Annotated in this window: 109 protein-coding genes, 1 pseudogene and 3 riboswitches (2 of these 113 only partly in view); of the genes and pseudogenes, 91 read left to right on the forward strand and 19 right to left on the reverse strand. The window is 30.6% G+C overall.

Translation table 11 applies throughout. The features are described 5' to 3' along the window. From ACSYT2_RS00875 to ACSYT2_RS00910, 8 genes are all read left to right on the forward strand, one after another. A protein-coding gene (locus tag ACSYT2_RS00875) for an aminopeptidase (RefSeq protein WP_430857428.1) crosses the window boundary here: on the forward strand, positions 1 to 12 show its 3' portion. It extends 1,374 nt beyond the left edge of the window; the window shows 12 of its 1,386 coding nt (coding positions 1,375-1,386); its start codon lies off the left edge, out of view; its stop codon occupies positions 10 to 12. A gap of 115 nt (positions 13 to 127) precedes the next feature. Further along, positions 128 to 245, forward strand: a riboswitch (SAM riboswitch). A gap of 59 nt (positions 246 to 304) precedes the next feature. Next, positions 305 to 486: riboswitch (cobalamin riboswitch) on the forward strand. Positions 487 to 516: 30 nt separating this feature from the next. Beyond that, the gene (gene metE, locus ACSYT2_RS00880) at positions 517 to 2,817 is read left to right on the forward strand and encodes a 5-methyltetrahydropteroyltriglutamate--homocysteine S-methyltransferase (protein ID WP_430857427.1); all 2,301 of its coding nucleotides are present in this window, start codon (positions 517 to 519) and stop codon (positions 2,815 to 2,817) included. A gap of 42 nt (positions 2,818 to 2,859) precedes the next feature. Further along, positions 2,860 to 3,039, forward strand: a riboswitch (cobalamin riboswitch). A 135-nt stretch (positions 3,040 to 3,174) separates the two neighbouring features. Further along, a complete protein-coding gene (locus tag ACSYT2_RS00885; protein ID WP_438382813.1) occupies positions 3,175 to 4,734 on the forward strand; it encodes a prenyltransferase/squalene oxidase repeat-containing protein in 1,560 nt (519 codons plus the stop codon). Between the two features lie 2 nt (positions 4,735 to 4,736). After that, positions 4,737 to 5,438 (forward strand): DUF4430 domain-containing protein, encoded by a 702-nt coding sequence (locus tag ACSYT2_RS00890; protein WP_438382814.1) that lies wholly within the window; start codon positions 4,737 to 4,739, stop codon positions 5,436 to 5,438. Positions 5,439 to 5,460: 22 nt separating this feature from the next. Next, positions 5,461 to 6,333, forward strand: coding sequence for an energy-coupling factor transporter transmembrane component T (locus ACSYT2_RS00895; protein ID WP_438382816.1), 873 nt, complete (start codon positions 5,461 to 5,463; stop codon positions 6,331 to 6,333). Continuing rightward, positions 6,321 to 7,991: an ABC transporter ATP-binding protein gene (locus ACSYT2_RS00900; RefSeq protein WP_438382818.1), complete on the forward strand. Its 1,671-nt coding sequence runs from the start codon at positions 6,321 to 6,323 to the stop codon at positions 7,989 to 7,991. Before ACSYT2_RS00895 ends, ACSYT2_RS00900 begins: the two co-directional genes overlap by 13 nt. After that, positions 7,973 to 8,704 (forward strand): ECF transporter S component, encoded by a 732-nt coding sequence (locus ACSYT2_RS00905; protein ID WP_438382820.1) that lies wholly within the window; start codon positions 7,973 to 7,975, stop codon positions 8,702 to 8,704. The genes ACSYT2_RS00900 and ACSYT2_RS00905 overlap by 19 nt, the downstream gene beginning before the upstream one ends. 116 nt (positions 8,705 to 8,820) lie before the next feature. Continuing rightward, positions 8,821 to 9,072: a phage holin family protein gene (locus ACSYT2_RS00910; protein ID WP_438382821.1), complete on the forward strand. Its 252-nt coding sequence runs from the start codon at positions 8,821 to 8,823 to the stop codon at positions 9,070 to 9,072. A gap of 62 nt (positions 9,073 to 9,134) precedes the next feature. Here ACSYT2_RS00910 and ACSYT2_RS00915 read toward each other — a convergent pair whose 3' ends face one another. After that, a complete protein-coding gene (locus ACSYT2_RS00915) occupies positions 9,135 to 9,962 on the reverse strand; it encodes a PHP domain-containing protein (RefSeq protein WP_430857420.1) in 828 nt (275 codons plus the stop codon). 125 nt (positions 9,963 to 10,087) lie between these two features. Between ACSYT2_RS00915 and ACSYT2_RS00920 the strand changes: the two genes are divergently transcribed. From ACSYT2_RS00920 to ACSYT2_RS00955, 8 genes are all read left to right on the forward strand, one after another. Then, positions 10,088 to 10,672 carry an anthranilate synthase component II gene (locus tag ACSYT2_RS00920; protein ID WP_430857419.1) on the forward strand — a complete coding sequence of 195 codons (585 nt, stop codon included), beginning with the start codon at positions 10,088 to 10,090 and terminating at the stop codon, positions 10,670 to 10,672. Continuing rightward, positions 10,668 to 12,011 carry an aminodeoxychorismate synthase component I gene (pabB, locus tag ACSYT2_RS00925; protein ID WP_430857595.1) on the forward strand — a complete coding sequence of 448 codons (1,344 nt, stop codon included), beginning with the start codon at positions 10,668 to 10,670 and terminating at the stop codon, positions 12,009 to 12,011. The genes ACSYT2_RS00920 and pabB overlap by 5 nt, the downstream gene beginning before the upstream one ends. After that, positions 12,011 to 12,763 (forward strand): aminotransferase class IV, encoded by a 753-nt coding sequence (locus ACSYT2_RS00930; protein ID WP_430857418.1) that lies wholly within the window; start codon positions 12,011 to 12,013, stop codon positions 12,761 to 12,763. The genes pabB and ACSYT2_RS00930 overlap by 1 nt, the downstream gene beginning before the upstream one ends. A 3-nt stretch (positions 12,764 to 12,766) precedes the next feature. After that, complete coding sequence (gene folE, locus ACSYT2_RS00935) at positions 12,767 to 13,324, forward strand: GTP cyclohydrolase I FolE (protein ID WP_430857417.1); 558 nt, start codon at positions 12,767 to 12,769, stop codon at positions 13,322 to 13,324. 13 nt (positions 13,325 to 13,337) lie between these two features. Then, positions 13,338 to 13,811 (forward strand): HD domain-containing protein, encoded by a 474-nt coding sequence (locus tag ACSYT2_RS00940; RefSeq protein ID WP_430857416.1) that lies wholly within the window; start codon positions 13,338 to 13,340, stop codon positions 13,809 to 13,811. 20 nt (positions 13,812 to 13,831) lie between these two features. Next, positions 13,832 to 14,641, forward strand: a complete 810-nt coding sequence (gene folP, locus ACSYT2_RS00945) for a dihydropteroate synthase (RefSeq protein ID WP_438382825.1) — start codon at positions 13,832 to 13,834, stop codon at positions 14,639 to 14,641. A gap of 10 nt (positions 14,642 to 14,651) precedes the next feature. Further along, a complete protein-coding gene (folK, locus tag ACSYT2_RS00950; protein ID WP_430857414.1) occupies positions 14,652 to 15,464 on the forward strand; it encodes a 2-amino-4-hydroxy-6-hydroxymethyldihydropteridine diphosphokinase in 813 nt (270 codons plus the stop codon). 153 nt (positions 15,465 to 15,617) lie between these two features. Then, positions 15,618 to 17,387: a heme NO-binding domain-containing protein gene (locus tag ACSYT2_RS00955; RefSeq protein WP_438382827.1), complete on the forward strand. Its 1,770-nt coding sequence runs from the start codon at positions 15,618 to 15,620 to the stop codon at positions 17,385 to 17,387. Positions 17,388 to 17,455: 68 nt separating this feature from the next. Here ACSYT2_RS00955 and ACSYT2_RS00960 read toward each other — a convergent pair whose 3' ends face one another. Then, a complete protein-coding gene (locus ACSYT2_RS00960) occupies positions 17,456 to 17,941 on the reverse strand; it encodes a DUF4883 family protein (RefSeq protein ID WP_430857412.1) in 486 nt (161 codons plus the stop codon). A gap of 116 nt (positions 17,942 to 18,057) precedes the next feature. Then, positions 18,058 to 18,462 (reverse strand): hypothetical protein, encoded by a 405-nt coding sequence (locus ACSYT2_RS00965; protein ID WP_430857411.1) that lies wholly within the window; start codon positions 18,460 to 18,462, stop codon positions 18,058 to 18,060. Positions 18,463 to 18,583: 121 nt separating this feature from the next. Here ACSYT2_RS00965 and ACSYT2_RS00970 point away from each other — a divergent pair, with 121 nt between their 5' ends. Then, the gene (locus ACSYT2_RS00970; RefSeq protein ID WP_438382828.1) at positions 18,584 to 19,624 is read left to right on the forward strand and encodes a pyruvate kinase; all 1,041 of its coding nucleotides are present in this window, start codon (positions 18,584 to 18,586) and stop codon (positions 19,622 to 19,624) included. A gap of 276 nt (positions 19,625 to 19,900) precedes the next feature. Beyond that, positions 19,901 to 21,874: a methyl-accepting chemotaxis protein gene (locus ACSYT2_RS00975; RefSeq protein WP_438382830.1), complete on the forward strand. Its 1,974-nt coding sequence runs from the start codon at positions 19,901 to 19,903 to the stop codon at positions 21,872 to 21,874. A gap of 91 nt (positions 21,875 to 21,965) precedes the next feature. Here the strand turns inward: ACSYT2_RS00975 and ACSYT2_RS00980 are convergent, their stop codons facing one another. Continuing rightward, a complete protein-coding gene (locus tag ACSYT2_RS00980) occupies positions 21,966 to 22,856 on the reverse strand; it encodes a hypothetical protein (RefSeq protein WP_438382832.1) in 891 nt (296 codons plus the stop codon). Positions 22,857 to 23,021: 165 nt separating this feature from the next. Here ACSYT2_RS00980 and ACSYT2_RS00985 point away from each other — a divergent pair, with 165 nt between their 5' ends. The 9 genes from ACSYT2_RS00985 (at position 23,022) to ACSYT2_RS01025 (ending at position 31,629) form a co-directional block, all read left to right on the forward strand. Beyond that, on the forward strand, positions 23,022 to 23,822 hold the full coding sequence (locus ACSYT2_RS00985; RefSeq protein ID WP_438382834.1) for a nuclease-related domain-containing protein: 801 nt from the start codon (positions 23,022 to 23,024) through the stop codon (positions 23,820 to 23,822). Between the two features lie 117 nt (positions 23,823 to 23,939). Continuing rightward, on the forward strand, positions 23,940 to 25,085 hold the full coding sequence (locus ACSYT2_RS00990; RefSeq protein WP_438382836.1) for a murein hydrolase activator EnvC family protein: 1,146 nt from the start codon (positions 23,940 to 23,942) through the stop codon (positions 25,083 to 25,085). Positions 25,086 to 25,110: 25 nt separating this feature from the next. Continuing rightward, a complete protein-coding gene (gene ftsX / locus ACSYT2_RS00995) occupies positions 25,111 to 26,031 on the forward strand; it encodes a permease-like cell division protein FtsX (RefSeq protein ID WP_430857405.1) in 921 nt (306 codons plus the stop codon). Between the two features lie 133 nt (positions 26,032 to 26,164). Further along, positions 26,165 to 26,698 carry a dTDP-4-dehydrorhamnose 3,5-epimerase gene (gene rfbC, locus ACSYT2_RS01000; RefSeq protein ID WP_430857404.1) on the forward strand — a complete coding sequence of 178 codons (534 nt, stop codon included), beginning with the start codon at positions 26,165 to 26,167 and terminating at the stop codon, positions 26,696 to 26,698. A 21-nt stretch (positions 26,699 to 26,719) separates the two neighbouring features. Then, positions 26,720 to 27,862: a DegT/DnrJ/EryC1/StrS family aminotransferase gene (locus ACSYT2_RS01005; protein ID WP_438382838.1), complete on the forward strand. Its 1,143-nt coding sequence runs from the start codon at positions 26,720 to 26,722 to the stop codon at positions 27,860 to 27,862. A gap of 3 nt (positions 27,863 to 27,865) precedes the next feature. Then, positions 27,866 to 28,549 (forward strand): acetyltransferase, encoded by a 684-nt coding sequence (locus ACSYT2_RS01010; RefSeq protein ID WP_438382839.1) that lies wholly within the window; start codon positions 27,866 to 27,868, stop codon positions 28,547 to 28,549. Between the two features lie 2 nt (positions 28,550 to 28,551). Next, positions 28,552 to 29,322, forward strand: a complete 771-nt coding sequence (gene rfbF / locus ACSYT2_RS01015) for a glucose-1-phosphate cytidylyltransferase (protein WP_430857401.1) — start codon at positions 28,552 to 28,554, stop codon at positions 29,320 to 29,322. After that, a complete protein-coding gene (rfbG, locus tag ACSYT2_RS01020; RefSeq protein ID WP_438382841.1) occupies positions 29,304 to 30,401 on the forward strand; it encodes a CDP-glucose 4,6-dehydratase in 1,098 nt (365 codons plus the stop codon). The genes rfbF and rfbG overlap by 19 nt, the downstream gene beginning before the upstream one ends. A gap of 1 nt (position 30,402) precedes the next feature. Then, entirely contained in the window at positions 30,403 to 31,629 is a 1,227-nt protein-coding gene (locus ACSYT2_RS01025; RefSeq protein ID WP_438382842.1) for a glycosyltransferase family 2 protein, read from the forward strand. Positions 31,630 to 31,698: 69 nt separating this feature from the next. On the opposite strand, the gene ACSYT2_RS01030 is transcribed toward ACSYT2_RS01025, so the two are convergent. From ACSYT2_RS01030 to ACSYT2_RS01040, 3 genes are all read right to left on the reverse strand, one after another. Continuing rightward, on the reverse strand, positions 31,699 to 32,949 hold the full coding sequence (locus tag ACSYT2_RS01030; protein ID WP_430857398.1) for a glycosyltransferase family 2 protein: 1,251 nt from the start codon (positions 32,947 to 32,949) through the stop codon (positions 31,699 to 31,701). A 90-nt stretch (positions 32,950 to 33,039) separates the two neighbouring features. Continuing rightward, the gene (locus ACSYT2_RS01035) at positions 33,040 to 33,495 is read right to left on the reverse strand and encodes a hypothetical protein (protein WP_430857397.1); all 456 of its coding nucleotides are present in this window, start codon (positions 33,493 to 33,495) and stop codon (positions 33,040 to 33,042) included. A 41-nt stretch (positions 33,496 to 33,536) separates the two neighbouring features. Beyond that, the gene (locus ACSYT2_RS01040) at positions 33,537 to 33,992 is read right to left on the reverse strand and encodes a hypothetical protein (RefSeq protein WP_438382844.1); all 456 of its coding nucleotides are present in this window, start codon (positions 33,990 to 33,992) and stop codon (positions 33,537 to 33,539) included. A 120-nt stretch (positions 33,993 to 34,112) separates the two neighbouring features. Between ACSYT2_RS01040 and ACSYT2_RS01045 the strand changes: the two genes are divergently transcribed. The 4 genes from ACSYT2_RS01045 (at position 34,113) to ACSYT2_RS01060 (ending at position 37,839) form a co-directional block, all read left to right on the forward strand. Then, the gene (locus ACSYT2_RS01045; RefSeq protein ID WP_438382846.1) at positions 34,113 to 36,176 is read left to right on the forward strand and encodes a hypothetical protein; all 2,064 of its coding nucleotides are present in this window, start codon (positions 34,113 to 34,115) and stop codon (positions 36,174 to 36,176) included. 50 nt (positions 36,177 to 36,226) lie between these two features. Continuing rightward, positions 36,227 to 36,667: a hypothetical protein gene (locus ACSYT2_RS01050; RefSeq protein WP_430857394.1), complete on the forward strand. Its 441-nt coding sequence runs from the start codon at positions 36,227 to 36,229 to the stop codon at positions 36,665 to 36,667. A gap of 181 nt (positions 36,668 to 36,848) precedes the next feature. Beyond that, positions 36,849 to 37,319 (forward strand): hypothetical protein, encoded by a 471-nt coding sequence (locus ACSYT2_RS01055; RefSeq protein WP_430857393.1) that lies wholly within the window; start codon positions 36,849 to 36,851, stop codon positions 37,317 to 37,319. Positions 37,320 to 37,350: 31 nt separating this feature from the next. Beyond that, positions 37,351 to 37,839: a hypothetical protein gene (locus tag ACSYT2_RS01060; RefSeq protein WP_430857392.1), complete on the forward strand. Its 489-nt coding sequence runs from the start codon at positions 37,351 to 37,353 to the stop codon at positions 37,837 to 37,839. Here ACSYT2_RS01060 and ACSYT2_RS01065 read toward each other — a convergent pair. The 5 genes from ACSYT2_RS01065 to ACSYT2_RS01085 are packed head-to-tail and all read right to left on the reverse strand — an operon-like array spanning position 37,832 to position 41,658. After that, positions 37,832 to 38,287 carry a hypothetical protein gene (locus ACSYT2_RS01065; RefSeq protein WP_438382848.1) on the reverse strand — a complete coding sequence of 152 codons (456 nt, stop codon included), beginning with the start codon at positions 38,285 to 38,287 and terminating at the stop codon, positions 37,832 to 37,834. The genes ACSYT2_RS01060 and ACSYT2_RS01065 overlap by 8 nt on opposite strands. A gap of 23 nt (positions 38,288 to 38,310) precedes the next feature. Continuing rightward, entirely contained in the window at positions 38,311 to 39,411 is a 1,101-nt protein-coding gene (locus ACSYT2_RS01070; protein ID WP_430857390.1) for a glycosyltransferase, read from the reverse strand. A gap of 4 nt (positions 39,412 to 39,415) precedes the next feature. Beyond that, positions 39,416 to 39,916, reverse strand: a complete 501-nt coding sequence (locus tag ACSYT2_RS01075) for a hypothetical protein (protein ID WP_438382850.1) — start codon at positions 39,914 to 39,916, stop codon at positions 39,416 to 39,418. Between the two features lie 12 nt (positions 39,917 to 39,928). Next, a complete protein-coding gene (locus tag ACSYT2_RS01080; protein WP_430857388.1) occupies positions 39,929 to 40,345 on the reverse strand; it encodes a hypothetical protein in 417 nt (138 codons plus the stop codon). Between the two features lie 8 nt (positions 40,346 to 40,353). Next, complete coding sequence (locus ACSYT2_RS01085) at positions 40,354 to 41,658, reverse strand: hypothetical protein (RefSeq protein ID WP_438382852.1); 1,305 nt, start codon at positions 41,656 to 41,658, stop codon at positions 40,354 to 40,356. A 252-nt stretch (positions 41,659 to 41,910) separates the two neighbouring features. Here ACSYT2_RS01085 and ACSYT2_RS01090 point away from each other — a divergent pair, with 252 nt between their 5' ends. The 10 genes from ACSYT2_RS01090 to ACSYT2_RS01135 all read left to right on the forward strand — a co-directional run bounded on the left by ACSYT2_RS01090 (position 41,911) and on the right by ACSYT2_RS01135 (position 51,711). After that, on the forward strand, positions 41,911 to 43,611 hold the full coding sequence (locus tag ACSYT2_RS01090) for a COG1361 family protein (protein ID WP_438382853.1): 1,701 nt from the start codon (positions 41,911 to 41,913) through the stop codon (positions 43,609 to 43,611). 179 nt (positions 43,612 to 43,790) lie between these two features. Beyond that, positions 43,791 to 44,348, forward strand: coding sequence for a hypothetical protein (locus ACSYT2_RS01095; RefSeq protein ID WP_438382855.1), 558 nt, complete (start codon positions 43,791 to 43,793; stop codon positions 44,346 to 44,348). Positions 44,349 to 44,452: 104 nt separating this feature from the next. Continuing rightward, positions 44,453 to 44,929 (forward strand): DUF3794 domain-containing protein, encoded by a 477-nt coding sequence (locus ACSYT2_RS01100; protein WP_430857384.1) that lies wholly within the window; start codon positions 44,453 to 44,455, stop codon positions 44,927 to 44,929. Between the two features lie 13 nt (positions 44,930 to 44,942). After that, a complete protein-coding gene (locus tag ACSYT2_RS01105; protein WP_430857383.1) occupies positions 44,943 to 45,425 on the forward strand; it encodes an SPOCS domain-containing protein in 483 nt (160 codons plus the stop codon). A gap of 16 nt (positions 45,426 to 45,441) precedes the next feature. Beyond that, entirely contained in the window at positions 45,442 to 46,689 is a 1,248-nt protein-coding gene (locus ACSYT2_RS01110; RefSeq protein WP_430857382.1) for an SPOCS domain-containing protein, read from the forward strand. A gap of 149 nt (positions 46,690 to 46,838) precedes the next feature. After that, on the forward strand, positions 46,839 to 47,648 hold the full coding sequence (locus tag ACSYT2_RS01115; RefSeq protein ID WP_430857381.1) for a DUF11 domain-containing protein: 810 nt from the start codon (positions 46,839 to 46,841) through the stop codon (positions 47,646 to 47,648). 60 nt (positions 47,649 to 47,708) lie between these two features. Next, positions 47,709 to 48,713, forward strand: coding sequence for a BclA C-terminal domain-containing protein (locus ACSYT2_RS01120; protein WP_438382858.1), 1,005 nt, complete (start codon positions 47,709 to 47,711; stop codon positions 48,711 to 48,713). Between the two features lie 185 nt (positions 48,714 to 48,898). Further along, entirely contained in the window at positions 48,899 to 49,702 is an 804-nt protein-coding gene (locus ACSYT2_RS01125; protein ID WP_430857379.1) for a hypothetical protein, read from the forward strand. A 45-nt stretch (positions 49,703 to 49,747) separates the two neighbouring features. Continuing rightward, on the forward strand, positions 49,748 to 50,470 hold the full coding sequence (locus ACSYT2_RS01130) for a hypothetical protein (RefSeq protein ID WP_438382861.1): 723 nt from the start codon (positions 49,748 to 49,750) through the stop codon (positions 50,468 to 50,470). 95 nt (positions 50,471 to 50,565) lie between these two features. Then, entirely contained in the window at positions 50,566 to 51,711 is a 1,146-nt protein-coding gene (locus ACSYT2_RS01135; protein WP_438382863.1) for a glycosyltransferase family 2 protein, read from the forward strand. A gap of 50 nt (positions 51,712 to 51,761) precedes the next feature. On the opposite strand, the gene ACSYT2_RS01140 is transcribed toward ACSYT2_RS01135, so the two are convergent. Beyond that, a complete protein-coding gene (locus ACSYT2_RS01140; RefSeq protein ID WP_430857376.1) occupies positions 51,762 to 52,280 on the reverse strand; it encodes a hypothetical protein in 519 nt (172 codons plus the stop codon). A 408-nt stretch (positions 52,281 to 52,688) separates the two neighbouring features. Between ACSYT2_RS01140 and ACSYT2_RS01145 the strand changes: the two genes are divergently transcribed. The 7 genes from ACSYT2_RS01145 to ACSYT2_RS01175 all read left to right on the forward strand — a co-directional run bounded on the left by ACSYT2_RS01145 (position 52,689) and on the right by ACSYT2_RS01175 (position 65,538). Further along, entirely contained in the window at positions 52,689 to 60,611 is a 7,923-nt protein-coding gene (locus tag ACSYT2_RS01145) for a hypothetical protein (protein WP_438382865.1), read from the forward strand. A gap of 179 nt (positions 60,612 to 60,790) precedes the next feature. Continuing rightward, positions 60,791 to 61,402: a CatB-related O-acetyltransferase gene (locus tag ACSYT2_RS01150; RefSeq protein ID WP_438382866.1), complete on the forward strand. Its 612-nt coding sequence runs from the start codon at positions 60,791 to 60,793 to the stop codon at positions 61,400 to 61,402. 85 nt (positions 61,403 to 61,487) lie between these two features. Next, positions 61,488 to 61,988 carry a MarR family transcriptional regulator gene (locus ACSYT2_RS01155; protein ID WP_438382868.1) on the forward strand — a complete coding sequence of 167 codons (501 nt, stop codon included), beginning with the start codon at positions 61,488 to 61,490 and terminating at the stop codon, positions 61,986 to 61,988. A gap of 79 nt (positions 61,989 to 62,067) precedes the next feature. Continuing rightward, positions 62,068 to 63,234, forward strand: a complete 1,167-nt coding sequence (locus ACSYT2_RS01160; protein WP_438382869.1) for an ArsA family ATPase — start codon at positions 62,068 to 62,070, stop codon at positions 63,232 to 63,234. Positions 63,235 to 63,246: 12 nt separating this feature from the next. Beyond that, on the forward strand, positions 63,247 to 63,468 hold the full coding sequence (locus ACSYT2_RS01165; RefSeq protein WP_438382871.1) for a hypothetical protein: 222 nt from the start codon (positions 63,247 to 63,249) through the stop codon (positions 63,466 to 63,468). Between the two features lie 16 nt (positions 63,469 to 63,484). Next, positions 63,485 to 64,645 (forward strand): ArsA family ATPase, encoded by a 1,161-nt coding sequence (locus ACSYT2_RS01170; RefSeq protein WP_430858133.1) that lies wholly within the window; start codon positions 63,485 to 63,487, stop codon positions 64,643 to 64,645. A 23-nt stretch (positions 64,646 to 64,668) separates the two neighbouring features. After that, positions 64,669 to 65,538 carry a PHP domain-containing protein gene (locus ACSYT2_RS01175; protein ID WP_438382873.1) on the forward strand — a complete coding sequence of 290 codons (870 nt, stop codon included), beginning with the start codon at positions 64,669 to 64,671 and terminating at the stop codon, positions 65,536 to 65,538. Positions 65,539 to 65,638: 100 nt separating this feature from the next. Here ACSYT2_RS01175 and ACSYT2_RS01180 read toward each other — a convergent pair whose 3' ends face one another. Next, positions 65,639 to 66,997, reverse strand: a complete 1,359-nt coding sequence (locus ACSYT2_RS01180) for an MATE family efflux transporter (protein ID WP_438382875.1) — start codon at positions 66,995 to 66,997, stop codon at positions 65,639 to 65,641. A gap of 308 nt (positions 66,998 to 67,305) precedes the next feature. Between ACSYT2_RS01180 and ACSYT2_RS01185 the strand changes: the two genes are divergently transcribed. From ACSYT2_RS01185 to ACSYT2_RS01255, 15 genes and pseudogenes are all read left to right on the forward strand, one after another. After that, the gene (locus ACSYT2_RS01185) at positions 67,306 to 67,569 is read left to right on the forward strand and encodes a FeoC-like transcriptional regulator (protein WP_430858136.1); all 264 of its coding nucleotides are present in this window, start codon (positions 67,306 to 67,308) and stop codon (positions 67,567 to 67,569) included. A gap of 2 nt (positions 67,570 to 67,571) precedes the next feature. Beyond that, positions 67,572 to 67,793, forward strand: coding sequence for a FeoA family protein (locus tag ACSYT2_RS01190; RefSeq protein WP_430858138.1), 222 nt, complete (start codon positions 67,572 to 67,574; stop codon positions 67,791 to 67,793). 13 nt (positions 67,794 to 67,806) lie between these two features. After that, on the forward strand, positions 67,807 to 68,028 hold the full coding sequence (locus tag ACSYT2_RS01195) for a FeoA family protein (RefSeq protein WP_430858139.1): 222 nt from the start codon (positions 67,807 to 67,809) through the stop codon (positions 68,026 to 68,028). A 57-nt stretch (positions 68,029 to 68,085) separates the two neighbouring features. Then, on the forward strand, positions 68,086 to 70,095 hold the full coding sequence (feoB, locus tag ACSYT2_RS01200; RefSeq protein WP_438382878.1) for a ferrous iron transport protein B: 2,010 nt from the start codon (positions 68,086 to 68,088) through the stop codon (positions 70,093 to 70,095). 164 nt (positions 70,096 to 70,259) lie between these two features. Continuing rightward, positions 70,260 to 70,679 carry a flavodoxin gene (locus ACSYT2_RS01205; RefSeq protein ID WP_438382879.1) on the forward strand — a complete coding sequence of 140 codons (420 nt, stop codon included), beginning with the start codon at positions 70,260 to 70,262 and terminating at the stop codon, positions 70,677 to 70,679. Between the two features lie 3 nt (positions 70,680 to 70,682). Beyond that, a complete protein-coding gene (locus ACSYT2_RS01210; RefSeq protein ID WP_430858142.1) occupies positions 70,683 to 71,327 on the forward strand; it encodes a DUF3793 family protein in 645 nt (214 codons plus the stop codon). A 156-nt stretch (positions 71,328 to 71,483) separates the two neighbouring features. After that, on the forward strand, positions 71,484 to 73,223 hold the full coding sequence (locus ACSYT2_RS01215) for an ABC transporter ATP-binding protein/permease (protein WP_438382880.1): 1,740 nt from the start codon (positions 71,484 to 71,486) through the stop codon (positions 73,221 to 73,223). Beyond that, positions 73,223 to 74,893 (forward strand): thiol reductant ABC exporter subunit CydC, encoded by a 1,671-nt coding sequence (gene cydC, locus ACSYT2_RS01220; RefSeq protein WP_438382881.1) that lies wholly within the window; start codon positions 73,223 to 73,225, stop codon positions 74,891 to 74,893. Before ACSYT2_RS01215 ends, cydC begins: the two co-directional genes overlap by 1 nt. A 52-nt stretch (positions 74,894 to 74,945) precedes the next feature. Next, positions 74,946 to 75,290: pseudogene (locus ACSYT2_RS01225) on the forward strand (YbaN family protein); the annotation flags it as partial. 18 nt (positions 75,291 to 75,308) lie between these two features. Beyond that, positions 75,309 to 75,614: a nitrous oxide-stimulated promoter family protein gene (locus ACSYT2_RS01230; RefSeq protein ID WP_430858217.1), complete on the forward strand. Its 306-nt coding sequence runs from the start codon at positions 75,309 to 75,311 to the stop codon at positions 75,612 to 75,614. Between the two features lie 288 nt (positions 75,615 to 75,902). Next, positions 75,903 to 76,880 carry a sensor histidine kinase gene (locus ACSYT2_RS01235; RefSeq protein WP_430858145.1) on the forward strand — a complete coding sequence of 326 codons (978 nt, stop codon included), beginning with the start codon at positions 75,903 to 75,905 and terminating at the stop codon, positions 76,878 to 76,880. Further along, positions 76,870 to 77,505, forward strand: a complete 636-nt coding sequence (locus ACSYT2_RS01240; protein WP_430858146.1) for a response regulator transcription factor — start codon at positions 76,870 to 76,872, stop codon at positions 77,503 to 77,505. The genes ACSYT2_RS01235 and ACSYT2_RS01240 overlap by 11 nt, the downstream gene beginning before the upstream one ends. A gap of 94 nt (positions 77,506 to 77,599) precedes the next feature. Continuing rightward, positions 77,600 to 78,535, forward strand: coding sequence for an ABC transporter ATP-binding protein (locus tag ACSYT2_RS01245; protein WP_438382884.1), 936 nt, complete (start codon positions 77,600 to 77,602; stop codon positions 78,533 to 78,535). A gap of 10 nt (positions 78,536 to 78,545) precedes the next feature. Beyond that, positions 78,546 to 79,664, forward strand: coding sequence for an ABC transporter permease (locus tag ACSYT2_RS01250; RefSeq protein ID WP_438382886.1), 1,119 nt, complete (start codon positions 78,546 to 78,548; stop codon positions 79,662 to 79,664). Continuing rightward, a complete protein-coding gene (locus ACSYT2_RS01255) occupies positions 79,661 to 80,809 on the forward strand; it encodes an ABC transporter permease (protein WP_438382887.1) in 1,149 nt (382 codons plus the stop codon). The genes ACSYT2_RS01250 and ACSYT2_RS01255 overlap by 4 nt, the downstream gene beginning before the upstream one ends. Positions 80,810 to 80,935: 126 nt before the next feature. On the opposite strand, the gene ACSYT2_RS01260 is transcribed toward ACSYT2_RS01255, so the two are convergent. Then, positions 80,936 to 81,898: a LacI family DNA-binding transcriptional regulator gene (locus ACSYT2_RS01260; RefSeq protein WP_438382889.1), complete on the reverse strand. Its 963-nt coding sequence runs from the start codon at positions 81,896 to 81,898 to the stop codon at positions 80,936 to 80,938. Positions 81,899 to 82,019: 121 nt separating this feature from the next. Between ACSYT2_RS01260 and ACSYT2_RS01265 the strand changes: the two genes are divergently transcribed. From ACSYT2_RS01265 to cplR, 3 genes are all read left to right on the forward strand, one after another. Next, positions 82,020 to 82,913 (forward strand): DUF7916 family protein, encoded by an 894-nt coding sequence (locus tag ACSYT2_RS01265; RefSeq protein WP_438382892.1) that lies wholly within the window; start codon positions 82,020 to 82,022, stop codon positions 82,911 to 82,913. A 72-nt stretch (positions 82,914 to 82,985) separates the two neighbouring features. Next, entirely contained in the window at positions 82,986 to 83,639 is a 654-nt protein-coding gene (locus tag ACSYT2_RS01270; protein WP_438382893.1) for an FMN-dependent NADH-azoreductase, read from the forward strand. A 427-nt stretch (positions 83,640 to 84,066) separates the two neighbouring features. Beyond that, positions 84,067 to 85,725, forward strand: a complete 1,659-nt coding sequence (gene cplR, locus ACSYT2_RS01275) for an ABC-F type ribosomal protection protein CplR (protein ID WP_438382895.1) — start codon at positions 84,067 to 84,069, stop codon at positions 85,723 to 85,725. A gap of 111 nt (positions 85,726 to 85,836) precedes the next feature. On the opposite strand, the gene ACSYT2_RS01280 is transcribed toward cplR, so the two are convergent. After that, positions 85,837 to 86,076, reverse strand: a complete 240-nt coding sequence (locus ACSYT2_RS01280; protein WP_438382896.1) for a hypothetical protein — start codon at positions 86,074 to 86,076, stop codon at positions 85,837 to 85,839. Between the two features lie 280 nt (positions 86,077 to 86,356). Between ACSYT2_RS01280 and ACSYT2_RS01285 the strand changes: the two genes are divergently transcribed. After that, positions 86,357 to 86,725 carry a hypothetical protein gene (locus ACSYT2_RS01285; protein WP_438382897.1) on the forward strand — a complete coding sequence of 123 codons (369 nt, stop codon included), beginning with the start codon at positions 86,357 to 86,359 and terminating at the stop codon, positions 86,723 to 86,725. A 216-nt stretch (positions 86,726 to 86,941) separates the two neighbouring features. Here ACSYT2_RS01285 and ACSYT2_RS01290 read toward each other — a convergent pair whose 3' ends face one another. Next, a complete protein-coding gene (locus ACSYT2_RS01290; RefSeq protein ID WP_438382899.1) occupies positions 86,942 to 87,499 on the reverse strand; it encodes a hypothetical protein in 558 nt (185 codons plus the stop codon). A gap of 431 nt (positions 87,500 to 87,930) precedes the next feature. On the opposite strand from ACSYT2_RS01290, the gene ACSYT2_RS01295 reads away from it, so the two are divergent. The 12 genes from ACSYT2_RS01295 (at position 87,931) to ACSYT2_RS01350 (ending at position 100,036) form a co-directional block, all read left to right on the forward strand. After that, positions 87,931 to 88,641, forward strand: a complete 711-nt coding sequence (locus ACSYT2_RS01295) for a hypothetical protein (protein WP_438382901.1) — start codon at positions 87,931 to 87,933, stop codon at positions 88,639 to 88,641. A gap of 171 nt (positions 88,642 to 88,812) precedes the next feature. Then, complete coding sequence (locus ACSYT2_RS01300; RefSeq protein ID WP_438382903.1) at positions 88,813 to 89,337, forward strand: dihydrofolate reductase family protein; 525 nt, start codon at positions 88,813 to 88,815, stop codon at positions 89,335 to 89,337. A gap of 155 nt (positions 89,338 to 89,492) precedes the next feature. Beyond that, positions 89,493 to 90,215 (forward strand): DUF421 domain-containing protein, encoded by a 723-nt coding sequence (locus ACSYT2_RS01305; RefSeq protein WP_430858159.1) that lies wholly within the window; start codon positions 89,493 to 89,495, stop codon positions 90,213 to 90,215. A gap of 87 nt (positions 90,216 to 90,302) precedes the next feature. After that, positions 90,303 to 90,839 carry a glutathione peroxidase gene (locus tag ACSYT2_RS01310; RefSeq protein ID WP_430858160.1) on the forward strand — a complete coding sequence of 179 codons (537 nt, stop codon included), beginning with the start codon at positions 90,303 to 90,305 and terminating at the stop codon, positions 90,837 to 90,839. Positions 90,840 to 91,141: 302 nt separating this feature from the next. Next, positions 91,142 to 92,194: an NCS2 family permease gene (locus ACSYT2_RS01315; protein ID WP_438382906.1), complete on the forward strand. Its 1,053-nt coding sequence runs from the start codon at positions 91,142 to 91,144 to the stop codon at positions 92,192 to 92,194. A 13-nt stretch (positions 92,195 to 92,207) separates the two neighbouring features. Further along, positions 92,208 to 92,774, forward strand: a complete 567-nt coding sequence (locus ACSYT2_RS01320) for a phosphoribosyltransferase family protein (protein WP_438382908.1) — start codon at positions 92,208 to 92,210, stop codon at positions 92,772 to 92,774. A gap of 200 nt (positions 92,775 to 92,974) precedes the next feature. Next, positions 92,975 to 93,559, forward strand: coding sequence for a sigma-70 family RNA polymerase sigma factor (locus ACSYT2_RS01325; RefSeq protein ID WP_438382909.1), 585 nt, complete (start codon positions 92,975 to 92,977; stop codon positions 93,557 to 93,559). After that, on the forward strand, positions 93,535 to 94,686 hold the full coding sequence (locus ACSYT2_RS01330; protein WP_430858164.1) for a DUF5643 domain-containing protein: 1,152 nt from the start codon (positions 93,535 to 93,537) through the stop codon (positions 94,684 to 94,686). The genes ACSYT2_RS01325 and ACSYT2_RS01330 overlap by 25 nt, the downstream gene beginning before the upstream one ends. A gap of 337 nt (positions 94,687 to 95,023) precedes the next feature. Then, positions 95,024 to 98,215: a diguanylate cyclase domain-containing protein gene (locus ACSYT2_RS01335; protein WP_430858165.1), complete on the forward strand. Its 3,192-nt coding sequence runs from the start codon at positions 95,024 to 95,026 to the stop codon at positions 98,213 to 98,215. Next, complete coding sequence (locus ACSYT2_RS01340; RefSeq protein ID WP_430858166.1) at positions 98,208 to 98,591, forward strand: Hpt domain-containing protein; 384 nt, start codon at positions 98,208 to 98,210, stop codon at positions 98,589 to 98,591. Before ACSYT2_RS01335 ends, ACSYT2_RS01340 begins: the two co-directional genes overlap by 8 nt. Positions 98,592 to 98,610: 19 nt before the next feature. Continuing rightward, the gene (locus ACSYT2_RS01345; protein ID WP_438382911.1) at positions 98,611 to 99,714 is read left to right on the forward strand and encodes a response regulator; all 1,104 of its coding nucleotides are present in this window, start codon (positions 98,611 to 98,613) and stop codon (positions 99,712 to 99,714) included. Positions 99,715 to 99,817: 103 nt separating this feature from the next. Continuing rightward, positions 99,818 to 100,036, forward strand: a complete 219-nt coding sequence (locus ACSYT2_RS01350) for a response regulator (protein WP_430858168.1) — start codon at positions 99,818 to 99,820, stop codon at positions 100,034 to 100,036. Between the two features lie 78 nt (positions 100,037 to 100,114). On the opposite strand, the gene ACSYT2_RS01355 is transcribed toward ACSYT2_RS01350, so the two are convergent. Both ACSYT2_RS01355 and ACSYT2_RS01360 read right to left on the reverse strand, forming a co-directional pair. Further along, positions 100,115 to 100,822: an ABC transporter ATP-binding protein gene (locus ACSYT2_RS01355; RefSeq protein WP_438384986.1), complete on the reverse strand. Its 708-nt coding sequence runs from the start codon at positions 100,820 to 100,822 to the stop codon at positions 100,115 to 100,117. A 9-nt stretch (positions 100,823 to 100,831) separates the two neighbouring features. Next, positions 100,832 to 102,001, reverse strand: coding sequence for an ABC transporter permease (locus tag ACSYT2_RS01360; RefSeq protein ID WP_438382912.1), 1,170 nt, complete (start codon positions 101,999 to 102,001; stop codon positions 100,832 to 100,834). 170 nt (positions 102,002 to 102,171) lie between these two features. Here ACSYT2_RS01360 and ACSYT2_RS01365 point away from each other — a divergent pair, with 170 nt between their 5' ends. The 12 genes from ACSYT2_RS01365 to ACSYT2_RS01420 all read left to right on the forward strand — a co-directional run. After that, on the forward strand, positions 102,172 to 102,888 hold the full coding sequence (locus tag ACSYT2_RS01365; RefSeq protein ID WP_430858170.1) for a response regulator transcription factor: 717 nt from the start codon (positions 102,172 to 102,174) through the stop codon (positions 102,886 to 102,888). Then, positions 102,888 to 104,279 carry a sensor histidine kinase gene (locus ACSYT2_RS01370; RefSeq protein WP_438382915.1) on the forward strand — a complete coding sequence of 464 codons (1,392 nt, stop codon included), beginning with the start codon at positions 102,888 to 102,890 and terminating at the stop codon, positions 104,277 to 104,279. Before ACSYT2_RS01365 ends, ACSYT2_RS01370 begins: the two co-directional genes overlap by 1 nt. Positions 104,280 to 104,783: 504 nt before the next feature. Beyond that, positions 104,784 to 106,721 carry a KUP/HAK/KT family potassium transporter gene (locus ACSYT2_RS01375; protein ID WP_430858172.1) on the forward strand — a complete coding sequence of 646 codons (1,938 nt, stop codon included), beginning with the start codon at positions 104,784 to 104,786 and terminating at the stop codon, positions 106,719 to 106,721. A 15-nt stretch (positions 106,722 to 106,736) separates the two neighbouring features. Further along, on the forward strand, positions 106,737 to 107,513 hold the full coding sequence (gene ygiD, locus ACSYT2_RS01380) for a 4,5-DOPA-extradiol-dioxygenase (protein WP_438382917.1): 777 nt from the start codon (positions 106,737 to 106,739) through the stop codon (positions 107,511 to 107,513). Positions 107,514 to 107,697: 184 nt separating this feature from the next. Further along, positions 107,698 to 108,366, forward strand: coding sequence for a hypothetical protein (locus tag ACSYT2_RS01385; RefSeq protein ID WP_430858174.1), 669 nt, complete (start codon positions 107,698 to 107,700; stop codon positions 108,364 to 108,366). Positions 108,367 to 108,394: 28 nt separating this feature from the next. After that, a complete protein-coding gene (locus ACSYT2_RS01390; RefSeq protein ID WP_430858175.1) occupies positions 108,395 to 109,288 on the forward strand; it encodes a PhzF family phenazine biosynthesis isomerase in 894 nt (297 codons plus the stop codon). 241 nt (positions 109,289 to 109,529) lie between these two features. Next, complete coding sequence (locus tag ACSYT2_RS01395) at positions 109,530 to 110,549, forward strand: oxidoreductase (protein ID WP_438382920.1); 1,020 nt, start codon at positions 109,530 to 109,532, stop codon at positions 110,547 to 110,549. A gap of 43 nt (positions 110,550 to 110,592) precedes the next feature. Beyond that, positions 110,593 to 111,318 carry a GntR family transcriptional regulator gene (locus ACSYT2_RS01400; protein WP_430858177.1) on the forward strand — a complete coding sequence of 242 codons (726 nt, stop codon included), beginning with the start codon at positions 110,593 to 110,595 and terminating at the stop codon, positions 111,316 to 111,318. A 28-nt stretch (positions 111,319 to 111,346) separates the two neighbouring features. Continuing rightward, entirely contained in the window at positions 111,347 to 112,795 is a 1,449-nt protein-coding gene (locus ACSYT2_RS01405) for a glycoside hydrolase family 1 protein (RefSeq protein WP_438382922.1), read from the forward strand. Between the two features lie 347 nt (positions 112,796 to 113,142). After that, a complete protein-coding gene (locus ACSYT2_RS01410) occupies positions 113,143 to 113,652 on the forward strand; it encodes an RNA polymerase sigma factor (protein WP_438382923.1) in 510 nt (169 codons plus the stop codon). After that, a complete protein-coding gene (locus ACSYT2_RS01415) occupies positions 113,642 to 114,622 on the forward strand; it encodes an anti-sigma factor (protein WP_438382924.1) in 981 nt (326 codons plus the stop codon). Before ACSYT2_RS01410 ends, ACSYT2_RS01415 begins: the two co-directional genes overlap by 11 nt. Before the next feature lie 14 nt (positions 114,623 to 114,636). Beyond that, a protein-coding gene (locus ACSYT2_RS01420) for a hypothetical protein (protein ID WP_438382926.1) crosses the window boundary here: on the forward strand, positions 114,637 to 115,343 show its 5' portion. The gene runs 97 nt beyond the window's last position; 707 of the gene's 804 nt are visible here — the first part of the coding sequence; the start codon lies at positions 114,637 to 114,639; the stop codon falls past the right edge of the window.

Here is a 115,343-nt window from a genome sequence, read left to right on the forward strand (position 1 = left end):
TTAGAAGCATAGTATAAAAAGCAGACTAAATAAAGTGGTCTGCTTTTCTTTGTTGTAAAATATTCCTAGAAACTATTGACATAAAAATACAGAGATGTTATTGTTTATTCAGATAAAAAAATAAAAGTTCTTATCAAGAGTGGTGGAGGGACTGGCCCTATGAAACCCAGCAACCAATATTTTTGTTCATATACAAGGATATACGGTGCTAATTCCTGTAGCTGTAAAAGGCTAGTAGATGAGAGGGTAATTCATAGAGTATGTTTATTCGTGCACTAGAGATTTATTCTCTAGTGCACTATTTTTTTATCAAATAATATAAGGTGCTTTCATAAAAGAAAGGTAAAAGGGAATCAAGTTAAAATCTTGAGCAGCACCCACTACTGTATATCTGACGAAAGTCTATTATCCACTGTTATCATAATGGGAAGGAAGATAAGTAGAATGAAGATAAGCCAGGAAACCTGCCTTATATAAAAAATAAATCTTTGGGATGAAGATTAAGGAGGGGTCAAAATGACAAAAACAACTATTATTGGATATCCTAGAATAGGGGTACAAAGAGAACTGAAATTTGCAGTGGAGAAGTACTTTAAGGAAAGTATTTCTGAAAGGGAACTTCGAGAAATTGCAAAAAGATTAAGAGAAGAGTATTGGATTACTCAAAAAGAAAATGGAATAGATATCATACCATCAAATGATTTTTCCTTTTATGATAATTTCCTAGATACAGCTTTTCTTTTAAATGTAATACCTAAAAGGTATAAGAGATTAAAAGAAACTAAGCTTGAAACATATTTTGCTATGGCTAGGGGATATCAAAAGAATAATAGGGATGTTAAAGCATTGCCTATGAAGAAGTGGTTTAATACAAATTATCATTACATTGTCCCAGAACTAGAAGAAGATGCAGAGTTAAAGATAAATGATGATAAACCCTTTGAATTATTCAAAGAAGCTAATAAGTTAGGTATTAAAAGTAAACCAACAATAATTGGACCATTTACATTTATAAAATTAGTTAATATAAAAGGTGATAAGAATATATCTGACTGGAAAGAGAAGCTAGTAGAAGTCTATAAAAATATACTGTTTAAGTTTAATGAGATAGGTTTGGAATATTTACAAATAGATGAACCAATATTAGTTACAGATTTAACAGAGGATGATATTAAATTATTTAATGATATATACACAAATCTTTTAGAAAAAGAGCGAAATTATAAATTAATCTTACAAACTTACTTTGGAGATGTGAGAGATATTTATACAGATTTATTAAATCATAAGTTTGATGGAATTGCTTTAGATTTTGTAGAAGGATTCAAGAACATTGAATTAATTAAGAATCATGGTTTTCCAAAGGATAAACTATTAATTGCTGGTGTAGTAAATGGGAAAAATATATGGAGAAATAATTATGAACAAAGTATATCCTTAATAGAAGAACTTAGAGGATATATACCAGAAGAAAAATTAATCTTAGGAACATCATGCTCTTTACTTCATGTACCTTATACTATTAAAAAAGAAAACTTATTAGAAGAAGAGTATAAAGAAACATTAGCTTTTGCAGAGGAAAAACTAGAGGAACTTAATGAGTTAAGAGAGTTGATTAATGATAAAAACTATAAAGAAAATATAAAATTTATAAATAATCGAAATATAATTCAAAGAAAAAAATTTAATCATTTATGCTTTAATGAAAAGATTAGGGAGAGAATTACTTTACTAAAAGAAGAAGATTTTAGGAGGAATGAATCCTTTGAGGAAAGAAGAGAAAGACAAAAAAAAGAGCTTAAATTACCGATTCTTCCAACTACTACTATAGGCTCTTTCCCTCAAACTGAAGATGTAAAGAAAGCAAGAAAGGCCTTTAGAGGTGGGGAAATTACAGAAATAGAGTATGAAGATAAAATAAAAGAAAAAATTAAGGAAATAGTAGAATTCCAAGAGGAGATAAATATTGACGTCTTAGTACATGGTGAATATGAAAGAACAGATATGGTTGAATACTTTGGAAGGCTATTAGATGGATTTATATTTACCTCCAATGGATGGGTTCAATCATATGGAACAAGAGGTGTAAAGCCACCAATAATATTTGGAGATATACAAAGAAGTAGGGATCTGACAGTAAAGTGGAGTAATTATGCACAAGGGTTAACTGATAAACCAGTTAAGGGGATGCTAACAGGACCAATTACTATCTTAAATTGGTCGTTCCCAAGGGAAGATTTAGATTTGAAGAATATAGCATACCAGATTGGTGTGGCAATAGGTGATGAAGTATTAGCCCTGGAAGAAAGCGGAATAAAGATAATACAAATAGATGAGGCTGCATTAAGAGAAAAGCTACCAATAAGAATGAATGATTGGAATAAAGATTATTTAGATTGGGCTATACCAGCTTTTAGGCTAACTAATTCTAGAGTAAAAGCTTCTACATCAATTCATACACATATGTGCTATAGCGAATTTAGTGACATAGTAAAAGCCATAGAATATATGGATGTAGATGTTATTTCTATAGAAGCAGCTAGATCAACATTCTTATTATTAGACTTTTTAAGAGAGAGTGATTTCAAACTTGAAATAGGACCTGGAGTATATGATATACATTCACCAAGGATACCTAAAGAAGGGGAAATAGAGGAACTTATAAAAATAATTATTAACAAGTTAGATATTAACAAAGTATGGATTAATCCAGATTGCGGTCTTAAGACAAGAGGAATAGAAGAAACACAAGAAAGTTTAAGAAATATGGTTAATGTAACAAAAAGAATTAGAGAAGAGTTAGGGTATAAGCACTAGGAAATAAGTATAGTGATTGACAAAAGGATATTTTCAAATATAATAAAATATAGTAATATATGGTTGACCTTATCATTAATAGGGAATGTGGTTAGAATCCACAACAGCCCCCGCTACTGTAAAAGCTACGAAATCTCAAAAATCACTGAAATTTATTTGGGAAGATGAGAAATTAGGTTTGAAGCTTTAAGTCAGGAGACCTGCCTATATTAATATCACAAATTTATTTCGGCGGGAGATAAAATGTGGTGGGCGAAGGGCGCATAGTTATTTTATTATGTTTATTTGCATACTGCATAGGGAGAGCCGAGTGGCTCTCTTTTTTTATTTTCTTCCACAAATAAGGAGGAGAGAAAAATGAAAAAATTATTATCAAAGGTAATGGCAGTGGTATTTGTAGTATCAATGTTATTTACACTACCAAATCAAAATGTGGCTAAGGCAGCTACTGAAGGGGTAAACATACAAGAAATATTGAATACTACTGCTACAAACTTAGTAAAGAATGTTAGTGAAATGACAGCTAAAGATGGAGCTTTTTCAATTGTTGGACTAGCTAGATCGGGAGTGGAAGTTTCAGAAAATATTTTTGAAGAATATTACTCTAAGGTTGAATCACAGGTTCTAGAAGAAATGAAGAAGACAAAACCTTTTGCAACTGTAACTGATTTAGAAAAGATAGTTATTGCAGTAACATCAATAGGAAAAGATCCAACAAATGTTGCAGGGCATGACTTAATTAATATGATATGGCAAAGAGAGAATCTAGGAGCTCAAGGAATAAATGCATATGTTTATGGATTAATAGCCTTAGATACAAATAATTATAAAGAACCAGTTAATTCAGTAAATACAAGAGAATCAATTATAAAATCAATATTAGACCTTGAATTAGCTAATGGTGGTTTTAATTTCTCAAAGATATGGGGGGGAGATACTCCAGATGCAGATATTACTGGTATGGCAATGCAAGCTTTATCTAAGTATATAGATAAACCAGAAGTTAAAGCTTCTATTGACAGAGCTAAAAAGATTATGTCTGATCAACAAAACGTAAATGGTGGATATATAGCTTGGGGAAATGGAAATGTTGAAGGAACATGTCAAATACTTATCGGATTAAATACCTTAGGATTAGATGCTAAGAATGAAGAAGTTGGATTTGTTAAAGCAGAAGGAGATTTACTAAACTTTATTTTAAGTTACTATGATGGTAATGGAATGTTTAAAGCAGGATTCTCAGGACAACCCAATAAAATGACCACAGAACAAGCTTTTTATACATTAGCATCATATGAGAGATTGTTAAATGGTAAAAACACTTTATATGATATGAGTGATGTTGTAACAGACGCTAATTATGAAGAATTATTAATTAATACTAATATGGGAATATCAAATTTACCAAAGTTTGAAGAGTTATCATTAGATAATAAAGAAGAAATAAATGGATTATTAGCAAAGTATAGCAGTTTAACTGAAAAATATAAGAGACAAGTTATTGGATTAGAAAAGCTAAATAATTCAAAAGCTAGAATAGATGAATTAGATAATATAGTAAATATTTTAAATAATGATATATGGAATAAAATTAACCCATCAAATATTACGATACAGGATAAGAAAAATGTTTTAGATATAATGAGTAGATATGACAAGCTAAGTGATAAGGATAAGAAGTATGTAAATAACTATGAAGATGTTCTTAATGCTAAAGCTGTGATTGATGAATTAGAAAAGCCTGTAGTTGAAGATGTTAAAGAGAAAGACACTTCAGAAAATAAAGGTGAAGTATCAAATTCATCTGCAGTAAAAACATCAGATAATTCAAATATAACTTATTTAGCTTTAATTATGTTAACCTGTGGAATAGTTTTAATATTAGGTATAAAAAAGAGTACTAGAGAGGCTAAATAAAAATGAAGAAGTATTGGAAGAGTATAGCATTTTGTATTTGCTTACTTATAGCAATTATTGTTGGAGTAAGGGGATGTGAAATTAAAACTCCAGAAGATAAGGAAGCTAATAGTATATTAAGTGAAAAAAATAATGAAGAGATAGCAGAAGATGAGAATAAGGAAAATATTGATGAAGAGGTTAAAAATAAACAAGAAGAAACAACCTCTAATAATGAGGTTAGATCAAATGAAACAATATCTTCATCTAATGAAACTAAAAGTACAAGTAATGGTGAAGAAAATACTAGTAGTAAACCTCCTGTATTAGTTGAAAAAGATACTAAGGAGCAGGTTACTCTTTCAATTACTTATGATACCATCTTGAATAATATGGACAAACTAAATAGTAGTAAGAAAGATTATATAAAGGATGGAGTTGTATATAAAGCTACAAAGGTTGATATAAAAAAAGGAGAGACAGTATTAGATCTATTAAAAAGGGTAGCTAGCTATAATAGAATTCATATAGATATCAATTCAGGATATATAAGAGGAGTTAATAATATATATGAACGTGATTGTGGTGAATTAAGTGGCTGGATGTACTCTGTAAATGGTAAGTTTCCAAACTATGGAGCAGGAGAGTATAAGCTAAATGCTGGAGATGTGGTTGAGATTAAATATACCTGTGATTTAGGAAAAGACATAGGCGGAGGACAATAAAAATAAGAAAGGAGAATAGGACATGAAAGATACATTTTCAACATATCATCCAATAATAAACTTCATTTACTTTATTGCAGTAATACTTTTTACTATGTTCTTTATGCATCCAATTTTCCTTGTAATATCCCTAATTGCCTCCATAGTATATTCAATTAGATTAAAAGGCTTAAGAGCATTAAAGTTTAATATTTTATATATGATACCTACCCTTATAATAGTAGCATTAATTAATATGTTACTTAATCATCAAGGAGCAACAATATTACTTTATATTAATGATAATCCAATAACTCTAGAATCAATTGTATATGGAATGGCTTCATCAGTTATGTTTATATCAGTTATAATTTGGTTCAGTTGTTATAATGAAATTATGACATCAGATAAGTTTATATACCTGTTTGGGAGAATCATACCTTCTACTTCTTTGATTTTTTCAATGGTATTAAGGTTTGTGCCTAAGTTTAAGGCACAGATTAAAGAAATATCTAAGGGTCAAAGATGTATTGGAAGAGATGTAAGTGAAGGTAATATATTTCAAAGGGCTAGGAATGGAGTAGAGATAGTATCTATTTTAGTTACTTGGGCATTGGAAAATGCAATAGATACAGCTGATTCTATGAAATCAAGGGGATATGGATTGAGGGGGAGAACTAGTTTCTCCCTATATCACTTTGATAAGAGGGATAAATCAGTACTAGTAATTATATTATCTTTAATTGGGATAATTATATTTGGATCTGCACTTGGGGAAAATAGTATGATTTACTATCCTCAGATTAAAGTGGGACAAGTTACTACTATGAGCATTATTGTGTATACAGCATATTTTTTACTATCTATACTACCTATCATATTAGATCTTTTGGAGGAAATAAGATGGAGATTATAAAAATAGAAGAACTAAATTTTACATATCCATTAAAGGAAAAGAAAGCACTAGATAATATTAATCTATCTATAGAAAATGGAGATTTCTTAGTTATATGTGGAAAGTCAGGTTGTGGCAAAAGTACATTACTAAGACATTTAAAGACTACATTAACACCACATGGAACTCTGACTGGGGATATAAAGTATGAAGGTGTAGATTTAAATCAAGTTAATCAAAGAACACAAGCAGGGGAAATAGGATTTGTTTTACAGAATCCAGATAATCAGATTGTTACAGATAAAGTATGGCATGAAGTAGCTTTTGGATTAGAAAGTTTAGGTTATGATAATGAAACTATTAGATTAAGAGTGGCTGAAATGACTAGTTATTTTGGAATTCAAGAGTGGTTCTTAAAGGATGTTACTGAATTATCTGGTGGTCAAAAACAGTTATTAAATTTAGCATCTATCATGGCTATGAACCCTAAGATATTAATTTTAGATGAGCCAACATCCCAATTAGACCCTATTGCAGCATCAGAGTTTTTAGAGACAATAAAAAAGATAAATATGGACCTTGGAATTACTATAGTTATGACAGAACATAGATTAGAGGAAGTATTTCCTATGGCTGATAGAATTATTGTAATGGAAGAGGGAAGAGTTATAGTAGATGACTCCCCAGAAAATGTAGGAGAAGAACTTAGTAAAGTAAAGAATGATATGTTTACTTCACTACCAACACCAATGAAGGTATACTTGGGATTAGATAGTAAGCTAAAGTGCCCTATAACAGTTAGGGATGGCAGAGGTTGGCTTAATAAGATAATAAAGAAAGAGAATATTAGAAGTGAATATGAACCTCAAAAGGATAGAAAAAAAGAAGGAGAACCTATAATACGCCTCAAAGATATTTGGTTTAAGTACGGTAAGAATTCATCAGATATTTTAAAGAATCTTTCTCTGAATGTATATAAGGGGGAAGTATATTCTATAGTAGGGGGAAATGGTACAGGTAAAACCACAACACTTTCTATTATAAGCGGTATAAACAAAGCCTATAGGGGGAAGGTGTTTATAAAGGGTAAAGAAATAAATAAGTATTCAACTAAGGAATTATTCAATAATAATTTGGGGGTATTACCTCAGAACCCACAATCACTATTTGTGAAAAAGACTATAAAGCTAGATTTAATGGAAGTATTATTTTATTCAGATATAAGTGAAAAGGAAAAAGAGGATAGAGTAATTGAAGTTGCAAGGCTTGTTGATATTGAAGGATTACTATCTATGCATCCATATGATTTAAGTGGTGGAGAGCAGCAGAAGGCTGCCCTTGCTAAAATTCTACTATTAAATCCACAGATAATATTACTTGATGAACCTACAAAGGGAATAGATAATCATTACAAGATGAAGCTTGGAAGTATAATTAATAAACTAAAAGAATCTGGGGTTACAATTATTATGGTAACTCATGATATAGAATTTGCAGCTATGTATTCAGATACTTGTGGAATGTTCTTTAATGGGAATATAGTTACAAGTAGTGAGCCTAAGAAATTCTTTGGTGGAAATAATTTCTATACCACTTCTGCAAATAAAATGAGTAGACATATATTTAAGGATGCAGTAACCTGTGAGGATGTGATAAAGCTATGCAAAATGAATATGTAGATGAAAGCCCTAATAATTTAAAGAAAAGAACTATTTTATCAGCAATTATTATCTTATTATTAATACCATTAACTATTCTTTTTGGTATTTTTGTTTTAGAGGATAGAAAATATTATTTTATTAGTATACTCATAATAATATACACAATGGTTCCATTTTTTATGGTATTTGAAAAGAGAAAACCTAAGGCTAGAGAACTTATAATTATAGCAGTATTATCAGCTATAGCAGTGGCTGGGAGAATGGCATTTTTTGCTATACCTCAATTTAAGCCAGTAGTAGCTGTAGTAATTATTGCTGGAGTTTGCTTTGGGGCAGAAGCAGGTTTTTTAACAGGGGCAATATCAGGATTTGTATCAAATTTCTTCTTTGGTCAAGGACCTTGGACACCATGGCAAATGTTTTGTTTTGGGATAATAGGATTCATTGCAGGGATATTATTTCAAAAGGGTAGATTAAAAAAGAAAAGAATATCTTTATGTATTTATGGAGGAATTAGTACATTACTTATATATGGAGGAATAATTAATTTAGGCTCCTTATTTATGGCAACAAGTAAAATTACATTAGAAGGGATTTTAGCTATATATATTTCAGGATTTTGGTTTGATATTATCCATGCAATATCAACTGTTGTATTTTTATTTTTTATAGCAGATCCAATGATAGAGAAGTTAGATAGAATCAAAATAAAATATGGATTGATTGAATGATAAGAGTTCTTATGTGATGAAAATTGCGTAAGAGCTATTATTATTTATGGAATAAAATGGGTAACATAGTTTAAATAAGGTACATATAATAAAGTAGGATAAAAGGGGGGATTTTAATGGAAAATTCTCGTTTTAAAAACTATGGACTTTGGGTTTCTATAGCTGCTTTAATTCCCTTGATACTCAATGGGTTAGGGATTAATATATTACCAGCAAATTATGAAGAGATAACCCAAGCAATACTTTCAATACTTGTTATGGCAGGTATTATAAGTAACCCTACGACAAATTCAAAGTGGTTTGGAGATGACAAGAAAGAAGAACCACAGCTTGAAGAAACAGAAGGAAAAGACAAAATAGAACAGTAGAAGTCAATAGTCTAAAGATTAATAAAAAAAAGAGAAGCAATTTAATTTGCTTCTCTCATTTTTTAAAGAATATTATTTAATATGTTATCCATGAAATCTTCAGGCATAGTCATACAACCTATATCACCATGTCTTAAATCACCCACTAGATCTCCATGACAATCTGAACCACCACTAACTAATAAGTTATTTTCTATAGCAAAGTTTATTAATGCATCTTCCTCTTCCTTAGTATTTTGAAAGTATATAGCCTCAATACCATCAAAGTCCATAGTTAAAAAATCTTCTAGTGGAGATTTTTTTATGAAGATAGGATGGGCTAAGAAAACTGAAGCATTGTACTTTTTTAAAAGTTTAACTCCATCTTCTGTACTAAGTTTATTTGTAGGAACAAATGCGGGACAGTCTTTTCCTATAAAATTTTGAAATATATATTCTGTTTCATAGGGATAGCCAGCACTTATAATTTCTTGAGCTATATGAGGTCTTGCTACAACATCTTTACCACGATTAAGAACATTTTCTATACTGATTTCTATATTGAAAACTTCTTTAAGTTTTTCAACCATTCTCTCAGCTCTAATCTTTCTTTTGTCCTTTAGTGTTTGTAGATATTCAGTGAATTCAGGATTTTTATAGCTATCGTCTTTAAAGAATCCTAATATGTGAATACTTTCTTTATTATGATTAGTTGATAACTCAACACCAGGAATTAGTTTGATATTTAACTTTTTAGCCTCATCCAGGGCTTCTTCTAATCCAGAGATAGTATCATGATCAGTTATTGCTAAGTACTTAACATCATTATGAAATGCTCTTTGAACCATTTCTTTTGGAGATAGTATTCCATCAGATGAGGTGGTATGTGTATGAAAATCTGTTTTTATCATTATGTAGTCAGCTCCTTTCCTTATACATATTTTTTATATTTAAAAGCTATGTTATAATTTACATTGTTATAAGTATTTTACTATAGTTTGTAATAAGCTACAACAGATATACTGAGGAGGACAACATGTTACTAATGATAGATAACTATGATTCCTTTGTTTATAATTTAGTTAGGTATTTTAAAGAGCTAGATGAAGATATGGTGGTTTATAGAAATGATAAAATATCTTTAGATAATATAGATGAAGAGAAGTATTCAGGAATAGTAATTTCACCTGGCCCTAAGAATCCAAAGGAAGCAGGGCTATGTCTAGATATACTTGATAGATTTAAAGGGAAGATACCCATACTTGGGATATGTTTAGGACACCAATGCATTGGACATTACTTTGGTGGACAAATAGAAAAGGGTATAGAGCCTGTTCATGGAAAGTTAAGTTACATAATACATAATAAAGAGGGTATATTTAATGAAGTAAAAAATCCCTTGAGGGTTACTAGATATCATTCTTTAGTTATTTCTAAGGAAAGATTACCAGAGGATATCGAGATAACAGCAGAAACAGAAGATGGTGTTATTATGGGAATAAAACATAAATATTATCCAATATATGGAGTGCAATTTCACCCGGAGGCTGAGCTAACAGAAGAGGGGCACAAGCTACTTAAAAATTTCATTGTAGAGTGTAAGAGGTTTAGGAATGATTAATTTTAGATTAAAAGAGCTAGAGAGGTATTATGAACCTTTAGATACTTATAGACTGTTTAAAGATGAGGTTGATACTATATTTTTAGATAGTTCAAAGGAAGATAAGGAGTTATCTAAATATTCTTTTATAGGGATAAATCCAATATGTAAGTTTAAATCCGAAGGTAAAGTAAGTTATTTAAATGGTGAAAAGATAGATGATAATGATCCATTTCAGGTTTTAGATAATCTTATTAATAAGTATAAGATTGATATAAAATCAGAGCTACCTTTTATAGGTGGGGCAATAGGATATTTTTCTTATGATATAGGAAGAATTATTGAGGATTTACCTAATACTTCAAAAGAAGATTTTATAATACCAGATAGTATCTTTATGGTTTATGAGAATATTATAATATTTGATTTAGAAAATAGAAAAACTTATATATCTGCTATTGGAATAATTAAGGATAGTATTAAAATGATTGAAGACAAGCTTTTAGAGTATAGGGAATATGCAGAAGTAATGGTTGGGCAAGGTAACAACAAGTTTTATTCAAACTTCTGCAAGGATGAATATGAAAAAGCTATAACTAAATTAAAGGATTATATAAGAAGTGGAGATGTATATATAGCTAATATGACAAGAAGGATATGGTGTAATAACACTGAAGAATCCTTTGACATATATGAGAAATTAAGAGCTATAAATAAGGCTCCATTTTCAGCATATATGAACTTTGAAGACTTTCAAGTAATAAGCTCATCACCAGAAAGATTTTTATCTATAGAGGATGGGGTAGTGCATACAAGGCCTATAAAAGGTACTAGACCAAGAGGTAGTAATAAGGAAGAAGACTTAATAAATAAGGAAGCATTACTTAATTCAGAAAAGGATAAATCAGAGCTTTTAATGATTGTAGATTTAGAGAGAAATGATTTAAGTAAGGTATGTAAGGCTTTTTCAGTTAAAGTAACTGAGTTATTTAAGATAGAGGAATATGCAACTGTTTTTCATTTGGTATCAGATATACAAGGAAAACTTGAAGAAGGTGTATCAGCAGTTAAGTGCATGAAGGAATGCTTCCCAGGAGGATCTATTACTGGAGCGCCTAAGATAAGAGCCATGGAGATAATAGAGGAACTAGAAGGTCTTAAGAGGAATTTATATACTGGGGCAATTGGATACTTTGATTTAAGAGGAAATTGCGACTTTAATATTGTTATAAGAACTATAGTTAAAAAGGATAATAAGGCTTACTTTGGAGTTGGAGGGGGTATTACCTGGGACTCTATAGAAGAAGATGAGTGGTTTGAAACTATAGATAAGGCGAAAGCTTTAATGAGGGTGTTATAATGAGAAGAATATGTTATAAAAGTGAAGAAATTTTGCTTGATGAGGGAGCTTTCTTTGCTAGGGGAGTATTTGAAACTATTCTTTGGCTAAATAAGCCTATTTTTTTAGATGAGCATATAGATAGACTAAAAAAAGGAATGTCTATATTAGGCTTACAAGAACTAGAGGAGGTAAAATTACTATCCTATTTAGAGGGGCTAAGTATACAGAATAAGGCAGTAAAGATTACTGTAACTCCTTTAAACATTATAATAACAACAAGAGATATTCCTTATAAGGAAGAGGATTATATAAAAGGAGTAACATTAACAATTTCGAAGGTTAGAAGAAATAGCACATCAAGACTTTGCTATGTTAAATCTACAGGATATATAGAAAATATATTAGAAAAAGAAGTAGCAAAGCACCGTGGCTATGGAGATGTATTATTTTTAAATGAAAAAGGATATGTAACAGAAACAAGCTGTGCTAATATATTCATTGTAAGGGATGGAATAATTTCCACACCAAGAATTAATGATGGCTTATTAAGTGGTATAATAAGAAAATGGATTGTAGAGAATTGTAAGGTTCATGAAAAGAATATTACTTTAAAAGAATTAGAGGAAGCTGATGAAGTTTTTATTACTAATAGTTTAATGGGAGTTATGCCTGTAAAACTAATAGATAAGTTTATATATAGCAAAGATATAATAACAAGTAGCGTAAGAAATAAGTATGAAGATGATAGGATACAGGTGGGAGGAATATAGATAATGATAAATAAGGAAAAGATAGCAGAGGGAGTTAAATTAATACTAGAGGCTATAGGAGAAGATCCAAATAGAGAAGGATTAGTAGAGACACCTGATAGAATTGCTAGAATGTATGAAGAGATATTTGCAGGGATAGGTAAGACGGCAGAGGATCATCTTGCAAAGACTTTTGAGATAAATAGAAATGATTTAGTTTTAGAAAGAGATATTACTTTCTTTTCAATGTGTGAGCATCACCTAGTACCTTTCTATGGTAAGGCACATATAGCCTATATACCAAATGGAAGGGTAGCAGGATTATCAAAGCTTGCAAGAACTGTAGAAACCTATGCAAAGAAGCCACAACTACAAGAACAATTAACTTCAGAGGTAGCAGATGCTATGATGGAATACTTAGGTGCTCAAGGGGTAATGGTAGTAATTGAGGCTGAACATATGTGTATGACTATGAGAGGTGTTAAGAAGCCAGGTGCTAGAACTTTAACTACAACATATAGAGGTGTTTTTGAAGAGAACTATGAACTAAGAAAAGAAGTTCTTTCATTAATAAATCAGTAAAGGAGTGATATCCTTGAATAAGGTTAATGAAATACTAATTAATAAAAAGTATAAAGAAAATTTAGAGCTTTTATTAGAACTAGAAAAAGATAGAGAGTTTTGTAATCACACAATAGAACATTTTCTTGATGTTGCAAGAATTGCTTATATTGAGGTTTTAGAGAGAGGACTTTCTTATTCTAAGGAAGTTATCTACGGAATTGCTTTACTTCATGATATAGGAAGGGTATTAGAATATCAGAAGAATATACCACATCATGAAGCTAGTGTAATATTGGCTAGAGAGATATTAGGTGAAACTAGTTATTCAAAGGATGAAATAAATAATATGTTACAGGCAATAGAAAATCATAGAGGATCTTCAGAAGATGAACTTTCTAAAATAATTTATAAAAGTGACAAATTATCTAGAAATTGTTTTAATTGTAAAGCTGAGAAAGACTGTTATTGGAGTAAGTCAAAGAAAAATTTTGAGATTACTTCTTAAAAAGGAAGGTTGGGGTAATAATGAAAATTGGAAATAAAGAATTTGTAATGGGTGAAAGAACTTATGTTATGGGAATACTTAATGTAACTCCTGACTCATTTTCAGATGGTGGAAAGTTTAATGAAGTAGAACTTGCCCTTAAAAGAACAGAAGAGTTAATAAGAGATGGTGCAGATATTATAGATGTTGGTGGTGAGTCAACAAGGCCAAACTTTGAAGCTGTAGGGGTGGAAGAGGAAATAAAAAGAGTTGTACCTATTATAAAGGCTATAAAAAAACACTTTGATATTTCAGTATCAATAGATACATATAAAGCTAGAACAGCAGAAGAAGCAATAAAAGCAGGGGCTGATATTATTAATGATGTATGGGGATTTAAGAAGGACAAGGATATAGCAAAAGCTGCAGCTAAATACGGGGTTCCATGTATATTAATGCATAATAGAGTAGATATGCCTTATAAAGATATTATGAAAGATGTATTAATGGATTTAGTAGAAAGCATAGATATAGCCTTAGAAGCAGGGGTAAAAAGAGAAAATATTATACTTGATCCAGGTATAGGTTTTGCTAAGACTTATGAAGAAAATCTAATAGTAATGAAGAATCTTGAAGTTATTAAAAATCTAGGATTCCCAGTGTTATTAGGGACTTCAAGAAAATCAATGATAGGATTAACTCTTAATTTACCTGTAGATCAAAGAGTTGAGGGTACTGTAGCGACTACAGTTATGGGAATAATGAAAGGTTGCGAATTTATTAGAGTTCATGACGTTCTTGAGAATAAGAGAGCATGTGTAATGACAGATAAAATAATGAAAGCAAAATAAGGTGGCTATTATGGATAAAATATATTTAAAAAATGTAGAGATATTTGCAAATCATGGTGTATTTAAAGAAGAAAAGACTTTAGGACAAAAGTTTATATTAGATATAGAATTAACATTAAATCTTGAGGAGGCTGGAAAGAGCGGAGATTTAACTAAGTCTGTACATTATGGAGAACTTTGTCATGGAATAGAGAAGGCATTTACGGAAGAGTCTCATGATTTAATAGAATCAGCAGCAGAAAAGGTTGCAGAATTTACTTTAGTTAACTACCCAATGATAGAACTAGTTAAAGTAACATTAAAGAAACCTTGGGCACCTATTGGAAGACATCTAGATTATGCAGCAGTAGAAATAGAAAGAGGTTGGCATGAGGCTTATATTGCTATAGGTAGCAACATAGGCGATAAAGAGGCAAATCTTAATGAAGCTATTAAAAGAATGGGTGAATGCAGGGAAATTAATATAGAAAAGGTATCTAGTTTTATAGTGACTGAACCTTGGGGATATACAGATCAAGAAGAGTTTGTTAATGGAGCATTAAAGATAAGAACCTATCTTTCACCAAAGGAATTAATAAGAAAGCTATTAAGTATTGAGCATGAAATGAAAAGAGAGAGAGTCTTAAGATGGGGTCCAAGAATAATTGATCTTGATGTAATATTCTATGATGATTTAATATCAGAGGATGAAGAAATAATTTTACCCCATCCAAGAATGGAAGAAAGAGATTTTGTACTAAAGCCACTTAATGAAATAGCACCGAATAAGATACATCCACTACTTAGAAAAAGAGTATTTAGACTTTTAGAAGAGAATTCTTAAATGTAATATTAATTTTAAAAGAGATTTTATTAATTAAATCTCTTTTTTTTATATATTATGTTAGATAATATATACTAAAATATGATAAAATTATATATAAAGCGATATAATTTTTATTTATAATTTATATTATAGATAATGAGGAGGATACATATGAAAGGAACTGTTGTTTCTACATGGATAAAGACTTGTAGAGAACTCTATGGAGAAAATTTAACTAATAAATCATTAAGATCTGCTGGTTGGGAAGAAAATATAACTTTTAACCCAATCGATAGTGTTGAGGATAGAGAGGTATTTGGATTTATAGCTAATGTGGCTAAGGAATTAAATGTTGATGTGGACAAGGTATGGCATGAAATTGGGGTAAAGAATCTAGATGCATTCTACTCATTTTATCCTACATTTTTTAAGAAGGACAACCTATATAGCTTTCTTAAATCATTAAATGATGTACATGATGTTGTAATGAAAATATTTAAGGGTGCAAATCCTCCAAGACTAATGTTAGATATAATAAGTAATACTGAAATAGAATTTACATACATATCTAATAGAGAGTTATATTCTTATTTTCTTGGTTTATTAAATGGTAGTGCTAAGTTCTTTAAAGAAAAAATTGAAATAAAAGAGTTAGAAAGATCAAAAGGAAAATTAAAATTAAAGATAAAATTTGAAAAAGTTATAATGGAAAAAGAAAGATTTAGACTTAATAAGGCATTATCATTCCTAGGAAAATATAACTTTGGAATGAAGTCTGGCTTAGTGACAGGAATTATAACATTTATAGTTGGAGCAATATTTGGTGGTTTAGCTACAGGAGCTATAGCTGGGTTAACATCTGCTATATCTACTTATATTATAGTAACTATGTTAACGGCTCCTATAAAAACTATAAATCAAGAGATTGAAAAGCTTACTCGTAAAAATATTATTGAGAAGGAATTAGATACTAATGATTGCTTTGAAGATATGGTTGAATCTTTAAAGGATACAAAAGAAGAGCTTTTAAAGAATGTTTATTCCTTCGGTGGTGTAAAAGATGAGATGTCAGTATTCATGAACTCAATATACAGTATCACTCAGGATATGAAAGCTAATACAGTTAGTATTAAGGAGTTCTCATCAAGCGTTTCTGAGCTTGCAATGAAGCAAGAGGAGAGTACTGAAGGCCTTGTATTACAAATGCAAGAAAATATAAAGGCCCTTAAGAAGTTAATTCAATCTGAAAATGCTAATAAAGGTGAATTAGAAAAGGCTGTATCTAAGATAAATGAAAGCCATATTAGTGTAGATAAAACAAGTAAAAATATAAAAGAATCTTTAAATACATTTACAGTAGTTAAGGATAGTGGAATTAAGCTTCAAGAAAGAGCTAAGGATATAACAGATATAGTTTCATTAGTTTCAGGATTGGCAGAACAAACAAATTTACTTGCTTTAAATGCATCAATTGAAGCGGCTAGAGCAGGAGAACAGGGAAGAGGCTTTGCAGTAGTTGCGGAAGAGGTTAAGAAGTTAGCTACAGAATCAACAGGAGCCGTAGGGAACATAAATGTTAACTTAAATGAATTTATAAGTGATATAAATATGTTAGTTAAAAGTATAGAGGAACAATATGAAATATTAGAAAAAGAAACATCAGGATTAGAGGCTGTAAGAGAAACAAGCTATGAAGCAACTAACTTAATTCAAGTAGTATCAGAAGCTACAAATGAAAGTATAGATGCATTAAATAAGGAATCAGAATCTATAAATGATATGTTTAGAACTTTATATTCTCTTGGAGATATAGCAGTAGAGAATGTAGCTACATCACAAAGAGCAGGAGAGGATATTGAGAAGTATACAGAAGATATTGATGATATACTTTTAAAATTAGAGAAAGTTAAGGATGTTACAGAAAGACTAACAAGTAAATAGATATAAAAAAGTACCTATAGACTAGACTTAAGATGTTTAGGCTATAGGTACTTTTTATTACTAACATATTATTTATATTCACGGGCCTTATTTTCAATATGTTTACAAAAGTCATAGAGGTTATATTTTTTAGGAAGGTTTTCAATATTTATTATATCCTCTTTAAATATCCCATCCCATGGAGATACACTAATAGTATTTTCATTATAAACCTTAATTACATAACTACTATTATCTTCAAATTTTATTTTAATCTGATAAGGCTCCTTATTTGAAATTTCAGTATCCTCAAGGTAATTTTCAGGAGATAATTCACGAATAAAATTCTCTATAACATTTTCTTCTTCATCAGCAACAGGGATATTTTTATAGATATTAGTATTAAAAACATCTAATGAATAGTTCTCAGACTTTAGTAATTTTGAGTATATTTCCTTTGTATAAAAATCATTACTACTTTTATCTTTGAAGTGTATGTATTTAGGATCTTCAAAGGCACACCCTTGTAATATTATTAATAGAATAAGAACTAGAGTAATTTTGATTTTTTTCACAACTACCTCCTAATGCAATTAATTACCTTATTAATTTATTCCGTAACTTAATAAATTAGAACATAATAATTAAAGAAAGGGTGTATTAAACTATAGTTTACGAACACCCTTTTAAATTAACAACTATTATTTTCTTCTCCCTTAGCTTTACTAATTAAAAAACCTACAGAGCTAAAGAGAAGATTTCTTATTTCAACTGCAGCAGCTGAGGATTGGCTAATGTCTGTCCAATAAAGTAATATGATAGCAGCCATACAGAATAAAGCCACTATACTTGCTATTGATACTTGAATACCATTATTACCAAAGTTATTAGGAAGACAATGATCTCCTAATATATAACCGAATATAGAGGACATAACAGAGCGGATAGCTACATCAGCTGGAGATGCAAATGTTGATGAAAAGAATATGGATAATATTGTATTTATCAAACATATGATTCCTATTAATAATATTACCTTAGTAGCAGGGCATTGAGATTTGAAAAGTTTAATTGTAGATTTTAAGAATTTCAACATAAAACCACCCCAATACATAATATGTTATTATGGTGAATTTGTGATTATTAAAATATTTAAGTGATATTTATAGAAGGTTAGGAGTAAGAATTAATTAGTAGAAATAATTAAGGAGGGTCATATGTTAATAATCGCCACTGTAGGTCCAAGCACAAAGGAAAAAGCAGTTTTAAAGGACATAATAGACGGTGGGGCAAATGGGTTAAGACTTAATTTCTCACATGGAAATACTGAAGAGTTTGAGAGAATAATAATGGAGGCAAGGGGAATAAAAAAAGATATACATATATTACAGGATCTTTCTGGAAGAAAAATAAGGGTTTCAGATAAATTAAACTATATTATAAAAATATATAACGGAGAACAAGTTATGTTTTGCGGAGAAGATGTGTATAAGGATAATAGGTATAAATCAAGTAATGTAATTAAAAAAATAATTCCATTAAATATAAATAGTAAGGAATTAAATTCCGATAAGCTAATAGAAATATCTATGAAAGATAATACAATGATATTTGATATTATCTCTATAAATAAGATGGGGTTAATGGCAAAGGTTAAAAGAGGAGGAATAGTAAGGGCAGGAAAGGGATGTAATATAAAAGGATTCCCAAGGGATGATATATCTTTATCTGTAAAAGATAGGGAGGACTTAGCATGGGGTATAAACCATTCTGTAGATATTATTTGTCAATCCTTTGTTGAAAGTGCATTAGACATAAAAAAGGTTAAAAGTTTCGTGATGAGCAAAAATAAGTTAGGTTATAATCCTAAAATATGGGCAAAGGTAGAAACACCAAAGGGAATAAAGAATTTGGATGAGATTATAGAAGAAGTTGATGGAGTCTTAATTGGTAGAGGAGACTTAATACCAGAAAGCTCATTAATATGTACTCCAATATATGAAGAAGAGGCATTAAGAAGACTTAGAGGAAAAAATAAAGATATTATAATAGGAACTCACTTATTAAATAGTATGAAAAATGGTAGAAGAGCAGAATTAGCTGAGGTTGAGAGTATTTATTATAAAATAAAGGATGGAGTCACCGGATTTCTTCTAGCAGGAGAAACCTCAGTTGGAAAAGCACCTATAAGAACAGTTGAGTTCCTTAAGAAGCTAATAGATAGATATGAAAAGATAAAAGGTGAGGAACATGAGTAATAGTAAGGATAAAGGGTATGTATTAGCTCTTATGTGGACTGCACTTGGAATAGTAATAATATATTCCTTATATAGGGTTATTTTATTATTTTTATAGGTTTAATTATATTAATATTAAATTAAATAGATAAGTAAGAGATCTGCTGTGATAAAATAGCAGATTTTTTTATAGAAGGAAAAATATACATTAGTAGTCGAAAATAAGAAAATATTGGAATAATATAAATAATTGGTGTATTATATAAGTAACAATTATACTTTTCAGGAGGTTATAGGATGAAGGTGGAAGTTAGAGATAACAGTAAAAGTTTAAAAGGAAAACTATTGAAAGTATTGCTACCAGTTGTAATTATCGGTTGTTTAGCTATTTCAATAACAGGTATTATGTTTTCTTGGAAGGGTGTCATTAAGACAAGCTCTAAACTTTTAAAACAGAATAATGAATTAATCACTAGTAGAATTAGTGATACTATGAAAAGTAATTTAAATAGTATAGTGGGAATGACAAATAGTCCGGTTCTTTCAGATTTAAGTAGGCCAGAAGAGGCTAGAATAGATATGTTAAAGAAAAATATAGAAAGCAATGGACATATTGATATGGGGATACTTAACCTTGATGGTAGTATTAGCTACATTAATGGGGGGAATGAAAATTTAGAGAACACTGAATTATTTAAGAGCTGTAAGGAAGGTAAGACATACATATCAAATTTATTTATACATAATGGTGAAGAGGCAATTAAGTATGCAACTCCAATTAGAAGTAAAGGAGAAGTTGTTAGTATTCTAGTTGCTATAAGACCAATTTCAGATATAACTAACATAACGAAGAACATTAAGGTTTTAGAAACAGGAAAAGTATATGTGTTGAATGATGAAGGAAAAGAACTTGGAGGAATTGAAGTTCTAGAGGGAAAAGAAGCCGATTTAGAATCAGCTTATAAAATTATGAAGGAAAGTAACAGCAACTTTGAAGAATATAAGAATAATGGGTTAGATAAGTATATTTCAATGGAACCAATTGAAGGAACTAATCTTTCTGTACTTATATCAATTGATGCAAGTGATTTACTTCATGATAATACATCAGTAAGAACAATAACATTAATATTATCCTTAGGAACAATAATATTAATATCAATAGTTATAATGATATTAGCAAGAAGTATTTCAAATCAAATTAAAGATGTAGAAGGAACCTTGAAGGTACTAGCAGAAGGTGATTTTAGTAAGAGAGTTAGTGAAGAATCTTTAATGGATAAAACAGAGGTAGGGAATATGTGTAGATCATTATCACTTACCCAGGATTCTATGGTGTATATGATAGAGAACATTAAGAATGGATCAGTGGATGTAGATAAAAATGCATCAAGCTTAGCGGCAATATCAGAAGAACAAACTGCTTTAACAGAAAACATAGTAAGAGCTATAGAAGAGGTTGCATCAGGAACAACAAACCAAGCAGCAGATCTTGCAGAGATAGCAAGAGAATTAGATAAGTTTGGAGAAAAGATAAATTCTACAAATAATTCAATCAAAGAGATAAATACTATGTCTGGTATTATTGATAATAAAGCAAGTAGCAGTAATGAAGAATTAGGTGAATTAGTTAGAAATATTCAAAGCTTTAACAATAACTTCGCCAGATTCAATGATTTAATTAACAAAATGACAGGTGACATTAGAAAAGTTAATGAAATGACTGATTTAATTAATGATATATCAGAACAAACTAATTTACTTGCATTAAATGCAGCTATAGAAGCAGCAAGAGCAGGGGAATCAGGAAGAGGCTTTGCTGTTGTAGCTGAGGAAATAAGAAAGCTTGCTGAGATGAGTAAGGAATCTACTGAAAAAATTTATTATACAGTAGGGCAAATTCTAATGAGTACTGAGAATATAGTTAGTGAGACTGATGAAATGAATACAGCATTAAAGAAGCAAGATGAAGTTGTTGATGGAACAATTGTAGCCTTTAAGGAGATATCTGAATCAGTTAATAATATAATACCAAAGATAGCATCTATATCAGAATCCTTTACAGAAATAGATAGAAGTAAGCAAGGAATACTATCAAAAGTTGAAAATATATCTGCAGTTTCAGAACAAATTTCTGCTACAGCACAAGAGGTATCTGCTTCTTCAGAGGAATTGAATGCAGCAAGTGAAGAGGTGGCAAATTCAGCTAATAGTTTAACTGAATTAACAAATGGAATGAATAGTAGTCTGGCAGAATTTAAGGTAAGATAGGATAAAATAATATATTTTTTAATTGATAATAAAGAAGATAGTAGGTACTAATATAGATTAAGACCTACTATTTTCTTTTTTGATTATTATACTAATCCGTAATTTTTACTACGTTTAGATTAACGATAACGCCCCCAGCTGTAATAAGAGGGCTACCTAAGTCAATTGTATTATTATTGTCAAAATTTCTTAAAGTAAGGGTATCTCCAAGATTTAGTTGTAAAGTAGCGCTAGCAGTAGCGGTACCCTCTACTCCATTCATTATATAGGTGTCTATTGCAACACCAATGGTAGCTCCATTTACACTTATACCCAAAGAAACAGCTTTATTAATATTTTCAGTATTTTTATCGATGGTTGCACTCCAGGTTACAAAATATAGCCCAGGAAAATTAATTTCAATTGATACATATGGTCCACCAACAGGTTGTGCTGTTGTGTTTAGGGTAATTTGTTGGTCAAAAGAAACTATGGCATTAGGAGTAAGGGCAAATGTTAGTGGGTTAGTTAGTAATAAAGTACCAAAGGTTCTAGGTATTGCAGATCCAGTTCCACCAGAGGGGCCAGTAACGCCAGTTGCCCCAGTAGGACCAGTTGCTCCAGTAGGGCCGGTTACACCTGTAGCTCCAGTAGCACCTGTTACTCCAGTTGCTCCAGTAGGGCCAGAATTACCAGTAAGGCCAGTAGCACCTGTAGTACCAGTATCACCATTAAGGCCAGTTGCCCCAGTAGGACCAGTAGAGCCAGTATTACCATTAAGTCCAGTTATCCCAGTGGGACCAGTTACTCCAGTAGGGCCTGTACTGCCAGGATTACCAGTTGGACCTGTAGGTCCAGTAGTACCGTTAAGTCCAGTTACCCCAGTAGGGCCGGTAGGTCCAGTAATACCTCTTGGGCCTATAGGTCCAGGTGGACATATTTGATTACATCCACAGCAGTCAGGGAATTTTGAATCTGTAGAATCATTACAGTCAAATATCATTTAGTCTCAATCCTTTCTAAAAATATAACTATATAAGAATAATTTTATATAGATAGTTTTTTTACTTTATATCCTATTATATGAGGATATGAGACATAGTGTTTATAATTGATTAAAAGTTATGAAAAAGGACAGACTATAGAAAAAGGTTAATTGGAGGTAATTATGTTTAAGGAAATAAAAAGATTTTCATATTTTATTACTGCATTTATTTTAGTTTTTATAATATATCAGCTATCGATTACTTTATTGAAGATTGGATTTAATTCTGCATCTAGTAATATATTTTTTGTGACACTAGGTATATATTTATGTATCCCAATTTTAAAATATAATAAGTCACGTAGTGGAGTTGTTGTTAATGAAATAGAACATTGTAGTAAGATGGAAAAAAGTATGAAGTCATTAAAGAAGAAAATGACACCTTTACAGAGGATTACTTTAAAGGTAAATGATAAAATTGTAGCATTTGATGATATAGTTGTAAGTAAAAAGGGTGTATTTAATATTGTTGAATGTTCTTTAACTGGAAATATAGAGATAAATAAAGACAATAAGTGGTATAAAAAAACTAGAAAAAGTAAGGAATTAGTTTCTTCGCCTATTACACAAATTAGAGAAAATAGAGAAATATTAAATAAAGTTTTAAAGGAAGATCAAATATTAGATGTGATTGTAATGATTAATGATAGGGTGGATATTGATGGTGAAGAGGATTCGGCAGTGCCTATTGTTAGATATGATGAAATTGCTACGTATATAAATGAATATGATTGCAGTGAAGAATACGATGATGAAGAGTTATATCAAAGGATATATCCTATTATAGAAGAGGAAAAAGATTTAGAGGAAGTAGTAAAAAATTATCATATGATTTTAGATAATAGATGGCAATTTAGGAGTAGATTATTTGTTGTAGTTATTTTCTTTGCTCTTTATATTTTAAATATTATAAGCCTGTCCTAATAAAGAAAGTTATAGTTTATATACTAAGCCATACAGTAAAATTTGCTGTATGGCTTTTATATTTGTATAATAAAGGATGTAGGAATAAAATGGAACAAGATTTGGGAGTAATTAAGTATGAAAAAGAAGGCAATATATTTATTAACAGGGTTAGTAGTTATAAATTCATTAGTATTTTATTTTGAGAATCCAATATATACATATTCAGTAGATAAGGATGCTAAGGAAAAGATAGATAAGTTAAATGAGGCAGGAAAAAATTTAGATGAAGCACAGAGAAAAAGAAAAGAGGTAGAAAAGGAAACTGTTGAGATTCAAAACAAAATAGATGAAGTACAAAATAAATTAAATGAATTACAAAATTCTATTGATGTAATAGAAAAGGATAATAAAAGGATTGATGAAGAAATAGATGAAATACAAAAGGAAATAGAAGAAAGTTATGAACTAATTAGAAGTGTTATGAGAATTGAGTATGAACAAAAATCAGGTGGATATATAGCTTTAGTTTTAGAATCTAAAGATTTTACAAGTTTTATAAGAAGGCTTGAAGTGGTATCTAAACTTGTAAAAGATAATAATGCAATAATTAATGAAATAAAAGCTTTAGAAAAAGATTTAAATACAAAGAAAGAAAAATTAAGTGCTCAAATAAGTGAACTAGATGAAAAGAAATTACAGATTCAGCCTGAAAGGGATAGCTTACAAGTATTGATGGATGAGAATAGTAAAAAGGTTGCAGAACTTATAGAGTTACAAAAAAATATTGGTGCAGATATGATGTTAACTGCAAGTGAAATAGAAGGCCTTGAATTAACAGGAGATAAAATAGATAAGGAAATAGTAGATTTAACTGGGGATGGTACATATGAAGGAGAAATGACTTGGCCAGTACCAGGATATAATGATATATCCTCTCCTTTTGGATATAGGGTACATCCTATTTCAGGTCTGGTTAAGCTACATACAGGGATAGATATACCAGCACCAGCAGGAACAGAGGTTATAGCAGCGAATTCAGGTAAGGTAATAATATCAAGATACAATGAATCCTATGGAAATATGATTGTGATAGATCATGGTAGTGGCATTGTTACATTATATGCTCATAATACTCAACGGTTAGTGAAGGTAGGAGATGTAGTTACTAAGGGACAAGTTATTTCTTTAGTGGGGACAACGGGTAACTCTACAGGTAATCACTGTCACTTTGAAGTGAAAGAAGATGGACGAACTGTTAATCCTATGGGTTATCTACAATAGATGAAGTAAGGAGGGGGCTATTAAGATGAAAAGACATACAGTAAAAAATTTGGTTGTAGATGGGGCTAAGAATATTATTTTAAATAGGCTTGTATCATTTATAGCATTAACAACAGTAATTATATCCTTAAGTTCATTAGGAATATTCTATTCAATAATAAGAGTTATGAATGATAATATAACTAATTTACAAGGTGAAATAAAAATAGTTACTTTTTTGAATGATGATATTGAAGAAGATAGAGTATTAGAACTAAAAAATGAGATACAGGATATGGATGATGTGGAGGAATTAAAGTACATTACCACAGATGAAGGCTTGGATTTATATAAAAAGAGCTTTGAAGATGATAATGATGATGAAATGAAAAGAATAATTGATGAGGTTGCTGAGGAGGGAAGAAATCCTATTCCTGCAACTTTTGAGATTAAGCCTACAAATGGAGCTGATAGTAACAAGGTTAAGGAGAAGTTAGAAGAATATAAGGAATTTTATAAGGTATCAGATGGAAGCTTAGTTACTGAATTTTTAAATAGTATAAATAAATATGTTAAGATTTTAGGGTATGGTTTAATAGGAGTATTACTTCTTGGAGCTATATTACTTATATCAAATGCTATAAAGGTTTCTGTATTTGTAAGAAGAAGAGAAATTAGAATAATTAAGTTTATTGGGGCAACTGATAATTATGTTAGGTTACCCTTTATTATTGAAGGAGCAATTATAGGCTTATCTGGATCTATTATAAGTATTATGATTATTTCAGGGCTATATACTTTTTTATCAAGTAATATACATAGTTTCGTAGGTTCATTTATATCAGGTTTTTATTTAACACCACTAGGAAGTATATTAGTAATATTAGTACCAATTATATCTTTAATTGGTGGAGGTATTGGTGGTTTAGGAAGTATAGTATCTCTTAAAAAATATTTAGATGTTTAAAAATAAGATAAATAGTGAATTTTAAAGAAAGACATTAGCCTTGTGCTAATGTCTTTCTTTATTGTTGTAATAAATGAACCAATAGAATAGATATGAATATAGTAGTAATAAAGTTTTAAATTAGGAGGAATTAATGTTTTTTATAGAAACAAGACTTAAAGGTTCTTATATTGTATCTATGGAAAAAATAGGAGATAGCAGAGGCTCTTTTTCAAGGGCATGGTGTAAAAGAGAAATGGAATCCTATGGATTAGATGCAGACATACTTCAATGTAATATGTCTTATAATGCAAAAGCCGGTACATTAAGAGGAATGCACTTTCAAAAGGAACCTTTTTCAGAAACAAAGTATATAAGGTGTATAAAAGGTAGTTTTTACGATGTGATTATAGATTTAAGAGAAGATTCTCCAACTTTTGCTCAATGGATTGGAGTAGAGCTTAGTGAAAAAAATGGAAAAGCCCTATATGTACCAAAAGGATTTGCTCATGGATATTTAACATTAGAAGATAATACAATTGCATACTATCAAGTGACTGAGTTTTACAATAAAGAAAGTGAATCTGGAGTAAGATGGAATGATAAGAAGTTTAATATTGAGTGGCCATTAATAAATGAATTAATAATATCTGAAAAAGATAGAAAATGGCCATTATTTCAAGAATAAATATTAAGGAGAATAAGTGGGATGAAAGTAAGATTATTTAAGCCAAATGTTGGGGCAGAAGAGTTAGAGGCAGTAAAAGGAGCTTTTGATAGAGCTTGGCTTGGAATGGGTCCTAAAACAAAAGAATTTGAAGATAAATGGAAAGACTTTGTAGGTTGTAATGAGGCAGTAGGACTTAATTCATGTACAGCAGCCTTACATTTAGCATTATCAGCTTTTAAGTTTCCTAAAGGAAAGAAGGTATTAGTTCCTGTACTTACTTTTGCAGCAACGGCTATGGCACCTTTATATAATGATTTAGAGCCTGTTTTTGTAGATGTGGATGAAGATACATTATGTATTAGTTTAGAGGACTTAGAAAAAAAATATGATGAGGATTGTGTAGCAGTAATTCCTGTTCTTTATGGAGGTTGTCCAGGAAAAATAGATGAGGTAGTTAAGTGGGCTAGAAGCAAGAACCTAAAAGTAATAGAAGATTGCGCTCACACAGCTGGAGGAAAATTTAAAGGTAAAATCCTTGGTACCTTTGGAGATATAGGTTGTTATAGCTTTGAAGAAAAGAAATGTATGACTACAGGGGATGGAGGAATGATATGTTCAGATGATGAAGAACTAATTGCTCCTTTGAGGCATAGTAGATGGGTAGGAATGAATAAGGATACCTGGCAAAGAGAAAAGGAGAACAATATAAGTTCAGAAACTAGTCAGTGGTATTATGAAATTTTAGACCTAGGATATAAATATAATATGAATGATTTGATGGCATCTATAGGATTAAAACAATTAGAAAAACTACCACAAATGAATAAAAGAAGAATGTATATAATTGAAAAATACTTAGATGGTATTAAATGGTGTACAACATTTAGACCAGCAATTCCCTATAAAAAGGAAGTAGGTAGTTACTGGATGTTTATGCTTAGGGTTAATAATAGAGATAAGTTTATTAAATTTATGCAAGCAAGAGATATTGCTACAGGAGTACATTATATGCCATTAACTTTACATCCATATTTTAAAAAGTATGAAAATGATACTCCTACTGCGTATAGGATATGGAATGAGTTTGTAACTATTCCTCTTCATTCAGGGTTAACTGATGTAGAAGTGAATTATGTGATAAATGCAATGTTAGAATTTGATAACTTAAATGGGAGGAAGTAAGAGATGAAATTAATTCTTATTGGGGCAAAAAATCCAGAAACAATTAGAGTTATAGCAGCTGTAAAAAGAACTATAGCAAACTTTGAAGTTGTTGGGCTTTTAGATAATGACCCTAATAAGAAAGGAAAAGATTTTTATGGAATTCCAGTACTAGGAGGAAATGAGATACTAGATGAGTATATAGGAAAAGACATTAAATTTCTAAATCTAATTACAGGAACTACTGAATTAAGATATGAAACATCTAAGGTTATAGCTGATATGGGATTAGAGTTTGATAACTTAATTCATCCTAGTGTAGATTTAACCATGACTACAATAGGATTAGGAAACTATATTCAAGAAAATGTAGTAATACAAGCAGACTGCAGAATTGGAAATAATACAGCTATTAATATGGGGTCTCTTATAGGACATGAAGGAACTATAGGGAACTCAGTTTTTATAGCTCCTGGGGTATCAATTGCAGGAATAGTAACCATAGGTGATGGTACTTTAATTGGGACTAATGCAACAATACTACCAAGAAGAAAAATAGGGAAATGGTGCACAATTGGGGCTGGGGCAGTAGTGACTAAGGATGTTCCTGACTATGCAGTAGTTGTTGGAAATCCAGCAAAGATTCTTAAGTACAATAATAAGAAATATGATAGTGGAGATATAATTAAAACTAAGGAAGGGGAATAAATATGAAGGTAGTAATACTATGTGGTGGAAGAGGGACAAGAATGGCTGGGGAAACAGAATATAGGCCTAAGCCATTGGTAACTATAGATGGAAAGCCGATGATATGGCATATTATGAAATTCTATTCTTCCTATGGATTTAATGATTTTATACTATGTATCGGATATAAGGGAGAAATGATAAAGCAATATTTTATGGAAATGTATTGGAGAAATAATGACTTAACCGTTCATATAGATAAGAATCAAAAAATAGAATACCATACAAATGAAGAGGAAGAAAATTGGAATATTACAATTGTAGATACAGGCATTCAAACTGAAACTGGTGGAAGATTAAAATCAGTTGAGAAATATATTGATGAAGAAGAGTTCTTATTTACCTATGGAGATGGTCTTAGTGATGTAAATTTATATAAGCTAGTAGATTACCATAAAAGCAAAAATAGACTAGCTACATTAACAGGGGTTCATCCAGTATCTAATTTTGGAATTATGGATGTAGAGGATGGAATAGTAAAGTCTTTTAAGGAAAAGCCTGTGCTAAAGGATATGGTTAATGGTGGCTATATGGTTTTAAATAGGAAGGTATTTGACTATATAAAGGAAGATTGTTCTTTTGAAGGAGGACCTTTAATGAATATTGCAAAGAATGGAGAGCTTGCAGTATATGAGCATAATGGTTTCTGGAAGGCAGTAGATACATTAAAGGATGTATTAGTAGTAGAGAATATGTGCAAGGAAGGGAATATACCATGGAAAATATGGAGCTAGATATTTTTGATGGTTTTTATAAGGATAAAGTAGTATTAGTAACAGGGCATACAGGATTTAAAGGCTCTTGGTTATCATTATGGTTACAGGAATTAGGGGCAAAGGTTATAGGATATTCTTTAGATCCAGAAAATAATGAGGATAATTTTAATGTTTCAAGACTTAGTTCAAAAATAGTAGATATTAGAGGAGATATTAGAGATTTTAAAAAGCTAGATGATGTTTTCAATCAGTACAAGCCAGAGATGGTATTTCATCTTGCAGCACAACCTTTGGTAAGAGAATCCTATAATAATCCTAGAGAAACCTATGAAATTAATGTAATGGGAACTTTAAATGTATTAGAGGCTATAAAAAATAGTAATAGTGTTAAAGTAGGGGTAATGATAACAACAGATAAATGTTATGAGAATAAGGAAAGAATATGGGGATATAGGGAATATGATCCAATGGGGGGATATGACCCATATAGTTCAAGTAAGGGATGTTGTGAGCTTTTAATATCTTCATACAGAAATTCCTTTTTTAATTTAGAAGAATATGATATGCATAACAAGGCTATTGCATCAGTTAGGGCAGGAAATGTCGTAGGGGGAGGAGACTTTGCTAAGGATAGAATAATTCCAGATTGCATTAGATCTATTAGAAATAATGAGAAAATCTCTGTTAGAAGCCCAGAAGCAATTAGGCCTTGGCAACATGTATTAGAACCTTTATATGGTTATATGTTATTAGGAAGAAGGCTATATGAAGATGGAAAGCTATATTCAGAAGGTTGGAATTTTGGACCAAGTGATGAGCTTCAAGTAAGAGTATCAGAAATAGTAAATCTAATAATAAGAAATTTTGGGGAAGGCTCATGGGAAGATAAATCTGAAAAAAAGGGAGTACATGAAGCTAATTTATTAACTTTAGACTGTACTAAGGCAAGAATTAGGCTAGGATGGTCTTCTATAATGTCCATAGATGAAACTATTGAGTACACTGCAAAATGGTATAGAGATTTTAAAGAAGATATGTATATGTTTAATGTAAATCAAATAAGTGACTACTGTAAATTAAGACGGGGAGTGGTTTGATTTGAAAAAAGTAAGCATAATTATGTTAGCTTATAATAAGCTGGAGTATACAAAACTAGCTGTAGATAGTCTATATAAATATACATCTAATATTGATTTTGAATTTATAACAGTAAATAATGGCTCAAGTGATGGAACAAAAGAATTTTTTGATTCTTTACCTAACGAGAAAAAAATCAATTATGAAACTAATGTTGGAGGGGATAGAGCCTTCAATGAGGCAATTAAACAGGCAGAAGCTGAGTATACTGTATTCCTAAATAATGATTTAATATTCACGGAGAATTGGCTAGAGAATTTAATAAAGGTAATGGAGTCAGACCCTAATATAGGTGTAGCGGTGCCAGTATGTAATTCATCATCAAACTATCAGACTGTAGCATTAGAATATTATGATACTAATATGCTTCAAGAAGTAGCAAAGAGCTATAATAAATCAGATAGTAGTAAGTGGGAAGAAAGATTAAGGCTCATGTTATATGCAGCAATTTTTAGGACTAAAGAGTTAAAGGAAATAGGAGGATTAGATGAGATATATTCTCCAGGTGGCTTTGATGATGATGACTTAACTTGCAGATATAGAAGGGCAGGGTATAAGTTAGTATTAACAAAGGATACTTATCTTCATCATTATGGATCAGTAACTATTGGAGAAGCCTATGCTGCAATCTTAGGAAGAAACAGAGTATTCTTTAAGAATAAATTTGGGTATGATTCTTGGGAAGCTAATTATATTAATTTTAATGTTGTAGATAACTTAAATTATATTAATAAAGAAAAAATCAAAATTTTAGGTATAGGTGAAAGTTGTGGTGCAACTATACTACAAATTAAAAATAGATTAACTGAGTTAGGTAATAAAAATATAGAATTAGAGTATTTTTCTTTTAGTAATATGTATACTACTGATTTAAATACTATATGTAATAGGGTTCGAAGTGGAAATATAGTTGAACTTTATGAAATATTAGAAGGGGAGAAGTTTGAGTATATTTATATGGATAAACTTATATATAGCATTAGTGAAATAGCTACATTTATAAGCAAGATAAGAGATAACCTATGTGAAGATGGAACACTAATTTTTAATATAAAAAATATAAGTACTTCAAATGGGGAAGTATGCAGTAGAGAGGATGTAAGGAATTTAATTAATATCAATGGATATAAAGAAAGTAGGAGAATTACTGGGGAAGAGGAAATAGATTATTATTTTATATGCAAATAAATATAATGGCTACTTTGAAGATTTTTTTAATCTTTAAAGTGGCCATTATCTTAAAATATTATACTATAGTTAATTAATATCTATTATAGTAGGAGGTCTTAAAATATATATACAATCTTTATCATTTGATTTAATGTCAGAAATTGAATAATTATAATCCTCTATAATATTTTCTAGGTTTTCCCTGAAAGTTGAGCTTGCAGTATTAGTAAAGGTTATGAAAAGATCACCATTTTCTTTTAAGTTATTTCTAAAATTACTTAGTAGATTACTAATAACAAGATCACCAAGGGTACTAAAATCCTCTTCAATAAATATAAAATCATATTTATTATTAGAAATAGATTCATCTACTTTATCCAAAGAGCCTAATATTACAGTATCGAAAAGAGTTTTTAAATCAGTTAAATATAAGCTTCCAAGGGAGTAATATGTTGTTTCTATATTATCTATCCATTCATTTCGTTTTAAAATATTTTTAGCTCGGAGCATTGTATTACCGCAGGTTCTACCAACAGATAGGAAGCTAAGATCTCCCTTTTTAGAACAGTCTAGATTTAATAAAACTAGATAGTTCATTGAGAAGATAACTTGATAGACATCTACACCAAATTTATTTATAAAGTATAAATGATTTTTATTCATATGAGGACGATCTACATAATGTTCAACCATAGTTACAGAACCATAGTGATGTACATAAGTATCATAAGCTAAAATTAATTTATAGCCAGCACGTCTATAACGGAAACTTAAATCATCATCGTCATGACCACCAGGTGAATATGCTGTGTCTAATTTACCTAATTCTATCAATTCTTTAGTTCTAAATGCCACAAGATACATTGTTAAATCTACACGTTCTTCCCATTTACGAGGATTAGAGACATTATAATTTCTAGCGAATTCTTGAAGCTCAGTGGTGTTTGTATATTCTGCATAAACAATTTGATCATTAGTAGGAGTATTACTAGCTGGAACTACAGCACCTACTTTAGGATCTGAATCTAGGACTTTAACAATATTACTAAGCCAGTTGGTAGTAAGAATAATATCATTATTAATTAAAACATAATACTCTCCTTCTGAAATATCTATGGAATCATTTATGGCCTTTTCAATCCCAACATTAGTTTCATAATTTATTTTTTTCTTATTAGGTAATGAATCAAAATATTCCTTAGTACCATCAGTTGAGCCATTATTAACGGTAATAAGTTCAAAATCTACATCCTTTGAGTACTTATATATGCTATCAATGCATAATGTAGTATAAGAAAGTTGGTTATATGCAAGTACTACTAGACTAGCCTTTGTCATAGTTAGAGCTCCTTCATAAAAAATAATACACAATCATAATATGCTTTTACTATTATATTTGTGTATAGATATTTTAAATTATCATATAAATCAGTTTAATGGAATTAACTTAAATAAAGTTGCAATATTATAATAGAAAGTTCTATTATCAATGGGCTCAATTTCTATATTTAAAATATCGTAGGCTATTTTAAAGAGTTCGTTATCAATAAGATAATCTGTAGGGCAATTATTAATAAGTTCTGGTAGTGGAAAATGGCATATATTTAGGTCATTAGAAAATGCTAATAAAAATATATTATTGGAGCTACTATCAGAAATATATTTTAAATAAGCTTTAAAAGAGTATTGGATAGTAAGCATGAATTTAGTTATAGAGTATCCTTCGTTAGAAACTAAAGGAGTAGTATTCATAAGCTTAGAATTATCTATTTGTAAGTTAGAAGTTAAAGATAAAGTTTTTTTTATTGGCTCTAAGCTCTCTTCAATTGATATGTATCCATCTATAATAGATTCTTTATAATAAGCTATTTCATTCAAATTCAAACCTTGTCTACCTCCCTTATTGATTTGGATAAATTACTGAGTTAGATTACTTGTACAAATAATATAAGACTTATAAAAATAGAATGGGAATTGAATTTACTTGCAGAAATATCAAGGATATTTACAACAATATTGTTATTACCATAAGAAGATCTATCTAAGGAGGTTAATGATTCAACAAAAAAAAGTTCGAAGTTATCATAATAAATTGAGCCATTTTCATTATTAGAGATATACTTTACATTACTAGAAATAGAACCTTTAAAGAATAATTTATATGTTCGTGAAGGGTTTTTATTTAAATAAGCTTTATTAGGGATTTCTACTATGTTAGTACTTAAAATTTTTGTGGTTGCTGAGGATTTAAGTACGGTATTTATTCCAGGTTTATCAGATGGAATAGCAACTAATCTAGAGACAGTAAAACTTTTAAATTTAGTATTATCCTTTATTTTAGGCAGTATATTATGGAAGTTTCTAATTAATTGATTTTGCACTATTACACCTCAAAATTATTTATTTCATTGTATCTTATGAAACAAATAATAAATTAAGTATAACTATACATATATTTTTTAATATAAAAGAAAATTTATAAAATAAGGGGAGTGAGGATAATGAAGGAAGGGACTACTCTTAATAAAGCTTTGAGAATGAAGGGTAATAGAGAGAAAGCAACCTTATATTCAGAAATAGCTTATGAAGTTGAGTTTAAGAATAATACATCACAGGATATTTTTAATGTGAAAGTTCCAATAAAAATACCTAGTCATTGTAGATACAAGGAAGATAGCCTATATATAAATGGTAAAAAATACAGTGTTAATAAAGGGAATGAGTTTAAAATATCAGTATTTCCATCTAAGAGTATTTTAAAGTTAAATTATTCAACAATAGTAAATGAAATTCCTTTAAGTGGTCAGATAGACAATAATATTGTGATAAGTTATAACCCAAGCAATAATGAAGAAAGTATTAGAAGGATATATAGCAATATTGTTGTTACAAAGATAAAGGGAGTAAAGTTACATATAGAAAAAGTCTTAGATAAAAAGGAATATGGAATAGGTGATCTTATTGAAGAGGAGATAATAATAAGAAATGATGGAAATATAAAGGCAATAAATCTAATATTAGAAGAGATATTTCCAAAGGGAATATTATTAGAGAAGATAAAGCTAGGCAGAGATGAATTAGAGAGAGGGAAAAATTATAAATATATAAAGATAGGAAACCTTGAAGTAGCAGGTACTATAAATATAAGGATTATTGGAAAGATAGTAGATATAGATATTAGAGAGGATAGAATAAAAACTAAAGCTAAGTATGATTATTTTGATGACTATGAAGAAAAGTATATTTTAGAAACAATAGAAAGTAAGGAAATTCCTTTAAGCTATAGAATTGAAGAATTTGATAATAGCCTAGGTAATATAGATGAAAAAAATTCTAAAGAAAGTAGTAATGAAGAAGATGAAGTAGAAGAAATTGATATAACAGTTGAAAAAATAAATTGCGAAATAATAAGCGATAAAGAGAATTATATAGTTGGAGATAGGGGTGTATTTAATTTATATATTGATAATTTAGGGAGCAGAGCCTTAGAGAGGGTCTCTATTAAAATAAATATACCAGAGGGAATACAAGTAATTAATAATGATGTATTCATAGATAATAATAGGTATAAATACAACAATGAGTCAGATGGGATAATTCTAGATAGAATTGATGCAAATGAAGGAATAGAGTTAAAGTATTATGGGTTAATTGAAGAATGTAAGAAGGGGGATTTTATTGAAACAAGCTATATAGTAAAAGGGTATTATAACTATGGTAATGAAGTTAAGGAAGAAATTAAAGAGTATATAGGTCCTGTACTAAGAAACAAGGTAGATGATATAAGTCTAAAGTATTTTTTTGTTTCTGATCAAGAAGTACTATTACTAGGAAAAGAAGTTAAGTATACAATTACCATAATAAATGATGGAACTTTGCCAGTAAAGATAAAGTATAGATTGGAACATGGAAATGAAATACAAGAGTTATTAGATACTAAATATGCTGCTGATGATGGTGGGGTTGAATATAAAGAAGAAATAAATATAGAAAGAAATGATGGAGTAGTACTAGATAAGAGCTTTGTATATACAAGATTTAGGGGTAATAAGCTAATAGGGGCTAAGGGAATTATAGATATATATTATAAGGGGGAGGGTGATAGGGAGTATAGCTATAAAAAGCTAGAAACAGATACCTTAGAAATAGAGGCTTCTAATACTACATTTGAAGAGGTAGTAGTTGAGGATGAAATTGATATATCGGAGGTTACTCCAAGGATGAGGGAAGTAAGTAATGTTTACTTTAATCCTACAATTATTAGTGAGAATATTAGAAGCATTAATAGAGATATGAACTATGATTCTAAGGATATAATTGGATACAGTTTATCTTATGTAGGTAATCTAAGTTATACAATTGAGTATTTAGGTTTTGAAGGTGATGATGTTATGTATTTTATGTCTAGAGAAAAGGTCTTTTCATCTAGTATAAATTTACCTGATACTTATGTAGATGGAGAGAAAATAAGTATAATACCTGAGATTTTAGATTTAAATTATAAAATAGTGGATAGTAAAAGATTATTTATTACAATTAATTTATTAATAAACACAAATATTTAATATTGAATACTATAATAATGGCTAAATTTATATTGGAGGGCAAACATAGTATGAATATGAAAAATAAAAAGTCTAAATATATTAATTATATAAGTCATTTAAATAAAGATATTGTTTATGAAAATAGCCCAAGAGAAAATAACATCAAGTATAATTATGAATTAAAGGTTGTTAAAGACCTTGATTTTAAGAGCAGCTATATAGATTTTATAGTAGATGAAAAATTATCAGAAAAGAATATAAATATCACGTTAAATAAAATGAAATTTACTAGGGTTTTAGGGAAAGTAGAGGATTGTAATGGCAGCATAGTAGCTAATAAACTTATTAAATTATATAGGGCTACTTTATTTAACTATAAAACTGAGTATAGATTTGTTAGTGAAACAATTACAGATGAGTTAGGAAAATATGAATTTGTAATACAAGGTGATATAGGAGAGGTACATTATATAATAAAAATAGAAGATGAAATAAGTATATTAACCTAAGGAAATTGGTACTATATATTCTTTATATATGTTGTCAAATATATAATAAGCTAGCTTAGAGCTGGCTTTTTTACTTTATAGAGTATAGTAAAAGTCCATTTATAATATTTTAATATAAAAAGGAAAGGATGAATTAATTGAGGCATATAGTAATAATAGAATAATAATTTTGGAGCTTTAAATGAGGAATTTATATAAAAATTTAATTGAGTACTCAGGAATCTCAAAATACATACCTAAAGGTTTAAACTCATATAAAGAAGTTGACGTTGAAAGCATTATAAAAGTCAAAAAAGATAATATAAAAATAAAGGAGATTGTAAAAGTTAGTACACTATCAAATATTATGAGTACGAGAGTAATTAAAACACCTGTATGTGAATCATTAGAGGGACAGAGGTTAACTGGAGAAAAGTACGTTATAGAAGGTGAGCTTTCTATAAGAGTTGATTATTTATCAAAGGAAGAGGTGAATAGAATATATTGTCTTAACCATAAAGAATTCTTCTCTAGTTCAATTATATTACATAAGGATTTGATTGGAGGTTCTACACTCATACCTTCAATTTTTATTGAAACAATAAATGGAGAATTGTTAAGTGAAGGGGAGGTGCTAGTAATTAATTCAATACTTGCTACAGTAGAAATGTAAAATATAATTAAAAAGGAAAGGAGGGAAGATAGTGAGGTTGTTACAAAATGGAACAGAAGTATATGGTGTATCAGAAAATATAATAATAAAATCAAAATGCTTTAAGGAATTTGATTTTCAAGTTAATACCTTGATTAAGGGGGAAAAATTAGAAAATATATTATCAATAAATGTAGTGGTCCTTGTAGGGGAAATAGGTATTATTAAAACACCAATAAAAATATCTAGTGAAGGCATGTACTTAAGTGGTTATAAATTGAAGGTTGAGTTAATAATTGATATGAAAATGAAGTTTATGACTAATTCATGCCGAAATAATATAGGAGTAAAGAGTAATAAAATAGTTAAAGTTATATATATAGTTGTTCCTTTAGAGCATAGTGGAGAGAGTATGGTAGATATACTAAGAAAAAAAAGAGTAGATATTAATACATATATTGAAGATATTTATTGCGAAGTTAGAAATTATAATGTTATATACACTAATATAGCTGCTATAGTAACAGCCAACTTTAATTAGAGATAGAGGTTTCATATAGAGAATAACTAGTAGATAAATTAAGGTTATTACGACAATCCTTCCAAAGACACAATAAGTTAGGGGAAATATCAACAGAAATACTAGATGAATCTGAAATAATGAAGTCTCCTATACTTGAATTTAAGCTGATTATTTTTATTCCTGATTTAGAGGTATATTCAATATATAAATTAATATTTATTTTTAAAGTACTAATATACTTATTAGTTATAATTCCATTATCTTTATTTGAGCCTATAGGTATAGATGTTATAACAGAGGTAGTAATATCCTGAGTTATATTAGTAATATCATCTAAAGATAACCAGCTTGAATAAGGAAATTCAAAAACACTATTAGAAATCTTTAAGTTATTATAATTAAGTATATCTTTATCTATATTAGCAGGTAGAAAAGCAAAACAATTTTTAAAGCTATTCCAATTCATTAATATCCCTCCAATATTTATATCTATAGGTTATACACATCTAACAAAGAGTCCAAAATTAAATTAGGATTAAATTTATTTGCAATATCTAGAATTTCGTAATCATTTAGTAGTTCATAATTAGAAGTATCTATATTAAATCCATGGTTTAAATCTGAAATATAAATAGGGTAGTCTTCGAGATATTCTAGATTACTCTGGTTTTGATAAGCTAAAATTTTAGTTTTTAAAAATAGGGCATATAGGCTAGTTAGGTTTAATTCATTACAAGGATTTAAGTTTATAAAGCAGATAGAGCCGTTTATTAAATCAATAATATCTATATAAGATAAATTATTAAGAAAGACTACATTAGATGATAAGTTAATGCTATCAATGTATTTAACTAAATCAATATAAATATTCTTATTTTTAGGAAGATATGTTAAGGCTAAAATAAGAATAGAATCATTAATCCTAGAGTAGGAATTGAATAATTTAATTGTATCTATTAAGGTATTTCTTGAATTAATTTCTCCTACATATATGTAATAATCCTTATATATATTAAATTTTCCTTTAACATATGTTCTACTTAAAGCCTTACTCCGGCCAAGTAAATCAAAGGAAATACTTGGTGGAATAACTTCTATAAGATCACTATTAAGAGAAAAGTAGTTACATAAATCAGTTTTCATAAAGTTATATGGAACTATTATATTATCAGAGAATTTTATAGTTTTATCTAGTCTTGCTAAGTATAGATTCTTATAGTTTGAATCTATATACTCACTAAAGAATAGGGGTAAGGTGGTATAGATAGTAGATACTTTTTTTACATTATCATTGTTAGTAAGAGAAAAACCATTATGAAAGCAGTGGTAAATATTTATTTTATTTTTGTCTATATATTCAATTAAAGATTTTTTATTATCTAATGAAAAATCTAGCAATTCAATATGAGGGGCAGCATTAAAGTACTCAGAGTCTAAATGAGAAGTAGAAATTATATTTTCTTTAATAATGGTACTATTAAAGCAGGAAGAATTATTATAGCTAAGTAGTGCATTTAAGTGGCTAGCACAGTACTTGGAGGATTCTATATTATATAAAAAACAGGGTAAAGCATAGTATAAAATATTCATAAGTCTATATAAGCTCCTTATCAAAGAATAAATTTTTAGAATCACTATTAATAGCATTAATATCCTTAAGGGGATTAGTAATAGGGACATTATTCATAGTCTTAGAAGGATCAAGAGCAATAATAAGAGAATAGTCAAAGGTAGATTTAGAAATTTTATTAAAGGATCCCTCTAATATTAGTAGTTCAACCTTTGACAGCTCATTATAGCTTTTAATAGTAATAATAGACCTATGACTATACTTAAAGAATACTCCATTATTATTACTATCAATTCCAATTATATTAAAGTCAAAATTACAAGTTATTATATTTAATATCATATCTTCAAAGGGTAAGTATTTAATATTAGTTATTTCACCAAGAATATTAATTTCAAAAAAATCATCTATATCTTTATCAAGGGTAATAATGGAATTTACAGTTTGAGTTTCCATATTTTTTAATGATTTATTTAATAATAGCTCTTTTGGAGTTAATCCTTTAATAGAAAAATTGTTATACATATTAAGTCACCATTAATAAGGAGCTATAGAAATATACAGATGAAAGCTATTTGAAGATAGAAGTTTTATCTTAAAATCATTTATTTTAGGACTTATTGATTCCTCATTTAGGGAGGTATCAATATTAAAGGTTGAAGTTATATAAATATATTCAGAATATATACTCAAGCTATTTTCATCTTTGCCATCCATATATTCAAATTTAATTGATAGATTATAAATGGAATTTAAAAAGTTACCTGTATTTATAATGTTTAAAGAATTACTATGGGAAAATACTATATCAAGATCAAGATAGACTCTTATAATACTTAGAATATTAAATTTAGAATCTAGATGTATATCCCTTTCAATAATAGTTGGACTCGGATAGTCAGAGGGAGTTAGTCCGTAGTATTCAATTGGAAATTCTTTGATATTATTATTCATGATCTATCCTACCTCCTTATTAGCAATGATAAATTATCACTAAATAATCTTAATACAATGTTAGGAGATTCTTCCAGTGACATTGAGTAGATATTATATAAACCTAGTTCATTTGAAGAAAAAAGAATATTTCCATCATAATCTATGTCCATTGAAGATATAGAAAAGTTACTTTTTAAAATTAAGGTAAAATCATAGCTTACAAGATTAAATGAATATATATAAGAGCCTTGGCTATTTCTACCTAGTAATATAGCTATATTTTCTGAGTAGAAAACTATATTATTTACGTCAAACTCATCTATTGGCATGTGTATTATAGTTGCTGAAGGATTTATTATATTGACAATAGTTAAGGTGTTACTACTAATACCAATTAGAAGACTTCCCTTATTATTAATGTAAAAGCGAATAAAGTTAACAGTATCATTAAACAAAATTGATCCATATATATCTAAAACAACTAGGTTATTTTTATTATTTTTATATAAAGTAAAGGCAAATAATTTGCTATAGTTTACTTTAAATAGGTATTTAATTTCACCTGAAGACTTATAGAGAAGAGTTTCAGATTTTGTATTTAAGTTTATTAAAATAAAAGAAGAGAAATACTCTTCATTTTTTAGGATAATGAATTTATTATAATCAATATTAAAAAACCACTTTATAAGAACATCATGGAATATTAGAGTGATTTTATTTGAAACCAATGAACAATTATAAATACTATTATTTCTCAAATAAAAAAAACTATAATCATATGAAGAAAAGGATAGATTATTGTAAGTATCAAGAGAGAAGCCAATCTGATTGAAATTTTCACAGTTTATATCAGATGAATATAAGTAGCTTTTCTCATCCTTGGAATTTATCAAATAAAGAATACTTAAACCATAATTAATCTTGAGTTCATTATTTATTATTATTAGAAGAGAAATTAAGGTATCACTATAGAATAATAAATCAATTGACTCAATCCTACTTAAAGGAGTTAATGCTTGTCTATAATTTAAATAAGTTAAGTGGAAGCTATGAACTTTGTCATCTAAAAGTAACTTATCATAGTAGAATGTATTGTACTTTAAAACATTAAGAACTGAAGAATCACTATAGGTATAAAGGATTTTAAAGAATAATGAAATTTCTATAGTTACTACAGTATCTTTAAGCTCCCAGTTAGTTATAGAACTTGTACAATTATAGGAAATAAGATTAAATTTCCTATTACTCATAGGGATATTAATGTTTATAGCCTTAATAGAAGAATTTGAATTACTAAAGCTATATTTATTCTTATCATTTAAAGAGTACATACCTATCCCTCCTTATAAAGTGATTCTTAGCTCCCACTTTATAGAAGATGGGAGTGTTAGCAATGGTAGCGCTCGGATAAAACCAATCTTATTAATATTTATGTAAAAGGGTTATGAAATATAATAGCTTTAATAGAAATATTCAAATCTTTTGGAATAAACTTTAGAAACACATAATAGTATAATACTAGTTAAAATTATAGGGGTAGGGAAAATAGGCTGCTATGGTGTGAAAAGGGAGAAGAGGATTAAATGAAAAGAAATTTAAATATAACCGTAAACACTAATGAAGATGATATTAAAGTACAAAGATTTACTGAAGAGGTTAGAGATATAAATAAACTTGTGAATATTTATCTAAAAGCAAATTATGAAGAAGTAGGACTAGGACAAAGTTTTATTTATAAAATAGTTGTTGAGAATAACAGTTATGAGGATATATATAATGTTTCAATAACTCAAAAGGGTATAAGTCAATTAAAGCTATTAGAAGTAATGAGTAAGACAATAAATATTACTAATATAGAAAAGAATAATGATAGTATTATGATTTTCGTTGAAAAAATAAAGGCAAAAGCTAGAATAGTTATTGATATAAGGGTTCAAGTTGTATATATATCGGATATGGGAATAATATCAAGTAATGCAAAATTAGAAGGAATTTATAAGGATGAGGTAGAGAGGGAACTAATAATAAATTCAGAAGAATCTATTATAAACATAGAAAAAGCCAATATTACTTTAAAGAAATATGTAAAAAATAGAGATTTGATTATTGGAGATCGTGGATTATTTTCAATAGTTATAGAAAATAGTGGGAACATAAATATTAGTGATGTAATAATTAGAGATATGCTAAATCCAGAATTGAGGTTTGTTGACAATTCTGTTAAGATAGACGGAATAACAAGTAAAAATGCTAGTATATTATCAGGAGTAAAGCTTGGTGAAGTAGAAGTAGGAGGCAGGAGAGAGATTACATTTGAGGCAGAAGTTATTTCAGAGCCAAAGGAATTTGAGATATCAAGCATATCTTTAGGACAATATACCTATAAAATTATAGGTGAGAATCAAGTAAGGGATGGAAGTATTAAAAGTAATGAGGTATTCATCAAAATACAAAAGGTTCATTTAGATATCTGCAAAACTGTGGACAAGGTGAATGTATCATTAGGTGAAGTTGTTACTTATGATATTGTAATAAAAAATACTGGATCATTAGATGTGAAGAATATAATCTTCAAAGAGATTATTGACCAGGCTATGTGTATAGTTGATGGCTCCTATTCTATAGAGAATAAGATTATTAATAATATAGATTTATCTAGTGGAGTAATGGTAGGAAATTTAGAGGTAGGGGAAAGTAAATCTATTAAATATAAAGCAAAATATATTAAGGTAGATAATACTAGAAAAATTGCTAATAAGACTATACTTAATTATGATTATATATTATTAGATGGTTTAGTATTAAAAGGAAGAGAAGTTAAAGAGGATATAGAAATAAGCTCTACTATATCAAATTTCAAATACGTTTCTCTTGCAGGGAAGATATATAGGCAAAAGGGTAATCCTGCTATTGATGAAACAGAGAGTATAACAGCTACGGCAGAAATAACTGATTATCATTTAATAAATACTATAAAGGGAACCTCAAATGAAGGGCAAATATTAACTGGATATAAGCTAGTCATACAAGGAGTTATGAAGGAAGTTGCTGAATATACAACAAATGAACTTGATAGAGCAGTATACTCAATTACTGGATATATCCCTTTTTCTACATTTATAGTTTTGCCAGATAATTTTAGGGCAGGTAATAAAGTCAGTATAGATTATAGTATTGAAGATACAAGTTGTAAAAAGAAGGATGAGGATTGTATATATTCAAATATAAACTTTTTATTAATTGCTAAGGTTCAATCTTTTATGAAATTAGAAGAAGAAATTTAATTAATATAAGTAATAGTGAGGAAAGACAAGGTTAATTTCTATTAAAAAATAGAAATTATTACCTTGTTTTTTTTGTTTACATAAAAAATTAAGGATATATAGTCAAAAAATGTAACGAAATACTGGCTAGAAAATATAATGTAATTGTGTGATAAAACTGAACCTTGAGGAGGTCAAAAATGATGAAAAATTATTATAATTATAATTCTTGGAATAACAATGATGTAAGTAATGAAAGTAACAATTGTGGTGTACCATGTAAGTGTCAAGTGAAACCATGTCCAGAAAAGCCATGTCACCAAAATCCATGCCATCAAAATCCATGCCATCAAAATCCATGCGAATGTGAAGATTTCTCATATCTCGTAGGAAATAGTGTTGATTTTACAGTAGATAAATGCGATAGCGAAATAAAAGCAGATCTTACAGTTACTTATAGAGATACTGTAAGAATTTGGGGACAAATAAGAGATTGTAATGGTAATCCAGTAGAATTTGCTTATTTAAAGTTAATAAAAATGACATGCAACGGTTATATAGGGGTTGCGCACACAATAACCGATTGCTTAGGATTCTATCAATTCGATATTTGTCCATGTACTGATGGAACTTGCTTTAGATTGTTAGTAAGCAAGGCTTCAACTGGTGGAGTAGAAAAGACAGTATCTACTGGTATTCAAGGAACTAACTGTAATCCTTGTAATCCATGCGATCTACCACCATGCAATTGTAAATAATTATAGATAATTATTGAATATATGGAGAGTTTGCTAGTTATTTTAAGAATTTATCACTAGCAAACTACCTTCAATATATTCAAGTAGATTAAAGGAGGATGAATATGGCATCTGTAGTAAGAGGATTAGTTGAGTATAGTGGAATAGATAATTGCGTAAGAAATAAAATAAAAAACTTTAGACAAATAAACTTTGAAAGCACTTTTTCCGTACCACCACAAAAGCCTGACATTGAGCAGATCGTTAAGGTGTATGGAAAAACAGAAATAATAAAATATGAAGTTGTAGAAACTCCAATAGGAAAATCATTAGAAGGTCAAGAAGTAACAGGATACAAGGTATTAGTATCTGGTGATATTAATTACAAAATTCAATATGTTGCAAATGAACCTACTCAATCTGTTCATACCTTTCATCAATGTATACCCTTCTGTGGATATATAGTATTACCAAAAAGATTTAATAGAGGCTCATATATTAATCCAACAGCTTTAATAGAAGATATAGCAGTAGAGCAGGTTGATGATAGATGTGTATATTCTAATATTACTTTACTACTAGTTGTAGATATAAGCTGCTAAAGGAGGAAAGAAGATGGCAATTTTTAAGGGTGAATGCGTACACAATGTGTTACCAAAGGATGCTATGTATTTTAAAGAAGAGGAAATAACAGAAATATTAAGTATACCTTGCCAAAAGCCAGATGTTGAAAATATTTTATCTGTTATAGTCTCACCTGAAATAGAGGATATAAGGGTTATAGAAACAGAAATAGGAACGTCTAATGAAGGGCAAGTACTTACAGGAAGTAAGCTTGTAGTTGAAGTTAGAATGAAAGAAAAAATAACTTATGTTGCTGACGAATGTACTCAATCTGTTCATGCTGCACATTATGAGAATTTAAAGAGCTTCTTTGTAATTATACCAAATGAGATTGATGGTCAGTATGCATGCGACTTACTTCGTGCAAATAGAATAAGTGTAAATCCATATGTAGAGGCAGTTCATACAAGAATATTAGATAATAGAACTATATTCAAATGCGTGCTTTTATTTATAGATGTTAAATTTTGTTAGGGGGAGGGCGTAGAGGATGGCAACAAACTGCATTTGTGGAAATAATAGTTTAGTTATACAAAAAAGCGTTAATAAAGAGCATGCTATTGTAGGCGATACACTAAAATATACTGCTACAGTTATAAACGAAGGGGATACTTTAATTGAAAATATAGTTGTTATTGATACTTTAGCAAGTGAATTAGAGTTTAAAACAGGAAGTGTTAAACTTGGAAATATTCCATTACCAGATGATAATGTATTATCAGGAATAAATATAGGATGCCTTAAACCAGGAGAAATAAAGACAATTTCTTTTAAGGCAAAAATCATAGAGAGACCTGCTAGCTGTTATATTAAAAATACTACTACTGCAAAATTTTCTCATGATTCTAATTTAGATTCAAATTGGTCAGTTTCTGATGTGACTAGTAATGAAGTATGTGTAAGAGTAGATATTGCAGATATAGAGATTATTAAAAAGTCAAATAGAGAAACAGCATCTAGAGGAGATATAATTTGTTATGAAATTAAACTTATAAATGTAGGAACATTAGAGGCAAGAAATATTTTATTTATAGATAAGTTACCTGATGAAGTAAGTTTAGTTAATGACGCTATAGAGGTTAATGGACAAAGAATCAATAACGTAGGTAATGATATAGAAGTATATATAGGAACAATAGAAGCTGGGGATTGTAGTGTTGTAAGGTATAAAGTTCGTGTAAAGTCTAGTGGGTGTAAAGGTGCCATTATAAATAAAGCTTTTGTTAAGTTTAATTATAATCTTTGCAAATCCTCTTATGGTGAAGTTATATCGAGATGTAAGGAAGAGTGCATTAGTGAAGTTAAGCTTGGAATTAGCACCTTCAAACAAATTTCAATAGATGATAATCTTTGTATCCCAGAAGTTAAACCTGATATTGAAGAAATAAATGATATGAAGGTTGAAGCTAAAATTGTGGAATGTCATGTAATAAAAACTACAAATAATATTTCAAATGAGGGACAAATTTTATCAGGATATAAGCTAATAGTTAGAGGGGTACTTAAGGAGTTTATTGAGTACACTTCAAATACTGAAGAGCAATCTGTTCACTCTGCACACTATTCGATTCCATTTTCTACTTTTATTGTTTTACCATCTAACTTTGTTATAGGTAGCAAGATTGATGTAGAAGCAAAAGTTGAAGATGTATACCATAAGTTAATAAATTGTAGATGTTTCTTTAAAAATGTAACTCTCCTTATAAATGCAAAAGTTATGTCTTGTGAATATATGTAAAGTATATAAAGAAAAATTATGTGTATTTAAAAGGAAAAGGAAATCACAAAAATATTATGTATTCATATAATATCGTATGGATAATTTTTTTAGTAGTGTTATGTAAAATAAAGACACTTAAGTATGTCTTAGGAAGGGGTTGGTAGTACGTGGTAGAATTAAATGTCTCAAAAAGTGCAGATAGAAGATATGTATTTTTTGGAATATCAAATATAATAAAGTATTCGATAGTTATAACAAATGTTGGAGATACAAAAGCAACAAATGTAACTGTTAGAGACATTATGAGTAAAGGCGCATTTTTTATTCCAGGTACTTTTACAGTTAATGGATGTAAATTAGAAGTAATGAACATCAATAAAGATATAAATGTAGGATCTATTAATCCAGGTGGAAATATATTAGTAACATTTGATGTTAAAGTAGTTGTTTTTAATCCACCATCTGAAATAGTAAACCAAGCAATAGTTAGATATTGTGATGAAATGGGTAATGTAATGGTAGCAGAAAGTAATGAATTAGTTATATCAGTAATAGATGTTAATGTATGTGCACAAAAGTCTGTGGATAGATCTAGTGCTTGCATCGGAGATGTAATAAGTTATTCAGTATTTATAAGAAACAATGGAAATATCAATATAGATAATGTTGTATTCTATGATGACCTTCCACCTAGCGTTGAGTTATTACCTGCAAGTGTTCTGGTAAATCTAGTACCACAATATATTGATAATTTTAGTGGTGGATTGGATCTAGGAACTATTAATGCACATGCAAGCATGATTATTAGTTTCCAGGTTGCAATAGTATCATTACCAGCATCAGGGTGTTTAGAAAATATTGGAAGATTTGAATATTCCTATACTATATTAGATAATGGAATACCTGTAACATCTATTGGTGATACTTGCACTAATGAAGTTGCTACAAGAGTTAAAAATATGATAGTAAAATGCTAATAGCTATTAATAATTAGGAAAAATACAGTTAAATTTAAAAAGTAAGGAGTGTATTGTTATATGAACAGTAGATTTTTATATAGCCAAAATGGATGTAATGGTGGTTCAATAAGTTCTTGTCACAGAGGTGCCTCTGATTGCTGTACTAGTCACAGAGGTAGTTCTGATTGTTGTACTAATAATTGTGGACCTTCTAGAGTATGCCCTCCAGGACCAGTTGGACCAAGAGGAGCAACAGGAGCAACAGGAGCAACAGGAGTAACTGGGGCAACAGGACCAACAGGAGCAACAGGAGTAACAGGACCAACTGTATTTGTTACAGGAGCAACAGGAGCAACAGGAGCAACAGGAGTAACAGGAGCAACAGGTGTAACTGGAGTAACAGGAGCAACAGGAGTAACAGGAGATCCAGGAGTAACAGGGGCAACAGGAGTAACAGGGGCAACAGGAGCAACAGGAGCAACAGGAGCAACAGGAGATACAGGAGCAACAGGAGCAACAGGAGCAACTGGAGTAACAGGAGCAACAGGAGTAACAGGGGCAACTGGTGTAACAGGAGCAACAGGTGACACAGGAGTAACTGGGGTAACAGGAGCAACAGGAGCAACAGGAGCAACTGGTGTAACAGGAATAACAGGGGCAACAGGATTAAGCACAAATGCATTTGGATTCTTCAACAATAGTACACTTTCTACTCATGTATTAGTACTAGGTGGAACAGCACAGATTAATATAGATACAACGGATTTAGCCCTTAATGAAACTTTAGCAGCTAATCTTATAACTGTTGGTCTAACTGGCACTTATCAAATAGACTATTATATGGTTTCTACAGCAGCAGTAGGAGTAGGTGTAACTGTAGGTATAAATATCAATGGAGCAACAACAATAGTTCCAGGTTCTCAATCTGGTGGAATAATTGCACTTGCAGTTGGAACAGCATTATCAGGTCAAGCAATAGTGAATTTAACAGCAGGAAACACAGTTGGATTGCTAATAAGCTCAGCAATTGTAGCAACAGCTGTACTTGGTAATATTTCAATAACTGTTACTAAGATTGTTTAATCTAGTAATAAAATTTAGGTAAGTAAACTAAGCACATATTCTCTTTGATGAATATGTGCTTTTTAATGAATAGGAAGAATATTAGATTATGTAATATTAGTATGTTATTCAGAAGGAACATTATTTAGAAGTAATCTTTTGGGTTAGATACAGAAAGATAAATAATCAAGGAGGAGTGGGAATAGGTGATAAATTTAAAAGTAACTAAATTTGCAGATAGAAATTATTTGTTTATTGGATTTTCTAATAGGGTGAGATATTCAATTATAATTGAAAATCAAGGTGATGAAAGCGCTAATTCTGTTAGGGTATCAGATATATTAAGTAGAGGAGCATTTGTAGTACCAGGGACAATTACAATAAACGGTTGTAGACAAAACAAACAATTTTGTTGTGAGCCTATTTCAATTGGATCAATAGGTCCAGGAGAAAGTGCAATAGTAAGCATGGTAGTAGAAGTAAATGCAAGTTGTCCACCACTATCGATAGTGAACAGGGCCATTGTAAGTTATTTCGATAATCAAGGTAATAAACTATCTGTTCAAAGTAATGAGTTAGTTTTACCAGTATATAATCTAAGTGTATGCATTATAAAATCAGTAGATAAAGTAGTAGCAAAGGTAGGAGAAGTTCTTAGTTACTCAGTTCTTATAAGAAATACAGGTAATGTTGATATATCAGATGTAACATTCTTTGATCAGCTACCTGAGAATTTATTATTATTACCATCAACAGTATTAATAAATTCAGTACCACAGTTTATAGATGATTTAGGCATAGGTATAGATTTAGGAACAATAGTAGCAGGAGGTAATGTAGTTATAAGCTTCCAAGCAGAAATATTACCATTACCAAAATCTTCAGTAGTAACAAATGTAGCTAATATAGATTTTTCATATACAGTAAATGATGGAGGAATATTAATTACCTCCACCGGAGAATCAATTAGCAATCCAGTAACAACAAAATTATTAAACTGCATTTGTTAGTATATTTAAAACGAGATAATAGTAATTAAAAAAGGGGTGAAGCTTATGAGGTATCGTTATGTATCTGATATATCTAATTTCTGCACCCAAAATAATATGAATAATAGTAATGTTGAAGTTACTAAAGTTTCTTCCTATATTCAGAATAAATTTACTGATTTAGAACAAGTAGGATATGAGGAAAGTATGGGGATTATTGGACAGTCACCTACTACTGGAATAAAAGAAAATAGATGTATGGTACAAAATGGAGTAGGAGCTATAATTCCATTTGCATCAGCATATGGGAGAGTTGCATCAACAACTATAAGTGGAAACCCAAAAACAGGGACTCCATTAGGTTTTGGATCTTCATATCCATCGATTTTATTAGGGAATGAAGGTAGTATTAACATTGATTCAGATGGGGCAAATATGGGACTTATTTTACCACGTGAGGGTATAATAACTGGAATTTCAGGATTTTACTCCTTAGTAAATGATGTTACTATTCCTAGTTGCAATATTGTAATTGTAAGCCTAGAGCTTTATAAATCAATACTAGGAAGTAATAACTTTACTCCAATAGTAGGAACATTACTAGATTTATCTCCTGCCTTGACAGATATTTCAAGGGCTGGTGTAGTGGGATCTGCCACAAAAGAACTAGCAATACCAGTATTAGCTGGAGAAAGAATATTACTAGTAGGGAAAATAAGAATGACTGGAGTCTCAGCTACAGAAATTTCTGTTAATCTTTCATTTAGCGGAGGCATAGCTATAGGTTAATGAAAGAGTAATTAAATAATATAAGGCACATATTAATAGAATTATTCTATTATAAATATGTGTCTTTATTTTTGATAAATGATAAGGAGTATTGTATGGAGAAAAATATAACAATTAGTTTATGTATGATAGTAAAGGATGAAGAAAAAACATTAGAGCGTTGTTTAAATTCAGTAAAATCTTTTATTGATGAATTTGTAATAGTAGATACAGGATCAACAGATAGAACTAAGGAAATAGCTAAAAAGTTTAATGCAAAAATATACGATTTTAAATGGATAAATGATTTTGCAGCAGCTAGAAATTTCTCTTTCAGTAAGGCTAATAGTGAATATATTATGTGGTTAGATGGAGATGATTTCATAGATGAGGATAATATTAAAAAGATAGAAGAGTTACTTAAAAATTTTGATAAATCCTATGATTATGTAAGTGCTGAGTATATACTTGGTAGAAATGGAAATGGAGAAGTTAGTTACTCATTAAGAAGAAATAGACTAGTTAGAAGATCAATGAATTTTAAGTGGATAGGTCATGTACATGAATATTTAGAGGTATACGGAAATGGACTTGCTGGAGATTTTTCAACAGAACATGGAAAGATAAAGGCTTATACAGATAGAAATCTTCAAATATTTAAAGATATGGAAAAGAAAAAAATTCTATTTACACCGAGAGATTTATTATATTATGCAAACGAATTAAAGGATAATGGAGAATATAAGGAGGCAGTAAAAAACTATAGAAAGTTTTTAGATACTAAACTAGGATGGATAGAGGATATAAAAACAGCTCATGCAAAAATAATCGATTGCTTTAAGATAACAGATCAAAAAGACAAAATACCAAATGTTATATTTGAGTCATTTAAGTATGATGTTCCAAGGGCTGATATATGTTGTTGTTTAGGTGAGCATTATTTAGAAAAAGCTCAATTAAAGCAAAGTGCCTTTTGGTATAAGGTAGCAATGGATTGCATACCTGAAAAGGGAAATCCAGCTATAGATAATAGAGATTATTATACATGGATTCCTAGCCTTCAATTATGCCTTTGTTATTTTCAAATGGGAAATCTAGATTGCTCATATTTTTTTAATGAACTGACTGCTACATTCACTCCTAATTCAGAAAAAGTAGAATATAATAGAAAATATTTTAGGGAAGAGTATGCAAGAAGAAATATTAATCCACCGGAAATAGAGTATCCTATAAAGCTAAGTGATTATAAAAAGTATTTATAAAAATAAGGACCGCCTATGTTAATAGGGGTCCTTTAATTATAAAAAACACTTTAATCATCACATGGTTTTTTATTATTACAAGGGTCTGGTGAACAAGGATTACAAGGTCCTGGTATATTACAATTTGTTCCTCTTAAGCCTGTAGAAACAATACGTTCTTCGCCAGTAGCAGCTTTACCTACTAAAACAGTATAATTGCAACCATCTTTACATACACAAATATCGAATTGATAGAAACCTTGACAGTCAGTCATTGTATGAGCAACTCCTACTAGTCCATTTGGAGTAACTTTTAACAATTTTACGTAGGCACATGCCACAGGTTCAGAATTACAGTCTCTTACCTGTCCCCATACTCTAACAGATTTTCTTGAACCTACAACGATATCAGCTTTTATTTCACTGTCATGTTCAGTAACACAGAAGTTTACACTATTACCTAATAAATATGAATCATCATCACATGAATCAATTGGATAATGTGGATTCATGCGAGGTGATTTAGATGAATTGTCCTTACATTTTTCATCCATGTAATGGTCGGATTGGTCAAAAAAATTGTTACTCATTGCAAAACCTTCCTTTATAATAGTTTTAATAAAATGTCCTTCAAATTCAATATAGTATTCGGACTAGAGAGTTGTTACTAAATTTATAGTTATTAAAATAGAAAAAATAACAGTTACTTAACTTAAATTATAGGCTTATATGAAGAGGAAGTAGGAACGAAAGGCTACAAGGAAAATATAATAATATATAGAAGGGTTATTAAATTATGTATATTTAGAGAAGTATTAAAGGGAAGTAAATAAACCTTAAAACTTATATAAATAGGCTATTTAATTAAATTATGTTTTAGTATAGAAAATATTTAGAAATTCCAAAAAGAGATGAATGATACTAGCTTTAGGAATTGAGGTTACTGATATTTTGAGTAAGAAGAAATCTTAAATCTAAAAAACAAGGAGTGAAATATTATGTGCAACCCATATTATTATGAAAATAGGTGTACATGCTCCGATAGCGAATGTGGAAGAACAATAATATATCCACCAGGTCGAATTGGGCCCAAGGGGCCTACAGGACCAACAGGGCCAACAGGAGCCACAGGGGTAGGATTACTTGGAGCAACAGTATTTGATCCATTAAATGCACCAAATTATCCAGTAGGATTGGTAGTTCTATATGATGGAAGCACCTATATAACAAATGTAGCAAGTCCACAGGGAATACCAGGAAGTTCAGCTGACTATACTTTGTTAGCATCTAAGGGAGATACAGGTCCAACAGGTGTAACTGGAGTTACTGGGGCAACAGGACCAACGGGAGCAACTGGAGATACTGGAGTAGGACTACTTGGAGCAACAATATTTGATCCATTAAATGCACCAAATTATCCAGTAGGATTGGTGGTGCTATATAATGGAAGCACTTATATAACAAATGTAGCAAATCCACAAGGATATCCACCAGACCCATATGAAGTATGCGGAGGACTTGAAGTTTCATTAGTTTCATCAGATTATACTTTACTAGCAGCAAGGGGAAATACAGGAGCAACAGGTGTAACTGGAGATACTGGTGTAACAGGGGCTACCGGAGCAACTGGAATAGGATTAGAAGGAGCAACAGAATACAATCCATTAAATGCACCAAGTTATCCGGCAGGGTTAGTAGTTCTATATGATGGAAGCACCTATATAACAAATGTAGCAAGTCCGCAAGGGATACCAGGAAATTCGGCAGATTATACTTTATTAGCATCTAAAGGAGATACCGGGGCTACAGGAGCAACAGGTGTGACCGGAGCTACAGGAGGTGTTGGTATAACAGGAGTAACTGGAGAAACAGGAGTAACGGGAGCAACTGGGGACACCGGGGTTACGGGAACAACTGGAGAAACAGGAGTAACAGGACCAACTGGAAATACTGGAATAACTGGAGCAACTGGGGATACAGGAATAACCGGGGCTACTGGTGAAACAGGAATAACAGGTGCGACTGGAAATACTGGCGTAACTGGAGCAACAGGAAATACAGGAATAACAGGAGCAACCGGAGAAACAGGAATAACAGGAGCCACTGGAAGTACTGGTGTAACTGGTGCCACTGGCGATACAGGAATAACTGGGGCAACCGGAAATACAGGAATAACAGGAGCGACTGGTAACACAGGAATAACTGGAGCAACTGGAGAAACAGGATTAACCGGTGCAACTGGCGATACAGGAGTAACTGGAGCAACCGGAAATACTGGTGTAACTGGTGCTACTGGTAACACAGGAGTAACCGGAGCAAACGGAGAAACAGGAATAACAGGTGCGACTGGAAGTACTGGAGTAACAGGTGCAACTGGCGATACAGGAATAACTGGAGCGACTGGCGATACAGGAGTAACTGGAGCCACTGGTGAAACAGGAATAACAGGTGCGACTGGTAATACAGGAATAACAGGAGTAACTGGCGATACAGGAGTAACAGGGGCAACTGGTGAAACAGGAGTAACCGGAGCAACTGGTGACACAGGAATAACCGGAGCAACCGGAGATACAGGAATAACTGGAGCAACAGGAAGTACTGGTGTAACTGGTGCCACTGGCGATACAGGAATAACTGGGGCAACCGGAAATACAGGAATAACAGGAGCAACTGGCGATACAGGAATAACCGGAGCAACTGGAGATACAGGAGTAACTGGAGCAACAGGAAGTACTGGTGTAACTGGTGCCACTGGCGATACAGGAATAACTGGGGCAACTGGAAGTACTGGTGTAACTGGAGCAATTGGAAATACAGGAGTAACTGGGGCGACTGGTAATACAGGAGTAACCGGGTCAACTGGTGAAACAGGAGTAACTGGAGCAACTGGAAGTACTGGAATAACTGGAGCAATTGGAAATACAGGAGTAACTGGGGCGACTGGTAATACAGGAGTAACCGGGTCAACTGGTGAAACAGGAGTAACTGGAGCAACTGGAAGTACTGGAATAACTGGAGTAACTGGCGATACAGGAATAACAGGTGCGACTGGTAATACTGGGGTAACTGGAGCGATCGGAGATACAGGAATAACCGGAGCTACTGGTAATACAGGAATAACAGGGGCAACCGGCGATACAGGAATAACAGGAGCTACTGGTAATACAGGAATAACAGGGGCAACTGGTAATACAGGAATAACAGGGGCAACTGGCGATACAGGAGTAACAGGAGCAACTGGAAATACTGGAGTAACAGGAGCCACTGGAAGTACTGGTGTAACAGGTGCTACTGGTGTAACAGGTGCAACTGGCGATACAGGAATAACTGGAGCCACTGGCGATACAGGAATAACTGGGGCAACCGGAGATACAGGAGTAACTGGAGCGACTGGTGAAACAGGTGCAACCGGAGATACAGGAATAACAGGTGTAACTGGGGTAACAGGAAATACAGGAATAACCGGAGCTACTGGAGATACAGGGGTAACTGGAGCAACTGGCGATACAGGAATAACAGGTGCAACTGGAAATACAGGGGTAACTGGAGCGACTGGTGATACAGGAATAACTGGAGCAACTGGTAATACTGGTGTAACCGGAGCAACTGGAAGTACTGGTGAAACAGGTGCAACCGGAGATACAGGAATAACAGGCGTAACTGGGGTAACAGGAAATACTGGAATAACAGGTGCTACTGGAAATACAGGAATAACTGGGGCAACTGGAAGTGCTGGTATAACAGGTGCTACTGGAGATACTGGTGTAACTGGAGCTACTGGTGAAACAGGAGTAACTGGAGCAACTGGAGAGACAGGCGTAACTGGGGTAACAGGAAATACTGGAATAACCGGAGCGACTGGTAACACAGGAGTTACGGGAGCAACTGGCGATACAGGAATAACAGGAGCCACTGGAAGTACTGGTGTAACAGGTGCTACTGGTGAAACAGGCGTAATCGGAGCGACTGGTAATACAGGAATAACAGGTGCAACTGGAAATACAGGGGTAACTGGGGCGACTGGTGAAACAGGAATAACCGGGTCAACTGGTGACACAGGAGTAACTGGAGCAACAGGAAATACAGGTGTAACTGGAGCAATTGGAAGCACAGGCGTAACAGGTGCTACTGGAGAAACAGGAGTAACTGGGGTAACAGGAGATACAGGAATAACCGGGTCAACTGGTGACACAGGAGTAACTGGAGCAACAGGAAATACAGGTGTAACTGGAGCAATTGGAAGCACAGGCGTAACAGGTGCTACTGGAGAAACAGGAGTAACTGGGGTAACAGGAGATACAGGAATAACTGGGGCAACTGGAAGTACTGGTATAACAGGTGCTACTGGAGATACAGGAATAACCGGAGCAACTGGAAATACAGGAGTAACAGGAGCAACTGGAAGTACTGGTGTAACAGGAGCAACTGGAGAAACAGGAGTAACTGGGGCGACTGGTGAAACAGGCATAACCGGAGCTACTGGAAGTACTGGTGTAACCGGATCAACTGGCGACACAGGAATAACTGGAGCAACCGGAAATACAGGAGTAACCGGGGCAACTGGAGTAACAGGATCAACTGGTGACACAGGAGCAACTGGCGATACAGGAATAACTGGGGCAACTGGAAGTACTGGTATAACAGGAGCAACTGGAGAAACAGGAGTAACTGGGGCGACTGGTGAAACAGGCATAACCGGAGCTACTGGAAGTACTGGTGTAACCGGATCAACTGGCGACACAGGAATAACTGGAGCAACAGGAAGTACTGGTGTAACTGGAGCAACTGGTGAGACAGGAATAACTGGAGAAACAGGCGTGACCGGAGCAAACGGAGCAACCGGAGCAACTGGCGACACAGGAATAACTGGAGCAACAGGAAATACAGGAGTAACTGGGGCAACCGGAAATACAGGAATAACAGGAGCAACCGGAGATACAGGAATAACCGGGGCAAGTGGAAATACAGGAATAACAGGAGCGACTGGTAACACAGGAATAACAGGAGCAACTGGAGAAACAGGAGTAACTGGGGCGACTGGTGAAACAGGCATAACCGGAGCTACTGGTAACACAGGAGTAACCGGGTCAACTGGTGACACAGGAATAACTGGAGCAACTGGCGAAACAGGAGCAACTGGAAGTACTGGAATAACTGGAGTAACTGGCGATACAGGAATAACAGGTGCGACTGGTAATACTGGGGTAACTGGAGCGAGCGGAGATACAGGAATAACCGGAGCTACTGGTAATACAGGAATAACAGGGGCAACTGGTAATACAGGAATAACAGGGGCAACTGGTAATACAGGAATAACAGGGGCAACTGGCGATACAGGAGTAACAGGAGCGACTGGAGAAACAGGAGTAACGGGAGCAACTGGCGATACAGGAATAACCGGAGCAACTGGCGATACAGGAGTAACTGGGGCAACTGGAAGTACTGGTGTAACAGGAGCAACTGGAGAAACAGGAGTAACAGGAGCAACTGGAGAAACAGGAGTAACTGGGGCGACTGGTGAAACAGGCATAACCGGAGCTACTGGTAACACAGGAGTTACGGGAGCAACTGGTAATGCAGGAATAACTGGAGCGACTGGTAATACAGGAATAACAGGTGCAACTGGAAATACAGGAATAACAGGGGGAACTGGTGAAACAGGAATAACCGGAGCAACTGGAGATACAGGAGTAACTGGGGCGACTGGTGAAACAGGAATAACCGGAGAAACAGGTGTAACTGGGGCAACTGGAAATACTGGAGTAACAGGAGCCACTGGAAGTACTGGTGTAACAGGTGCTACTGGTGAAACAGGCGTAATCGGAGCGACTGGTAATACAGGAATAACAGGTGCAACTGGAAATACAGGGGTAACTGGAGTCACTGGAAATACAGGAATAACAGGTGCAAACGGAGAAACAGGAATAACAGGTGCGACTGGAAATACTGGTGTAACAGGTGCAACTGGCGATACAGGAATAACTGGAGCCACTGGCGATACAGGAATAACTGGGGCAACTGGAGAAACAGGCGTGACAGGAGCAACCGGAGATACAGGAGTAACAGGAGCGACTGGTAATACAGGAGTAACAGGTGCAACTGGTGAAACAGGAGTAACTGGAGCAACAGGAAATACAGGAATAACTGGAGCAACCGGAGATACAGGAATAACCGGGGCAACTGGTGACACAGGAATAACCGGAGCAACTGGAGATACAGGAGTAACTGGAGCACCCGGAGAAACAGGAATAACAGGTGCGACTGGTAACACAGGAATAACTGGAGCAACTGGTGACACCGGGGTTACGGGAGCAACTGGAGCAAATGGCGATACAGGAGTAACCGGGTCAACTGGTGAAACAGGAATAACCGGAGCAACTGGTAATACAGGAATAACAGGGGCAACTGGAAGTACTGGGGTAACAGGAGCAACCGGAGATACAGGAATAACTGGAGCAACAGGAAGTACTGGTGTAACTGGTGCCACTGGCGATACAGGAATAACTGGGGCAACCGGAAATACAGGAATAACAGGTGCGACTGGAAATACTGGCGTAACTGGAGCGACTGGTAATACAGGAGTAACCGGGTCAACTGGTGACACAGGAGTAACTGGAGCCACTGGTGAAACAGGAATAACAGGAGCAACTGGCGATACAGGAATAACTGGGGCAACTGGAGAAACAGGAGCAACCGGAGCAACTGGCGACACAGGAATAACTGGAGCAACAGGAGACACAGGAGCAACTGGCGAAACAGGTGTAACTGGTGTAACTGGTGATACAGGAATAACAGGTGCAACTGGAAATACTGGTGTAACAGGGGCAACTGGAGATACAGGAATAACAGGTGCGACTGGTGAAACAGGCTTAACCGGAGCGACTGGTGAAACAGGAATAACAGGTGCAACTGGAAATACTGGTAACACAGGAGTGACTGGGGCTACTGGTAACACAGGAGTGACTGGAGCAACTGGCGATACAGGAGTAACCGGAGCGACTGGAGAAACAGGAATAACTGGTGCAACTGGCGATACAGGAATAACCGGAGCGACTGGAGCGACTGGAGCGACTGGAGAAACAGGAGTAACAGGGGCAACTGGTAATACAGGAATAACCGGAGCAACTGGTGAGACAGGAATAACTGGGGCTACTGGTGACACAGGAATAACTGGTGCAACCGGCGATACAGGAATAACCGGAGCGACTGGAAATACAGGAGTTACGGGAGCAACTGGAGAAACAGGAGTAACTGGTGCTACTGGTAACACAGGAGTAACTGGAGCAACTGGAGAAACAGGAGTAACTGGAGCAACTGGTAGCACAGGAGTTACAGGAGCAACCGGAGATACAGGAATAACTGGAGCAACAGGAAGTACTGGTGTAACTGGTGCCACTGGCGATACAGGAATAACTGGGGCAACCGGAAATACAGGAATAACAGGAGCTACTGGTAACACAGGAATAACTGGAGCAACTGGAGAAACAGGAGTAACTGGAGCAACCGGAAATACTGGTGTAACTGGTGCTACTGGTAACACAGGAGTTACAGGAGCAACTGGAGAAACAGGAGTAACTGGGGCGACCGGAGATACAGGAGTAACCGGAGCAACTGGCGATACAGGAATAACCGGAGCAACCGGAGATACAGGAATAACTGGAGCAACAGGAAGTACTGGTGTAACTGGTGCCACTGGCGATACAGGAATAACTGGGGCAAGTGGAAATACAGGAATAACAGGAGCTACTGGTAACACAGGAATAACTGGAGCAACTGGAGAAACAGGAGTAACTGGAGCAACCGGAAATACTGGTGTAACTGGGGCAACTGGCGATACAGGAGTAACCGGAGCAACAGGAAATACAGGAATAACCGGAGCTACCGGAAATACTGGAGTAACAGGCGTAACTGGGATAACAGGAAATACAGGAATAACCGGAGCGACTGGTAACACAGGCGTAACTGGAGCAACTGGCGATACCGGAATAACCGGAGCAACAGGAAATACAGGAGTAACTGGAGCTACTGGTAATACCGGAGTAACCGGAGACACTGGTGCCACAGGAAATACTGGAGTAACCGGAGCAACAGGAAATACAGGAGTAACTGGAGCTACTGGTAACACAGGCGTAACTGGAGCAACCGGAAATACAGGAATAACCGGAGCAACAGGAAGTACAGGCGTAATTGGATCGACTGGAAATACAGGAGCAACTGGATCGACTGGTAACACAGGAGTAACTGGAGCAACCGGAAATACAGGAGTAACTGGAGCTACTGGAAATACAGGAGTAACTGGAGCAACCGGAAATACAGGAATAACCGGAGCAACCGGAAGTACAGGCGTAATTGGATCGACTGGAAGTACAGGAGTAACTGGAGCTACTGGAAATACAGGAGTAACCGGATCGACTGGAAGTACAGGAGTAACAGGGGCGACTGGAAGTACAGGAGTAACTGGAGCAACCGGTGCCACTGGTGAAACTGGAGCAACTGGTGCTACAGGAGTAACTGGTTTACCATCAGTTGGATTTGCATCAAATACAAGTGGATCAGCAATTTTAGTTCTACTAGGAGGAACATCAATACAGCTTCCAAATGGACAAATTCTAACTAATGTATCAGTAAGTGGAGGTAATACAATATTTACTGTAGCAAATGCGGGAACCTACTATATAACCTATCAAATAAATATAACAGCAGCCTTGGCAATGTCATCTAGGTTATTGGTAAATGGATCAGCAGTAACAAGCTCTGTTGTAAGTGCAGGACTTTTATCACTATCATCATTCAATAATGATGTTCTTTTAACACTTGGAGCAGGAGCAACAATCCAATTACAATTATTTGGACTAGCAGACACAGCAACACTTACGAATAATTCAGCTGGTGCAGCATTAACAATAATTCAGGTTAGATAAAATATATCAAAATAGATAGCTGTTGCTTAAAAGATTTTAGGCAACAGCTTTTTATTTAATATAGATATCAATTCTAATTTTTATAATAACTTAAATAGATATAGTTATTATAATAGAACAGAAGAAAATAAAATTCATATAATATGTTATAAGATGTAGAAGGAAGGTTAAATTTGAATATGGCAGATATGAATGTTATAAAAGAGCTAGAAGAATTGAGAGAAAGAATGAAATTAGTACATCAAGGGTATGCAACAGATGGAGTAAAAGTAGGTGATTTTACCTACGGTGTACCAACTATTTATTATAAAGAGCAAGGTTCAAGGTTATCGATTGGTAAGTTTTGTGCTATATCAGAGTTTGTAAATATATTTCTTGGTGGAGAACATAGAACTAATTGGGTAAGCACTTATCCTTTTCATGCCTTTATAACAAAGTATTTAGGTGTAGATTCATATCCAAGTAAAGGTGATGTAACTATTGGAAATGATGTTTGGATAGCAAGCAGTGTAACTATATTATCAGGAGTAACAATTGGAGATGGAGTTTGTATTGGAGCAAATTCTGTAGTGGCAAAGGATATTCCGGATTATGCTATTGTAGCAGGTAACCCAGCAAGAATTATTAGGTACAGATTTAATCCTGATATAATAGAAAAACTTTTAAAAACTACCTGGTGGAATTGGGAATTAGAATATATTAGTGAAGCAATACCAATAATTTTAAGTGAAGATATTACTAAATTATTTGATTATTATGAAAGAGTAGTCAAACTTAATTTATTAAAATAATTTACAAAAATAGGTTGACAAAGAAATACTTCGAGCATAGAATAAAAATATACTTCGATATAAGAACTATTTAAAGGAGATATTTATGAGGACAAATGATAATTTTAAAGTAGAAGCAATGATATATGATTATATAGAGGAGTTTAAGGATCTATTTTTTAAAGGCCAAAAAAGTAGTGAATTTTTAGATTATACTAAGAATGAAATATTAACTATTCTATTAATATCAAGAAGAAAAAATGTAAATGTAAGCGAGGTTGCTGAATATATAAATTCTCCTTTAAATACAGCTACTGGTGTAATTAGTAGATTAGAAAAGAAGAATTTACTTGAAAGAAAAAGAGATACAGATGATAAGAGAGTAGTTAAAATTGTCTTAACCAAAGAAGGTGAAGCTTTAATTGAAAAGGAAAAGAAGTCAATTGGATACTATGTTGAAGAAGTATATAGATTATTAACAGATGAAGAGAAAATAGCGGCAATAAGTATAGTTAACAAAGTTATTTCTGTATTTAAATCAGGAGATAGTATTGTTAATGAAGAAGAAAAGAAGGTTAAAAAGATAAAGAAAATTAATATAGAATAACTTAGGAAACTAGGTTATTTTTTCAAACAAATACTTCGGGATACGAATTATTCTTAAAGAGAAGTAAAGGAGAGTTATTATGGGAAGAATTATTATTTTTACTGGTAAGGGTGGAGTAGGTAAGACAAGTGTGGCAGCAGCTCATGGGGTAAAAGCAGCAAGGTCTGGAAAGAAAACATTAATTGTAAGTACTGATATGGCTCATAATTTAAGTGATATTTTTCGGGTATCAATAAAAGAAGAGCCTTTAGAAGTTATAGATAATTTGTATGGATTAGAAATAGATCCAAATCATGAGCTGGGAAGACATTATAAAAATATATCCAAGTCTATTAAGGGTATGATGAGTAGTATAGGTGAAGATAGAAGCGAAGCTTTAGAAGATATGGTTGTCTTTCCAGGAATTGAAGAGCTATTTTCACTAATTAAAATTAAAGAGTTATATGATAAAAATATATATGATTTAATAATTGTAGATTGTGCTCCAACAGGAGAGACATTATCTTTATTAAAATTCCCAGAGCTATTTTCTTGGTATATGGAGAAGTTATTCCCCGTGGGGAAGATTGCAATGAAGGTTCTAGGACCTATATCAAAGGTAGCATTTAAGCTTGAGATGCCAGATAAAGAGGCAATGAATGATATTGAAAAACTATATAAGAAACTAGGAGAACTGCAAAAGCTTTTAAAGGATAGGGAAGTATGTAGTATAAGAATAGTTACTATTCCTGAAAAAATGGTAGTTGAAGAAAGTAAGAGAAGTTATATGTATTTGAATCTTTATAACTTTAATGTAGATGGTATATATATAAATAGAGTAATGCCAGATGAATTAGATAATAGCTTTTTTGATAAATGGAAAGAGATTCAAACCTATTATTTAGAAGAGTTAAAGGGGGTATTTACTAATATTCCAACCTATAATATAAAGTGGTACGAAAGAGATATAAATGGGATAGAAGGTTTAGATAGATTAGTTAAGGATTCTCTTTCAGATGAGAATATATTTAAGGTATTAAAAACAACTGTAAATGAGGTTTTTGAAAAGATAGAAAATGGATATTCATTAAAGGTTTATATACCTTTTGTAAATAAAACAGATTTTGATTTATTTCAATCAGATACAGAGGTTATTATCAAGATAGGAAACTTTAAGAGAAATATTCCTTTGCCAGATGTATTAAGAAGTTATTCAGTAAAATCTGCAAAGCTAGAAGATGAAAAGCTAAATATTATTTTTGAATAAGGAGTGTTTTATATGAATAAGGGCTTTGCTAAAAAGATTATAAGGGCTAAGATACTTGAATATGAAGCACTTAAGGAGATAATGCCTAGTAGTATTAAAAATAAAATAGATGATATTGAAAAGGAAGCAATTAATTTATTTAAAGAGGTTGCTATTGAGTTGTTACAGGATGAAGGAAATATTGAAAAAGAGAATAGGAAGAGTGTTAAAAAAATAGGTGTAGACTTTAATTAAGAATGGGGGAAGAGAGATGAGAATAATACTATATACAGGCAAGGGCGGAGTAGGAAAGACAAGTATTGCAGCTGCAACTGCATGCAAAATAGCAAAGGAAGGTAAGAAGGTATTAGTAATGAGTACAGATCAAGCTCATAGTTTAAGTGATTCCTTTGATATTAAGTTAGGCAATACACCTATTAAAATAGTGGATAATTTATATGCTATGGAGATAGATACAGTATTAGAGAATGAAAATACTTGGGGAAATCTAAAAGGATATTTCAAAAAGCTTATGGTATTAAAGTCAAAAGAAACAATAGAAAGCGAAGAATTATTGGTTTTTCCAGGATTTGAAGAATTACTGTCATTAATTAAGATAAAAGAGATTCATGATGAAGGTAAATATGATGTATTAATAGTAGATTGTGCTCCTACTGGTGAAACAATGTCTCTTTTAAAGTTCCCTGATTTATTCAAGGGATGGATGGAGAAAATATTACCTGTAAAAAGAAAAGGGGCTAAGATTATGAGGCCAATTTTAGAGCCTACTTTAAAAATACCAATGCCTAGTGAGGAGACCTTTGATGATTTTGAAAGGTTATACTCTAAAATTGATGAGCTTCATTCTATTATGTTAGACAAGGATACCGTAAGCTTAAGGATAGTAACAACCCCTGAAAATATTGTGGTAAAGGAAGCAAAGAGAAGCTTCTCATATCTTCATCTATTTGATTATAATGTAGATGGAATAGTAATAAATAAGATTTTTCCTAAGGAATCTATAAATGGATACTTTGAAAAGTGGGAAAAGATTCAGGGGAAAAATATTAAAGATATTGAAGATAGCTTTAAAGGAGTTCCTATATTTAAACTAGAATTAATGAATAGTGAGCTTAGAAAGTATGAAATGTTAGAAAGAGTAGGGGAGGAGCTATATGGAGAGATAAATCCAGAAGAAATACTTTTTAAAGAAAATATATTTACAGTAGATAAAAATGAGAGTGGGTATACACTAAAAATATATATGCCCTTTGTTGATAAGAGCGAGTTAGATTTGCTTCAAAAGGGGGATGAAATAATTATATCAGTTAAAAATGAGAGAAGAGTAATTGTTTTGCCAAATAAGATTCAGTCTATGGAAGTTATAGGTGCAAAGTATAATGAGGGAAGTTTAAATATTGAGTTCCAATAAAAAATGAATGGAGAATAAATTATATGAAAAAACTAGATTTGCATATGCACTCAAATTTTAGCGATGATGGTGAATTAACTCCAGAAGAAATAGTAGATAAAGCTATTGCTAATGGCATAGAGGTTATTTCAATTACAGACCATAATTCTATTAAAGCTAATGAGATTGCTATAGATTATGTTAAAAATAAAAATATAAAGTATATTTCTGGAATAGAAATTGATTGTCAATATAATGGATTAAATCTGCATCTTTTAGGATATAATTTTGATTTTACAAAAGATTCTTTTTTAAAATTAGAAGAGGATATTATAAATAAAGAGAAAAAAGCGGGTATAAAAAGAATAGAAAAAATAAAAGAGGTAACAAAACTTCACTTAGATGAAGAAGAGATATTTAAAAAATCTAAGGATGGTATAGTTACAGGTGAGTTAATAGCAGAAGTATTACTTGATGATGATAGAAATAAGGATTCTGAAATTCTTAAAGCATATAGAGATAATGGAACAAGAAGTGATATGCCTTATGTGAATTTTTATTGGGATTATTTTTCACAAGGAAAACCAGCATATATTCATATAGAGTATATTGACTTATCCAAAGCTTTAAGTTTGATTAAAGATAATGGAGGAGTAGCTATAATAGCTCATCCTGGCAATAATCTAAAGCACAATCGAAATATAATTGATGAGTTAATCTCTCTTGGAATAGATGGAATTGAAGTTTTTAGTTCATATTATAATAAAGATGATATAGAATTCTTTTATAATAAGTGTATCACAGAGGATTTATTAATATCTTGTGGTAGTGATTTTCATGGGAAAAATAAACCTAATATTGATATAGGCAAGTTTGAATTTACTTTTGATTCAAGCAGAATAGTATTTAGCTAGTATTGATTTGGTGGATTATACTAAAAACAGACTAATATTTAGATAAATAATAAAAACTGAGTAACTTCAAAAGAGAAGTATACTCAGTTTTTATTATTAATTAACCTACTAAAGGTAAACTATCAGTATTTTCTTTAAGAAGAGTATTAATTCTTTTAAAGTAAGTATAAGCTAATGGAATTGCTGCAAAGACCCAAGCTATAGGATCAGATAAACATATTCCAAGATATCCTATAAAGCTTGGTAATGTAAATGCAACTAATGCTCTAGCTACTAATTCAAACACCCCTGCCATCATTGGTACAAAGGAATCACCAATTCCTTGAAGAGCATTTCTATATATAAATATTAATCCTAAAGGAATGAAGAATATTCCTGCTATATCTAGGCATTGCTTTGCATAGCTTAAAATAATTTCATCTGGATTATTTAAGAATAACATTACGAAATATTTACCAAATACAATAAGGACTATTCCAGCTATTATACTTAGAATTATAGAAATGATACTACATTTAGTAACACCGTCTTTTATACGCTTATAATTTTTGGCACCAAGGTTTTGTCCACAATATGTAGCCATTGTAACACCAAAAGTTATGGCAGGTTGCATTACAAGTTGAAGTGCTTTTGAAGCAGCAGTATATGCAGCAATAACTGAAGAACCAAATACATTAAGAGCACTTTGAACTATCATTACTCCTAAAGCAGTTATAGAAAATTGTAGTGCCATTGGTATACCAATTTTTAAATGTTTAGAATAATAGCTTTTATCAACATTAAAGTCACCCTTTTTAAACTTTAAAATAGAGTATTTTTTATATGTATAAATTAGGCATAATAGACCAGATACACCTTGAGAAATAATTGTAGCATAAGCTGCTCCAGCAACTCCCATAGAGAAGTTAATAATGAAAACTAAATCTAAAACTACATTTAAAACAGAAGATACTATTAAAAAGTATAGAGGTGTCTTACTATCTCCAAGAGCTCTTAAAATACTAGAAATCATATTATAAAGGAAAGTTGCAATAGTACCAGCAAATATTATGACTATATAGGCATAAGCATCTTCTATAATATCAGCAGGTGTATTCATTAAGTTAAGCATTGGTCTTGCAGTAAATACACTAACTAAAGTAATTATAATCATTGCAATTGTGGATAAAGTAATTGTACTTGATACTGCTTTACGAATACCATCTTCGTCTTTTGCACCAAAACGCTGGGAAACTAAAACAGAAAAACCACTTGTAAGTCCTAATATAAATCCATTAACTAGAAATACCATGGAACCTGTAGAACCTACAGCAGCAAGAGCTTCAACACCTATATATTGACCAACGATTATAGTATCCACCATACTATAAAATTGTTGAAATATGTTTCCTATTAATAGAGGTATTGAGAAAAATAAAATAAGTTTAACTGGATTACCAGTTGTCATATCATTAGTCATAAATGCACATCCTCCTAAACTTTTTTCACAAGTCCTTAGGATATCATCTTTTTAGCAATTAATAAAGGTTTTTATAAAAGATTTTCTATAGTTAATTTTTATGAATTTTTAAAAAGTTTTGCTAAATGAACATATTTCAAGAATTAAGGTATTTTCTACTTTATTTATTAATATAATTAAATGAAAATAAATATCAAATGATTCAATAAAACAAATGAGAAATACTTGCAATTGAAAAGGAAAAGTGATACCTTATAATTATGGTATTAAATAACAAATAAGAATTAAATTGCATAAGGAGTGGTTAAATGTTAATAAATATTCTTGATTGTTTAAATAAAGAAGGTAATTTTTCAACGAATTTTATTTCAAATGAGCTTAATATTCCATCTTCATTGGTTGAAGATTTAAAGAATAGACTGATAAATATGGGATATATATCAAAGGTATCTTGTGATACTACTATGTGTGAAGGTTGTTCTTGTGGCTGTAATTCAATCAAGTTAAATGATAAAACAGATTGGAATATAACTGAAAAAGGACATGAAGTTTTAAAGAAAATGGGGAGGTAATTATGAAAACATTAGATCAATTAGAAATTGGAGAAATGATGAAAGTAAAAAATATTGAGAAGGGCAGCGCAGTAAGAAGAAAGTTATTGGATATGGGAATTACACCAGGAATTGAAATTAATGTTACAGGAAAAGCACCTTTTGGAGATCCAGTTGAAATTATGGTGAGAGGGTACAAGTTAACATTAAGAAAGAATGAAGCTAAATCTGTAAGTGGAGAATAAAGGGGGATTTATTATGATAATGCCAATGAGCCAAGCTACTGAAGGAAATATAGTAGAGGTAAAAGGAGTTTCTATCAAAGAGGCCATGGGGAAAAGGCTCGGGGAACTTGGAATTGTATCTGGTAACAAAATAAAAATAATCAAGAATGATGGAAGAAGTTTAATTGTTGGAATTGATGAAAGTAGATTTGCATTAGATAAAAGTATAGCAAGAAATATAATGATTGCTATTTAATTTTTTATAATTTTCAAATGATAATAACTTTCAATATCGTAATTAAGGGGGATTAAAATGAAAACAATAGCATTAGCGGGTAATCCCAACTGTGGGAAAACCAGCTTATTTAATACTTTAGCAAAGTCTAGACAACATGTTGGAAATTGGCCTGGAGTTACTGTGGAAAAGAAGGAGGGTATATTAAAGTATGGTGGTAAGGAATATACAATTATTGATTTACCAGGTACTTATAGCTTAGGTGCATATTCTGAAGATGAGGTTGTTGCAAGAAATTATATTGTAAATGATAAGCCAGATGTAGTTATTAATGTGGTAGATGCAACAAATATAGAAAGAAACTTATATCTTACTATTCAATTGATAGAGATGGGTGCAAAGGTTGTAGTTGCATTAAATATGATGGATTCAGCAGAAAAGCAAAAAATAGATATAGATATAAAAGAACTTTCTAAAAGACTTGGAGTTCCGGTTGTTCCAACAGTTGCTTTAAGGGAAAGTGGAATAGAAGACCTTATAAAGACTAGTATAAGTGATGCTATACCTATTTCAAATCTATACATAAATTATGGTGAAGAAATAGAAAAGAATATAGATATTTTAGCAAAGTCTATTAAAGAAGTTGCTACTGATAAGGGGCTATCAAGTAAATGGGTAGCAGTTAAGTTACTAGAAAATGATTCACACATTAAGAATGAGCTAGGAATTGATGATAAAGAAGAGATAAAATCCAAGCTTGAAGGATGTAATAAAGACATAGAGGAAGAGGTTGGCTTTGAAGGGGAAATGGCAATTGTTAATGAAAGATATTCCATTATAGCAAACATTGTTAATGGAACGGTTTTCAGAAGAGAAAAGAATAAAGAGACAACTACAGATAAGATAGATAAGGTAGTTACAAATAAATTCTTAGGCTTACCTATATTTGCTTTAGTAATGTTCCTTTTATATCAAATTACATTCGTAGTAGGAGCAGGTCTTCAGGAAAAGGTTGATGAAGGAATTGGGGCTTTGGGAGAAGTAGTCACAGGATGGATAGAAGGGTTAGGAGCACCAGACTTATTATTAAGCATAGTTGGTGATGGTGTATTTGGTGGTATTGGATCAGTATTATCATTCTTACCACTAATAATGGTTATGTATTTATTAATTGGACTTCTTGAGGATAGTGGATACATGTCTAGAGCAGCCTATGTTATGGATAAATTAATGAGAAAGCTAGGTTTACACGGCAAGACCTTCGTATCAATGTTAGTTAGCGTGGGATGTAATGTTCCAGGAATTATGTCAACAAGGACCCTTGAAAATAAAAAGGATAGAATGATTGCGATTTTAATAAATCCCTTTGTTTCTTGTGGAGCAAGGTTACCAATCTATGCATTGTTTATTAGTGCTTTCTTTGAAGATAATCAAGCTTTAATTTTATTTGCTCTTTATGCAACAGGTATTATAGTAGCCCTTATCATGGGTAAATTATTTAGTAAAACATTATTTAAGGGAGAACCATCATATTTTGTTATGGAGCTTCCTAGCTATAAAGTACCATCAATTAAAAATGTAGCTATGCTAATGTGGGACAAGGCAGGAGCTTTTTGTAAAAAGGCAGGAGTAATTATACTTCCTATTATGGTTGTATTAGCATTCTTATCAAACTTCCCATCAGGAGTAGAGGCAAATAGTTCAGAGTCATTATTAGGTATGATAGGTGGAGTTATAGCTCCAGTATTTAAACTTGCAGGTTTTGGAACTTGGCAAGCAGGAGTATCTCTTTTAACAGGCATTTTAGCAAAAGAATCAGTTGTAGGAACAATGGGATTAATATATGCAGGTGTTGAAGAAGGAACTACAGTAGTAGCTGCTATACAAGGAATATTTACGCCACTTACAGCTATTTCCTTTATGGTAATGTCATTATTATATACTCCTTGCTTAGTAGCTTTAGGAGCAGTAAAGAAAGAAACTAACTCTTGGAAATGGACAATATTTACAGCAGTTTATACTTTTGCAGTGGCGTGGATAGCAGCAGTACTAGTATTCCAAGTCGGATCATTACTAGGTTTCTCATAAAGTGATTCTTAGCTTCAGGTGAAGTTTTATTAAAAGAAATAAATTACTAATGGTAGTGATGGAATAAAAATAGAAAAAAGTTTCAAAAACATATTGACAATGATTTTCAATTAGGATAATATGTAGTTGAGAACAGTTTTCAATTAAATCTAGGAGGGGTCAATTTGAAAATAGTTTATTGGTCAGGAACAGGTAATACAGAAAAGATGGCAAATTTAATTGCAAGTGGTATAGAATCAGAAGGAAAGAGTTCTGAAGTTATAACTGTAAATGAAGCATCAGATAAAATTTTTAATGAGACTGATGTTGTAATCTTAGGATGTCCTGCTATGGGTGATGAAGTATTAGAAGAGGGTGAATTTGAACCTTTCATAGAAGAAATTAAAAACAAAGTATCAGGAAAGAAAATAGCACTTTTTGGTTCCTATGGATGGGGGGACGGAGAGTGGATGAGAACATGGGAAGAAAGAATGATATCCTATGGTGCAGACATTCTACTAGAACCATTAATAGTTCAATATGAACCAGAAGGTAGTACAGAAGAAGAATGTATAGCTTTTGGAAAGAAGTTAGGAAAGGTATAGGCTATGTGTACAAAAGTTAACGAATTCTATAGTAAGCTAAGAAATATGGATGATAAAGAATATGTAGAAAATTTTTTGATATACAATTCAGCAACAGTTTTGGCAGGACATAAAACTGCATCTACAGTTACATTAAAGAAAACTGGAGATGATAATTATAGCAAATGGATTAGATATGGAAGATCATTTATAGAAGAAATAGGTTTAGACTATATAGAATTAAGAGAAACTAAAGAATCAATTATAATACTAATTTATAATGATGATGTACTAAAGGACTATATATTTGAAGAGGAACATCATAAATTTTTAATTAATCTAGGCTATTCAAAAGAAAAGAATTTAGAGTTAGCTTTAGAGAAATTAAAGGAAAGATATGATTTATATAAGTGTCCTCATGAACTCGGGTTATTCTTAGGAATACCGTTTAATGATGTTAGAGATTTTATGGAATGCACAGAAAAACAATGTTTACTTTGCGGTTATTGGAAAGTATACAATGACTGCAATACAGCTATTAAAATATTTAATAAATATGATTTAATAAAAGAGCATACTGTAAATTATATACTAAAAGAGTTGAATTCGCGTGATCTCGCTTCTAGTATAAAACAAGTTTTCTATTCTCCCAAGAAAGTGCTTTCATAAAATTAATATAATAAAAAGTCAGGTGAAATATCATCTGGCTTTTTTATTAGATTTAAATATAGATAATACAAATTTGCAGTTGACAATGATTTTCAGTTAAGATATTATAGGGTAGTAATTGAAAAAAATTATCAGTGAATGGAGTGGTAAAATACTATGATGATTAACAAAAGATTAATCAACTATTGTGAAGAATCAAAGAAGTATATTCTTTTGACAGTTCTAGCAAACTGGATATCTCTTCTGTGTAATATAGGAATAATAATTATGGTAGGAGAATTTATAGGTAAGGTTTTTACAGGAGGAGAAGTTGGTTCTTTAAGTAAGAGATTAGTAATACTAGGAATTATATTAATAATTAGATTTATAGCTAATTTATCTTATGGACATTTTTCTAATAGAGCCTCTGAACAGGTAAAATTAAAACTTAGAGATGGAATATATAGTAAGCTTGTAAGGATAGGACTTAATTATAATAAATTTGTATCAACAGGTTCAGCAGTGCAGCTTTCAGTTGAAGGTGTTGAGCAGTTAGAAGTTTATTTTGGAAAGTATTTATCTCAATTAATTTATGCATTACTTGCACCTATAACACTATTTATTTTATTCTCATTTATATCATTAAAGGCTGCAATAGTATTTATAGTATGCGTACCTTTAATACCATTATCAATAATAGCAATTATGAGAATAGCTAAGAAAATTTTAAAGGATTATTGGAAAAGTTATTCTAATTTAGGAGATACATTCTTAGAAAATCTTCAAGGATTAACTACCTTAAAGGTATTTAATATTGATGAAGAAAGACATGTAAAAATGAATGAAGAAGCAGAAAGCTTTAGAAAGATTACAATGAAGGTTTTAAGCATGCAGTTAAATTCAATAAATGTTATGGATTTAATAGCATTTGGTGGAGCAGCAATAGGAAGTATAATTACTCTACTAGCATTCAAAAATGGGGATGTAACCCTTGCAGGAACAATAGTTATAATATTACTTTCATCAGAGTTCTTTATACCACTTAGACTTTTAGGTTCTTTCTTCCATATAGCAATGAATGGTATGGCTGCTTGTGATAGAATATTTAAATTATTAGATGCAGAAGAGCTAGATGAAAGAAATGAAGATCATAAGAGAGAACTAAGTGAAAAGATAGATATTGATATAGATAATATTTCATTTAGTTATGATGGTGAAAGAGAAGTATTAAAAGATATTTCAATGAAGATAGAAAAGGATAAGTTTACTGCAATAGTAGGGGAAAGTGGTAGTGGTAAGAGTACAATAGCCTCTCTATTATTAAATACTTATAAAGTTAATGAAGGACAGATTTCCTTAAATGGAGTTAATATAAACAGAATAGCTTTAAAGGATTTATATGATAAGATGGTAATTATCTCAACTAATAGCTTCATATTTAATGGAAGCATTAGAGATAACTTATTAATGGGTAAGAAGAATGCCACTTTAGAAGAAATTAATAGAGCTCTTAATATAGCAAACTTAAAAGAATTTATAGATTCTTTAGATAATGGATTAGACACCTTAGTTGGTGAAGGTGGTTCACTTTTATCAGGTGGTCAAAAACAAAGACTTGCACTTGCTAGAGCAATATTATCTGATAGAGAAATAATGATATTAGATGAAGCTACATCTAACATTGATGTTGAAAGTGAAGAGTTAATTTGGAATTCAATTGATAAGCTTAGAAATGAAAAGACTTTAGTAGTTATTTCTCATAGGCTTGCAAATGTAAAGAATGCGGACAAGATATATCTTTTAGATAAGGGAAATCTTATTGAAGAAGGTAACCATGAAGAGTTAATTAAAAAAGAAAATAAATATTATGACTTAGTTAAAATGCAAGAAGAACTTGAAGGAAAGGGAGTGATGTAATGGAAAGAAGATCTGGATTTAAAATAATGAAAAGACTTATTCTTGAGCTTAAACCTCTATTACCTGTTATGTTCATTACTGTTACATTTGGAGTTCTTGGATTTTTAGCAGCAATAAGTATCACTTCTTTTGGAGCTGTTGCAATAGGAGATTTTATAGGATCATCACTAGGAGTAGCTATGAAGACAGCAATATTACTTATGATATTATTTGCAGTTATTAGAGGGCCCCTTAGATATGTTGAACAATTATCTGGTCACTATATTGCATTTAAGATATTAGTAATACTTAGGGATAAAATATTCACAGCCTTAAGAAAGCTTGCACCAGCAAAGCTTGAAAAGATGGGGAAGGGTAATTTAGTTTCCTTAGTTACAGCTGATATTGAATTACTTGAAGTTTTTTATGCACATACTATAGCACCTATTTCAATAGCTATTATTACAAATACAATTATTACAATAGTACTATTTGTGATAAATCCTGTTCTTGGAATTATGGGGGGAGTTTACTTCTTTATAGTTGGTTTTTGTATACCATACTTTACATCAATTTATGGTAAGAAGGCTGGAGAGGAATATAGAAAAACCTTTGGTGAAACAAATACTTATCTTCTAGATTCTTTAAGAGGATTAAAGGAAGTACTTATATATAAGGCTGATGGTGAGAGAAGAGATGAGATAAATAGAAACTCTAAAGAGCTAAACCTTAAGCAAAAGAAAATTAAAACTCATGAAGGTATGATAAGAGCCTTTTCTGATTCAGTTATAATGATTGCAATACTTTCATTTGTATTTGTAGGCGGAGACTTCGTAATTAAGGGTACATTAGCAATGGATAGATATATCCTAGCAATATTTATATTAGCTTCCTCCTTTGGACCAGTAGTTGCATTAAGTAATCTTTCAAACAACTTACTTCAAACATTTGCAGCAGCTGATAGATTATTTAATCTTTTAGATGAAGAGCCAGAGGTAAATGATGTTTTAGGAAATGAAGAGTTACAAAATGTTGATGTTGAATATAATAATGTTAACTTTGGATATAAAGGAAGAGAAGAAATATTAAAAGATATTAACCTTAAAATTAAGAAGGGGGATAAGGTAGCAATAATAGGTGAAAGTGGAAGTGGTAAAAGTACACTAGTTAAGCTACTTATGAGATTCTTCTATGTAAACAATGGGGAAATTACAATAGGGAAAAAGAATGTTAAGGATATTTCAACTTATGGACTTAGAAAAGCTGAAGTATTAATGAGCCAAGAGACTTATCTTTTTAATGAAACAATCGAAGAAAATATTAAGTTAGCTAAAATGGATGCTACTAGAGAAGAAGTAATTGAGGCAGCTAAGAAAGCATCAATACATGAATTTATTGAAACTTTACCTAATGGATATGAAACTAAAGCAGGAGAGCTTGGAGGTAATTTCTCATCAGGTGAAAAGCAAAGAATTGGACTAGCTAGAGCATTTTTGAGAGATGGGGATATTATGATATTAGATGAGCCTACAAGTAACTTAGATACTTTAAATGAAGGAGCAATTCTAAAATCTATAAGAGAAAACTGTGGAGATAAAACTATAATTTTAATAACTCATAGAAATTCTACAACCTCAATTTGTTCTAGAACTTTAAAGCTAGAAAATAAGAGATTAGAAGAAATTAGTTAAGGAGGCTAGGGAGTGAAGTCTATGGAATGTAGGCTTTAGCCAGAATAAAATTATGAATAAAATTAAAAAGGGAATTTTTATAATTGTTGGATGTATATCACTTGTTTTTGGGATTATTGGGATAATACTGCCAGTACTACCTACAACACCATTTTTATTACTAACATCAGTATGTTTTGTTAAGGGATCAGAACGTTTTGATAATTGGTTTAAGGGGACAAAGATCTATAAGAAGCATTTAGAAAGCTTTGTGAAAAATAGATCCATGACTTTAAAGCAAAAAATAACTATATTATTATTTGCAGATTTTATGTTAGCATTTCCATTATTTATAATAGATAGCTGGCATGTTAAGATTTTAATAATAGTTGTTGCTATAAGTAAGTACTATTATTTCTTCTTTAGGATTGAGACAATAAAGGAACCTGGTAAAAGAATTAATAAGGAAAAAGAAGTGGTAGAGCTTATGATTAATCTTTATTGTGATAAAAAACATAAGTGCAACTCAGAGAGATGTGAAGAGTGCAATGAACTTTTAGAGTATGCACATAAAAGATTGAGTTATTGCAAGTTTGGAGATGAAAAGTCTTCTTGTAGTAAGTGTCCTATTCATTGCTATAAGAAGGATATGAAAGAAAGAATTAAAGAGGTTATGAAATTTTCGGGACCAAGATTAATGATTTATAAACCTTTTGAATTTGTTAGACATATGGTTAAATAATTTTAATTATAAAAGGCAGTGGGTTATTCCGCTGTCTTTTTGTGATTTTAATGAAAGAAATAGATATATGTAAAATTATGTTGTAAATAACTCATTATGGTATAATATTCTTGGATTTTAAGAATATAAGGGGGGCTTATTATATTTAAAGATTTTAACATAGTAATTAAGTTCTTATTAATAGCATATGTAGGAATAGTCTCAATAACAAAAGGATATAATCCATGGATTATTGTTTGTACTATATTAATCATATTTTCCTTATCAATTCTTGTTTATGTAGTGCCTATGAAAATCAGGGGGATTATTTTATTAGTAACATTTATGATTTCTATGGGACTTGGACTTATATATTCAAAGGAAGCTATAATACTAGCAGCATACACAATAGGAGAATACTTAATTATTCTAAAGGGGATAGGCTATCCTTCATTAGGCCTAATACCTGCAACAGCATTTCTTATATATAAAGCAAATAACTTTTTAGAGCTATTACTTATAAGTACATTATCTTTATTATTGCTACTTTATATAACTAAACAAAATCATAGAATAATATTTTTAGAAAATCAGTGGGATAAGAATAGAGAAACAGTTAATAGTCTTAACTCAAGGATAATATCAATAGAGAAATATAAGGATCAAGAAGTTCAAACTTTAAAGTTACAGGAAAGAAATGATCTATCGGGGAAAATGCATGATAAGGTTGGGCATATTTTAGCTGGATCTCTTTTGCAACTTGAAGCTCTTGGAATAGTAATTAAAAATGATGGTAATAAAAAGGCTATAGAGATGATAGGTAATATTTCAAAACTTTTAAGAAGTGGTATGGAAGATATAAGGGTTACTCTTAGGGAAATTAAGCCACCCTCTGAAGAACTTGGGGTTAATAAAATTAGATTACTATTAGAAGATAAGATTAAAGGTACTGATATTAGATATTTCTTAACTTCTGAAGGGAACTTAGATGTTATAGGAGCAAATCAATGGTTTCTTATTACGGAGGGGATTAGAGAATTATCTACAAATTCAATTAAGTATTCTAAGGGTAAGAAAATAAGGATGAATATAGAAGTATTAAATAAAATTATAAAAGTAGAGGTAAAGGATGATGGGATAGGTAGTTCTAGAATTAAGAAGGGAATGGGACTACAGAATTTAGAAGAAAGATTAATTAAAACTAGAGGGAATCTTATATTAGATGGAAGTAGAGGCTTTACTGCTATTATGATTTTACCAGTTGAAGGAGATAAGTATGGATATTAGAGTTGGAGTAGTTGATGATGATGCTTTAATTAGAGAAAGTTTAAAGATAATTATTAATTCTGATGAGGAAATTATAGTTGAAGAAATATTTTCAAATGGACAAGAGCTACTTAAATACTTAGAGGGTAATACTTTAGATATTGTTTTAGTAGATATAAGGATGCCTGTACTTAATGGGGTAGATACTCTAATAGAGGCTAATAGAAGAGGATATAAAACAAAGTTTATTATATTAACAACCTTTGATGAAGATGAGTACATAGAGAAATCCTTGAAAAATGGAGCTTGTGGATATATTCTTAAAAATAACACACCAGATAAAATTATAGATACAATAAAGATGGTATACAGAGGTAACTCTGTAATCCAAGATGATATTTTAAGGAGATTTAAAGACCTTGGAAGTGATAAGCCAAAGGGAAATATTAATAGAAAGCTTTTTACGGAAAGAGAATTAGAAGTTATAGAAGCTGTTGCTAAGGGATTAAGTAATAAGGAAATAGGTAATAATCTTTTTATTTCAGAGGGAACAGTTAAGAACTATATTACTTCAATATTAAATAAGACAAGCCTTAAGCATAGAACCCAAATAGCAGTTTATTATTATACTGGAGAAATTATATGACTTTAGTCAGGGGTAGTTTATGACCTTTTCTACATTTTGTAGGAGGGTCTTTTTTATATACTAATATTATGAAGTAAGAAAGGGGGAATTTTTTATGAAAGTAATAGAAATTGAAGGATTAGTTAAGAAGTACGGGGACTTTTTAGCAGTTGACAATATATCATTAGATATTGAAGAGGGGGAAATTTACGGATTACTTGGTCCTAATGGAGCAGGTAAAAGTACTACAATTAGTACTATTTGTGGATTAACAAAGCCAACAGATGGGGATGTTAAAATTTTTGGAAAAAGCATAAAGGATAATGATGTATCTTTAAAAAGAAAAATTGGATTAGTTCCACAAAGTATTGCTCTATATAAGGACTTTACTGCAAAGGAAAATCTAAACTTCTTTGGTGAGATTTATGGACTAAGAGGTAAGGAATTAAAGTCCGCAGTAGACAAAGCTTTAGAATTTGTAGGACTTACAGAAGTTAAAAATAAAAGGGCAAAGGAATACTCTGGAGGGATGCTTAGAAGATTAAATATTGCTTGTGCAATAGTTCATAGTCCTAAAATAATTATTATGGATGAGCCTACAGTTGGAATAGATGCACAGTCAAGAAATCATATATTAGAATCTATAAAAAGATTAAATAGAGAAGGAGCTACAATTATATATACATCTCACTACATGGAGGAGATAGAGACTATCTGTAGCAAGATAGCAATAATTGATCATGGAAAAGTTATTGTTGAAGGTGATAAGGATGAGCTTAAAAATATTGTTGATGATAAAAAGACTTTAACCTTAACTTTAAATTCCTATGATGAGGTTAATATTAGTGAGCTAAAAAATGTAAAAGGAGTATTATCAGTATATCAAGATGAAAATTTAATTACTATAAATACATCTAAGGATGGAAATAACCTAGATAAAATTATTAACTATTTCACTCAAAATGAAATAAGTATAAATAATATTGGCTATAGAGAGGTTACTTTAGAAACAGTATTCTTAACTTTAACAGGAAGAAGTTTAAGGGAGTAGGTGAAAAATAATGTTTCCAATTATAAAACAGGGATTAAAAGCTCAACTAAGACAAACAAATTGGGTTTTATTTAATTCTTTATTTACAATATTTTTAATGATTTTATTAGGATCAATGTTATCTGGAGCTATGATAGATACTACTGAAAAGAAGAGTATTAATATTTCCTATTATACTGAGGAAGGTAATAAAGAGATAATAAGTGATATGAAAAAACATTTAGAAGGTGAAGAAATTAATTTAAAAGAAGTAGGTTCTATTGAAGAGGGGAAAGATAGAGTTGAAAAAGATAGAGAAGTATTTTTACTTTTAGAAGAGGAAAGAATTAAGGTTTATTATTCAGATAAGACTATAAAGGATGGAGGAATGGTTCTATCTTTCTTAAAATCATATAGTGATACTTCTTCATCAATTAAGGAAATGTACAAGGTTAATCCTGCAAAAGCAGGGGAATTATTAATGGACGAAAATAGTTTTAATGATGAAGTTGAAATAAGTCTTGTGAAAAAAGAAGATGCTCCAAATTCCTATCAGTATTATGGAGTTGTTGAATTAACAATGATGATATTTTATGCCACATTATTTCCAATAGGTTTAATTGGATTAGATAGAAGTCGTAATCTAAAGGAAAGAATTGCTTTATCTGGTGTTTCTGAATTTAAGTATTTTATTGGAAGAATAATTTCTAGCTTTATTTTAGGTATAATAATTTTCATTCCTGGATGTATATTTTCAGTATTTGTTATGGGATCAAAATGGGGAAGCAATCCATTCTTGACCTGGGCATATATATCAGCCTTTTTGCTTATGATGGTTACCTTAGGGACCGTTGTAGGTTATTTAATTAAGCAAAGGGACAAGGCAACCTTATTTCTACAGGGATTAGTAATACCTCTTTTATCGTTTTTAGGAGGATCTTATATATCACTGCCTCAAGACGCAGGGGGGATTTTTGAAAAGGTCACTAATATATCACCATTAAGATGGATTAATAAGGGTGTATTCCAAGTGGCTTATGAAGGTAAGTATGATTATCTAAATGTTAGTTTAATTATAAATTTAGGTTTTACTCTAGTATTATTAGCAGTTTTATATCTAGGACTTAGAAGGGAGAAGAGGATTTCATGAGGAGAATAGTTACATTAGTAAAAAATAATCTAAGGATACTCATAATTAAAAAGCCAATATATAGTTTATTGATGATTATACTACCTTTAGTAGTTACTCTTTTCATGTTTAAAGTTATGAATACAGGGGGAAAGCCAATTAAAGTAGGGGTTGTTGATAATAGTAGTTCATTTACATCAAGTAGAATTATTGATTCTCTTAAGGATGATGAGGTTCTTGAAATAATAAAAGTTAATAGTGAGAAGGAATTAGATGAGAAGTTTTCTGCAAAAGATATAAATCTTGCTATTATATTTACTAAAGATTTTCAGGATAATGTGCTAAAGGGAAATAAAGAAGGAGTTATAGTAAAGGGATTAGAAGGAGAAGAACTATATTCTTTAATTAGTAGAGGATTAGGCATTGAAGTTTCTAATTTAACTAATTTAGCTAAAGTAAATAATGGAGATTATGAAAGTTATAAAACTTCAGTTGAAAAGAAAGATTTAGGAGCTATTAAGATATCTAAAGAGGATTTAAGGGATGTAAAGGGAGACTATAATGATGCTCAATCATTAATAGGTTTTATTATAATGTTTGCATTTTACAGAGCTATGAGTGGTTCTGGATTAATCAATGAAGATAAAGAACAGTATATTTACACTAGAGTTATGGCATCCACAGTAAAGCCTTGGGAGTATTTTTTGAGCAATATTATTAGTGTTATAATGCTTTTAGTTATATTATTTGGATTAAGTATTATAGGAATAAACTTTGTTTCTGATGTAGATTTAGGAGTAAGTAGTATTCAACTAATGTTAATTCTATCTCTTATTGCTATAGTGGCAGTTTCTATTGGGACTTTCTGTAGCACAGTAACAGAAGATAGAGATTTATCAAATATTGTATCGAATATTATATTAGTTGGTTTTTTAGCTTTAGGGGGATGTTTCCTACCTGTAAGTTATTTTTCAGACACTGTAGATAAGCTATCATATTTTACCCCTACAAGGTGGGCAATGGAGGCAGTTAACAATATTCAGCAAGGGGCAGATCTAAATATTATATTGATGAATTTTGGAGCTATGCTTTTATTTGCATTAGTATTCTTTATAGCTTCAATATATTGTATTGATAGAAGGGATAAGGTTGATAGTGTTAAGTGAGGGAATCCGAGTCGGGTTTCATTTAAAAATGTCTCCAAATTTCGCAAGAGTAATTCTACACATTTAATTTAAAAGCAGGACAGAGGTGTCCTGTTTTTTATATGTTTGGATATATAGAATGGTTTACTAAATAAACCTGTCATTTAAATTATCCCTATCAACAAAAGTCCCTTGAATCACTTTTCTTTCATTATCTCCAGAAATACAAAGTCTAAGGGCTTCAATTCCTAAAAGTTCAAGGTGAAAGTCGATTGTAGATAGATTAAGGACCTTACTAGTTGAAGAATTATCCTGACCTATAATAATTGGAAGTTCTAAACCTTTATTTTTAAAATACCAGTAGATTCCTGATGCAATCTCATCACTATTGGCAAAAATGCATTGAAGTTTAGGTGTAATACTACTGAAGTAAGCACCGGCCCTTGTGCCATCATCAAAAGATCTACAATTAGAAAATATATTTTCTTTACTAAAGTTAGTTAGATTTTTAGAAAAGGTGGAATATGTATTTTCAGCATTTAGACTACTATTAGGTAATCTACTAAAAGTTAAACCTACATGGTGAATATTCTTCTTCTTTAATATCTCTAAAATAGATTTATAGGTGTTACTTTTATCTAAAGTTACAGATGGAACAGAGGAACTACCTGTATCTTCACAGCTTACTATGTGTCCATACTTTAAGTATTTCTCAATAACATCATAGGAATTAGCAGCTGATGTGAGTATTATCCCATCAAATTCCTTTGTAGAGAGTAACTTTAAGTAATTAATTTCTGTATCTTTATCATAATTAGTTGGTAAGAAAGTAACCCTATAATTTCTTTTAAAACTTTCATAAATAATTGAATTAATTAGAGAGCTATAATAAGAATTATAAGTCACATAAGGAATAATAATTCCAAGAGTATAGCTTTTACCAGTACTTAAACTAATAGCTTTATTGTTTGGTACATAATTTAATTCATTAGCTATTTTAAAAATAATATCTCTTGTTTCCTGTGAAATTCGACTATTATTATTTAAAGCTCTAGAAACAGTAGATGGTGAAAATCCAGATTTTTTTGAAATATCATATATAGTACTCAACTTAGCTCACTCCTTTAAAAAATTATAGCAAAAAAAGTTTTTACGAACAATCTTGACGTGCAACCGATTGAACAGGTTATAGTTAAATTACAAGGATAAAAAATTAAGAGGAGAGAATGAAATGAAGAGATTATTGAGTTGTTATGCTAGTGATTATAAGAATATGAAAGCAGAAGAATTAAAAAATGCTATATTGGCAAGTGAAGGAAGGACTATTCTAGGAAAAACAGTAGTAACTGTTGCACCACTTTTAGAGGGGGTTACTAATGCTGAAGTTATGAGTTCCTTTGGAGCAGATATGATACTTTTGAATGAGTTTGATGTATTTGAAAAGAAGATTAATGGGATGAAAGACGAAGAGAATCCAATAAATAAGATTAAGGATCTTGTAGGAAGACCAGTAGGTATTAATTTAGAGCCAGTAGATAGTAGTGCTAATTTAATTGATGAAAAAGTAAGTTTATCTAGTGGAAGACTAGCAACTATAGAAACTTTCCGTGAGGCAGAAAAATTAGGAGTTGATTTTATATGTCTAACAGGAAATCCATCTACAGGTGTATCAAATGAAGCAATAAACAATTCTATAGTTAATGCAAAGAAATATTATTCAGGATTAATTTTTGCAGGCAAAATGCATGGTGCAGGAATGGTAGAAAAATTAGTTGATGAGAAGATGATACTTTCTTTTGTGAGTAATGGTGCAGACGGAATTTTACTTCCAGCAGTTGGGACAGTTCCAGGGATAAATGAAAATTTATTATCAGATATAGTTATGAAGATAAAAGAAAAGGGTGCTTTAGTAATGAGTGCAATTGGTACAAGTCAAGAAAGCGCAGATGAAGGAACTATTAGATTAATTGGTATGAGCAATAAAAGAATAGGAGCTGATATTCATCATATTGGAGATGGTGGATATGGAAGAATGGCAGATCCTGAAAATATAATGGCTTTATCAATAACAGTTAGAGGAAAAAGACATACATATTTTAAAATGGCTCAATCAATAAATAGATAATAAAAAAATCGAATAATTTATTACATAATTCAAATAATAACTATAATTAAAATAATAGTTTGAGGTGGAATTATGAAGAAAAAATTATTGTATATAAGTGTTAACTCAAAGCCAGAAGAGTTATCATCATCAAAAACAGTTGCTAGAGAATTTATAAATAAGTTTTTGGCAAAATACAAGGATTTTGAGGTGGAAGAGGTAGACTTATATAAGGAACATATTCCAAGATTAGAATATAAATATTTTGAGGATAGAAATTGTTTAATTAACGAGGAAGCTGCAAAGAAATTGCCTGAGGAGTCACAGAAAGAAATACAAAGAATCAGAGAATTATGTGATCAATTTATAAGTGCACAGATGTATGTAATAGCAGCACCTATGTGGAGCTTATCCTTTCCAGCACCTTTAAAAGAATATATAGATTGTATAGTACAAGATGGAAAAACTATTTCCTTAGAAGAGGGGAAAAAGCCAAAAGGTCTACTTGATGATGTAGATAGATCATTGGTTTATATACAATCATCAGGTGGGAATATACCTTGGATGTTAGACTTTATTATGGATAAGGGAGAAAACTATATATCAAGTATAATGAAGGTTATAGGAATAAAAAAGGTTAAAGAACTGAAGGTAGATTATACAGGAACAACAAAAGAGCAACGCCAGAATGCTATAGAAAAAGCAGTGGGGGAAATTGACAACATAATAGATTCTCTCTATATATAGCGCGTATAATGTTTAATGAGAAAAGTTTAATGTATATTTTAAGTATTAGTATGATATAATAAAATAAATAAAAGAAAGGCAGAGGTAGTTTCAACAATGAGAATATAATTTACACTTTTATGAATTAAGTACAACAAGGTAAATATTAATTTATCCGATCGCTACCATTGCTAACACTCCTATCTTCTATAAAGTGGGAGCTAAGCACTGTTACGCGCCTGGACTAGTTCTTCTAAGCTCCAGGTGGAGAGGGTATTCCTATTGAGAAAACTCCACCTAAAGCTAAGAATCACTTTGTTAAAAAGAACCTATAAACTAGGGCTTTTGTTGTGCTTGAAATTTAAGAGAGTAAATTATTCTACAGGGACACTATGCCTTTTTGCGGAATAAACATACTCTCTTCTAAGATTTTAGGAGGGATTTTTTTATGGAATTAATTAAATTAGATAAAGTTAAAAAGTATTATGGAGATAGATTAATCTTAGATATAGATAGCTTAGAGATACTAGATAATGAAAGAATTGGAATTATTGGTGAGAACGGAGCAGGTAAGACAACTCTTATTAATATTATTTTAGGTAAGGTAGAGGTTGATGAAGGGCAGGTTTATTTAACTAAAAGCTATTCATATATTAGCCAAAGTGAAGACTTTTGTGGAAGTTCAAAGGATGGAAAATTAAAAAAGATATTAAGAGTTCCAGATGAGTATAATGATTTTTTATCTGGTGGGGAAAAGATAAAACTTAGGATTAATGAAGCTCTAAGTTCTAATAGTAGTATTCTAATTGCTGATGAGCCAACTGCTAATCTAGATTCAGATAGTATTAAAAATATTGAAAAGCTTATAAGTGAATATAAAGGAGCTTTATTATTAGTCTCTCATGATAGGGAGTTTTTAGATAAGCTTTGCAATAACATTTTGGAGATAGATAAGGGGAAGGTTAAATTATATAAGGGGAATTATTCTAAATATATGGAGCTTAAGGCTGAGGAAAAGGAAGTAGAAGGAAGGGAATATGATAAATATATTCTAGAGAAGAAGAGGCTTCAAAAAGCTATAATAGGAAAAGAAAATAATAGAGATTCTATTAGAAAAACTCCAAGGAGAATGGGTAATTCAGAAGCAAGACTTCATAAGATGGGGGACCAAAGATCAAAGAGGAATATTGATGGAAATATAAAGGCTTTAAAGGCTAGAATTGATCACTTAGAAGTTAAGGAAAAACCTTCTGTAAGTAAGGATATTAGGATAAAAGTTAATAAGGGTAGTGAAATGATTTCTAAAACCGTTATTAATGTGAAGAAGTTAAACTTATCAATTGATGATAAGCTTCTTATAAAAGAAGGAGATTTTATAGTTAAAAATGGAAAAAGAGTGGCTATTATTGGGGAGAATGGTTCTGGAAAGACTACTTTAATTAGAAAGATTCTAGAGAATAATAGCGAAAATATAAGTCTTTCAAAGTATATCTCTATTGGTTATTTTGATCAAGAGCAAGATATTTTAGATAAGGATAAATCAATATTAGATAATATGAAGGAAACAAGCTCTTATGAGGAAAGTTTTATTAGAATAAGTCTTGATGGTTTTGGATTTAAAGGAGATACAGTATTTAAGAAGATTTCAGTATTAAGTGGTGGGGAGAAGGTTAAAGCTGCACTATGTAAGGTTCTTTTAAGTGATAATAATACTTTAATTTTAGATGAACCTACTAATTATTTAGATATAAAATCAATTGAAGCCTTGGAGAATGCTCTTAATAATACGGATAAAACAGTAGTGATGATTTCTCATGATAGACATTTTATTTCTAAGGTATGTAATTATATTATTGAAATAAAGGATAGTAAAATAAATACCTTTAGTGGCACTTATGATGAGTATATTAATGCTAAAGAAAATGAGGCTAATAAAAAGGAAGAGAATTTTAGTGAGCGTGAAAGAAGAGAAAGATTATTTCTACTTGAGAATAGGGTTTCGGAGGTTATTTCTAGACTATCTTTTGAGAAAGATTTGTTAGAGAAGGAGAAGTTGAGTAAAGAGTATACAGAACTTTTAAGGGAAACTAGGGAGTTAAGAAAGTAGGAATAATAGTTTAAGAAAAATATTTAAATCTTTGATTTGTATACTTTCCAGACCCTCCAATAGTATAAAAGAATTAGGAAATTTGACTTTGTAAAAATATTTTTAACGAAGTCAAATTAATGAAAATATAGCATAAAAAGAAATAATCAGGCCACTTATACTATAAGATAAAGAAATTTTTTTATTATTTTTCTTAAATTCAAAATAGGAATTTAAGAAATTAAAGAAACCTAGAAGAATAAAGAGACAAAAAGTTGCAAAATCACTATCAATTATTTCAAAATATATAGGTATAAATAATATTAAAGCAAATAAAATTAATGAAGCAAGTTGATTTAATTTATTATTCATAAACACCTCCGAAAGAGTATTAAAAAATATAAAGTAATTACAAATTGTATAAAATAATCTAAAAAGTATATTTTAATAATAAATGGTTAATAACGGTATATTTTAAATTATAACAGCTTCCTTGAGAATATCAATATCTATTGGTACAACAAAAGCAATATTAAAGTTAATAAGACTCTGTAATTTTAGTATAAATCAGTGGGAATATTAAATGTATAGATAAATATTGAATATTAGGATAAAATTTAAAGTAATATTAAATTTAATTCTTGGAGGAAAGATGAATAGGGAAAAGAAATTAAAAGTATTAAAATGTATTACTTATGTAATAGTTTGTTCCTTATTTTTAATAGTTATTTCAATAAGTGTAAGTAGGATTAAAGGGTATTCACTTAATAATGTACTGTTTGGAGAAGGGATTTTAGTATTAATAATAAGCTTAATTTTTGGGGCTGGAGTTGGAGCAACAGGACTATATTTTAATTCTAGGAATAGTAGTAATTCACAATTTACTGTTATAGATAATGAAGGTGTTACAAAGTTTGAAAGGGATATGAAATCTATTAAAAAACCTTTTTCAATAACTATTTTTAAAATATCATTAATTATTGCTAGTATTCTAATATGTAGTTTAAGTTTTTTGATATAGGATACTATATTGTAGTATAAATAAAAAAATATAAGGGGTAGCACTAATAAAGTAGAAGGATACTATTTTGTTATTAAACATAAAGATAGTAAAAGCATTTTGAATATATTTGAAAATGCTTTTATCTTAATTAAGAAGCCAATGATCTATATTCATTGGCTTTTGCTATTTATTAAAATTGGATTTAGGGAAATCAGTAAAGCCAATGAGATATTATTAGTTTATAATCTCTTTCATATAGTCAATACCAACTATATTTCTAGAGGGTAATGGAAGATTAGTAGAATTTGGTTGATATTCAGGAACTAGTCCAAGCACAAAGGTACCAACACTTGATGAATATATTATAAAATACTTATCTGTATAAGAATCATGTTTAATTCTTTCTTCTTTTATATCATTTGGCAATAATGATTTGGCCAATGATATTGCTTTTTCATAAGGAATGTTAGTAGAATTTATTTCACTTGCATATGTATAAGAAGTTAAAATTTCTCCATAAGTCTTATCATCAATATTAGGAATTTGAGATAATGCTGCACTATGGACAAAGCTAGTCTCAGTTTCATAAAAATAATAATCTGATTTATTTATTTCATATTTTAAATTTTCTTTATCTACTAGATTATATCGTTCCTCTATATTTGATGATTTTGTAAAGGGCTCATTTTCAGCTATATTAGAAGTAGTATCTTCATTTGTTAGCTGATTTTGTTGAGAACAACCAGAAAATAATAATGCTAATGTTATAAGTGGAACTGCAATTTTTTTCATAAAAGCCTCCTAGATATAATTACAATATAAAACATATATTACCATAAAAGGCTAGATTATAAAAGGTGATTTTTATCTTTGATTATAAAAATAATATTAAATAAAATTAATTTTATAAAAAAGACTATGAGCCAAGTAAAAAGGCTAATTTTCGGATTATCTACTGGAAATTGGCCTTTTATATTTAAATAGTGAGAATTAATAAACTAAATACTTTATTTTAAGACCAAAAACATTATAAAAATTGTTAGAATCTTTATCTTTACAAAAATTGAATTTAGTAAAATCAAAGGATTAATAGTCCTAATGAATACCTTAGTTATAGTATATATGGGAATATTTAAGCATGAAATAGATAATTACAGAAAAAAGTAATATTATTGTAAAAATATTAAATATATGATAAAATGGCAAAAAAAGGAGGATATTTCATGAGGATTAAAAGTATTTTAAGCAAATTTTTGGTGGGCACATTAGTTATTACTACTGTAATGGGAGGAAGAGTTGCCTCAGCAAAAGAAAAAAAAGAAGAGGTTATTTCACCTAGTAATGTTGTTTATTTTGACGCAAAGGAAGAAGATGAAAGAATTCAGGCTGAAATCATGAGGCAAAGTGAAAAATCAAGGGCTGATGGAGAGGTTTGGACATTGGCTAGTACTGAGACTGTTAAAGAGAATGTATTACTTACTGCAAAGGCAGATGGAATGGTTCCAAAAGATGCTGCTAAAAGGAATACAATAGGTCTATCATTAGGTGCAAATAAAACAATATATGGAATTAAGGTGAATGTTGGATTCACATATTCACATGATTATACAATTAGTGGACCTAAAGGGAGTTCTCCTCTTGCAAATGATAAAAAAAATGGATACCTAACGCATAATGTAGCTGTAGGATATACAAAAGGAAATTTGATTAAATACACTTATAAAGTAACTAATAAGTATAGCGGGGGGTTTTTAAGAACTGAAACTAGTGTTGCAGCTGAGAGAAAAGAATCTAGTTATTATACAATAGGAGTACAATCAGCAAGTAAATTTAAAGCTGAAAATACTGCTGGGAATAAATTTAAGACATATGCAAATTATTCAGACTATGCTGAAAAAGTAGCTGCTTTAAATAGTTCGTATCTTTGGTGGTAGAAGGATAATAATGTATATATATATATTAAAGTCAAGTAATGTATTTTACTTGATTTTTTTATTATAAATTATTTTATATTATAAGTTATAATATTGTTTGTAAAGTAGCAACGAAGAAAATTAAGGTTCTACTAAGAAATAATAAAACATTTTTGGAGGTAATAAAATAGGATGAATAGAAAAATAATACTAAACTTAGCAATGAGTATAGATGGTTACATAGCTTCAGAAGATGGTGGGTATGAGTGGATAGTTGGAGATGGTGATGATAAATTAGATACGGAAAATAAATGGGATTATGATGAATTTTTAAAGGGTATAGATGTGGTAGTTATGGGAAAAAGCTGCTATGATCAAAACTTCCACAATGACTTTAAGGATAAAAAGGTATATGTAGCAACATCACAAGAATTAGAAGACTATGACAATATACATTTTATAAAGGATGATTTATGTAAAGTAATAGAAGAAGAGCGAAAAAAGGAAGGTAAAGATATCTTCTTATTTGGCGGAGGAGTTCTTATAGATAATTTTATTAAAGCAGAGATTATTGATGAATATATAATAGGAATAATTCCTACTATTTTAGGAAAAGGTAGACCTTTATTTTTAGGGGATAACCCTAAGATAGATTTACATTTAGATCAGTATATTACTGATAAGGGTATCGTTATTTTGAGATATTCAAAAAGGTAAAAATAAAGAATTAAGTGAAATAGGGCAATTTATAAATAACGAATATTATTTATAAATTGCCTTATTTATTAAAGTATTTTAAGTAATGTATCAATAGAATTTTTTAGGTAAAGATAAACTATATGAAACTTAAGAGATAAGGAGCTATTTAAAGTATGAACAATGTTTATCTAATGACAATAATAAAGACTGTTGCAGTATATTTATTATCATTATTCTTAAGTAGAAGAGTAGGTACAAAACTTATTTCTCATATGAACTTTTTTGATCTTATAATGAGTGTTTCTATGGGGTCTATCATTGCTAGTATTATAATTGATAAAGATTCAGCTACAATCTCTGGTGTTATAGCATTAATATTATTTTCGATTTTAACTATATTAACAAGCTATGTAAGTATAAAAAGCCTTAAACTAAGAAAGATACTAAACTCAGAGCCTGTTATATTAGTTGAGAATGGAAGAATTTTAGATATGAATATGAAAAAACTTAGGATAACAATAAATGAACTTATGATGAAGCTTAGAGAAAAGCATACCTTTAATTTATCTGATGTTGAATATGCAATAATGGAGAGAGATGGGAAATTATCTGTATTAGTTAAAGCAGATAGCAAGCCAATAGCCCCTAAGGATATGAATATAGAAGTAAAAAGTAGTGGATTATTAAAGGATATAATAATAGATGGGAAGATAATAGAAAGAAATTTAGAGGCAGCAGGTGTAGATAAAGAGTGGCTAGAAAATAAGCTTAAAGGAAATAAGATTTCGAGTGCTTCAGATGTGTTTTATGCAGGTATAGATAAAAATAAAAAGCTTACTATATCAAAGAGGTATCCTAGTGATTTTAAGTCGGAGAATAGATATGGTATAGAGTAATTTAGTGAAAATATAACTTAGAAAAGGAATAGTAGATAATAAAAATACATAAATAATAAGAAAAATATTAAAAAAGGAGAAATTAAAATGATATATGATTTTAAAGTAAAAGATACTAAAGGTAATATAATCTCATTGGAAGATTATAAAGGAAAGGTTCTTTTAATTGTTAATACAGCAACTGGTTGTGGATTTACACCACAATATGAAGGGCTTCAAAAGATTTATGATAAGTATAAAGATAAAGGTTTTGAAATATTAGACTTTCCTTGTAATCAATTCTTTGATCAAGCGCCTGGAGATAATGAGGAGATAGTTAAGTTTTGTACATTAAATTATGGAACAACTTTCAAGACTTTTGGAAAGATAGATGTAAATGGAGACAATGCAGATGAATTATATAAGTTCTTAAAGAAAGAAGCACCTAGTGCTACAGAAGATGATGCATCTAAGGGGTTATATAATAAATTATCAAGTCTAGGATTTGAAACAACTGGAGACGATATTAAGTGGAACTTTACTAAGTTCTTAGTTGATAAAGATGGGAATGTTATTAATAGATTTGCACCAACTTATGAACCAGAAAAGTTAGAAGAAGTAATAGAAGGTTTACTTGATAAATAATATAGACTAAAAGCTAGGTATTTCTAAAAGAGATTTAAGAAATACCTAGTTTTAATTTTTATAAAAAATAAGATTATTGGTAGTGAGATATAAGTAGAATATTCGAATAAATACGTATAATAAATAAAATTATGTTGAAAATGTTCGAAGTAAGTGTTATTATGGAGTTGGGAAAAATTATATACTGATATATTTCTAGTAAGATAATCCATATGTTTCTTGGGGCTAAATAAAGGCTATCATAATTATGAGATATGTATTACTAAGAGGTAATTTGACAATTTAAAAGGGGGACAAGTATTATGTCAGATATTTTTACTGACTTTTTAGCAATTTTAGGAGTTATTCTAAATGGCTTACCACAAGGATTATTGGCGTTAACATTCGGCTTTGCCTCAATTCCAACAGCATTTGCTTTTTTAATAGGAGCAGTTGGAAATTTATTAACAGGTTCTGTGGCACCAATTTCTTTCCAAGCAGAGACTATAACATATGCAGGAACTGCTGGTAAGAATATGAAAGAGAGACTTTCAATGATATTCATTGGAGCTGCTATTATGACCTTCATAGGAATGTTCGGATTTTTAAGTAAGATTGTAGATTTTATAGGACCAACAATTACATCAGGTATGATGGCTGGTGTTGGAATAATGTTAGCTAAAGTATCTATGGATATGATTAAGAGTGCTAAAGTTGTAAGTATAATATCAATTGCTACTGCAGTAATTATATATTTTGCTTCAAGTGATTTAGTTCTAACTATTACTATTTCAGTAGTTATTTCAAGTATTGTTGGAAATATTCTTGATAAAGAAATGAGAAATGTTGAAATACCAAAGGAAAAAATAGAAAAGCGTAAGCTTGGTTTTAATGGAAGAATATTAAGAGGGGCTCTTGGAATGGTATGCTTAAATATTGGTTCTAATATAGCCTTTGGACAAATTACTGGAAGCATGGCTAATACTGAAGTTAATATTGATCATCTTTCTGTTATTAGTAGTGTAGCTGATATGTTTTCTTCATTATTTGGTGGGGCACCAGTAGAATCGATAATATCTGCAACAGGAAGTGCACCACATCCATTAGCAGCAGGTATAATAATGATGGTAATTATGGCTGCTATATTATTCTTTGGATTACTACCAAAGATAGGGAAGTATGTACCTTCACAATCAATTAGTGGTTTCCTATTTGTACTAGGAATTTTAGTAACAGTACCAGGAAATGCAGCAGCTGCATTAGCAGGAGCAGACAGTTTTGTAGGTGGAGTTACTATGGGAGTAACAGCAATAAGTGATCCATTCTTCGGAATGCTAGCGGGAGTTATAGCAAGGTTTGCTACAGCATTATTTTAGGGGGTAAGTTAATATGAATACATATAATTTGGAATTACTTTCATTAAAAAGAGAGTTACCTTTAATGAAAATTAAAGAGGATTTAGCTATTGCAAGTTTTGTAATACTAGGGGATACAGAATTAGTACAAACAGTTGCACCTGTAATAGCAGATAGATTAAAGGATATAGATGTTATTGTTACTGCAGAAGCAAAGGGGATACCTCTAGCTTATGAAATATCAAAAGTTTTAGGTATGAAGGAATTTATTGTAGCTAGAAAAAGTATTAAAGCTTACATGGATTCACCAATAACAGAAGAAGTAGAATCAATTACTACTCAGAAGAAGCAATTTTTATGTTTAGATAAGATTGATGCAGAAAAGCTTAAGGGAAAAAATGTTGCTATTATTGATGATGTTATTTCAACTGGGGAGTCATTAAAGGCTGTTGAAAGCTTAGTTGAAAAAGTTGGAGGTATCATTAAAGCAAAGGCAGCAATTTTAGCTGAAGGGGATTCTTCAGAGAGAGAGGATATTATTTTTATAAAAAGACTTCCATTATTTAAAGTGGATGAAAATGAAAACTATATAGAGATTTAATATATTAAATAATAGTTAAAAGCAGTAGTTAGCTTTGTGAATGCAAGGCTAGCTACTGCTTTTATTTGTATGGGTATTAAAGGTATAATTAGAATATAAAAGAAACTTAATATAATTTTGATAGAAAATTTATCTGGATAACGTAGTACTAAGTGAAGGGTAAAAAATCCTATAGGATAAAAAGAAGGGAATAAAAATTTATGAAGATAAATGAGATGAACTTTATAGAGCAGATAAAAAAGAAAAATCCAAGGGCCATGGATTATATAATAGATAATTATCTTGGGATAATACAATCTATTTCAAAAAAGCATTTATCAAATTTATCAAGTGTTCAGGATGAATGTGTGAATGATGTTCTTCTATCTATTTGGAGGAATATAGATAGCTACGATTCTACTAGAAGTGAATTAAGAAACTGGATTGCTGGTATTACTAAATTTAAGGCAATAGATTATAAGAGAAAATACCTTAAAGGCATTTGTTATGAGAATATTGATGATTTAAATATAGCAATAGATGATAAATGTGCAGAAAATATAATAAATGATGATTTACGAAAGGACTTAGATGAATTATTAAGTTGTCTTAAGGAGAAAGATAGAGAGTTGTTTATAGAACTTTACGTAGAAGATAGGATGATGGACGAGGTAAGTATTATGACAGGAATTCAGAAGAATGTTATATATAACAGGGTCTCAAGAGGTAAGAAAAAAATAAGAAGTAACTTTAAATTAGTAGAGGGGACGGGCGAGAAGGAATGGATAAAAAGTTTTTCGAAATGATGAATGATGCAGAAGTAGATTTAAATAAATATGAAATAGAGGAAATGACAGATTTGGAAAAAAAGAAATATAAGAAAAAGTTTAAGAGTTCATTGAATGTAGGTGGAAAATTCAAGAAGTCTGTTAAGAAGGTAGTTATTGCTAGTGGAATGGTGTTTATAGTTACTATTGGATTATTGCAGACTACTGGAGGTCAAGTGGTATTTGCAGAGGTGGCAAAGTCCCTTGGTATTAAGGGGAATTATAATACAGAAAATATAACATACCTAGATCCAGAATCTAAGTATGAAAAAATAATTAATGGTTCTGTAGAAAAGGATGGATTTAAAGTTAGTTTGGCTAAGGCTGTTAGAGATGGTGATTTATTTAAGATATATAAGAACATAGAGAGAGCTGAAAATATAGAGGAGTACAGATATATTACTGATTATGAAGTATACATTAATGATAAAAAGGTTGAGAATAGAAATGTTGAAATGAGTGAAGTAACAGAGGATGATTATAAACTTGGAATAGCAGCTTGTATAGATTTAGATAAACTTGAGTTAGGAGATACATTTAATGTGAAATTAGATGTATATAGATATGATTCGAAGGCAGCTGAAAATGAAATAGATGGTGATAATAATGAAATGATACTAAAGTCAACTAAAGAGAAGATAGGGACATTAGAATTCGAAGTTGATAACAAGGCTTACCAGGAATCAATAAAATATATACCGATAAATAAGGAGTATACTTTAAAGAATGGTGATAAAGTTACTATAGAAAAATTATCTATGACTTCAGTAGTTAATAAGTTCTATTATAAAAAGGATTTAAAAGAAAATAGTGAAATTACAGATATGAATAAATCAAATATCCAACTAGTAGTAACAGATGAATATGGAAATGAGATAACTGGTAATACATGGGGAATGAAAAGTGAAGGTTCAATTAGAATTGTAGATAGAGATGATGTGAAGCAATTAGAAAGCGAAGGTAAGGCAAGAAAATTAGATGAAAATGCAAAAGAGTTGACTGTGAAGGTAAAGGCACATATTACACCAGAAAATCCACAGGATCCTTGGGGTGAATGGGAGATAATTGATGAATTTAAATTAGATATAAGTGAGATAAATAAATAGATTCTATAAAATAAATATATAAAAAGAGTAAAGTCAATTTAAAGAGCTATCTCAGATATTTGAGATAGCTCTTTTGTATAAAAAATACTTATTATGCACATAAGTATATCATAAGAAAAGCTATATTAATAGGAGATTCCCCATGTTATAAAACATGGGTTTTTATATTTCAATATTAAAAAGCTATAAAGACTAAAAAGATACTATCGAATATAGTATAGTAAAATATATATTTCAAAAGATTACTTAATTTAATTAAAAAAATAATTTAAGTTTAAATAAAATAATAGTAAAATCTATTTGAATAGTGTTTGATTACATAGAAAGTGAGGCTGATATGGGATATAGAAAAAATACTACAACTAAGATAGTAGATATTTTAAAGAGGGATATAACTAGGGATAATACAAAAATAGAACTCTTAAATAAATTTCAAGGAATGTCTCCTGAGGGTATAGTGGAAGAAATATTAGATCTGAAAGATTCATATATGAATACTATCTATAGATATCGTACTGAAATATATAGTAATTATGATTTTGTATTTGAATTTGATTTGATAGAAGATAGTTTTACAGTATATATTGATAAGTTAGGATTTGCAAAATTATGGGCTCCTAAAAATTATAGCGAAGCTATAAACTATGGATATGAGGCATGTCATCCAGAAGATGTGAGAAAATATATGAAGAGTTTTTGTCTTAGAAGTATTAAGAGATCAATAGATGCGGGGGAAGAAAGGTTAGATTTAGAATATAGGGCTATGACGAGGAAAGGTATTTATAACTGGTTCTATTGTGTAATAACACCTATTGTGGAAGAGGGAAGGATAATAAAAATAATTATCTGTATCAAGGATATAGATATAGAAAAGAGACAAGAGGAAGCAAGGGAAAAGTTATATAAAACGATAGAGAAAAACGAGAGATTTTTGCAATCAATATATTCCTCAATAGGAGGTGGATTGGTTCAATATGATGATAAGGATAAGATGAGGATTTTAAATGCAAATGAAGGTACTTATTATATATATGGGTATTCAAAGGAAGAATTTAAAGAGAAATTTGACAATTGTATTGAATCTATAATTTATGAAGAAGACCTTCCAGTAGTTCGTAAAAAAATAAGTGATGCCAAGTTAGGTAGAGGATTTAAGAGTTGCGAATATCGTATTATATCAGGTAGTGGAGAAATTAAATGGATTCATTCAAAGATTAGTAGGGTAATTAATGAGGATAATATTGAAGTAATCCAAGCAGCTTATACAGATATTACAGATTTTAAATTAGATGAGCTTGGGAAAAAAGAGAAACTAAGGGAGTTAGCTAGAAAAGATTCATTAACAAATTTATATACAAAGGCACATGGAGAATCTTTAATAAAGTCCTATATTGATAATATGCCAAGTTATGAAGTTTGTGCATTAATGATTATAGATATGGATTATTTTCAGAAGTTAAATGATGAATATGGATTTGTTTTTGCAAATGAAGTTTTGAGAAATGTTGGAGAAATCTTAAGGGAAGAGACTGATGAAAAAAGCATTCTAGTACGGTTAGGTGGAGATGAATTTCTAGTATTTATAAAAGATACTAGAAAGGAGAAGATTGAAGCTATTGGAGAAAATATTAGTAGGAGAATAAGTAAAATATACTCAGGTGAAAAAAAGGAACTTACTGTATCAAGTAGTATTGGTATTTCAACTACAGATAATTCAAGTAAATATGAAGAATTGTATTTATCAGCATATAAAGCATTAAGATATGTAGAGAAATTTAAAAGGGGAAAATTTCAAGTTTTTTTTGATGAGATAGAAGAGTTAGATGAAAGCTGTAAAGATATTACGTTAGACAATATTGTTATTAATGAAGTTCTAAGTAAATATAGAAAAAATAGCGAGGATTTACTTTCATTTGCCTTTAGTATTTTAGAAAATACTAAGGATATTCCAAGTGGAATAAATATGATATTGGCAAGAGTTGGTAATGAGTTTAAATTAGACAGAGCTAGAATATTTGAGATAAATTTAGATTATTTAAGTTCTAAAGTAAGTTATCAATGGGGAAGGTATGAAGATGCTTCGGAGTTAAAAGTAAGTCGTTATTTAGAAAAAAAAGAGTATAAATATCTAAGCGAAGATTATGACAAAGATGGATTATCAGTGAAAGAGAATAATATTAGGCATAAAAATTGGCTTAAGTCCAGGTTAAAAGCAGCAATGTATGAAGAAGGTCGGTATAAGGGATCAATTGTATTTGAAACGAACTCAAGTAAATTTATATGGACTGATGAAATAAAAAGAGATTTAAGAGAAGTTACAAAAATAATATCACCTTATATAGTTAAAGAGAATGCAAATAGTGCAAGTAGAGCAAAGACAGATTTTCTATCTAGGATGTCCCATGAAATACGTACACCAATGAACGGTATTATAGGAATGACTAATATAGCAAAGAAAATGGTTCATGATAAAAATAAGATAACAGATTGTTTAAATAAAATTGAGATATCAACTAAATATCTACTATCTTTGGTAAATGATATATTAGATATGTCAAAGATTGAGAGTGGAAAGATGACAGTAGTAAATCAAGAATTTAATTTGGATGAGTCATTAAATGAGTTAGAGATATTAATGCATCCTCAGGCTGATGAAAAGGGGATTATATTTACAATACAAAAAGAATATGAGGACAATATACTATTTGGAGATGAACTTAAATTAAGTCAGGTATTAGTAAATATTGTTGGTAATGCTATTAAGTTTACTGAAGATGGCGGTGAAGTTAGAGTAAGTGTTAAGCAGACCTTACATGAAGATGATTATGCAGTAATGAAGTTTAGTGTAGAGGATACAGGGATTGGGATAAATGAAAAGAATTTGAGCCGTATTTTTAAGTCCTTTGAACAAGACAATAATAGGGGGAAAATATCAAAGGGAACAGGATTAGGACTTTCTATAAGTAGTAATTTAGTTGAACTTATGAAAGGAAATTTAGAGGTTACAAGCGAAATTGATAAGGGATCTAAGTTTTTCTTTTCAATTGGCTTTGACTTGAGTGAAAAATCAGATGAAATAATTGAGGTAAAGGAAGAAATAGAGAATTCAGAGAAAAAGGAATATAACTTTAGTGGTAAAAGAGTTTTATTAGTAGATGATAATAGCATAAATATGGAGATTGCAAAGACAATTCTAGAGATGGCATCTTTTAAAGTAGATGAAGCAGAGAATGGATTAATGGCAGTGGAGAGGTTTAGAGATAAACCACCCTACTATTATGATATTATTCTTATGGATATTTGTATGCCAATTATGGATGGTATCGAGGCTACAAAGGGTATTAGAAATCTTGAAAGGGAAGATTCACATTCTGTAGCAATAGTTGCTATGACAGCAAATGCATTTGATAAGGATATGGAGAAGTCTATAGAAAGTGGTATGAATGGTCATTTATCAAAGCCAATTGATGTAGATAAGCTGTATAGGATATTGGATGAAATATTAAATAAACCAATAAGGATTGGATAAAAAAGAAAGTGAGATAGATAATATGACAGGGAATTTTATATTAAAGCTAAAATCAATAGGAGTAGATACTGAAGGTACAATAAATAGATTTTGCAATAATTTAGAACTTTATAAAAAAATTTTAGTAAAATTTTTGAGTGATAAAAACTATGAAGATCTAATGAATAGTTTAAATAATAAGGATTATAAGGATGCGGAAATGTATTCCCATACATTAAAAGGGTTATGTAGTAATTTAGGATTTGTTGAACTTTCTAAAATTTCAGCAGAAATATTAGGGATGTTAAGAGAAGGAAAATATAATAATTTAGAGGATATGAGGGAAAAATTAAGAGAAGAGTATATTAAGGTAATTACACTAATTAAAGAGGTTTAAAACTGCTAGGAGGGGTGGAATGTCAAAGCGAGATACAATTCTTATTGTAGATGATATAGAAACGAATAGAATTATTTTAAGTGAATTACTTATGGATAGTTATAGAATTATAGAAGCAAAAAGTGGAGAAGAAGCCCTTGGGCTGATAGATGAACATAGAGAAAATCTTGCACTTATTTTATTAGATATTATTATGCCTAGAATGGATGGATTTCAAATAATAAGAAGGCTAAAGGAGGAGAATGTATTAAAACATATTCCAGTTGTTTTTATAACTGCATGTGATTCTGATGAGTACGAGGAAAAAGGCCATGAACTGGGAGCTTCTGATATTATAAAGAAACCATTTAATCCTTATATAATTAAGAGGCGTGTAAATAATTTAGTTGAACTTTATAATCATAAAAATGAAATGGAAGAATTAATAGAAGTTCAAGTTAGTATGATAAAGGAACAAAATGATAAGTTAATGAGGCAAGCTGAGAGAATTAATAATATTAATAATAATATGATTGATATTCTAGGCACAATTATTGAATATAGAGATATGGAGTCAGGTAAACATATTAAGCGTATTCGTTATTTTACATATGAATTATTAAAGGTTATTAGAGAAAAATATCCTAAATATAAATTAACAGATGAGTTAATTGAAATGATATCATCTGCATCCACAATGCATGATATAGGAAAGATAGCCATTCCCGATGCTATTTTACTAAAGCCTGGAAAGCTTACGAAAGAGGAGTTTGAAGTAATGAAAACTCATGCTATAAAGGGTTGTGAAATTTTAAACTTATTAGATAAGAATGAGGATGATGAGTATTTAAATTATTGTTATAATATTTGTCATTATCATCATGAGAAGTGGGATGGTAAGGGCTATCCGGAAGGATTAAAGGGGAATGAAATACCTCTTTGTGCTCAGGTTGTATCTATAGCTGATTGTTATGATGCACTTACAACTAAAAGACCATATAAGGAAGCATATAGCCATGAGAAAGCTATGGATATGATTATAAATGATGAGTGTGGTGTATTCTCTCCTATGTTAAAGGAATCTTTTAAAACAATAGCATATAAATTTAAAGAGTTAGCTACAATATATTCAGATATAAGTTAGGAACTTTATTTAGTAATTGAGATACTAAAGATTAAGAACTAGTAATTCTTAGAGACAAATAAGATTGTTTATTTTGATATTTTTACTGAAAATATTGATACAGATGCCTATTTTAGATGTCTATGAAGCAACAGAGGCAATACGGAAATCTAGTCATAAAGATGCTAAAACTATACCAATAATTGCAATTACAGCAAATGCCTTTGGTGAAGATGTAGAACAGGCATTGAAAAGTGGGATGAATTCACATATTTCAAAACCTATTGATCAAGAAGTCTTATATTATACTATATATAAATTTATGAATGGCGAATTTAAATAAGTAGAGAAATAGAGTTATATTTACATATAAAAAGGGAAGGATTAAAGCTTTATTAATCCTTCCTTTTTTATTTTATATCTATGAAGATAGTTTTACCTTATATGAAGTAGTATCATTTTGAATTTTACCATCGAATACCTCTATAACTCTATCAGCTTTTTCAGCTATCTTATTATCATGAGTTATTATAATAAAGGTTGTATCATATTTATCATTAATATCTCTTAATAAGTTATAAATATCATTAGTAGTATTTGAATCTAAGTTACCAGTAGGCTCATCAGCTAATATTATTTTAGGATTATTTATTAAGGATCTTGCAATAGCAGCCCTTTGCTGTTGTCCTCCAGAAAGGTCTGTAGCTAAATTATTTTTAACCTTACTTAGGCCAACAAGATCTAGTAGTTCATCTGCCCTAGCTTTAATTTCTTTATTTACCTTGTCTCCAGATATAAGGTAAGGCATTAGTACATTTTCTAGTACTGTAAATTCAGGTAGTAGGTAGTGAAATTGAAATATAAAGCCTAAATCTTTATTTCTTACATCTGCTAATTCATTTTTACTTAAATCATCAGTCCTTTGTTTATTTATATATATTTCTCCTGAGGTTGGTTTATCTAATGTGCCCATAAGGTTAAGCATTGTACTTTTACCGCTACCGCTTTGACCTATAATTGCAACAAATTCTCCTTTATTAATTTTTAAGTTTATATTATGAAGAACTTTAGTTTTAATTCTATCTCCATAAGATTTATCTATATTTTTCAATTCTAAAACTGTCATAATTTTATCCTCCTAGTTATTTCTGATTATATCCATTGGATCTAATTTAAGTGATTTCCTTGCAGCAACTCCAGCAGCAATTATTGAAGCAGCTATTGAAAGTAAGATACTTATTGCAATAAATCCAAAGTACATATTACCAGGCACTAAAGGACTACCATCAGAGGTTTTAACTGCAATATTAAATATTTTAAATAGTATTATCCCTAGGGCTGTACCAGTTGTAGTTCCTATAACTCCAAATATAAGACCTTGAAGTAGGAATATAGAAGCAGCAGCCTTGTTTTTGATACCCATTGCTTTTAAAATACCTATTTGCTTAGATTTTTGTAATACTGATATTGCTAGAACTCCTGCAATACTCATAGTTACAGATATTATTATGAATACTTGTATTGTTAAACTTGATGACTGTTGTCCACTAAGTGCATCTAATAGGCTACCATTATCTTCTTTCCAGTTTGTAACCTTAAGGTTATCTGGAATATATGTTGATATATTAGAAGCAATAGTATCAGCATCAAAGATCTTATCCATATCAATTTTCATTTCTATAGTAGTTATTGAATTTTCTTGGTCAAATAAACTTTGAGCAGATTCTATGGAAGTTAAAACCCAAGAGTCATTTAGTGCTTTAACCTGTAAGTCTACTATTCCTGATATTCTAACAAGAGTTTCTTTATTGCTAGATGTAATTAGGGTAAAGGAATCACCAACTTTAAGATTAAGGGTCTCACTTATTCCCTTTCCTATAAGAACATCTCCGTAAGTAGTAGGAAAATCTCCTTCAGTAATTTTATTTGTAATATCATAGATATCATTATCTTTAGTATAGTTTAGGCCTCTTACTAAAAGTGAATCATTTGAATCACCATTATTAACTAAGGCAGGTGTATCAAGAACAGTAAGTAAATCTGTTATAGTATTACCTTCTTTACTTTTTATGTCTTCAACTATATTTTCATAATCTTTTATAATTTTATCTTCCTTATTATCAGAAGTTATTGTTATTTGAGATGAAGAACCTATAGTTTTATTTAATAAGTTATCATTTAGGTTATTAATTAATAAACCTAAAAATATTTGAACAGCAACACCAATAGCTATTCCTAAAGATATTAATGTTGTCTGAGCTTTGTTAGATTTCATAAATCTAGAAGCTATTTTTAAATTTGTACTCATTTTGTTCCCTCTTTTCTTAAGATTTCTTAATGTTATTTTATCTTATTGATATTTATTCTCTATAAACTTGGTCTTAATTCCATCTTAATTCATTATTTAAAGTTCTTTAATCAATAGGATGAAAAGTTATGATGTGCTATAATTTTTACAAATAATATTTGGAGGAAGCTATGGATAATACTTATGGAAAATATAAAATTTTATTAGTGGATGATGAAAAAGAAATATTGGATTTGCTTTCTACTGTATTAAAAAAGGAAGGCTTTAATAATATATATACAGCAAGTACAGGGGAAGAAGCCAAGGTTATGGCAATAACAAAGAAACCTGATATTGTTTTATTAGATATAATGTTACCTGATACAGATGGTTATGAGGTTTTTAAAGAAATAAAATCACATACCAATATACCAATTTTATTCATATCAGCTAAAACAGATGAAGTGGATAGATTACTAGGATTTGCATTAGGTGCAGATGATTATATAAGCAAGCCCTTTAGTGCAAAGGAAGTAGCTTTTAGAGTTAAGGCAAGGCTTAAGATTTATAATAATATAGTTGAAGAAAATAAAAATAAGTTGATTAAGATAGGTAATATAGAAATAGATGAAGAAAATGGTTCTATTCTTAAAGATGGTGAGGCTTTGGAATTAACAGCTAAGGAGTTTAAACTTTTAGTTTATCTTGCAAATAATCAAAATCAGATTATAAGTAAGGAAACAATTTGTAAAGAAGTTTGGGGGGAAGACTATTTTGGCTTTGATAATACAATTACAGTACATATTAGAAAGCTTAGAAAGAAAATAGAAGAAGACCCATCCTCACCTAAGTATATAACAACAGTAATAGGACTTGGATATAAGCTAGTTAATAAGGAGGGGAGGTAATGAAGTGGAAGCTAACATTACACTTTTTTGTAACCTTAGTTATATCTGTTTTAACAATTATTGGAATAACAGTGGGCTTCATTTATGTAAGGTTATATGGACTAGCCAAAAGTGAATTTATATATAGCTATTCCTCAGCAAATGATTTTACAGTAGATTTTTCAAAATATATTTATAAAGATGGAAAGGATATTGAAGTTCATGAAGAGGGATTAGATTATCTTAAGGAAAATGATATTAAGCTACAAATATTAAATAGCAATAATAGTGAAATATATAATTTCAATAGACCTAATGATGCAAAATTAAGTTATAGTACTAAAGAAATAGTAGATTTATATAGTAGAAGTGGAAGGGAAACCTTATTTTTAAATGAGGTTAATATTGGTGGAGAAAATTATACCTGCTTATTATTTTTTAATCCAAGTAACATTAATAGGTTAATGATTAATTACGATCCCCGTAAAGTATTAGAGGCTCATGGATTCTTTTTCTTAATTTTTATTAATGTAATGATTATACTATTGATTAGTCTTATGTACACTGTATACTTAACCAAGCCTATCAATAGTATTATTAATAGTGTTATTTCATTATCTAAAGGAAAGTTTGTAAAGCTTAAAAAGAGAAGAGGATTATACTCAGGTATTGCAGGAAGTATTAACGAGTTATCAAGTAAGATGCAGGAGAATGCTATTGAGAGAAAGAGATTGGATACAATGAGGGAAGAGTGGATTTCAAATATTTCTCATGATATAAAGACCCCTCTTACTTCAATTAGAGGTAATGCAGAAATTATGGCAGATAAGGATTATTATATTGATAATGAAACAAGGATTAAGTCATCAGAGGTAATAATAAATAAGTCTGATTATATTAAAAATCTAGTTGATGATTTAAATTTATCCACTAAATTAAAAGGTAATAAGTATGTTTTAAATAAAGAAGTAGTAAATATAGTATCTTTACTGAGGCACACAATTATTGATATAGTGAATGATACCAAGTATGAGGATAGAGTTATTAATTTTAGATGTGAGAAAGAGATAGTTAATGTAGAGATAGATAAGTTCCTTATGGAAAGGGTATTTATAAATCTAATTACAAACTCATTGATTCATAATAATAAGGATGTTGTTATAGATGTATATATATCGAAGAATACTTTAGGTGATATTCATATATCAATAATTGATAATGGAGTTGGAGTCAGTGAAGAGGATTTAAAGCATATTTTTGAAAGATATTATAGAGGTACTAGTACTACTAAAGCTATAGAAGGATCAGGTCTTGGAATGGCTATAGCTCATGATATTATAGTAGCTCATAATGGAAGTATTAGAGCTAAAAGTTCCCTTGGAGCTGGAATGAAAATAGAGATTATAATTTAGGGGATTTAACTTTAGTAAGAAAATAGTAATAATTTATGTAATAAAAAAGACTGTATTTTGAAACAGAACTGTCACATAAGGGATGTACAATGAGTTTAAAGGTTAAGTACATAATATTTATGTAATAGCCAGTAAATAAAGTCATAAGTTTAAATAAGGTATCCCCCTATAGTTTAAATCTCACTGAATTTTACTGGCTTAAACATAAATATTCTTACTTTATATTTTGTTTATGGATAAAAGAGTTATCACAATGCAATTCTTTTATTTTTCATATAGGGAAGCCAGTAAAATAATATACTAGAGATTCAAAGTACCTCCGCAATACTTAGCTAGTAGAAATTATTTTTTACTGGCTTTTTATTTTACTTAGAAATAGGGTAAATTATACTTATTACAATTGTGTTAAATTTATATCTATTAAATAGACAGTAGTGTAAGTTAGGACTATAATTGTGTGAATAGATTTATTGAGGACAGATATAGGAAGGGAAATGTAAAGAAATGAAGAAAAAAATTAGTATAGCATCACTTTTAGTAGCATTAGGAATTGTATATGGAGATATAGGTACATCACCATTGTATGTTATGAAATCAATGCTAGGAGTAAATAACGGATATGTATCAAAGGACCTTATTTTAGGGGGAGTATCTCTTGTAATTTGGACATTAACGCTACAAACAACAATAAAGTATGTAATGTTAACCCTAGAGGCAGATAATAAAGGTGAGGGTGGAATATTTTCATTGTATACCCTTGTAAGAAAAAAAGCCAAGTGGCTAATTATACCTGCTGTTATAGGTGGAGCAACATTGCTTGCTGATGGAATGATTACACCACCTGTTACTGTAACATCAGCAATAGAAGGTTTAACTTTAGTTTTTCCACTAGAAACAAGTGGGATAGTTATAATTGTAATAAGTATATTGACAGCACTATTTTTATTGCAAAGATTTGGAACAGATATAATAGGAAAAGTATTTGGACCTATGATGGTTATATGGTTTTCCATGCTAATAGTTTTAGGATTTAGTCAAGTATTACAATATCCTGAAATAATTAAAGCAATAAATCCTTATTATGGTATTAAGTTATTGGTTACAAGCCCTCAAAGTGTATATATTTTAGGAGCAGTATTTCTTTGTACTACTGGAGCAGAAGCACTTTATTCTGATCTTGGACATTGTGGGAAAAGAAATATTCACTATACCTGGATATTTGTAAAGATATCTTTAGTAGTAAATTATTTAGGCCAAGGGGCTTGGCTTATGTTACAAGAAGGAAGTGTAATTAAAGATAATCCATTCTTTTTAATTATGCCAAATTGGTTTATCATACCAGGAACTATAATAGCTACTATTGCCGCAGTAATTGCTAGCCAGGCTCTTATAACAGGATCATTTACACTAGTATCTGAGGCTATCAAATTAAATCTGTTTCCAAAGCTTCAAGTTAGATATCCAAATGATGATAAGGGAAAGATTTATATACCAGCAGTAAATTATTTACTATATGTTGGATGTGTACTACTAGTCTTAAAGTTTCAAAAATCAGAACATATGGAAGCAGCATATGGTCTTGCAATAACTATAACAATGATAATGACTACTATTTTATTGTCTCAATATCTTAAATTTAATAAGCAAAAAAAGGTTATGTCAGTATTAGTAGTTGTTATATTCGGGACAATAGAAACAGCTTTCTTATATGCTAATTTATTTAAATTTGTAAATGGTGGATATGTTACAATTATAATTGCAGGAGCTCTTATATTCCTTATGTATATTTGGATTTATGGTACAGTTATAAGAAAAAGATTTAGTCAATATGTTGAGATATTATCCTATAGAAAACACTTTAAATCTTTAAAAGAAGATAAAGAACTACCACTTTATGCTACTAACATTGTATATCTAACTGAATCACAAAATTATAAGAAAATTGAAAGTAAAATAGTTTTCTCTATATTTAATAAGCAACCTAAACGTGCAAAATATTATTGGTTTATAAATGTAAGAGTAACAGATGAGCCATATACAAAAGAATATAGTGTAAAAACAATTGTACCAAATGAAGCATTCAGCATTCAATTTAACTTAGGATTCCGTATTGATCAAAAAATCAATGTCTTTTTACACCAAGTTATACAGGAGCTTGCTTCTAGCGGTGAAGTTAAATTTACTCCAAAGGATTATATGATTGGAAATAATAGTAAATGCATTGTGGGAGATTTTAAATTTATATTATTAGAAGAAATTCTTTCTAATGAAAGTGAACTTTCTAGATGGGATAGTTTTATTACAAGTGCAAAGCTATTAATTAAGAAGTTAACTGTATCACCAGCAAAATGGTTTGGAATAGATACGAGCAATGTTGAGGTAGAGAAGGTTCCTATTATTATAGGAAATAAAGAAACTTTAACATTAACAAGGATAAGTTAAACAGAGGTGATAAGGATGGTTAAAAAACAACCAGTTTTATTTATAGGACATGGAAGTCCTATGAATGCTATAGTAGAAAATTCATATACTAAAATGCTAAATAAATTAGGGGAAGAATTGGATAAACCTAAGGCTATAATGGTTATATCAGCACATTGGGTAACAAATGGAACTTATATAACTGAACAGGATTCTCCTAAAGAAATATACGATTTTTATGGATTTCCTGAAGAATTATATAATGTAAAATATTCAACTAGTGGAGCTAAGCCTTATATAAATAAGGTTTTTGAAGAGTTGAAAGATCATAATGTTAAACTAACTGGAACTTGGGGAATAGATCATGGAGCTTGGTGTGTTTTAAAACATATATTTCCTAAAGCGGATATACCTGTATTTCAATTAAGTTTAAATGCATTAGAAAATGAAGAGTATCATTATAATTTAGGCAAAAAATTATCTAAGTTTAGAGAAGAAGGGATACTAATTTTAGGTAGTGGAAATATAGTTCACAATTTAAGAGAGATGAAAGCAGAGGTAGATTCTGTCCCATATAGCTGGGCAACTGAATTTGATGAATTTGTGGCAAATGCTATTTTAAAAGGTGAAGATGATAAGTTAATTAATTACAAGAAGTTTGGAAGGCAAGCTTTACTTTCTGCTCCAACGGATGAACATTACTTACCTCTATTATATATTGCAGGATTAATGGAGGAAGGAGATAATGTTGAGTTTATATTTAAGGAAATAGAACATGGTTCTCTTTCCATGAGATCAATAAAAATAGGTTAGCCTAGATATTATATAGGGTGTATTAGAAGATAAAGAATGCTTCTAATACACCCTTTTTCACAGAATTTTATTAACTCTTATTCCATAGCTAATTTCTATATTATCTATAAGTGGGAGTTAGGGATCTATTAGCTATTAGTGAATGTCATTACAAAATATGGTAAAATGGAGTTGGGGGGATGATATGAAAAAATTTATAAAGCTCTTTAGTATTACAATATTGCTGTTAGCCATTTTAATACTGTATAAAAATTATTTTGGATTAACAAGAGATGAAGCTATGATTCAATATTTGATTTTTGCAGCAATAATTATTATAGGTAGTCTAGCTTTTAATATAATATACGGTCTTCACTATAGTAAAAAGATAAATAGAATTGCAATTGAGGCTATAAAGGGTGGTAATATTAAAAAGTCTATTGAGGAAAATGAAGTATTATTAAAGAAAGTAAAAGGGGAATTTTTAAAAAACCTAATTAGATTAAATATAGCAGTATCCTATTCTCTTTTGGGAGAATTTGAGAAAGGTAAAGAAATACTAGTAAATGATATAGAAGTGAGAAGACTAAGGAAAAATGAAGTATTAAATTATTATATAAATCTAGCAACAGTATACTTTTATACGAAAGAGAAGGAAAAGGCAATAAATATTATGAGAAAATATGAAGGTGAATTTGAGAGAGTTGAAGGGGATCCGCTGTATGGGAGTAGAGTTAACCTTTTAAAGATATATAAATATATTGTGGAAAAACAATTTGATAAAGGAAAGGAATTATTTATAAAAACAAAAGAAAGATGGCCAGAGTACTTAATGGAAAGTGATTATAACAAGATAGAAGAATTCTTAGGATAATAGAATGAAGCAAAGAGGAGAAAATAAAATGAAAAACAATAGAATAACAGTATATAAATATGATGTATTTACAAACACTCCTAATAAGGGGAATCCAGCAGGGGTTGTTTTGAATGCAGATAATTTATCAGATAAGGAAATGCAAGAAATAGCATATAGAGTAGGATTTAATGAAACTGCTTTTGTTGTGAAATCTGACAAGGCGGATTTAAGGATTAGGTATTTTACACCAGGCCATGAAATGAATTTATGTGGACATGGTACTGTGGCAACATTATATTCATTAAAATCAAAAGAGCTAATAAATAAAAGTGATAATATAAGAGTAGAAACAAAGGCAGGTATTCTACAAGTTGATCTATTTAAAAAGGATAAAGAGTTATATGTGTTAATGGAGCAAGCACCTCCTATTTTTAAGGCTTTTAAAGGTTCAATTGATGAACTGGCATATTCAATAGGGATAAGACCTGAAGATATTGATACATCTAGTCCAATTGTTTATGGTAGTACAGGGACATGGACATTACTTGTTCCTATAAAAACTTTAGAAGCTTTTTCACGTATGATACCCCAAAATAAACTATTTCCAAATGTATTAAAGGATATGCCAAATTGTTCAGTTCATCCTTTTTCTCTGGAAACGACAAAACAGCACACTCACATGCATTCAAGACACTTTTCATCTCCACTTTCAGGAACAGTTGAGGACCCAGTAACAGGAACTGCATCAGGAGTTATGGGTGGATACTATATAACTTATTTGACTCCTGAAGTGAATAAGCTTGAACTAGTAGTAGAGCAGGGGGGAGAGGTAAAGCGTGATGGTGAAGTAGGTGTTCATGTTACTAAGGTAAATAATGATATAAGTGTTTCTATATCTGGAACTGCTGTGTATACGGAGGAAATAACAATTGAATTATAATAATATTATTAGTATATAGCCCATACAGTTCTCCCTGTATGGGTTCTTTTGTATTTATGGATACAGCTTGCTAGGGTAGGATTCATGATTACATTTCATTATAAACATATATATGTTTAATATATAACATATATATAATTATTAAAAAAGATATATACAATTAATAAATTAAGGTTTATACTAAATATAAGATAATGAAAATTAATAAGTTTTTTATTAATAGAAAGTGAGGTTATATTCTATGCTTAAAATTGGATATATCGGCAATGGGAAGAGTGTAAATAGATATCATCTACCGTTTGTAATGCAAAGAAAAAATATTAAGGTTAAAACTATTTATAATAGAGATGTGGTAAATGTAAAGTGGAAGAAAATTGAGGGTATAAATTATACATCAAATCTTGATGAACTAATGAATGATGATGAAATACAGATGATAGTTGTATGTACAATGCAAAAGTTTCATTATGAATATGCAAAAATGGCTTTAGAGCATGGTAAAAATGTTTTAGTAGAGAAGCCATTTATGATGACTTATGATGAAGCTAAAGAAATATTTGACTTAGCAAAGGAAAAAGGACTATTAGTACAATGTTATCAAAATAGAAGATATGATTCAGACTTCTTAACAGTACAAAAAGTAATAGAAAGTGGTAAATTAGGTGATTTATTAGAAATTGAAATGCACTTTGACTATTATCGTCCAGAAACTCCAGAAGCTTCAAAGGAATTCCTTTTCTATGATAGTTATTTATATGGACATGGATGTCATACAATTGATCAAGTAGTTTCATATTTTGGTAAGCCAGAGAAGGTAAACTATGATGTTAGATGTCTACTTGGACCAAATAAAATGAGTGATTACTTTGACTTGGATTTATTTTATGGCAATTTAAAGGTATCAGTAAAGTCTAGTTACTTTAGAATAAAAAGAAGAGCAAGTTTTATTGTATATGGAAAGAAAGGTATGTTTATTAAAGAAACACCAGATCGCCAAGAGGAACATTTAAAATTATTTTATATGCCAGGGAATGAAGACTTTGGGGTTGATAATTTTGAGCATTATGGAACTATAACTTATATGGATGATGATGGAATAATTAAAGAGGAAAAGGTTCCTTCAGAAGTTGGTGACTATGGTAGAGTTTACGATGAATTATATGCAACAATTGTAGAAGGTAAAGAACCAGTGGTAAAAGATGAAGAAACATTATGTGTAATGAAAATCTTAGAAACTGGAGCAAGAATGGCAGGAAAATAAAAATTACATAACTAAGAAGGTTGTATAAATAGGGGTGTTATAGGTGAAACCAAAATATAAAGTAGTATATGATTCAATAAAAGAAAAAGTTATAAATGGTGAATATCGTGTAAATGAACAAATTCCAGATGGGGAGTCATTAGCTAAGGAATATAATTGTAGTGTTTTAACTGTGAAAAAAGCCTTAGATATCCTTGTGGCTGATGGGATGCTTGTGAGAAAAAGAGGGCTAGGTACCTTTGTAAAGAAAATAGTAAATAGTAATACAAAAGTAAATAGATTACCTATGAGCGAATTGTATTCTTTGAAAAGAAGCTTAGTTAGAAATGAAGTAACTTCAATTGTAGAAAAGTTTGATGTCATTAAATGTGATGAAGAAATGGCTAAAAACCTAGATATTAATCCAGGGGATTTTATTTACTACATTATTAGAGTTCGTTTATATGAAGGGGAACCAAGAACAGTTGAGTACACTTGGATGCCTTTGAATTTAATAAAGGGATTAGAATTAAAGCATGTTGAAGGGTCTATATATTATTACATACAAAAAGAATTAAAACTTAATATTCAAAGTGCACATGTATGTATTAACTCAACTAGACCTAATGAAATAGAAAAACGTCATTTTAATATGGATGACAATGATTTTTTAACTGAGGTAACTCAGACAGCATTCTTGGATAACTCAGAAATATTTGAGTATTCAATTGCGCGTCATATTCCTAAGTATTTTAAATTTGAAACTACAGTAATAAAAGAATTATATTAAATAAAGATGAATTTGAAAGGAGAAAGTTATGTATTTTGAAAAAAGCAAGGGTTTTCCAGAAGGGTTTCTTTGGGGAAGTGCTTCTGCAGCATACCAAGTAGAAGGTGGCTTTGATGAAGGTGGCAAAGGTATTTCTAACTGGGATAAGTTCGTAAGAATTCCTGGTAAAACATTTAAGGGGACAACAGGAGATAAGGCAGTTGATCATTATCATCGATTTAAAGAAGATGTTGCATTAATGGCTGAAATGGGACTTAAAACATACCGTTTTTCTATTGCATGGTCAAGAATATATCCAAAGGGAAATGGGAAAGTAAATGAAGAAGGATTAAAATTCTATGGAGATTTAATTGATGAATTATTAAAGTATGGAATTGAGCCAATGGTTACAGTGTATCATTGGGATATGCCTCAAGGACTTCAAGATCAGTATGGAGGTTTTGAAAGTCGTAGAATAGTTGATGATTATGTGAATTATGCTAAGACCTTATTCGAAAACTTTGGTGATAGAGTTAAGTATTGGATAACCATGAATGAACAAAATATTTTCACAGCCTTTGGGTGGTTAAAAGGGATGCATCCACCAGGTATTGAAAATGATATGAAGAAATTCTATCAAGTAAATCATCATGCAAACCTTGCACATGCTGGTGCAGTATTAGCATTAAAAGAACTATATCCAGAGGCTAAAGTAGGAGCTAGTTTTGCCTTTTCTCCATGTTATGCATTTGATTGTAAGCCTGAAAATGCAATGGCAAAAGCAGATTATGATGATTTACAAAATTATTGGTGGATGGATATTTATGCATATGGAAGATATCCAATTTCGGCAATGAAATATTTGAAATCAGTAGGAGTAGCTCCTGAAATTGAAGATGGAGATATGAAATTATTAAAAAGAGCAGCTGATTTAGTTGATTTTATGGGTGTAAATTACTATCAAACAACAGTTGCTGAATATAACCCTATTGATGGTGTTACAATGTCAAATGAAATGAATACTACAGGTAAAAAGGGAACAGCAAAGGTGCAAGGGCTGCCAGGGCTTTATAAAAATCCTCAAAATAAATTCTTAGAAACAACTGATTGGGATTGGACAATTGATCCAATGGGAATTAGAATGTGCTGTAGAGAAATTACAAGTAGATATGCATTACCAATTGTTATTTCAGAAAATGGATTAGGAGCCTTTGATAAAGTGGAAGATGGTAAAATTCACGATCCATATAGAATAGCATATTTAAAAGCTCATATTGAGGAATTAAAGAAAGCTTGTGATGATGGTTGTGAAGTTTTAGCATATTGTACATGGTCATATACTGATTTATTAAGCTGGCTTAATGGATATCAAAAGAGATATGGATTTGTATATGTGGATAGAGAAGAAGATGAAAACACAGGAACATTAAATAGAATAAAGAAAGATAGTTATTTCTGGTATAAAAAAGTAATTGAAACAAATGGCGATGAATTATAGATGTGATGTAACTAAAAAATATCTTGTATGAATTGATTCCGCCTGGACTAGTTTGATTTCGGGGAGTATTTCTACCTTTTATAAAATAATAATATAGTATTAAAAAAAGGGCTGTCACTAATGTGGTAGCCCTTTTAATTTGGTAATAAAGCATAATTACTAGCTAAATGTATATGAAATTAAAATCATATAGACTACTGAAGTTTTTAAGTGACATATCGAGTGGCTTTTATTGGTATACTTGTATTTAGTTTAAAATAATTGTATACATATTTACAATTGAAACGTCATAATAAAGAAGTACTTCAAAATAGTTACTGTCAATTAGCTTACTTTAGGGGGGAATAATGAAGAGTGAATTAATAAATGAGATGTTTGAAAAAAAGAAGAATCTCATATACAAGTATTTGCTTAAAATTGGGTGTAGTCAAGATAATGCAGAAGACATAGTCCAAGATACCTTCTATAAAGCACTGAAGTATATTGATGGTATAGATGCTAATAAGATTTCAGCATGGCTTTTTAAAGTAGCAATTAATAATTACTATGATATGTGTAGAAAAAATAACAGATATATTCATTTGAATATTGATGAAGATATTTTTAAAGAAAGCCTTACAGATAGTAAGTTTGTTGAAGATTTTATATTGGATATAGAGAGAAAGGAAGAAATTCTTAAGGTATTAAATTCTATTAGTGAGATTCATAAAAATCTATTATTTTTTAAATACGATATGGGTTTATCATATAAAGAAATATCAGAAGTATTAGGTATAAACGAAAAGACGGTTAAGACCTATATTTTTAGGGCAAGAGAGCAGTTTAAGAAATTATGGAGGGATGATTATGGGTATTAAGAGTGATGATGAAAGATTAGAAGAATTATTTAATATGAATGAAGCACCGGATTTTAACAGAACAATTAGAAAGGCTAAGATGTTTTCAATAATGAGAACTATTATAGTAAGTTTTATGATATTTATTATTATAAGCTTTGGAGTACTTATATTTAATACAACTACTTTAAACAAAATGAGTATTAAAGAGGAGAGACGATTAAATAATTCTTTTAGGGTTTCTATGCCAAATGCTTATTTAGGGGGTATTCAAATTGATGACAGGATTATGGTTGGTGAAATAAACTATGTAAGATATAGGTTTTTAGGAAATAAGCCTGTAACTGATGGAAGTTATAAAGAAGAGTATACTTATATGCCTTTAATTAACGGAATATATGGTGATATGGGAAACTATTTATACACTGGTAGTTATAATCAATCAGAAGAGGTTTCAGAGTATAATAAAGCAGGAAAAAAAGTTATGAAATTTTATCATCCATCAGTGGAATATAGTAATTATATAAATGATTTAGGAAATCTCTCTGAAATAGAAGACAACAAGTTGATGGAGGTATCATTATCATTTAATAAAGCCTATAGTATTGATGAAGTGAAGAATATGATTCCTAGTGATATTACTTTAAATTGGTATTGGGTTGACACATTTACTACAAATGCTAAGGAGTTATCAGAAAAAAAATCATTTAATGAATATGATGTTTATGGCATTAAGGCTTTGGATAATAGGGGGAATCCTATTGATAGACCTGAAGATGATTTTATAGGTGTTATTCAACAAAGTAAAATAGATAATGGTCAATATGCGGAAATATTCAATACTTTATGTAATGGCAAAAATGAAATTAATAAAGATGACTTAAAGATAATAGGAGTAGTTGTTAGTGGAGATAGTAAATCATTAAAAAATTTAAAGAATAATGAGTATATTAAAGGAGCAACAATAGGGGCAATCGTAGATAAATACTAATAAGGGGGATAGATATGAAGACATATTTTAAATTAGAATTAAAAAAGGCTATATTTTCATGGAAGACTATGTTATCTATTATAATACTCACAACATTATTTATAGCACCTTACTTAAAGGAAGGTACATCACCCTATTTAGAGCTTGATGGAGTAGATATGTTTTTAAGAATTTCTGGATTTTCATATATAGGATATATAGCACCAGTTGTAGTAGGATTAATTTATTCAACATCAATAATTGAGGATAAACAATCAGGATTTATGGATAAGATAATAGAAATAATAGATAGAAAAACATATTTTAAGGTAAAGTTACTGGTAAATAGTTTGGCAAATTCAATTATTTTTGGAATAAGCTATGGGATTGTTATTTTATATTTAATCATAAGTTTGGGAATAAGTAGTGAAATTCAAGATGAGATGTTAATGGGGTCCTTTGTTAAAGGTAGTGTATTTATAGGAATATATGATATTTCAAAATTATTGTATATTGTTACAATATTTTTATTAATAGTAATATCTTCAGTTGCATTTTCAACTTTCCTACTTGCTGTTACAACAGTAAGTAGGAAAAAGATTATAGCCTATATACTACCTATATTTTATGTGGTGATTACTGGAGTATTTTTTGAAATATGGGTTTTAAATGGAACAGTTGATTTTAATATAACAAGGTTATTTAATATGGCTATATATAGGAGGGGAAGTGGAATTGGTAT

The organism is Clostridium zhoujianii, assembly GCF_051590805.1.
In the GTDB taxonomy this organism is placed as follows: domain Bacteria; phylum Bacillota; class Clostridia; order Clostridiales; family Clostridiaceae; genus Clostridium.

Coding starts and splice junctions, on each gene's coding strand:
- ACSYT2_RS01265 (WP_438382892.1), top strand. CDS start 82,020: ATGAAGAGATTATTGAGTTGTTATGCTAGTGATTATAAGAATATGAAA.
- ACSYT2_RS01365 (WP_430858170.1), top strand. CDS start 102,172: ATGGATAATACTTATGGAAAATATAAAATTTTATTAGTGGATGATGAA.
- ACSYT2_RS01350 (WP_430858168.1), top strand. CDS start 99,818: ATGCCTATTTTAGATGTCTATGAAGCAACAGAGGCAATACGGAAATCT.
- ACSYT2_RS01405 (WP_438382922.1), top strand. CDS start 111,347: ATGTATTTTGAAAAAAGCAAGGGTTTTCCAGAAGGGTTTCTTTGGGGA.
- ACSYT2_RS01130 (WP_438382861.1), top strand. CDS start 49,748: ATGAGGTATCGTTATGTATCTGATATATCTAATTTCTGCACCCAAAAT.
- ACSYT2_RS01320 (WP_438382908.1), top strand. CDS start 92,208: ATGAATACATATAATTTGGAATTACTTTCATTAAAAAGAGAGTTACCT.
- ACSYT2_RS00975 (WP_438382830.1), top strand. CDS start 19,901: ATGAAGGTGGAAGTTAGAGATAACAGTAAAAGTTTAAAAGGAAAACTA.
- ACSYT2_RS01030 (WP_430857398.1), bottom strand. CDS start 32,949: ATGACAAAGGCTAGTCTAGTAGTACTTGCATATAACCAACTTTCTTAT.
- ACSYT2_RS01415 (WP_438382924.1), top strand. CDS start 113,642: ATGGGTATTAAGAGTGATGATGAAAGATTAGAAGAATTATTTAATATG.
- ACSYT2_RS01255 (WP_438382887.1), top strand. CDS start 79,661: ATGAGGAGAATAGTTACATTAGTAAAAAATAATCTAAGGATACTCATA.
- rfbG (WP_438382841.1), top strand. CDS start 29,304: ATGGAAAATATGGAGCTAGATATTTTTGATGGTTTTTATAAGGATAAA.
- metE (WP_430857427.1), top strand. CDS start 517: ATGACAAAAACAACTATTATTGGATATCCTAGAATAGGGGTACAAAGA.
- ACSYT2_RS01210 (WP_430858142.1), top strand. CDS start 70,683: ATGTGTACAAAAGTTAACGAATTCTATAGTAAGCTAAGAAATATGGAT.
- ACSYT2_RS01190 (WP_430858138.1), top strand. CDS start 67,572: ATGAAAACATTAGATCAATTAGAAATTGGAGAAATGATGAAAGTAAAA.
- ACSYT2_RS01310 (WP_430858160.1), top strand. CDS start 90,303: ATGATATATGATTTTAAAGTAAAAGATACTAAAGGTAATATAATCTCA.
- ACSYT2_RS01240 (WP_430858146.1), top strand. CDS start 76,870: ATGGATATTAGAGTTGGAGTAGTTGATGATGATGCTTTAATTAGAGAA.
- ACSYT2_RS01110 (WP_430857382.1), top strand. CDS start 45,442: ATGGCAACAAACTGCATTTGTGGAAATAATAGTTTAGTTATACAAAAA.
- ACSYT2_RS00930 (WP_430857418.1), top strand. CDS start 12,011: ATGAGAAGAATATGTTATAAAAGTGAAGAAATTTTGCTTGATGAGGGA.
- ACSYT2_RS01315 (WP_438382906.1), top strand. CDS start 91,142: ATGTCAGATATTTTTACTGACTTTTTAGCAATTTTAGGAGTTATTCTA.
- ACSYT2_RS01155 (WP_438382868.1), top strand. CDS start 61,488: ATGAGGACAAATGATAATTTTAAAGTAGAAGCAATGATATATGATTAT.
- rfbC (WP_430857404.1), top strand. CDS start 26,165: ATGTTTTTTATAGAAACAAGACTTAAAGGTTCTTATATTGTATCTATG.
- ACSYT2_RS01150 (WP_438382866.1), top strand. CDS start 60,791: ATGGCAGATATGAATGTTATAAAAGAGCTAGAAGAATTGAGAGAAAGA.
- ACSYT2_RS01090 (WP_438382853.1), top strand. CDS start 41,911: ATGAAAAGAAATTTAAATATAACCGTAAACACTAATGAAGATGATATT.
- ACSYT2_RS01135 (WP_438382863.1), top strand. CDS start 50,566: ATGGAGAAAAATATAACAATTAGTTTATGTATGATAGTAAAGGATGAA.
- ACSYT2_RS01070 (WP_430857390.1), bottom strand. CDS start 39,411: ATGAATATTTTATACTATGCTTTACCCTGTTTTTTATATAATATAGAA.
- ACSYT2_RS01100 (WP_430857384.1), top strand. CDS start 44,453: ATGGCATCTGTAGTAAGAGGATTAGTTGAGTATAGTGGAATAGATAAT.
- ACSYT2_RS00965 (WP_430857411.1), bottom strand. CDS start 18,462: ATGTTGAAATTCTTAAAATCTACAATTAAACTTTTCAAATCTCAATGC.
- ACSYT2_RS01195 (WP_430858139.1), top strand. CDS start 67,807: ATGATAATGCCAATGAGCCAAGCTACTGAAGGAAATATAGTAGAGGTA.
- ACSYT2_RS01180 (WP_438382875.1), bottom strand. CDS start 66,997: ATGACTAATGATATGACAACTGGTAATCCAGTTAAACTTATTTTATTT.
- ACSYT2_RS01140 (WP_430857376.1), bottom strand. CDS start 52,280: ATGAGTAACAATTTTTTTGACCAATCCGACCATTACATGGATGAAAAA.
- ACSYT2_RS01050 (WP_430857394.1), top strand. CDS start 36,227: ATGAATATGAAAAATAAAAAGTCTAAATATATTAATTATATAAGTCAT.
- ACSYT2_RS00990 (WP_438382836.1), top strand. CDS start 23,940: ATGAAAAAGAAGGCAATATATTTATTAACAGGGTTAGTAGTTATAAAT.
- cplR (WP_438382895.1), top strand. CDS start 84,067: ATGGAATTAATTAAATTAGATAAAGTTAAAAAGTATTATGGAGATAGA.
- ACSYT2_RS01410 (WP_438382923.1), top strand. CDS start 113,143: ATGAAGAGTGAATTAATAAATGAGATGTTTGAAAAAAAGAAGAATCTC.
- feoB (WP_438382878.1), top strand. CDS start 68,086: ATGAAAACAATAGCATTAGCGGGTAATCCCAACTGTGGGAAAACCAGC.
- ACSYT2_RS01160 (WP_438382869.1), top strand. CDS start 62,068: ATGGGAAGAATTATTATTTTTACTGGTAAGGGTGGAGTAGGTAAGACA.
- ACSYT2_RS01385 (WP_430858174.1), top strand. CDS start 107,698: ATGAAAAAATTTATAAAGCTCTTTAGTATTACAATATTGCTGTTAGCC.
- folP (WP_438382825.1), top strand. CDS start 13,832: ATGAAAATTGGAAATAAAGAATTTGTAATGGGTGAAAGAACTTATGTT.
- ACSYT2_RS00980 (WP_438382832.1), bottom strand. CDS start 22,856: ATGATATTTGACTGTAATGATTCTACAGATTCAAAATTCCCTGACTGC.
- ACSYT2_RS01285 (WP_438382897.1), top strand. CDS start 86,357: ATGAATAGGGAAAAGAAATTAAAAGTATTAAAATGTATTACTTATGTA.
- ACSYT2_RS01370 (WP_438382915.1), top strand. CDS start 102,888: ATGAAGTGGAAGCTAACATTACACTTTTTTGTAACCTTAGTTATATCT.
- ACSYT2_RS01080 (WP_430857388.1), bottom strand. CDS start 40,345: ATGAATAATAATATCAAAGAATTTCCAATTGAATACTACGGACTAACT.
- ACSYT2_RS01175 (WP_438382873.1), top strand. CDS start 64,669: ATGAAAAAACTAGATTTGCATATGCACTCAAATTTTAGCGATGATGGT.
- ACSYT2_RS01245 (WP_438382884.1), top strand. CDS start 77,600: ATGAAAGTAATAGAAATTGAAGGATTAGTTAAGAAGTACGGGGACTTT.
- ACSYT2_RS01215 (WP_438382880.1), top strand. CDS start 71,484: ATGATGATTAACAAAAGATTAATCAACTATTGTGAAGAATCAAAGAAG.
- ACSYT2_RS00920 (WP_430857419.1), top strand. CDS start 10,088: ATGTTACTAATGATAGATAACTATGATTCCTTTGTTTATAATTTAGTT.
- ACSYT2_RS01325 (WP_438382909.1), top strand. CDS start 92,975: ATGAAGATAAATGAGATGAACTTTATAGAGCAGATAAAAAAGAAAAAT.
- ACSYT2_RS01185 (WP_430858136.1), top strand. CDS start 67,306: ATGTTAATAAATATTCTTGATTGTTTAAATAAAGAAGGTAATTTTTCA.
- ACSYT2_RS00915 (WP_430857420.1), bottom strand. CDS start 9,962: ATGATAAAAACAGATTTTCATACACATACCACCTCATCTGATGGAATA.
- ACSYT2_RS01085 (WP_438382852.1), bottom strand. CDS start 41,658: ATGTACTCTTTAAATGATAAGAATAAATATAGCTTTAGTAATTCAAAT.
- ACSYT2_RS01120 (WP_438382858.1), top strand. CDS start 47,709: ATGAACAGTAGATTTTTATATAGCCAAAATGGATGTAATGGTGGTTCA.
- ACSYT2_RS01075 (WP_438382850.1), bottom strand. CDS start 39,916: ATGTATAACAATTTTTCTATTAAAGGATTAACTCCAAAAGAGCTATTA.
- ACSYT2_RS01005 (WP_438382838.1), top strand. CDS start 26,720: ATGAAAGTAAGATTATTTAAGCCAAATGTTGGGGCAGAAGAGTTAGAG.
- ACSYT2_RS00885 (WP_438382813.1), top strand. CDS start 3,175: ATGAAAAAATTATTATCAAAGGTAATGGCAGTGGTATTTGTAGTATCA.
- ACSYT2_RS01280 (WP_438382896.1), bottom strand. CDS start 86,076: ATGAATAATAAATTAAATCAACTTGCTTCATTAATTTTATTTGCTTTA.
- ACSYT2_RS00905 (WP_438382820.1), top strand. CDS start 7,973: ATGCAAAATGAATATGTAGATGAAAGCCCTAATAATTTAAAGAAAAGA.
- ACSYT2_RS01290 (WP_438382899.1), bottom strand. CDS start 87,499: ATGAAAAAAATTGCAGTTCCACTTATAACATTAGCATTATTATTTTCT.
- ACSYT2_RS00890 (WP_438382814.1), top strand. CDS start 4,737: ATGAAGAAGTATTGGAAGAGTATAGCATTTTGTATTTGCTTACTTATA.
- folE (WP_430857417.1), top strand. CDS start 12,767: ATGATAAATAAGGAAAAGATAGCAGAGGGAGTTAAATTAATACTAGAG.
- ACSYT2_RS00895 (WP_438382816.1), top strand. CDS start 5,461: ATGAAAGATACATTTTCAACATATCATCCAATAATAAACTTCATTTAC.
- ACSYT2_RS01375 (WP_430858172.1), top strand. CDS start 104,784: ATGAAGAAAAAAATTAGTATAGCATCACTTTTAGTAGCATTAGGAATT.
- ACSYT2_RS00910 (WP_438382821.1), top strand. CDS start 8,821: ATGGAAAATTCTCGTTTTAAAAACTATGGACTTTGGGTTTCTATAGCT.
- ACSYT2_RS00970 (WP_438382828.1), top strand. CDS start 18,584: ATGTTAATAATCGCCACTGTAGGTCCAAGCACAAAGGAAAAAGCAGTT.
- ACSYT2_RS01010 (WP_438382839.1), top strand. CDS start 27,866: ATGAAATTAATTCTTATTGGGGCAAAAAATCCAGAAACAATTAGAGTT.
- ftsX (WP_430857405.1), top strand. CDS start 25,111: ATGAAAAGACATACAGTAAAAAATTTGGTTGTAGATGGGGCTAAGAAT.
- ACSYT2_RS01055 (WP_430857393.1), top strand. CDS start 36,849: ATGAGGAATTTATATAAAAATTTAATTGAGTACTCAGGAATCTCAAAA.
- ACSYT2_RS01305 (WP_430858159.1), top strand. CDS start 89,493: ATGAACAATGTTTATCTAATGACAATAATAAAGACTGTTGCAGTATAT.
- ACSYT2_RS01235 (WP_430858145.1), top strand. CDS start 75,903: ATGAAAATCAGGGGGATTATTTTATTAGTAACATTTATGATTTCTATG.
- ACSYT2_RS01170 (WP_430858133.1), top strand. CDS start 63,485: ATGAGAATAATACTATATACAGGCAAGGGCGGAGTAGGAAAGACAAGT.
- folK (WP_430857414.1), top strand. CDS start 14,652: ATGGATAAAATATATTTAAAAAATGTAGAGATATTTGCAAATCATGGT.
- ygiD (WP_438382917.1), top strand. CDS start 106,737: ATGGTTAAAAAACAACCAGTTTTATTTATAGGACATGGAAGTCCTATG.
- rfbF (WP_430857401.1), top strand. CDS start 28,552: ATGAAGGTAGTAATACTATGTGGTGGAAGAGGGACAAGAATGGCTGGG.
- ACSYT2_RS01335 (WP_430858165.1), top strand. CDS start 95,024: ATGGGATATAGAAAAAATACTACAACTAAGATAGTAGATATTTTAAAG.
- ACSYT2_RS01300 (WP_438382903.1), top strand. CDS start 88,813: ATGAATAGAAAAATAATACTAAACTTAGCAATGAGTATAGATGGTTAC.
- ACSYT2_RS01065 (WP_438382848.1), bottom strand. CDS start 38,287: ATGAATTGGAATAGCTTTAAAAATTGTTTTGCTTTTCTACCTGCTAAT.
- ACSYT2_RS01145 (WP_438382865.1), top strand. CDS start 52,689: ATGTGCAACCCATATTATTATGAAAATAGGTGTACATGCTCCGATAGC.
- ACSYT2_RS01165 (WP_438382871.1), top strand. CDS start 63,247: ATGAATAAGGGCTTTGCTAAAAAGATTATAAGGGCTAAGATACTTGAA.
- ACSYT2_RS00900 (WP_438382818.1), top strand. CDS start 6,321: ATGGAGATTATAAAAATAGAAGAACTAAATTTTACATATCCATTAAAG.
- ACSYT2_RS01295 (WP_438382901.1), top strand. CDS start 87,931: ATGAGGATTAAAAGTATTTTAAGCAAATTTTTGGTGGGCACATTAGTT.
- ACSYT2_RS01390 (WP_430858175.1), top strand. CDS start 108,395: ATGAAAAACAATAGAATAACAGTATATAAATATGATGTATTTACAAAC.
- ACSYT2_RS01345 (WP_438382911.1), top strand. CDS start 98,611: ATGTCAAAGCGAGATACAATTCTTATTGTAGATGATATAGAAACGAAT.
- ACSYT2_RS01095 (WP_438382855.1), top strand. CDS start 43,791: ATGATGAAAAATTATTATAATTATAATTCTTGGAATAACAATGATGTA.
- ACSYT2_RS01105 (WP_430857383.1), top strand. CDS start 44,943: ATGGCAATTTTTAAGGGTGAATGCGTACACAATGTGTTACCAAAGGAT.
- ACSYT2_RS01270 (WP_438382893.1), top strand. CDS start 82,986: ATGAAGAAAAAATTATTGTATATAAGTGTTAACTCAAAGCCAGAAGAG.
- ACSYT2_RS01395 (WP_438382920.1), top strand. CDS start 109,530: ATGCTTAAAATTGGATATATCGGCAATGGGAAGAGTGTAAATAGATAT.
- ACSYT2_RS01330 (WP_430858164.1), top strand. CDS start 93,535: ATGGATAAAAAGTTTTTCGAAATGATGAATGATGCAGAAGTAGATTTA.
- ACSYT2_RS01250 (WP_438382886.1), top strand. CDS start 78,546: ATGTTTCCAATTATAAAACAGGGATTAAAAGCTCAACTAAGACAAACA.
- cydC (WP_438382881.1), top strand. CDS start 73,223: ATGGAAAGAAGATCTGGATTTAAAATAATGAAAAGACTTATTCTTGAG.
- ACSYT2_RS00955 (WP_438382827.1), top strand. CDS start 15,618: ATGAAAGGAACTGTTGTTTCTACATGGATAAAGACTTGTAGAGAACTC.
- ACSYT2_RS01045 (WP_438382846.1), top strand. CDS start 34,113: ATGAAGGAAGGGACTACTCTTAATAAAGCTTTGAGAATGAAGGGTAAT.
- ACSYT2_RS00985 (WP_438382834.1), top strand. CDS start 23,022: ATGTTTAAGGAAATAAAAAGATTTTCATATTTTATTACTGCATTTATT.
- ACSYT2_RS01360 (WP_438382912.1), bottom strand. CDS start 102,001: ATGAGTACAAATTTAAAAATAGCTTCTAGATTTATGAAATCTAACAAA.